At 34.1% G+C, this 102,129-nt stretch carries 85 protein-coding genes, 5 tRNA genes and 1 pseudogene; 76 read left to right on the forward strand and 15 right to left on the reverse strand.

Translation table 11 applies throughout. From position 1 onward, the window contains the following. The first annotated feature begins 523 nt into the window (after positions 1 to 523). From OO775_RS04440 to OO775_RS04455, 4 genes are all read left to right on the forward strand, one after another. The gene (locus tag OO775_RS04440) at positions 524 to 3,595 is read left to right on the forward strand and encodes a SusC/RagA family TonB-linked outer membrane protein (RefSeq protein WP_264845816.1); all 3,072 of its coding nucleotides are present in this window, start codon (positions 524 to 526) and stop codon (positions 3,593 to 3,595) included. Between the two features lie 12 nt (positions 3,596 to 3,607). Further along, positions 3,608 to 5,011 carry a RagB/SusD family nutrient uptake outer membrane protein gene (locus tag OO775_RS04445; RefSeq protein WP_264845817.1) on the forward strand — a complete coding sequence of 468 codons (1,404 nt, stop codon included), beginning with the start codon at positions 3,608 to 3,610 and terminating at the stop codon, positions 5,009 to 5,011. Between the two features lie 270 nt (positions 5,012 to 5,281). After that, complete coding sequence (locus tag OO775_RS04450) at positions 5,282 to 5,746, forward strand: DinB family protein (protein ID WP_264845818.1); 465 nt, start codon at positions 5,282 to 5,284, stop codon at positions 5,744 to 5,746. A 68-nt stretch (positions 5,747 to 5,814) separates the two neighbouring features. After that, positions 5,815 to 6,414, forward strand: a complete 600-nt coding sequence (locus OO775_RS04455) for an NAD(P)H-dependent oxidoreductase (protein WP_264845820.1) — start codon at positions 5,815 to 5,817, stop codon at positions 6,412 to 6,414. A 16-nt stretch (positions 6,415 to 6,430) separates the two neighbouring features. Here OO775_RS04455 and trmB read toward each other — a convergent pair whose 3' ends face one another. The 4 genes from trmB to OO775_RS04475 form a co-directional block, all read right to left on the reverse strand. Further along, the gene (gene trmB / locus OO775_RS04460) at positions 6,431 to 7,105 is read right to left on the reverse strand and encodes a tRNA (guanosine(46)-N7)-methyltransferase TrmB (protein ID WP_264845822.1); all 675 of its coding nucleotides are present in this window, start codon (positions 7,103 to 7,105) and stop codon (positions 6,431 to 6,433) included. Between the two features lie 26 nt (positions 7,106 to 7,131). Then, positions 7,132 to 8,805, reverse strand: coding sequence for a DUF6909 family protein (locus OO775_RS04465; RefSeq protein WP_264845823.1), 1,674 nt, complete (start codon positions 8,803 to 8,805; stop codon positions 7,132 to 7,134). A gap of 160 nt (positions 8,806 to 8,965) precedes the next feature. Then, entirely contained in the window at positions 8,966 to 10,390 is a 1,425-nt protein-coding gene (locus OO775_RS04470) for a M16 family metallopeptidase (RefSeq protein WP_264845824.1), read from the reverse strand. A gap of 8 nt (positions 10,391 to 10,398) precedes the next feature. Then, positions 10,399 to 11,673: a M16 family metallopeptidase gene (locus tag OO775_RS04475; RefSeq protein ID WP_264846041.1), complete on the reverse strand. Its 1,275-nt coding sequence runs from the start codon at positions 11,671 to 11,673 to the stop codon at positions 10,399 to 10,401. A gap of 366 nt (positions 11,674 to 12,039) precedes the next feature. Here OO775_RS04475 and OO775_RS04480 point away from each other — a divergent pair, with 366 nt between their 5' ends. Both OO775_RS04480 and OO775_RS04485 read left to right on the forward strand, forming a co-directional pair. Next, the gene (locus tag OO775_RS04480; RefSeq protein ID WP_264845826.1) at positions 12,040 to 14,358 is read left to right on the forward strand and encodes an outer membrane beta-barrel family protein; all 2,319 of its coding nucleotides are present in this window, start codon (positions 12,040 to 12,042) and stop codon (positions 14,356 to 14,358) included. Between the two features lie 156 nt (positions 14,359 to 14,514). Then, positions 14,515 to 16,134 carry a hypothetical protein gene (locus OO775_RS04485; RefSeq protein WP_264845827.1) on the forward strand — a complete coding sequence of 540 codons (1,620 nt, stop codon included), beginning with the start codon at positions 14,515 to 14,517 and terminating at the stop codon, positions 16,132 to 16,134. Between the two features lie 2 nt (positions 16,135 to 16,136). On the opposite strand, the gene OO775_RS04490 is transcribed toward OO775_RS04485, so the two are convergent. From OO775_RS04490 to OO775_RS04500, 3 genes are all read right to left on the reverse strand, one after another. Next, the gene (locus OO775_RS04490; RefSeq protein ID WP_264845828.1) at positions 16,137 to 18,476 is read right to left on the reverse strand and encodes a hypothetical protein; all 2,340 of its coding nucleotides are present in this window, start codon (positions 18,474 to 18,476) and stop codon (positions 16,137 to 16,139) included. Between the two features lie 112 nt (positions 18,477 to 18,588). Continuing rightward, on the reverse strand, positions 18,589 to 20,664 hold the full coding sequence (locus OO775_RS04495) for a TonB-dependent receptor (RefSeq protein ID WP_264845829.1): 2,076 nt from the start codon (positions 20,662 to 20,664) through the stop codon (positions 18,589 to 18,591). Between the two features lie 413 nt (positions 20,665 to 21,077). Then, positions 21,078 to 21,452, reverse strand: coding sequence for a hypothetical protein (locus OO775_RS04500; RefSeq protein ID WP_264845830.1), 375 nt, complete (start codon positions 21,450 to 21,452; stop codon positions 21,078 to 21,080). Positions 21,453 to 21,597: 145 nt separating this feature from the next. Between OO775_RS04500 and hemH the strand changes: the two genes are divergently transcribed. The 8 genes from hemH (at position 21,598) to OO775_RS04540 (ending at position 31,450) form a co-directional block, all read left to right on the forward strand. Then, positions 21,598 to 22,638 (forward strand): ferrochelatase, encoded by a 1,041-nt coding sequence (hemH, locus tag OO775_RS04505; RefSeq protein ID WP_264845832.1) that lies wholly within the window; start codon positions 21,598 to 21,600, stop codon positions 22,636 to 22,638. A gap of 14 nt (positions 22,639 to 22,652) precedes the next feature. Then, entirely contained in the window at positions 22,653 to 23,195 is a 543-nt protein-coding gene (locus OO775_RS04510) for a CopD family protein (protein ID WP_264846042.1), read from the forward strand. Positions 23,196 to 23,764: 569 nt separating this feature from the next. After that, entirely contained in the window at positions 23,765 to 24,217 is a 453-nt protein-coding gene (locus tag OO775_RS04515; protein WP_264845834.1) for a Fur family transcriptional regulator, read from the forward strand. Between the two features lie 11 nt (positions 24,218 to 24,228). Further along, positions 24,229 to 25,500: an adenylosuccinate synthase gene (locus OO775_RS04520; protein WP_264845835.1), complete on the forward strand. Its 1,272-nt coding sequence runs from the start codon at positions 24,229 to 24,231 to the stop codon at positions 25,498 to 25,500. 223 nt (positions 25,501 to 25,723) lie between these two features. Next, positions 25,724 to 27,250: an SGNH/GDSL hydrolase family protein gene (locus OO775_RS04525; protein WP_264845837.1), complete on the forward strand. Its 1,527-nt coding sequence runs from the start codon at positions 25,724 to 25,726 to the stop codon at positions 27,248 to 27,250. Between the two features lie 12 nt (positions 27,251 to 27,262). Then, complete coding sequence (locus OO775_RS04530) at positions 27,263 to 28,921, forward strand: MBOAT family O-acyltransferase (protein WP_264845838.1); 1,659 nt, start codon at positions 27,263 to 27,265, stop codon at positions 28,919 to 28,921. A 132-nt stretch (positions 28,922 to 29,053) separates the two neighbouring features. Further along, the gene (locus tag OO775_RS04535; RefSeq protein WP_264845839.1) at positions 29,054 to 29,932 is read left to right on the forward strand and encodes a M23 family metallopeptidase; all 879 of its coding nucleotides are present in this window, start codon (positions 29,054 to 29,056) and stop codon (positions 29,930 to 29,932) included. A gap of 24 nt (positions 29,933 to 29,956) precedes the next feature. Beyond that, the gene (locus tag OO775_RS04540) at positions 29,957 to 31,450 is read left to right on the forward strand and encodes a GH3 auxin-responsive promoter family protein (protein ID WP_264845841.1); all 1,494 of its coding nucleotides are present in this window, start codon (positions 29,957 to 29,959) and stop codon (positions 31,448 to 31,450) included. Positions 31,451 to 31,502: 52 nt separating this feature from the next. Here the strand turns inward: OO775_RS04540 and OO775_RS04545 are convergent, their stop codons facing one another. After that, positions 31,503 to 32,993 (reverse strand): RagB/SusD family nutrient uptake outer membrane protein, encoded by a 1,491-nt coding sequence (locus OO775_RS04545; protein WP_264845842.1) that lies wholly within the window; start codon positions 32,991 to 32,993, stop codon positions 31,503 to 31,505. Between the two features lie 20 nt (positions 32,994 to 33,013). Then, positions 33,014 to 36,298, reverse strand: coding sequence for a SusC/RagA family TonB-linked outer membrane protein (locus tag OO775_RS04550; RefSeq protein ID WP_264845843.1), 3,285 nt, complete (start codon positions 36,296 to 36,298; stop codon positions 33,014 to 33,016). Positions 36,299 to 36,546: 248 nt separating this feature from the next. On the opposite strand from OO775_RS04550, the gene OO775_RS04555 reads away from it, so the two are divergent. From OO775_RS04555 to accD, 5 genes are all read left to right on the forward strand, one after another. Continuing rightward, complete coding sequence (locus OO775_RS04555) at positions 36,547 to 37,410, forward strand: NAD-dependent epimerase/dehydratase family protein (protein WP_264845844.1); 864 nt, start codon at positions 36,547 to 36,549, stop codon at positions 37,408 to 37,410. Positions 37,411 to 37,472: 62 nt separating this feature from the next. Further along, on the forward strand, positions 37,473 to 38,021 hold the full coding sequence (locus OO775_RS14065; protein ID WP_309297239.1) for a PorV/PorQ family protein: 549 nt from the start codon (positions 37,473 to 37,475) through the stop codon (positions 38,019 to 38,021). 59 nt (positions 38,022 to 38,080) lie between these two features. After that, on the forward strand, positions 38,081 to 38,431 hold the full coding sequence (locus OO775_RS14070) for a PorV/PorQ family protein (RefSeq protein ID WP_309297240.1): 351 nt from the start codon (positions 38,081 to 38,083) through the stop codon (positions 38,429 to 38,431). Beyond that, positions 38,397 to 38,588, forward strand: coding sequence for a hypothetical protein (locus tag OO775_RS14075; protein ID WP_309297241.1), 192 nt, complete (start codon positions 38,397 to 38,399; stop codon positions 38,586 to 38,588). The genes OO775_RS14070 and OO775_RS14075 overlap by 35 nt, the downstream gene beginning before the upstream one ends. 251 nt (positions 38,589 to 38,839) lie before the next feature. After that, positions 38,840 to 39,694 carry an acetyl-CoA carboxylase, carboxyltransferase subunit beta gene (accD, locus tag OO775_RS04565; RefSeq protein WP_264845845.1) on the forward strand — a complete coding sequence of 285 codons (855 nt, stop codon included), beginning with the start codon at positions 38,840 to 38,842 and terminating at the stop codon, positions 39,692 to 39,694. Positions 39,695 to 39,764: 70 nt separating this feature from the next. On the opposite strand, the gene OO775_RS04570 is transcribed toward accD, so the two are convergent. Next, positions 39,765 to 40,298 carry an RNA methyltransferase gene (locus OO775_RS04570; protein ID WP_264845846.1) on the reverse strand — a complete coding sequence of 178 codons (534 nt, stop codon included), beginning with the start codon at positions 40,296 to 40,298 and terminating at the stop codon, positions 39,765 to 39,767. A gap of 117 nt (positions 40,299 to 40,415) precedes the next feature. Here OO775_RS04570 and OO775_RS04575 point away from each other — a divergent pair, with 117 nt between their 5' ends. Continuing rightward, positions 40,416 to 40,988 carry a Crp/Fnr family transcriptional regulator gene (locus OO775_RS04575; RefSeq protein ID WP_264845847.1) on the forward strand — a complete coding sequence of 191 codons (573 nt, stop codon included), beginning with the start codon at positions 40,416 to 40,418 and terminating at the stop codon, positions 40,986 to 40,988. 66 nt (positions 40,989 to 41,054) lie between these two features. On the opposite strand, the gene OO775_RS04580 is transcribed toward OO775_RS04575, so the two are convergent. Next, a complete protein-coding gene (locus tag OO775_RS04580) occupies positions 41,055 to 41,960 on the reverse strand; it encodes a helix-turn-helix domain-containing protein (protein ID WP_264845849.1) in 906 nt (301 codons plus the stop codon). A 151-nt stretch (positions 41,961 to 42,111) separates the two neighbouring features. Between OO775_RS04580 and OO775_RS04585 the strand changes: the two genes are divergently transcribed. The 46 genes and pseudogenes from OO775_RS04585 to OO775_RS04810 all read left to right on the forward strand — a co-directional run bounded on the left by OO775_RS04585 (position 42,112) and on the right by OO775_RS04810 (position 88,961). Beyond that, on the forward strand, positions 42,112 to 42,843 hold the full coding sequence (locus OO775_RS04585) for a DUF3784 domain-containing protein (protein WP_264845850.1): 732 nt from the start codon (positions 42,112 to 42,114) through the stop codon (positions 42,841 to 42,843). A gap of 208 nt (positions 42,844 to 43,051) precedes the next feature. Continuing rightward, positions 43,052 to 46,255, forward strand: a complete 3,204-nt coding sequence (locus OO775_RS04590; RefSeq protein ID WP_264845851.1) for a SusC/RagA family TonB-linked outer membrane protein — start codon at positions 43,052 to 43,054, stop codon at positions 46,253 to 46,255. A 10-nt stretch (positions 46,256 to 46,265) separates the two neighbouring features. After that, complete coding sequence (locus tag OO775_RS04595; protein ID WP_264845852.1) at positions 46,266 to 48,212, forward strand: RagB/SusD family nutrient uptake outer membrane protein; 1,947 nt, start codon at positions 46,266 to 46,268, stop codon at positions 48,210 to 48,212. Positions 48,213 to 48,428: 216 nt separating this feature from the next. Continuing rightward, positions 48,429 to 51,521: a SusC/RagA family TonB-linked outer membrane protein gene (locus OO775_RS04600; RefSeq protein ID WP_264845853.1), complete on the forward strand. Its 3,093-nt coding sequence runs from the start codon at positions 48,429 to 48,431 to the stop codon at positions 51,519 to 51,521. Between the two features lie 19 nt (positions 51,522 to 51,540). Further along, positions 51,541 to 53,340 carry a RagB/SusD family nutrient uptake outer membrane protein gene (locus OO775_RS04605; RefSeq protein ID WP_264845854.1) on the forward strand — a complete coding sequence of 600 codons (1,800 nt, stop codon included), beginning with the start codon at positions 51,541 to 51,543 and terminating at the stop codon, positions 53,338 to 53,340. 224 nt (positions 53,341 to 53,564) lie between these two features. Beyond that, positions 53,565 to 54,260: a type IX secretion system protein PorG gene (gene porG / locus OO775_RS04610; RefSeq protein ID WP_264845855.1), complete on the forward strand. Its 696-nt coding sequence runs from the start codon at positions 53,565 to 53,567 to the stop codon at positions 54,258 to 54,260. A gap of 10 nt (positions 54,261 to 54,270) precedes the next feature. After that, positions 54,271 to 55,017 (forward strand): undecaprenyl pyrophosphate synthase, encoded by a 747-nt coding sequence (gene uppS / locus OO775_RS04615; RefSeq protein WP_264846043.1) that lies wholly within the window; start codon positions 54,271 to 54,273, stop codon positions 55,015 to 55,017. 4 nt (positions 55,018 to 55,021) lie between these two features. After that, the gene (gene bamA / locus OO775_RS04620; protein WP_373874549.1) at positions 55,022 to 57,622 is read left to right on the forward strand and encodes an outer membrane protein assembly factor BamA; all 2,601 of its coding nucleotides are present in this window, start codon (positions 55,022 to 55,024) and stop codon (positions 57,620 to 57,622) included. A gap of 144 nt (positions 57,623 to 57,766) precedes the next feature. Continuing rightward, positions 57,767 to 58,564, forward strand: coding sequence for an OmpH/Skp family outer membrane protein (locus tag OO775_RS04625; RefSeq protein ID WP_264845856.1), 798 nt, complete (start codon positions 57,767 to 57,769; stop codon positions 58,562 to 58,564). Positions 58,565 to 58,587: 23 nt separating this feature from the next. Further along, positions 58,588 to 59,118, forward strand: a complete 531-nt coding sequence (locus OO775_RS04630) for an OmpH/Skp family outer membrane protein (RefSeq protein ID WP_264845857.1) — start codon at positions 58,588 to 58,590, stop codon at positions 59,116 to 59,118. 87 nt (positions 59,119 to 59,205) lie between these two features. Further along, positions 59,206 to 59,985 carry a glutamate racemase gene (gene murI / locus OO775_RS04635; RefSeq protein WP_264845858.1) on the forward strand — a complete coding sequence of 260 codons (780 nt, stop codon included), beginning with the start codon at positions 59,206 to 59,208 and terminating at the stop codon, positions 59,983 to 59,985. A gap of 105 nt (positions 59,986 to 60,090) precedes the next feature. After that, a complete protein-coding gene (locus OO775_RS04640) occupies positions 60,091 to 61,929 on the forward strand; it encodes a glycoside hydrolase family 13 protein (RefSeq protein WP_264845859.1) in 1,839 nt (612 codons plus the stop codon). A 145-nt stretch (positions 61,930 to 62,074) separates the two neighbouring features. Continuing rightward, complete coding sequence (locus OO775_RS04645; RefSeq protein ID WP_264845860.1) at positions 62,075 to 62,272, forward strand: hypothetical protein; 198 nt, start codon at positions 62,075 to 62,077, stop codon at positions 62,270 to 62,272. A gap of 102 nt (positions 62,273 to 62,374) precedes the next feature. After that, positions 62,375 to 64,243 carry an alpha-amylase family protein gene (locus OO775_RS04650; protein WP_264845861.1) on the forward strand — a complete coding sequence of 623 codons (1,869 nt, stop codon included), beginning with the start codon at positions 62,375 to 62,377 and terminating at the stop codon, positions 64,241 to 64,243. 227 nt (positions 64,244 to 64,470) lie between these two features. Beyond that, positions 64,471 to 64,851 carry a glycine cleavage system protein GcvH gene (gene gcvH, locus OO775_RS04655; RefSeq protein WP_264845862.1) on the forward strand — a complete coding sequence of 127 codons (381 nt, stop codon included), beginning with the start codon at positions 64,471 to 64,473 and terminating at the stop codon, positions 64,849 to 64,851. Next, positions 64,844 to 65,215 carry a VanZ family protein gene (locus OO775_RS14115; RefSeq protein ID WP_373874546.1) on the forward strand — a complete coding sequence of 124 codons (372 nt, stop codon included), beginning with the start codon at positions 64,844 to 64,846 and terminating at the stop codon, positions 65,213 to 65,215. The genes gcvH and OO775_RS14115 overlap by 8 nt, the downstream gene beginning before the upstream one ends. 46 nt (positions 65,216 to 65,261) lie before the next feature. Further along, entirely contained in the window at positions 65,262 to 65,984 is a 723-nt protein-coding gene (locus tag OO775_RS04660) for an energy transducer TonB (protein WP_264845863.1), read from the forward strand. Positions 65,985 to 66,760: 776 nt separating this feature from the next. Next, positions 66,761 to 67,446, forward strand: a pseudogene (locus tag OO775_RS04670) (porin family protein). Positions 67,447 to 67,741: 295 nt separating this feature from the next. Continuing rightward, on the forward strand, positions 67,742 to 68,002 hold the full coding sequence (locus OO775_RS04675; protein ID WP_264845867.1) for a hypothetical protein: 261 nt from the start codon (positions 67,742 to 67,744) through the stop codon (positions 68,000 to 68,002). Next, a complete protein-coding gene (gene pnuC / locus OO775_RS04680) occupies positions 67,986 to 68,672 on the forward strand; it encodes a nicotinamide riboside transporter PnuC (RefSeq protein ID WP_264845869.1) in 687 nt (228 codons plus the stop codon). The genes OO775_RS04675 and pnuC overlap by 17 nt, the downstream gene beginning before the upstream one ends. After that, entirely contained in the window at positions 68,627 to 69,181 is a 555-nt protein-coding gene (locus OO775_RS04685; RefSeq protein WP_264845870.1) for an AAA family ATPase, read from the forward strand. Before pnuC ends, OO775_RS04685 begins: the two co-directional genes overlap by 46 nt. Positions 69,182 to 69,326: 145 nt before the next feature. Continuing rightward, the gene (locus tag OO775_RS04690; RefSeq protein ID WP_264845872.1) at positions 69,327 to 70,091 is read left to right on the forward strand and encodes a lysophospholipid acyltransferase family protein; all 765 of its coding nucleotides are present in this window, start codon (positions 69,327 to 69,329) and stop codon (positions 70,089 to 70,091) included. Positions 70,092 to 70,197: 106 nt separating this feature from the next. Beyond that, positions 70,198 to 70,271: transfer RNA gene (locus tag OO775_RS04695), tRNA-Thr, on the forward strand. Between the two features lie 28 nt (positions 70,272 to 70,299). Continuing rightward, positions 70,300 to 70,381: transfer RNA gene (locus tag OO775_RS04700), tRNA-Tyr, on the forward strand. 9 nt (positions 70,382 to 70,390) lie between these two features. Next, a tRNA-Gly gene (locus tag OO775_RS04705) sits at positions 70,391 to 70,463 on the forward strand. A gap of 18 nt (positions 70,464 to 70,481) precedes the next feature. Further along, a tRNA-Thr gene (locus tag OO775_RS04710) sits at positions 70,482 to 70,553 on the forward strand. 60 nt (positions 70,554 to 70,613) lie between these two features. Beyond that, entirely contained in the window at positions 70,614 to 71,801 is a 1,188-nt protein-coding gene (gene tuf / locus OO775_RS04715; RefSeq protein ID WP_264845874.1) for an elongation factor Tu, read from the forward strand. A 59-nt stretch (positions 71,802 to 71,860) separates the two neighbouring features. Next, a tRNA-Trp gene (locus OO775_RS04720) sits at positions 71,861 to 71,934 on the forward strand. A 64-nt stretch (positions 71,935 to 71,998) separates the two neighbouring features. Further along, entirely contained in the window at positions 71,999 to 72,172 is a 174-nt protein-coding gene (gene secE / locus OO775_RS04725) for a preprotein translocase subunit SecE (protein WP_264845876.1), read from the forward strand. A gap of 11 nt (positions 72,173 to 72,183) precedes the next feature. Further along, on the forward strand, positions 72,184 to 72,729 hold the full coding sequence (nusG, locus tag OO775_RS04730; protein WP_264845877.1) for a transcription termination/antitermination protein NusG: 546 nt from the start codon (positions 72,184 to 72,186) through the stop codon (positions 72,727 to 72,729). A 33-nt stretch (positions 72,730 to 72,762) separates the two neighbouring features. Then, the gene (rplK, locus tag OO775_RS04735) at positions 72,763 to 73,200 is read left to right on the forward strand and encodes a 50S ribosomal protein L11 (protein WP_264845878.1); all 438 of its coding nucleotides are present in this window, start codon (positions 72,763 to 72,765) and stop codon (positions 73,198 to 73,200) included. Positions 73,201 to 73,214: 14 nt separating this feature from the next. After that, positions 73,215 to 73,904 carry a 50S ribosomal protein L1 gene (gene rplA / locus OO775_RS04740; protein WP_264845879.1) on the forward strand — a complete coding sequence of 230 codons (690 nt, stop codon included), beginning with the start codon at positions 73,215 to 73,217 and terminating at the stop codon, positions 73,902 to 73,904. A 22-nt stretch (positions 73,905 to 73,926) separates the two neighbouring features. After that, on the forward strand, positions 73,927 to 74,442 hold the full coding sequence (gene rplJ / locus OO775_RS04745) for a 50S ribosomal protein L10 (protein WP_264845881.1): 516 nt from the start codon (positions 73,927 to 73,929) through the stop codon (positions 74,440 to 74,442). A gap of 50 nt (positions 74,443 to 74,492) precedes the next feature. Continuing rightward, entirely contained in the window at positions 74,493 to 74,873 is a 381-nt protein-coding gene (rplL, locus tag OO775_RS04750) for a 50S ribosomal protein L7/L12 (protein ID WP_264845882.1), read from the forward strand. A 724-nt stretch (positions 74,874 to 75,597) separates the two neighbouring features. Further along, on the forward strand, positions 75,598 to 79,404 hold the full coding sequence (gene rpoB, locus OO775_RS04755; protein ID WP_264845883.1) for a DNA-directed RNA polymerase subunit beta: 3,807 nt from the start codon (positions 75,598 to 75,600) through the stop codon (positions 79,402 to 79,404). Between the two features lie 131 nt (positions 79,405 to 79,535). Continuing rightward, on the forward strand, positions 79,536 to 79,871 hold the full coding sequence (locus OO775_RS04760; RefSeq protein ID WP_264845884.1) for a hypothetical protein: 336 nt from the start codon (positions 79,536 to 79,538) through the stop codon (positions 79,869 to 79,871). Between the two features lie 143 nt (positions 79,872 to 80,014). Continuing rightward, entirely contained in the window at positions 80,015 to 80,866 is an 852-nt protein-coding gene (locus tag OO775_RS04765; protein ID WP_264845885.1) for a hypothetical protein, read from the forward strand. Beyond that, a complete protein-coding gene (locus OO775_RS04770; protein WP_264845886.1) occupies positions 80,863 to 81,381 on the forward strand; it encodes a hypothetical protein in 519 nt (172 codons plus the stop codon). Before OO775_RS04765 ends, OO775_RS04770 begins: the two co-directional genes overlap by 4 nt. A gap of 377 nt (positions 81,382 to 81,758) precedes the next feature. Further along, positions 81,759 to 82,493, forward strand: a complete 735-nt coding sequence (locus tag OO775_RS04775) for a DUF6261 family protein (protein ID WP_264845887.1) — start codon at positions 81,759 to 81,761, stop codon at positions 82,491 to 82,493. A 21-nt stretch (positions 82,494 to 82,514) separates the two neighbouring features. After that, a complete protein-coding gene (locus OO775_RS04780) occupies positions 82,515 to 82,712 on the forward strand; it encodes a DUF7832 domain-containing protein (RefSeq protein WP_264845889.1) in 198 nt (65 codons plus the stop codon). Beyond that, positions 82,690 to 82,995 carry a DUF7832 domain-containing protein gene (locus tag OO775_RS04785; RefSeq protein ID WP_264845890.1) on the forward strand — a complete coding sequence of 102 codons (306 nt, stop codon included), beginning with the start codon at positions 82,690 to 82,692 and terminating at the stop codon, positions 82,993 to 82,995. Before OO775_RS04780 ends, OO775_RS04785 begins: the two co-directional genes overlap by 23 nt. A 30-nt stretch (positions 82,996 to 83,025) precedes the next feature. After that, positions 83,026 to 83,388: an MmcQ/YjbR family DNA-binding protein gene (locus OO775_RS04790; protein WP_264845891.1), complete on the forward strand. Its 363-nt coding sequence runs from the start codon at positions 83,026 to 83,028 to the stop codon at positions 83,386 to 83,388. Between the two features lie 67 nt (positions 83,389 to 83,455). Next, positions 83,456 to 83,854, forward strand: a complete 399-nt coding sequence (locus OO775_RS04795) for a hypothetical protein (RefSeq protein ID WP_264845892.1) — start codon at positions 83,456 to 83,458, stop codon at positions 83,852 to 83,854. Between the two features lie 194 nt (positions 83,855 to 84,048). Then, entirely contained in the window at positions 84,049 to 84,333 is a 285-nt protein-coding gene (locus OO775_RS04800) for a hypothetical protein (RefSeq protein ID WP_264845894.1), read from the forward strand. Between the two features lie 55 nt (positions 84,334 to 84,388). Next, a complete protein-coding gene (gene rpoC / locus OO775_RS04805) occupies positions 84,389 to 88,657 on the forward strand; it encodes a DNA-directed RNA polymerase subunit beta' (RefSeq protein WP_264845895.1) in 4,269 nt (1,422 codons plus the stop codon). A gap of 1 nt (position 88,658) precedes the next feature. After that, positions 88,659 to 88,961, forward strand: coding sequence for a DUF3467 domain-containing protein (locus OO775_RS04810; protein WP_264845897.1), 303 nt, complete (start codon positions 88,659 to 88,661; stop codon positions 88,959 to 88,961). A gap of 96 nt (positions 88,962 to 89,057) precedes the next feature. Here the strand turns inward: OO775_RS04810 and OO775_RS04815 are convergent, their stop codons facing one another. Further along, positions 89,058 to 89,861 (reverse strand): Omp28-related outer membrane protein, encoded by an 804-nt coding sequence (locus OO775_RS04815; protein ID WP_264845898.1) that lies wholly within the window; start codon positions 89,859 to 89,861, stop codon positions 89,058 to 89,060. Between the two features lie 191 nt (positions 89,862 to 90,052). Between OO775_RS04815 and OO775_RS04820 the strand changes: the two genes are divergently transcribed. The 9 genes from OO775_RS04820 (at position 90,053) to OO775_RS04860 (ending at position 97,300) form a co-directional block, all read left to right on the forward strand. Beyond that, positions 90,053 to 90,538: a TlpA family protein disulfide reductase gene (locus OO775_RS04820; RefSeq protein WP_264845899.1), complete on the forward strand. Its 486-nt coding sequence runs from the start codon at positions 90,053 to 90,055 to the stop codon at positions 90,536 to 90,538. A gap of 10 nt (positions 90,539 to 90,548) precedes the next feature. Then, on the forward strand, positions 90,549 to 92,237 hold the full coding sequence (locus tag OO775_RS04825; protein WP_264845900.1) for a DUF6029 family protein: 1,689 nt from the start codon (positions 90,549 to 90,551) through the stop codon (positions 92,235 to 92,237). 261 nt (positions 92,238 to 92,498) lie between these two features. Next, complete coding sequence (locus OO775_RS04830) at positions 92,499 to 92,645, forward strand: DUF3467 domain-containing protein (protein WP_373874547.1); 147 nt, start codon at positions 92,499 to 92,501, stop codon at positions 92,643 to 92,645. 209 nt (positions 92,646 to 92,854) lie between these two features. Continuing rightward, entirely contained in the window at positions 92,855 to 93,250 is a 396-nt protein-coding gene (locus OO775_RS04835) for a hypothetical protein (RefSeq protein ID WP_264845901.1), read from the forward strand. Between the two features lie 53 nt (positions 93,251 to 93,303). Then, a complete protein-coding gene (locus OO775_RS04840) occupies positions 93,304 to 93,600 on the forward strand; it encodes a M12 family metallopeptidase (RefSeq protein ID WP_264845902.1) in 297 nt (98 codons plus the stop codon). 2 nt (positions 93,601 to 93,602) lie between these two features. Then, a complete protein-coding gene (locus OO775_RS04845) occupies positions 93,603 to 94,268 on the forward strand; it encodes a hypothetical protein (RefSeq protein ID WP_264845903.1) in 666 nt (221 codons plus the stop codon). Between the two features lie 5 nt (positions 94,269 to 94,273). Continuing rightward, complete coding sequence (locus OO775_RS04850) at positions 94,274 to 94,645, forward strand: hypothetical protein (protein ID WP_264845904.1); 372 nt, start codon at positions 94,274 to 94,276, stop codon at positions 94,643 to 94,645. A 164-nt stretch (positions 94,646 to 94,809) separates the two neighbouring features. Beyond that, positions 94,810 to 96,360, forward strand: a complete 1,551-nt coding sequence (locus OO775_RS04855) for a DUF4301 family protein (protein ID WP_264845905.1) — start codon at positions 94,810 to 94,812, stop codon at positions 96,358 to 96,360. 139 nt (positions 96,361 to 96,499) lie between these two features. Beyond that, positions 96,500 to 97,300 carry a TrmH family RNA methyltransferase gene (locus OO775_RS04860; RefSeq protein ID WP_264845907.1) on the forward strand — a complete coding sequence of 267 codons (801 nt, stop codon included), beginning with the start codon at positions 96,500 to 96,502 and terminating at the stop codon, positions 97,298 to 97,300. Here OO775_RS04860 and OO775_RS04865 read toward each other — a convergent pair. From OO775_RS04865 to OO775_RS04875, 3 genes are read right to left on the reverse strand one after another with little or no spacing between them, the layout of a single operon-like run. Beyond that, entirely contained in the window at positions 97,297 to 98,982 is a 1,686-nt protein-coding gene (locus OO775_RS04865) for an ABC transporter ATP-binding protein (RefSeq protein ID WP_264845908.1), read from the reverse strand. The genes OO775_RS04860 and OO775_RS04865 overlap by 4 nt on opposite strands. Beyond that, positions 98,960 to 99,679 (reverse strand): 3'-5' exonuclease, encoded by a 720-nt coding sequence (locus tag OO775_RS04870; protein WP_264845910.1) that lies wholly within the window; start codon positions 99,677 to 99,679, stop codon positions 98,960 to 98,962. The genes OO775_RS04865 and OO775_RS04870 overlap by 23 nt, the downstream gene beginning before the upstream one ends. 43 nt (positions 99,680 to 99,722) lie before the next feature. Then, the gene (locus tag OO775_RS04875) at positions 99,723 to 100,541 is read right to left on the reverse strand and encodes a purine-nucleoside phosphorylase (RefSeq protein WP_264846045.1); all 819 of its coding nucleotides are present in this window, start codon (positions 100,539 to 100,541) and stop codon (positions 99,723 to 99,725) included. Positions 100,542 to 100,735: 194 nt separating this feature from the next. On the opposite strand from OO775_RS04875, the gene OO775_RS04880 reads away from it, so the two are divergent. Then, positions 100,736 to 101,923: a proline dehydrogenase family protein gene (locus OO775_RS04880; protein ID WP_264845911.1), complete on the forward strand. Its 1,188-nt coding sequence runs from the start codon at positions 100,736 to 100,738 to the stop codon at positions 101,921 to 101,923. Positions 101,924 to 102,129: the final 206 nt, after the last annotated feature.

The following is a 102,129-nucleotide window of genomic DNA, read 5'->3' on the forward strand; positions in this document are numbered from 1 at the left end:
TGAAATTTTTTTATCAAAAATTTTGTTTATTCTTGCCATTTTGGTTGTTTTCTTTTTCACAGATTTCAGCCTTTGTTATATTTGTAACAAAAAAACATAGAAAAGCACGAAATATAATTCTATTTTTTATATTTTTTTGTTGTGTATTAAAGATTTAGTTTGTTTTTTATAGAAAAATATTCTTTCGATAGGATATAGAAAAATTTTTTTAAAAAACTATATTACATTGAAAAAAATATAGCGATATGAGTTTTTTAATGTGAAAAATGTAAAAAAATATTTCAAAAATAGTTTTTCATTGAATTTTTGATAATTTACAAATATCTATTTGTTTGGAAAAAATATCTACAAAATAAACTTTAAAAGGTATTTGTTTTCTAAAATGTAAAAAAAGCAGATTTTTTTTTTAAAAATTTTGAAAAATTCAAAATAAAGTAATAGATTTGCAAAATGAAATTCTTGATAAAAATCATCAATTAGATGTGCTTGTTAGTGATAACTTAATTTTAATTAATATATTTGTATGGATTTTAGAAGTAACGTAGGAAAATTTCTTTCGGCTTTATTACTTTTTGTAATAGTAGTAGGAGCTTCTTTTGCACAGGAAAAAGAAGTGAAAGGGGGCGTGAAAGATGCTTTGGGAGAACCATTACCCGGAGTAAGTGTGGTGGTTAAAGGTACTACACGAGGAATAGAAACTGACTTTGATGGTAATTTCAAGTTGAGTGCAAAAGTTGGAGAAATACTGAGCTTTTCTTACATTGGTATGAAAACAAAAGAAGTTAGAGTAGGTTCTTCATTAGTTATTAACGTAGTGCTTGAAGAAGATGCGCAAGAATTAGATGCTGTTGTTGTTGTTGGTTTTGGTCAAAAACGTACAATTAAAGAACTTACAGGTTCGGTAGGTAAGGTAGGCGAAGAGATTGCTAATAATTCGTCTGGCTCGATAGATAAAGCTCTTTCAGGTAAAGTAGCAGGTGTACAAGGAGGTATGGCATCTGGTCAACCTGGTGGAGCCGCCCTTTTACGTATACGAGGTATTTCATCTATCAACGGACGTAATAATCCTATATATATTGTAGATGGAGTACGTATAGCACAAGGAGATTTGACGAATAGTACTCCAACGGCTAATATATTAGCTAATATGAATGAGTCTGATATAGAGAGTGTTACTATATTGAAAGATGCTGTGTCTACTGCGGTATATGGTGCTGATGCTGGTGCTGGGGTTGTTATTATCACTACAAAATCAGGTAAGAAAGGAGATGCCAAGTTTTCATTTGATGCTCAAACTGGATTAACTTCTCGTGCTGTTGGAGGAGAGGAGCCTTTATCTACATCTGAATGGTTAGAACTTTTATATGCACGTCAGTTAAATACAAATGGAAATCCTTACGCTAATCGTGAAAGTTTAATAGCAGCCTTGGAAGCAGGTAGTGTATCAGGTCAATTACAATCTTTCTACAATAGAAGACATATTAGTACAGATTGGAGAAAAGAAACAGAAAGAAATGCTGCTCTTTTGCAAAAATTTAATGGTTCAGTATCAGGAGGTACTGAAAAATTGACTTATTATTCGTCTTTGGGGTATTATAACCAAGATGGGATTGTAAAAAATTCTTCTTTTAATCGTATTACTAATGCTAATCGTATCAATTATAAAGCTACTGATAAACTTACATTAGCTACTGATTTACAGATTGGTTTTGGTAAAATGTTAGCTGCTTCTGATGGTGGGACATATTCTAATCCTATCTTAGGGCAATATTTACTTCGTCCCATAGAACCTGTAAGAAATAGTGATGGTTCTTTCTATTACGGTAATGGAAGATTAAGTAATGGGCTTTATAATTCAGCTGCTATACAGCATTTAAATTATAATACTTCTGCATCTACACGTGTGTTAGGTAATTTCCAAGCTGAATATAAAATTTTAAAAGGACTTACTTACAAATTTGTTTTTGCTCCTGAGTATATCAATATAGAGGAAGATGAGTACAGATCGCCCATTCACGGAGGTGGTCAAGCTCTTGGAGGAACTAAATCGAGTTATTCTTCAAGATACTTTAATTTTAATATCCAAAATACATTGAGTTATGATTTTACTTTGGAACAAAAAAATCATTTTTCAATACTTTTAGCCCAAGAGGCTTATAGATCGGATAGAAGAGTTATTGGAGGTTATGCAAATGTAGTAGGGAATACTTTTTTAGAAACACTGGATAATTTTGTTGTACCTCGTCAGACAACAGGGGTTAGAAGTGTAAGTTCTCGTGCTGGTTATGCTCTTAACTTGCATTATGATTATGATAAGTTAATACTTTTAGACCTCTCGGGGCGACAAGATGCTTTATCTAACTTTTGGCCAGAAAATAAAACAGGTTACTTTTGGTCGGCAGGAGTAGGTGTTGATTTTGCTCGCTTAGAAACTTTGAAAAATTCTAATCATATTTCACAATTAAAGTTGTCAGCCTCTTATGGTAGAGTAGGAAACCTTACTGAAAATGCAATTCCTTATACTACTTATGTTTATACCAATAACTATAATGATAAAGCGGCAGCTTTTCCTTCGGGGGTAGATAATAAAGATTTGCGTTGGGAAGTAATTCATCCGCTTAATATTGGTTTAGATTTAGGTTTTTGGAAAGACCGATTAACTCTTAGTGTTGCTTATTATGAAAAGTTAACCAAGGATATGGTTTTTGATATTCCGCTTCCTCTTTCACAAGGGTCTTATAATGTAAAAAATGGTAATGTATATGCTTCTAAATATGTAAATGTAGGAGAGATGAAAAATTCTGGTATTGAAGTAACATTAGGAGCTAAGATTATCCAAAATGAAAAAGATGGCTTTAATTGGAGTTTTAATGCGAATTTTAGTACATTAAAAAATAAAATAACCAAACTCTATGGAGGACAAGATATTGTAGTATCCTCTACTCGTATATTACGTGAAGGAGAAGCAGCCAATTCTTTCTATTTAGTAGATTGGGCAGGTGTTAATCCTGATACAGGAAATACAATTTGGTATACCAAAGATGGTCAAATAACAGATGTCTATAATGGAAGTAATAGAAAAATTTTGGGTAGTCCTTATCCTAATCTATTTGGAGGCTTTGATACCAAATTATCTTATAAAGGTATTTCTTTAGATGCACAATTTAGCTATAGTTTTGGAGGTAAAATTTATGATACTTATGGTATATATGGACTTAGTGATGGACGTCTTACTCATATATATCCTGGATATAAATCACAATTAGATTTTTGGACTCCAGATAACAGAAATGCTCGTAATCCTAAACCAATGCCAGGAGGTAATAATAGTTCAAATGAACATTCATCTCGTTATTTGTACAAGGCAGATTATTTGCGTTTGCGTACTATAAAACTTGCTTATAATCTTAAATCATCACTTATTGAAAATTCAAAACTTAAAGGAGTCCAAATATATGTATTGGGAGATAATGTATGGACACATACGTTTGATGAAAACTTCAAATATGATCCCGATATGCAAGTGAATGGTTATGCAAGTTTTGCATTACCCCCTCTTAAATCATACAGTTTAGGCGTAAATGTTAATTTTTAATACCATAATAAAATGAAAATAGTTAAATATACATTTGGAATTTTGGTTGTAGCAAGTAGCTTGTTGCTTACAAGTTCTTGTAGTAAAGACTTCGTAGAAACTCAATTTTTTCAATCTGAAAAAGCAGGAGATATAAAAACAGTAGAGCAATTAACTTCTCTCACTTATGGTATTTATGTAAAGATGAGAGGAGCAGATTATCTTGGAGCCAATTATAGAGCTTATGCCGAGTTGCATACTGATGAAATATATTCTACATTAGAGTCAGGAAGGTTTCAAGATGAGGCGCCTTATGCATTAAATAAAAGTAAGGCAGGTCCTGAAAACACTTGGCAAAGAATTTATCAAGTTGTTTCAAGTGCCAATATCGTAATCAATGCACCCAATGCACTTACTTGGGGGAAGAGTTCTAATCCAAATACAATAGAAAAAGAAGTAAATCGTTTGAAAGGACAGGCTTATGCTACGCGTGCTTTAGCTTTCTTTGATTTATTACGCCTTTATGGACAAAAATATACCTCTGGACAATTGGGTGTTGTACTTCCTTTGGAGTACAAGCCCGATGCATTACAAGCCCGAGCAACTATTGCTGAGACAGAGCGACAAATTGAAAAAGATTTTGACGAGGCTATAAAACTTTTAGGAGAAACAGGTGATGTTTCTGATAAAACTCAAATATCATCTTGGGCGGTAAAAGCTTTAATGTCAAGATATTATTTATACAAAAGTGATATGTCTAAGGTGGCTACTTTGGTAGAAGAAATTGTAGATTCAGAAAAATATTCAGTAATTCCTTCAGGAGATTTAGAAATATCTTTTACCAAAGAGAATACTCCAAATAGTATTTTTGAATTAGCATTAGGACTTAATGGAGCCTTAGGTGTAACCAGTTATGATAATTTAGCTAATCCAGCAGGATATGCTAATTTAGCAGTAGTACCAAGTGTAAAAGCAATTTATGAAACAAGAGATGTTAGAGCAACTTTTATTGTTTATGATGATAATAAAAAAGCAAATTTTTTGAGTAAAAAGTTTTCAAACCTAAAAGGTTCTTCTAATATTAAGTTAGTTCGCTACGAAGAAGTTTTACTTAATGGAGCAGAAGCTTTGGTTAGTACTGATAATTCAAAAGCCTTAGAATATTATAATTTGATTCGCAAAAATAGAGGGCTTGCCGCAACTATGGCTGTAACCTTAGAAGATATTAAAAAGGAAAGACTTAGAGAACTTATTGGAGAAGGTTTCCGTTATTGGGATTTACTTCGTTGGGGAGCAACTATTCCGTATTATACTGATGAAGGTACAGCTGACCCATCAAAGAATAAAAATATAGGTGATCCATTATTGGCTTTCCCTATACCGCAAGCTGAAACAGATGTACCTAATAGTCCTATTGTTCAAAATCCAGGTTATTAGTTAGATATCATAATTCTTTGAATTATGATTGGTAGTGTTTAATTTTTCATTGTGTTATAAAAGGTGTGATGATACTTTTTAGTGTCAGACTAAGCGAAGTCAATACCTTTTTTAAATGCTATTTTTCGATTTTGTTTGAAATGACAACTTTCATTTTTAATGAAAAACTTTAAACATTAAGTAACAATATAAATTAAAACAAATAAAAATCGCTCAACTGAGCGATTTTTTATTTGAAAAAAATCGTATCTTTGAAAAAAATTTAGAAATATGGATTCAAATACTATTTTTGATTTGCACAAAATTACACGTGGGCACCTTATAACGTATCTTGATATGCTTTCGCCAGAACAATTAGCTTATATACCAGAGGGTTTTCGCAACAATATTTTTTGGAATATAGCCCATTGTGTAGTGACTCAGCAGTTGCTTTGTTATAAGTTTAGCGAGCTTCCGCTACTTATCTCTGATACTTGGGTTCAAAAATATTGTAAAGGAACAATACCTACTGGCTCACTTCCTTCTCAAGAAGAAATACAAGAACTTCGAGAATTACTTATTTCTACTCAAAAGCAATTACAGCAAGACTATCAGCAAGGCAAGTTTGTTCGATACACTGCTTATACAACCAGTTATGGTTTTTCGCTAAACTCTATTGATGAAGCACTACTTTTTAACAATACTCATGAGGCAATGCACTTAGGTATTATCAAATCACTTAGTTATTTTAAATAGAAAAAGCAGATTGATTTTTAGAATAAAAATGTATATTTTAGAATTTTAATGTATTAAATAGAAATAAAATGAATGTTTTAGAATTGCTCAATACACGTTATACAACTAAAAAATATGATGTGAATAAACGTATTTCTCCAGAAAAAATAGAAGAATTAAAAGAAATATTGCGTCTGTCGCCTTCATCAATCAATAGTCAACCCTGGCAATTTACGTTTGTTTCAGACCCAGAACTCAAAAGACAACTGGCATTCCATTCCCATTTTAATAAAGAAAAAATAGAAAACGCTTCACATTTAGTAGTTTTTAGCTGTGTAGATGATATGGAATTTTTCTCGCAAGAGATAAAAACGTATTTGCCAGAATTTGCCATTGATTATTATAACCAAAAAAGAAAACAATTTTCAGTTGAATATATTAAGAATTGGTTGAGTAATCAGGTATATTTGGCTTTGGGTGTATTTTTGACTGCTTGTGCTGCTTTGAAAATAGATTCAACAGCTATGGAAGGTATTGACCAAAAAGCTTATACTGAAATTTTGGGAGATAAGAGGTATAAAGTACTTTTTGCTGTAGCCATTGGGTATCGAGCAGAAGATGATATCAATCAGTTACATCTGAAACCAAAACAACGTCGTGATAAAAAAGATGTTATCGTAGAAAAGTAATTCTTTTGATTAGTTGTTAATTTGGCTTGAATTTGATGTACGTAATGGGTTTGCCTTGTGCTAAATATTGCTGTTCATAAAAGGTTTGGATAGAAGTAACCTCTGTAGGAGCTCCTTCATTTTTATAAATATGATGATTGGCATAGAGTACTTGGTAACCCAGTCCGTGCAAAAGCCCTAGTGTATAGCCATGCATAAATTCACTATCAGTTTTCAGGTGGATAACTCCGTTAGGGCTTAGTATTTTGGCATATCGGAGCAGAAAATCAGCATTGGTAAGGCGATGCTTGGTTCGTTTGTATTTTATTTGTGGATCAGGAAAAGTTATCCATATTTCGGAAACTTCTGCTGTAGCAAAAAAATATTCGATAAGTTCAATTTGCGTTCGTAAGAAAGCTACATTTTTGATATTTTCGTGTAGAGCTGTTTTTGCTCCTCGCCAAAATCGTGCACCTTTTATATCAATTCCTATAAAATTTTTGCCGGGATTTTCTTTGGCAAGATTGACAGAATACTCGCCTTTACCACAACCCAATTCTAATACGATAGGATTGTCATTACCAAAAAAATCTTTTGCCCAATGCCCTTTGAGTGAGAAATTACCCGAGAGAGCTTCTTCTCGTTTAGGCTGAATAACATTGGCAAAAGTTTCATTTTCTTTGAATCGTTGTAATTTATTTTTACTTCCCATAGAATTGAAATAACAGAAAAATTTAGTTAAGAATTGTTTGTATCGTTAAAAATTTGTTTCAAGATTTTTTCAGTAATCAAATAGGTTGGTTTAACCCCGGTGGTTCCTAATCCACCAGAGGCTAAGGTACTTCCTGTTTCGAGCGGATTATCGGAGGCATAATAAGCGTAGCGTACTTTTACATCTTGACGGATACTTTTGCGTATTTTCGATGCTGATTGTATTGCTTTTTGATAATGAACTCCTTCCATTTCTAGCCCGATTACGTTCCAAGTCGATTTTCTGAAAAAGTTTAGAATATCTTTGTTTTGCAGAGAAGTTCCCAAAACAGTTACCATTGTTCCTTCAAATACGCGTAAGCCATTTCCTTCAAAATCTGCTTTGGAAAATTCGTTTTCAAATGGATAATTGTCAGCTGTTCCTTCAAAAATATGTGCCGAAGGTATCATCAAATCGCCTTTTTCGCCTTCCAGAATTCCCGCTTTTCCCATTATGGAAATTGAGACTACATTCAGAAAATCGATGCTATTGGCTGTTTTGTAAGGTTTTAGAAGTTCGTCAATCGTTTCAAAAGCCTGTTCGCCAAAGGCATAATCCATTACAAAAAGTACAGGTTTTTGTTCAAGTTGTAGTTTTTTACTCAAAAAAGTATCTGAAAAATCAATTTTCGCCGTATCAAATATTTGTACATCAATATTTGTTCCCGAAGTATCTTTGATGGAAATCATACCATTTTTGTGAGCAAAATCAATAACTTTTTGCCTTAACGCATCGTTTTGTTTTTCGCTAAGAGCTTCATAAATAGCCAAATCCGAAGTGTTTTTCATTTCTTTGGAAAGTGCTTTTTTTGCAAAAAGACAATTCATAACACTATGCATATTGGCACTGATTATATGTAGTGGTCTTTCTAGTAACCCATTGTCTTTCAGTGCTTTTTTTATTGTATTAGCCCATATTTCACCATAGATATGATGCCCCAAACGCTCTCGCAATATTGGACTAAAAGTAATTACACGTTTTTTATCTGAGATGATTTCGTCCAGAGCTAATTTGCCAAGCCAATATATAATATGAATAAAACGATCAGGTTTTTCTTTAGTTGAAAACTGCGAATGAATAGCTACAATTTCTTCAAATGTTCGTCCTAAAATGTTCCCAATATGAATCAGAGCAATTTCTCGTTCGGGTTGTGTTAGTTTTTTCTTCTGAATGAAAGATTCAATCTTTTGCCAATCGCGACTTGTACCTCCTGTTTCTTCAATAAGAACCCGCTGGGCAATTTTGTGTGATTCTATAAAAAGAAAAGTCAAGTGTGTCAGAATATCATAAATGTCAGAACGCCCCCGCGTAATTTCAATATTCATTTGTTCATCATCAATTCGGTAGCAATTTCGCCTTCTTTTAGAAGGAATAATTACCTGAAATTGTGATTTTCGGTAGCCTTCGTCAGAAATTAGATTGATAAAACGGCATTCTTCTATTCCGATAGGTAGCCTATCCAAAACGTACAAAAGACCATTAAGTTCCGTTTTTTTCTCGGCAATAGTACCATAAATTTCAGGACGAAGTAGCAAAAGAGCCTCTCGAAGACTTTCACCCGAAATTCCCATCGGTTTGTAAAAACCTCGATTAAACAAATGTCGCATTGTAACGTACATTCGCTCAATAGCATTAGTTGATTCTTGCGCACGATTTTTCATAGTAAATGAATTTTGTAGTAAAATTTTGCAAAGATATAAAAAAATAAAATTTCACAAAATGAATTTTTCGAATTTACGAAAGAGAAACCATTAAGTAAGTATCTAAAAATAATACCTCCACAAGCACTTGTGGAGGTAAATAAAATATTTATGAAAAAATTTATTTCGTTTTGTTTGCAAACTTATCAAAATAAAATACAGGGAATGCTTTTCCGTTGAATTTCATTTTTTCTAATTGTGGAGCTACATCAGCTTTTTTACCAACTACAACAAAGCGTAAGTTGTTTATTTTTATATATTTATTTGCAACACGTTTTACATCAGCAGCAGTAACAGCTTCTATATTTTTGATGTAATTTGTATAGAAATCTTTTGGTAGTTTCTGTACTTCAATATTCAAAGCAAAACGAGCTATTGTCGCTGGATTTTCAGTAGACATGATGAAAGAACCTAAGTATTGAGCCTTGGCTTCTGCAAGTTTTTCGGCAGAGACATCTTCCGTTTGAATTCGTTTTATTTCTTTAATAATTTCTTCAATAGCTGCACCTGTTACTTCGTTGCGTACTTTTGTAGAAACAGAAAATGTCGCATCTGTCCACTTATCGGTATGTATTGAAGATCTTGCTCCGTAAGTAAAGGCATTTTTTTCACGAAGATTTAAGTTGATATAGCTTCCAAAACCTCCACCCAAAATATAATTCATTATCAGTGTTGGGAAATAATCCTTGTCTGCCATTTTCAGGTTTTGCAAATTGAACACATTAAGCTCTGATTGAACAGCATTGGGCATATCAATAAAGTTTATTTGTGTATATTGAACATCTTTAGGTTTGTATAAACTTGTTTTCAATGCAGTAGCAGGAAGCCAATTTAAAAAATATTTTTCGACTAATTGTTTTGCTTCTTCGGCTTTGATATCACCAATTATAATCATATATGCATTGGCAGGGGAGAAATTCTCTTTGTAGAAATTTATCACATCATTTAGCGTTACATTTTTTAAAGACGCTTCGGTTTCATATTTTCCATATGGGTGATTGGTGGTATAAACCAAAGCGCTATTAACACGATCTGCTACGGCTTGTGTGCTGTTTTCGCCAGCTTTGAGACCTTCAATGGCTTTGGCTCGTTCTTTTTCCAATTCTTCTTGTGAAAAAACAGGATTAAGCGCTGCATCAGCAAAAAGTTCCATAATACGAGGAAAATAACGTGACAAAGAACTGGCACGAGCAGACCTTGTTGAAACAGAAACACTTCCTCCCAAAAATTCTACTTCTTCGTTGAATGTATCTTTGTCCATATTTTTAGTTCCTTTACCAAGTAAAGAAGATGTAAGCAAAGCTACTCCTGGTTTATTACGTTCATCGCTCGGTGAAGCATCCATAGATAGAGAAACCGATATCTGTGGCAATTTATGATTTTCAACTACCATTAGAGTAAGTCCATTAGGTAGTTTATAAGTAGTTGGAGCACCAAGATTTATAGTTGGTGTATTGCCTGAATGAGGCATTTGAGAACGGTCTATTTGTGCTGTCATAGCTTGTGATGTGAGCAAAAAAGCTCCTATTATACATAATTTTTTCATTCTACTTGTTATTTTTCGTTCATTTGAGGTAAATAATCTAAATCCAAGCGCTGATTAGGATTTAAGTATTTTTGAGCCACACGGCGAATATCCTCGCGAGTAACTTTTCGGTACAAATCAAGTACTTCATTTACTCGGTTTGTGTTTTTGTGAAACATGTAAGCATTTGCAAGTGAAAGAGCAATTCCTTCCATATTAGAGTTAGAACTTACAAATCTTTTTTCAAATTGATTAAGCAGTTTTTGATATTCTCTTTCTGATAACAATTCGTTTTGCAAACGTGTAATTTCTTGGTCCATATCTTTACCTAACTGTTCCAAAGATACATTGCCCAGAGGCAAAGCAGCCATCATATAAATACCATAATCTTCTTGTGAATCGTTAAAAGCAAAGACTTGCAAGGCTTCTTTTTTGTCTTCCACCATTTTTTTGTACATACGCGAACTATTTCCACCGGTTAAGATATTAGAAATAAAATCAAAAACAACTGCATCGCTATCGGTCATTTTGGGAGTACGATACGCATATACTTTGGCAGGAATTTGAATGTTTTTGTCATATTCAACTGCTTTGATAACTTGCGCAATAGGTTCTTCTTGCGGATAATTACGAACAGGTTTTCCTACCGAATTTGGGATAGAAGCAAAGTAATCGTTAATCCATTGTTTGGCTTGTGCTTTATCAAAATCACCTGTTACAACCAAAACAGCATTGTTTGGATTGTAATAACGCTGATTATATTTGGTAAAATCATCTAACGTTGCTGAATCAAGGTCTTTCATACTTCCGATGATAGACTGTTGATAAGGATGTTTTTTGAACAAATATGGGTTAATGGCTGTACGATAACCCAATTTAGCATAAGGTGCATTGACAATACGTTGTCTTTTTTCTTCTTTAACTACTTCTTTTTGAGTATCGACACCTATTTGGTTTATTACAGGGTGAAGCATTCGCTCGGCTTCCATCCATAGACCGAGCTGTAAGTTATTCGAGGGAAATACTTCGTAGTAATAGGTTTTGTCGGCAGTAGTAAAGGCATTGTTATTCCCTCCATGTGAAGAAACAATATCGAACCATTTGCCACGTTCTATATTCTTTGTCCCTTCAAATAGTAAGTGTTCAAAAAAATGTGCAAAACCCGTTTTGCCCACCACATCATCTTTACCACCTACGTGGTACATAACTCCCGTAGTAACTACTGGAGCTGAATTGTCCTGATGCAAAATAACGTGTAATCCATTGGACAAGTCGTACTCTTCAAAACTGATTTTCTGTGCCATAGCTATCCCTCCTGATAGTGCTAATGTTGTTAATGTTAATACATATTTTTTCATATCTGATGAAAATTAAATAATTGTGCAAAAATAATTTTTTTAGACGATAAAAAAAAATCTTTATAAAAAAATCTTTCTTAAAACTCTTTGTTTGATAAGATATAAAATGTGAAGTGTGAAATTTATATTTATAACTTTTTGATAATCAGATTTTTGAATTGTTATTCGAATTTTTTTTAAAAATACACTACTTTGTATTGCATAGTATAAAAATATTTTTATAACTTTGCATTGTAAAAAAGTACTGATTTTATTACTTATCTAAAAACAAAAAAATAATTCAAGAGAAATAACACCTAAAATCGTAATAACATGAAAAAAATAATTTTATTTTCTGTATTTTTATTCTTTTGTCTGATGAGTTTTGGACAAAATGTATTCAAAGGAACTTTGATAGATGCCTCAACAAAGCATGCTGTACCATTTGCAAACGTAATTTTGATGTCGTTACCTGATTCTACTTTGATAAAAGGGGCTATAAGTAATGAAAAAGGAGCTTTTGAGCTTGTCAATTCATCTAATGGACAAAAATTAGTCATTAAATTTACACATTTGGAATATAAAGAAAAAATAATTCAAGTAAATCAACCTGAATTGGGAGCTATTTCATTAGAACCTTCCGTAAATGAACTCGGTGAAGTGGTTGTTTCGGTTGCAAAACCCATTATGCAACAAAAGGGAACGGTTATCAGCACCAACATTGCCGAATCGACTTTGAAAAGTTTGCCACAACTTTCGATGGTGCTTAACTTTTTACCGGGAGTTTCTCAATCGTTTGAATCGGGAGTTCAGGTGTATGGAAAATCCAATCCGATATACTACATCAACAACCGAAAAGTGCGTGATTTCACAGATTTATTACAACTTTCGCCCCAAGATATTGAGCGTATTGACATCGAAACGGAACCCGGTGCCGAGCACGATAACAGCGTAGGTGCTATCATTCGTATTATTCTCAAAAAGAAACAAGGCGATGGACTCAGCGGTATTTTGGCATTGAGTACTCATTTAAGAAAAGGTGCTATGGTTCAGCCTGTTGCAAGTTTAAATTACCGAACAGGAAACACCGATTTGTCATTGTTTATTGTGCCTAATCATCATTATGGCATCGTTTCTGAACAAGGAAATGAACTTTCGGTAGCGACTTTGATGGATAGTTGGCAAGTGAAAACATCTGAATATCAAAAAGATAACGGAAAACACTTATACACAAAAATAGGTGTTGCACACGAGTTCAACGAAAAGCATTCGGCAGGAGCGTCTGTTTGGGTGAATATCAATCCGTATTCGGGACATTCTTTTACTGACCAACAAATGCAAACATTCAAAAATGGAATTTTAACAGAAAATGGGTTCAATGCCTACGACCGATTTAATCAAAATAAACATCTTTCTGCCAAAGCTTATTACGAAGGACAGCTTTCGGAAAAAATAAAATTCCAAACCGATATTGATTATTCAGGAACTCGTTCTGACCATAATTCGGATATTTTAGAGAAAAATTTGCTCGCTTCTTCCGAAAGAAATGTAAAAACGCATTCTGATGCCAAATCCGATTGGTTGGGAATGAAAACTACAATTACTCAACAACTTAGCAAAGGAAGTTTGAGCTATGGAGTGGAAGGTAGTACGCTTTCACGCCACGAAGATTATCAAGATAATTTCAGTAGCTCGCCTGAAATTAAGAACAAAGAATTGCAATCGGCGGTGTTTGTAAGTTATTCATTCCCTTGGGGAAAAACGAATTTCAAAGCAGGATTGCGTTACGAATACACTGATTTTGAATATTTTGAGAATAACCAAAAAAACGATGTAAAAAGCCGTTCTTACCGAAATTTGTTACCCAATGTTTCACTTTCTTTTCCTTGGGATAAAACCAAATGGTCAGTAAGCTATGTACGGAAAATTCGCCGACCAGCATTTTACGAGCTGAGCGATTATTCGTCATATACTTCATCTTTCTTGTATAATCGTGGAAATCCGAATGTAGTTCCTCGTTTGAGTGAAGATGTTAATCTTTTGACAAGTTACAAAAACTATTCATTTTCAGTGAATTACTCTTACATCAAAAATGGAATTTATCAAGAATATTTGCTTTCGGCTTCACAACCGAATGTTGTAGAAAAAACGCTTCGTAATTTTGATAGTTTTCAGACGTTAAAATTCACATTTTCAACACATTACAAAGTTGGAATTTGGAATCCGAAATTTACGTTTGTCTATGGAAAACAATTTGCAGAAAATATTTTTGCAAAAAATGACCCTATTTTTTCAATAAGTTCTGAAAATCAGTTTGTTTTATCGGAACGATGGACGGGAATATTAGAAATGAATTATCGTTCAAAAGGAAGTATAGCTGATGTTTATTACGAAAATAACAGATATGACGTTAATTTATTCGGAATCTATACCATTCCGAAATACTCAACACGAATATATGCAGGAATAAGCGATATTTTTAATACTTATAAGAATAATACGGCAGTTATAAATCCATATATAACCAATCGTAACTATGTGATAAACAACAATTCACGCCAATTTGTTTTAGGATTTATGTATCAATTCAACCCAACTCAAAACAAATACAAAGGTCAAAACAGAAACGAAGAAGAAAGTAGTAGAATGTAAATCTTAAAAAAATCACCCCCTTTTTGATAGTAAAATAAGTATTATCAAAAAGGGGGATTATTTTTGATGAAAATTTTAAAAACTATATACAAAAAATGCTTGCATAACTAAATAAAATATGCTACTTTTGCTGTAAATCAAAAAGTTAGAAAAACTATGCAAAAAATAATTTTCTCAATTGTGTTATTATTTGCTTCAGTAGCCATTTCAGCACAGCAGACCATCAAAGCAAAAAATATTTCGTTATTGGCGTACAATGACAATTATGATATTGATTTTTACAAAAAAGTAGGTAAGGATAAATACCAAGATGTATATTTACAAAACGATGATGACAAGTCCAAAGATTACGGGGAAATAGAAACAGTTCATCTGTTTTTTGAAGCCGATGGCGAAACCAAAACTTTGGAGGAATTGAAACAAAAATATAAAACTATCGTTTTTGTAAAAGATATTCGTCCGACAAAATTTGCTGATTTTGAAGGAAAAACCTTTGAATGGAAGCTTTTTTCTGATGAAGAAAAAGAAAAAAATACGATAACAAAAAATAAAAATGAAGAGAAATACGAAGATAGAACGATTGTTCAGTTTTTAAGTAAGCATTTATGTAAAAAAGAAGATTTAGAGTTCAGGGATACGAGTTATTATGGCTTTGGTGCATACGAAACCAGAGAGGTAGACACATTAAAAAGATGGAGACCTGTTGATAATGAATATTTTACACCTTTGGTAATGGATTTTGGTAATGGACGAAAAATATATCTTTTCAATGATGAAGAGAATATTGAAATGTTTTTGCTACCGCTGAAAAATTCAAATCTTTTTGTAGATAATGAAGAAGGAATGCTTACTAAAATTGAACAAATAACCAATAGATACGAAAAATTTTGGGGATACCGAGCCGAAAAATTTTTAGCCGTTCGTCCCAAAGGCAAAAAACAGGAATTAGTCAATGTTTATGACAAAAAAGTATTGAAAAAATCGTATGATACACTATTGATTTCCAATCGTTTTGTGATAGGGAAAAACAAAAAAAGCGTCGATATATACGATGCCTCTCTAAATAAACTGAATTTTGGAAAAGTCAAAAATGCGTATCCTTACCGCTCAGGACTTGAAATTCTGAACCAAAACGGAGCTTCATATTACAATGCAGATGGAAAACCTGTATCTAAAATTTCAATAACTTATTCGGTTTGTGGCACAGTAAGTAGAAAAAAATATATCATTCAAAAAGATTCGCTATCAAGCATTCCCTATCGTATGTTTTATAAATATAGTAGTCCTTATGGGTATTCTGAAAAAAGAAATTTTATCTTCGCTGACCGCACAACTGATGAAGAATTATCATTTTTGGATGGGAAAATCAATTTTCATTGGGACGGAAATTCAGATTTTGTAGGACAAATGTATGTAAAACCAACCCTGATTCGTGTGAAAAAAGGAGATAAATACGGTGTTTTTAAATATAATTATAAAGAAAAAAATGAACCTTACCAAATTACAAAACAAAAAAGATATTTTGAAGAAGAAGAAGCAAGATTATATAAGGACAAAACACTTTACGGAACACCTTTTTTGCCAATCGAATACACACATATTGTACTGAAAGACGGATTTTTATTTATTGAAAAAGACGGAAAAATAGGAATTTATCCGTATCATAAAACGCCGATTTATGACAAAATTACTCCAATAACAAAAAATTTTTACGAAGTTGTCAAAAATGGTAAAAAACTTTGGTTAGATGTAAGTATAATGAAAGAGTTTAATTAACCTTAAAAACTATATACAAAAATAGTTTGTTTATCTTTCAGAAAAGTAAATAAATGACGACCATTATCAATGGTAATTTCAGGAGCAGAAATACCAAAAATTGGAAAATTGGGTAAAATTTCTCCTTGCGAATTAAGCAGATAAACCTTGCTATTTTGCGTATCAGTAATAGCTATATAAATAGTTCTCCCTATGCGAAAGATAGACGGATTAGTGTAAATTCCGTAAGGAAGTTCGTGTGTTTTATTGTTGATAATGAGCTTATTATCAGAAATAATTGCTTCGGTTTGGTGACGATAAGATAACGTATGATGCTCTGATAGCTGTCTATCATTGATGCGAAGTCCGCCACTTTGGTCAATAAATACCTGTTTGCCATGTTTGGTTGTGAAGCAGAACCAATCTTCTTTGAGAAAAATAGGATTTTCTGAAAAATCAAATTTGTCTTTGATAATAATTCGGTCTTTTCCGTTTCGATGCAAAATATTGAGTTTCCCGTCTTTTTCAGGAAAAACAATGTAATCTTTTCCACCCAAGCGGAAGTGCTTCGGAGTTTGAGTGATTGTATTGGGAGTGCTTGTTTTTTCAAAGCCACTAACTATTTTACCATTTTTGTCCAAAATACGGATTTTATTTTCGCAAGCAATAACAAATCTGTAATCCATATTTTGTTCATAATCAAATACTTCTAATGGAAGTATGGTTTCTTTGTATGTTACAGGAAAAGGAGAAACATTCTGCCCATTTCTATCAATAACCCATAAGGAATTATGCGTACTAAATGCCATTTGTAGATTTCCATTTTTGAATAAATCAACTTGGAAAATCGTACTTTTTATGGGAGAATCAAGTTTCTTTTTCCAGAGAGTTTTCCCTTCATTATTTATTAAATACAATTGGTTATCAATGTCTTGTATTACAATTTCTCGATTTTTGGTGCGATGATTCAAAACCCACTTGGGTAGTGTTTGGGCATCAGCATCAAGAGTTACTTGATATTTTTCATTTATGTTGTCAGAATTTATTTTGTTTTCAGATTGAATACTTGTAAAGGTGCAAACAAAAAAATCGCTTTGAGGGCTTATTTGTAAGCAAGCAAAGTGATATTTGTCTGCTATTCTGCCATATTTTTGAGAAAAAGTTGTATTTTTTTGCAAATTTTCAATTTCTGTATAATTAGCTTTGCTTGATGATTGTTCTTGTAACGCCCTGTAATAAGGGTTATTAGCCAGAGTTACATTGGCTTGTAATTGATTGATAATGGTGTGTAAAATTGTCTCTTTTTGAGCAAAAATAAGTGTTGATTGATACAAAAATACATATTGTAAAGAAATTTGACTATCAAAATTGGCTAAAAATAGATTCAAATCTGGATTTTCTTCCAAAGTCAAAATACGTTGTTCGTGATAGTTTTCTTCTTTGGAAACCAATAATTGGCGCAATGTTTCTTCTGCATCAGACGAAGTAATGGCAACTAACGTATCTTTGGCAAGGGTAAAAAAACTAACTTCATTGATGTATTTAGGAAAATCGGTTGCTATTTCATATTTCAATTTAAGATTTGTAGCATCTGCAAATGTATAAGAACGAACATTATTTACTTCTGAAGGGATAAAGTTAATTGATTGTAAATCAGAAGATAAAGTCTTTGATAGACTTGCTATATTTACGCTGTCTTTTTGGCTTAGTCCCGTTCCACTTATTCGAATTTTGTTTTTTTCTACTAAAATATCCCAAGCGACCCAGTTTTGAAAATATTGTAGTGTTTTAGAAGGAAATATTTCAGAAAAAAAGCGTTCGTTTTGTGATTTGTTCAAAAATAAATTAGCAGGAAGTTGTGTGTCAATTGTTTTTTGAAGTTTGTATATTTGTTCCATTTCCTGACTTTTTTCCTGTTTTGAGAAATCAGAAATAGAGGATAAGGAGCTGATAATAAGTTTGTTATGTTTTTGTGTGTAAAACCATTTCTGATTTTTGAGAACAAGAGAATCTATTTTCCCTGATGAAGCATTTTTCCAAATACTTGTGCTGTCAATTAGTGTGTCTTGACCACTAATACAATACGTTGCTTTGTCGGTATATGCCAGCCAGATATTCGTGTCAGAAGGTAAGCTACGAAGCAAATTCTGTACATTGGTATCGGGCAGATCGGCATATAATGTTTTCCAAAAACTACTATTGCCAATCGCATTCAGAAATTGATTTTTCCGATTGATTTGCAGTATAGTATGGCTTTGCTCGGGGAACAATAGCTCATTTTGGGTTGTTTTTTTTGTAGAAATATCACAACCTATATTGCTTATACTTATAATTCCTATCAGAAAAAATCTAAGAAAGTGCATATAATATCAATTTTTGTTTGTAAAAAAGCCCATAAAAGCACACATTGAGTATTAAAGTATGATTTTATGGGCAAAAATACAATTTTTTTTTGACAGAAAGTATATTCTGATGTTAAAACATTAGTGTTAAGCCTGCCAGATAATTGGCCTCTGCCTGTGGAAAATAAAAAGATTGTCCATCTTCGTACGTACCAGAAGCAACATATTTTTTGTTGAAAATATTATTAGCCAAAACAGAAAACACAATTGATTTACAAATTTTTTTAGGTTGAATTTCATAGGATAAATTCAGATTATTTATAAAATATGATTTCAGTTTAGAGGCCTCTTCGCCTGTGTTGCTCATGTATTGTTCCCCGACCAATTTGGATAGTAATGAAACTTGCATATTTTTAATAGGAGAGTAGGTTAATGTATTCCCTACAACCCATTCGGGAGAGAAGGCAATGGGAGTGTCGCCCCAGTTTTTCGGATTTTTGTTTATATCAGCTTGATGATAATTTTTATTTCTGTTTTTACTATAAGCAATATTGGGTTTACAAATCCATTGATCAGAGAGAAAAAAAGTAGCATCCCACTCAATTCCAAAACGATAACTATCACCACTATTATTACGAATAGGATAGCCTTTATCGTTGAGTTTTCCGGTGGGAACTAATTGGTCTTTGTACATCATATAATACACATTCAGATTAAACATCACTGATGAACTCTGATGTCGCCAGCCTAATTCAAAATCATTGAGTTTTTCAGCTTTCGGACTTCGATTAAGTTTCTCTTTGTAACTATTTTTATAATCACTTCGATTGGGTTCTTTGGTTGCTTTGGCAAATGAGAAATATAACTGATTTTTCCTTGTTAGTAAGTAATTTATTCCTATTTTCGGATTGACAAAATTAAAATCTTCATCGGCATTATACTTTTCAGCCTGATAACTTACATATCGATATTGAATATCACCAAAAATATTCCATTTTGGAGCTATTTTCCAAGTGATTTTTGCAAAAGAAGAACCTTCTTTTTTGTAACCTGTATCTTCATCTAGAATCGTTCCATAAGGCTTTATGTCTTTTTCTGACCAAATGAATTTGTCATAGTGTAAACCTTCATATTTGTTGAAAGTTCCTCCAAAAATTATGTCAAGATTTTCCGATTTATAATTTGCAGAAAAAGTACTTCCGTAGAAATCGTTATCCAAACCATATTGTACAATTAAATAATCTCCCCAATTATCGTATTGTTCCCAGTATCCACGTCCTTTGGTATAGTGAAAAGCAAGGTTGGTAGTCCATTTTGGTGTCCATTTTTCTACCCAATGGATTTGTGCGTGGTCTTGCTGATAGTTGTCGGTTTCGTTATCGTAAAATTGTGTCTGTCCGTTGGCATCTATATATTTCCCAGCAGGATTGTAACGTCTATTGGACTGCAAAGTAGTTTCATCAATTCCCTTGTAAGTAAGGTATGTTTTTTCTTTTCCACCGAAAACTAAGGCTTTGATAAGCGTAGTTTCATACGAGTACGTTCCTTGCAGAAAATATGATTTCAAATCGGAAGAGGCTCGCTCGCGATATCCGTCAGAATTGATTTTGGAGAAACGCCCCAGCACTTCAAATCGGTTGTTTAACTTACCTGTTGAGAGTTTTACAGCATGCTTGTGTGTGTTGTAGCTTCCGTAAAAATTGCCCAATTCGGCATACGGAATTTCTGAAACAACATCAGTTAAAACGTTTAAGCTTGCGCCAAAAGCTCCCGCACCATTGGTTGATGTTCCTACTCCGCGCTGTAACTGAATACTCTCTGCCGAAGAAGCAAAATCGGAAAGATTATACCAGAATGTTCCTTGCGACTCAGAATCGTTGTATGCTATTCCGTTGATAGTTACATTGGTACGATACAAATCACTTCCTCGGACAGAAAAATACGAAGCACCCAATCCTGAACCATCTTCTGAAAATGAAACCACATTAGGAAGTTGCCCAATAAGCAACGGGATTTGTTGTCCGAAATTCTGTCGTTGAATTTCTTTTTTGGAAAGATTAGAAAACGTTACTGGCAAGGATTCTTTGGCTCGAACGGCCGACACCAAAACCTCGTCCAGTGAAATTACTTCGATAGAATCTTTAACTGATTCTTGTGCCTGCATGCTAATTCCTGCACACAAAACACCCATAAAAAATACATTTTTCATTACATATTGTAATTTTTAGTAAATAAAAGGGGTATTTATTTATGGATTGTTAGTAAAAAAGCTATTTTTGTTACCCAAAAACAAAAATAACTGATAAATAGGCGATTGCTTTATCCTTTGGCAGCATTACCTGCCCAAGTTCTATGGGTATAATCTCAGCCAAGAATGGCACCCCTTTGAGACGAGGGCAAAGATACGATTTTTTAGAAAAATAAAGTAATATAATAAAAAAATATTTAGAATTATATAAAAAATCATAACTCTTTGAATGAATGAATAATTTTTACAAACTCTGGTTTGTATTTGTCTTTTTGGTCTGCGAGTGTCCAAGTATATATCTGATAAAAAGCGTTTTTGCCTTTGGCTACTGCAATGATATAATAAATGTCAAGTCCGTCAATAATGGCTTTTTTTTAACCAAAATAAGCAGGCAAGCCATTGAGTGTTATTTTGTCAAAATTGCTGATTTTGTTGGTTGTATTATGATTTTCTGACCACATTTCTAAACAAAGTTCAAAATAATCTTCTAAGGAAGTTTCTTCGAAAATATTTTCTTCTTCGCCTTCATTCATCTCTTCTTTGCTGTCCTCGATGACCATTGCATAAAGTTCCGATAGCGGATTTCCGTACACTAATGCAGCCTCTGGGTTTAGTTTGCTGAGCTTGAAAAATGATTTTGGCAATTGAATCTCAAATCGGTCTTCTATAATAACAACTTTGGTTCGATTGCCCAATCCGCAAGAAGTTAGTAACAATAAGATAATGGGTATGTATGATAGTTTTTTCATAGAAAAGAAATTTTATTAAAGGCAAAAGTACAAAAAAAAATTATTTAGAAAAAGAATGAATTATATATGTATAGAAAAAATTTATACATAGAGTTGTTTTCTTGAACAAAAACCTCGTATTTTTGTCAAAAATATTAAAGAATAAATGTCAAAAGGAGTATTATTGGTCAATTTGGGTTCGCCCGATTCTACACAAGTAAGTGATGTACGCAAGTATTTAGATGAGTTTCTAATGGACGAACGAGTAATAGATAGCCCATACTGGTTGCGAGCCCTGATTGTGAAAGGAATTATCTTAAACACACGCCCAAAGAAATCGGCTGAGGCTTATAAACGTATTTGGTGGGATGAAGGTTCACCACTGATTGTTTTGACCCAACGACTACAACGCAAAATACAAAGTCGCGTTTCTATTCCTGTTGAAATAGCTATGCGATATGGCAATCCGTCTATTGAAGCAGGAATTGAAGCCCTTCACAAAAAGGGAGTTACTCAAATTCTTCTCTTTCCGATGTATCCGCAATATGCAATGGCAACTACAGAAACTATTTTAGTTTTGGCTGAAAAAATCCGCCAGAAAAAATATCCTCATATACAAATAACGGAAATTCCTGCTTTTTACCATCGCAATGATTATATAGCAACATTAGCTCAATCAATCAAAGACGAATATTCGCAAGATTATCTATTGTTTTCCTATCACGGAGTTCCCGAGCGGCATATCAGAAAGACAGATAAAACCGGAGCGCATAAGCATACGCAGTTTGTCAATGATGTATATTGTTGCAAACCCCATAGCCCTGAATCTCAGTATTGTTACAGAACACATTGCTATGAAACTACACGAGCTGTTGCCGAGTTATTACAGCTTCCTGAAGGTACGTATGGCACTTCCTTTCAGTCGAGATTGGGTAGCGACCCGTGGTTACAGCCTTACACCGATGTTACTATTGAAAAATTAGCCCACGACGGGATAAAAAACTTAGCGGTAGTTACTCCCGCATTCGTATCGGATTGTTTAGAAACCTTAGAAGAAATAGGAATGGAAGGGAAGGAGGAATTTCTACAAGCAGGAGGTTTGTCGTTCAAACTTATTCCGTGTCTTAATGACCGAGATGATTGGAGCGATGTCATTGCCCAATGGATTACCCGATGGGAAAATCTCACAGATAATTACAAAAAATAACTTTTAAATACTAAATAATGGATTATTTTATTGCTAAATCAATACACATTATCTTTGTAATTAGCTATTTTGCTGGACTTTTTTATATTGTACGGCTTTTTATCTACCATAGCGAAACTTTGCAAAGAGATGAAGAACCTAAACGTTCTATTCTTCATAAGCAATACATTTTTATGCAAGAACGATTATGGAACATTATCACAGTCCCAGCTTTGATAATAATGAGCATATCGGGAATATATATGCTCTATGCTATGAATTGGGTTTGGCTCAAAGAAGGCTGGATGCATATCAAATTGCTATTTGTTGTATTCTTGTATGGCTATCATTTCTGGGCTTGGAAACTTATGAGAAAATTGCAGAAAGGAATTGCTCCGTATTCTTCAGTTCATTTACGTATGATGAACGAAGTTGCCACGCTTATTCTATTTGCTGTAATATTCTCAGTGATTCTAAAAACGCTTTTTGTACAATATTGGTATTGGTCGCTCGTTTGGTTTTTACTAATGGGAATACTTATAATGTTGGTGGTCAAATTGGTTAATAAAAATAAATAAACTAAAACCCCCTTAACAGATACTCGTTAAGGGGTTTCTTTTTGATTGAAAATGATATTTCTAATCTATTTTTTAGGTTGAAATATAAATAAATAGGTAGAATTAAATTATTTTTTTATATTTTATTGAGTTAAAAATATTATTTTTAAATATTTATATAATTTAATTTATATATAATAAGATATTTTATTTCAAAATTAGGTTTTAAATTAAATTAAAATAGATAGCGCAACATGCGATTATACTTTTTACTATGTATAATATCATAGCGCAAATTGCGCAAAGCTATTTAATTATTTTAAATATATAAGCGCAAATTATTTTTTGTATTTTAACTATCTTGAAAATAAAATTTCATATTGAAAAATACTAATTATTATTTTATTAGAAGAAAAATAGTTATCAGACCTACTTTTTATCAACGATTATATGAAAAACTATTTTAATAAAATGAATTAAAGTAAAGAAATCAGAGTAAAATCAATGAAATTTTTAATATTTAAAAAAAGCAAATGTGATTTTTTTGAATAATATATTTTTTCGTATATTTGCCTCAAATAAAATTGTATATGACAACAAAAGAAACCAATCAGGAAATTGTTAAAAAGGTATTTACCAAGTATTTGGAGGAACATGCACATCGTAAAACTCCCGAAAGATACGCTATTTTAGAAGAAATTTACGCAAGTAATGAGCATTTTGACATTGAATCTCTCTATGTTAAAATGAAAAATAAAAATTACCGAGTAAGTCGTGCAACACTTTACAATACGATTGAAATTTTACTCAATTGTGGTTTGGTCAGAAGACATCAGTTTGGACAAAATCAAGCACATTACGAAAAAGCATATTTTGACAAACAACATGACCATGTAATTCTTATCGATACGGGAGAAATAATGGAATTTTGCGACCCTCGTATTCAAGCTATTAAGCAAACTATTGAAGAACTTTTTGATATTAAAATCAATAATCATTCTCTTTATTTCTACGGAATGAAAAATAAAAAAGAAAATAAATAAACAAAAACGAAATGGCAGTAGATTTACTTCTTGGTCTTCAATGGGGAGATGAAGGAAAAGGAAAAATAGTTGATGTTCTGACACAGCAATACGATATTATAGCACGTTTTCAAGGAGGTCCCAATGCAGGACATACTCTCGAATTTAATGGAATAAAACATGTACTACATACGATTCCTTCGGGAATATTCCACCCAAAAGCAATCAATATCATAGGAAATGGCGTAGTTATTGATCCAATTATCTTAAAAAAAGAAATGGAAGCTTTGGCTCCCTTTCAAATCAATTTAAAAGAACGATTGCTTGTTTCACGCAAGGCTCATCTTATCTTACCTACACATCGCTTGCTTGATGCCGCTTCAGAAACAGCCAAAGGAAAAGCTAAAATCGGTTCAACACTCAAAGGAATAGGTCCTACATATATGGACAAAACAGGGCGAAATGGCATACGAGTAGGAGATATCGAGATGCCAGATTTCGAACAGAAATATCGAGCACTATCGGATAAGCACCAAGCAATGATTGGTTTTTATGGAGTAGAAATTCAATATAACTTATCGGAACTCGAAAGAGAATTTTTCCAAGCTATCGAATCTCTGAAACAGCTTACATTTATTGATAGTGAAGAATATTTGTATCAGGCACAAAAATCAGGAAAAAAAATACTTGCAGAAGGAGCGCAGGGTTCTCTCTTAGATATTGATTTTGGCACTTATCCGTTTGTAACTTCGTCAAATACAACAGCAGCAGGTGCTTGTACCGGATTAGGCATTGCTCCCAATCAAATAAAAGAAGTTTTCGGAATATTCAAAGCCTATACAACCCGTGTAGGTAGTGGCCCTTTTCCAACAGAACTATTTGATGAAGATGGCGAAACGATGGGGCGTGTTGGACGTGAATTTGGAGCTACTACTGGGCGCAAACGCCGTTGTGGTTGGTTAGATTTGGTTGCTTTGAAATATGCTGTTCGTGTCAATGGAGTTACTCAACTGATGATGATAAAAGCCGACGTACTTAGTGGTTTTGACCGATTGAAAATATGTATAGCATATCGGTACAAAGGTAAAGAAATAAATTATTTTCCATATAGTATTGAAGCAGAAAATGTAACACCTATTTATACGGAAATGAAAGGTTGGGCACAAGACCTAACACAAATTTCAGATGCTGAGAATCTACCTGAGGAACTCAAACAATATATTGCTTTTCTTGAAAAAGAATTGGAAGTTCCTATTCGTATTGTCTCGGTTGGTCCTGACAGAAAACAAACTATTTTGCGATAATCTTTTTAATTTTTTAGGTATAAAAGGAGATATTTGTTTCAGAAATTTATTTTTAATTGATTGAAAATGTATTTTTGGAATAAGTGTTATTATAAATAGTTACGGAGAAAAATAACATCATCTGAAATTTAGGATAATGAGTACTATTTTTTGATAATTTTTTATTTTTGTTGTTCATTTCTTCAAAAAATACTACTTTTGCCCTTTCTATGATAGGGTTAATATGAAACCAAAAAATATTTTATTTTTTGTTGTAGCAGTACTTTGCTCGCTTTTGGGTCTGACATTTGTTAGTAGAGATTATATTGTTTCTCCATCGGTTGTAAGTGATTCGGAAGTTGGTGAGAGTTTAACGGCTGCTCCTTTGGAAGAGATTAAACAAGGTTTTCCTTTTGGAAATACACATGTAAAGTATCCGACATTTGAAAAATTAACTCAAATAAAAAAAGTCATTCCTAACGAGAAAGCAGCGGAAATTTTACGACATAAAGCCCTTTCTTCCCAGCAAATGCAGGAAGATTTTGTTGAAATAGACTCTATCCCATCAGAGAGCACTAAGGGAAGCCTTCCGCTGATAAGTAATATAGAAGGGAAAATTTATTATCCAGGAAATCCCGAAGAATTTGTTAGCAAATTACATCAAAAACTCAGCCAGCATAGTTGTCGGATTATTCATTTTGGAGCTTCAAAAATAGAAGGAGATAGGATAACTTCGTACATACGAAATCGCTTACAAGTTATTTATGGAGGAACAGGGCCGGGATATTTTCCTATCAAAATGCCATATCCACAGAAAAGCATTGATTTGCAAATCAGTGAAAACTGGGATAGATATGCACTTTTCAATGGAGAACATCGACGTACCAAACATCTTCTTCCTACAAATCAATATGGTTTGTATGCCAATGTTTGTCGTTTTACACCTATTGCAGATACCGACACAATCAATATAAAGAAAGCTTTTTTTGAGATAAAGCCTTCTTATAATTTTTTCAAACGATTACGTCAGTATTCTGTTATGGGAATTCACTACGGAAATTGTAAAACACCAACGGCTATTTCAGTATATGAAAATGGAAAACTTATCAAACAAGATTCTCTCAAATCAGATGGGAAATATCATAATTATAAAGTAAAATTTGCACGTACTCCCAATCAAATACGAGTAGAGTTTTCATCTCGAATTAGTCCCGATTTCTATGGAATAACGCTTGATGGGAATAGTGGTGTATTTATGGATAATGTCCCTACTCGTGGTGATTCTGGACTTCATTTTACAAAACTTCAAAATACGTTCGATGCGATGAGCAGAGAACTTCAACCCGATATTTTTTTCTTTGAATTTGGAGGAAATCTTATTCCTTCGCTTAAAACCGAAGATCAAGTTCGTAGCAGTGTTAAGCGAATAATTAACAATATAGAATGGGTACGAAGACGTAACCCAAACGCATTGTGTGTTTTAATAGGTCCTAGCGATATGCTTCGCCCAGATACACAAGTATCATATAGTATTATTCCGACTCTTGTTGCTGAAATGAAAAAACAAGCATTACATAAGGGAATTGCTTTTTGGTCAATGTATGAGGCGATGGGTGGAGAAAATTCAATGAAAGTTTGGTTTGATAAAGGATTTGGTTCAACTGATTTTATTCATTTCACTCAATCGGGAACAGACAAGATATCAGAATTATTATATAACGAACTCGAAGCCAATTTGCTCGCTGTTCAAAAAACTGATTCAATACAATAGTTCAATTTAGGTATGGAATGGTTATATCGCATTTTTGAATTTTCAGAGAATACACCTTTAATCTTCACTCGAATTGATTTTTGGATTTTCTTTGTCGTGGTATATGCCGTTTTTGCACTTATTTATAAACGAATACATCTGCGAAATATATTTTTATTTCTTGTAAGTTTGTATTTTTATTACAAAACAAGCGGATTGTTTGTATTATTACTCATTTTTAGTACTTTGACTGATTTCTTTTTGGGTAAGTATATTTATCAAAGTACCAATATTCTTAATCGCAAAATATTAGTTACAACTAGTGTAGTAGTTAATTTGCTGGTATTGAGTTATTTTAAGTACGCATATTTTTTTACAGAATCGTATAATTATCTCTTTCATACACATCACGAAGTATTCAATTATCTTGCTTATTGGGGAAATGGATTTTCTTCCAAAGGATATTTCAGAGTAGATAGCATTATCCTTCCTGTGGGAATATCATTTTATACGTTCCAAACCATTAGTTATTCGGTAGATATTTATCGAAAGAAAATAGTTCCGCTCAAATCTCTTCTTGATTTTGGTTTTTATGTAGCTTTTTTTCCTCAACTTGTTGCTGGGCCTATTGTTCGTGCAGAAAATTTTGTTCCACAAATACTAAAATCCACACAGATATCTGCTGATGAATTTAGCAAAGGAACATTTTTGATACTAAAAGGACTTATAAAAAAAATGCTTTTTGCTGATTTTATAGCGATGCAATTCCTTGATCGCGTTTTTGAAATGCCCAATATGTATTCGGGATTTACCAATATAATGGCACTTGTCGGATATTCATTACAGGTTTATGGTGATTTTTCTGGCTATACCGATATTGCCATTGGGTTAGCGTTACTTATGGGGTTTCATCTTCCAATCAATTTTAACTCTCCTTATAAAGCAACCAGTTGTGGTAATTTCTGGAAGCGTTGGCATATATCGCTTTCTACATGGTTACGGGATTATTTATATATTCCTTTGGGAGGAAATCGTGGAGGTTCTTGGGCTTCTATTCTCATAACATTGTTATTTATAATTATAGCTATTATAAGTGTCAATGACCCTTTATTTGCTATTATTGTAGGATTTTTGCTGATACTTGTTGCTTTTGGAGCATTTTATAATCGTATTTTTCGCAATCATCTCTCTACCAATATCAACCTGATGCTTACAATGCTTATAGGTGGATTATGGCATGGTGCTTCATGGAAATTTGTTCTTTGGGGAGGAATTAATGGACTTGGAATTGTTGTGAATAAACTTTGGAAAAAAGTAAGTCCATACGAAAAATCTACGCATTGGTTGGCGCACCTATGGAAAGTAAGTTCGACTTTTCTTTTTATCGTATATGTACGTTTGTATTTTCGAGGAGAAGATATGGAACGTATAGAATTATGGTATACGCAAGTGTTTAATAATATGAGACTTAGTGAATCATTAGATGTTATCTATCATTTTCGTTCTGCCTTTTTTGTGATGATAATAGGATATATCACGCATTGGATTCCTCGATCAGCCAAAGAAGCCCTCGAAGATTATTATGCCGATAGTCATTTCTTGGTTAAAGTTTTTGTAGCTGTTGTTGTAGTTATTATATGTTATCAGGCATATTCTTCTGATTTTCAGCCATTTATTTATTTTCAATTTTAGTAATATTTTTAGTACAAAAATATATATCCTCTGAAATTTATTTATTTTTGACAATATAAAGTAACGATTAAGGTTCTTTTTCAAATAATTTACTACCTTTGTGGCATCATTCACAATGATTAAAATATACAAATGGCAAAGGAAAAAGGAAAAAAACGTAAAGAATTTCAGCGAAAAATGCTTTATAAATATCGAGTGGTGATTATGAACGAAGATACACTCGAAGAAAAAGCATCAATGCGCTTGAATCGCTTGAATATATTCGTTTTCGGATCACTTTTTGCGATACTAATGATTGTTGCCACCACACTTATCATTATTTATACACCGCTTCGGCAATATATATTAGGCTTTTCGGAAGCTGATATGAGGCAACATATTGTAAATCTTGCTTTTAAATCCGATTCGCTTGAGAATAGTCTAAAAAAAAATGAATTGTATTTTACTTCTATTCAAAAAGTATTACGTGGAGATATTCAACCCGATAACATCAATCGAGATTCTGTTCCGTTAGATAATACACGCCAAAATCTTGAAGCTCTAAATCTTGCTCCCAAAGAAGAAGAACTTCGTTTAAGACAAGAAGTTGCCGAAGAAGAGAAATATAGTACTTTTGACCCAGCTTCGGCTGGAAAAACAGAACTCTTGTTCTTTTCGCCTGTATCAGGAACAACCTCTGCGGAATTTGCACCTGACAAAAAACACTATGGAGTTGATATTTCTGCTCCTGAAGGCACTGCAGTAAAATCAATTGCTGACGGAACAGTTATCTTTGCAGAATGGTCTGCTCAAACAGGATTTGTAATTATCGTAAAACACATCAACGAATTTATTTCTGTTTATAAACACAATGCTTCTTTGACTAAGCGACAAGGCGATTTTGTACGCTCAGGTGAGGTTATTGCAACAGTCGGTAATACGGGCGAATACAGCACAGGTACGCATCTGCATTTTGAATTGTGGAACAACGGATACCCTGTTAATCCGTTCAATTATATCAATTTCAAATAATTTTTTTAGAGAATTTTTTTGACAATGAAATCTTTTTTAGCTAAAATACTTGCTTTTTTTGTAAAAAAAAATATTGATAATTGGGCGAATAATCCCGTTAAAACACAACAAAAAGTCTTTGAATCACTCATAGCCAAAGCTCAAAATACGCAATTTGGCAAAGACCATCATTTTTCGCAAATAAAAACCTATGCCGATTATGCAAAACGCGTTCCCATACGCGATTATGAAGGATTAAAACCTTATATTCAGCGTGTTATAGATGGACAAGAAGATGTATTATGGCAAGGAAAACCGCTTTATTTTGCCAAAACTTCGGGGACAACAAGTGGTGTCAAATATATTCCAATTACTCGCCAATCAATGCCTTATCACGTAGAGGCTGCTCGCAATGCTATACTTTGTTATATTAACGAAACCCAAAAGGCAAGTCTAGTTAATGGAAAAATGATTTTCTTGCAAGGAAGCCCTATTTTACAAGAAAAAAATGGCATAAAAGTAGGACGATTATCAGGAATTTCGGCACATTATGTTCCCAAATATTTGCAAAAAAATAGACTTCCCTCATGGGAAACAAATTGCATTGACGATTGGGAACTCAAAGTAGATAAAATTGTTGAAGAAACTATTGCACAAAACATGAGCATAATTAGCGGTATTCCTTCGTGGGTACAGATGTATTTTGAAAAATTGGTCAATGCCTCTCACAAAACAATTGGAGAATTATTTCCTAATTTTCAATTATTCATCTACGGAGGTGTTAATTACGAGCCGTATCGTTCTCGTTTTGAGTCTCTTATTGGTCGAAAAGTAGATAGTATTGAGCTTTTTCCCGCCAGCGAAGGTTTTTTTGCTTTTCAAGATAGTCAAAAAGAAGAAGGAATGCTACTGCTACTGAATTCGGGAATTTTCTACGAATTTGTGAAAGCAGATGAGATTTTTTTAGAAAATCCGCGGCGTTATACGATTGCAGAGGTAGAGGTGGGCGTAAATTATGCACTTATAGTTTCGACCAATGCAGGATTGTGGGCGTATAATATTGGTGATACCATACAATTTGTTTCAACCCAGCCGTATCGAATTATTGTTTCGGGGCGTATAAAACATTTTATCTCGGCTTTTGGAGAACATGTCATTGCCAAAGAAGTGGAGCAAGCTCTGCGTGAAGCCATCCAAGATACGGATATTCAGGTTAATGAATTTTCCGTAGCTCCACAAGTTAGCCCCGCAGATAGAGAATTGCCTTACCATGAGTGGTTTATCGAATTTGAACAAACACCTGATGACCTTTTGGCTTTTGCGACAAAAATAGACCAATCCCTTCAAGAGCAAAATGTTTATTATTATGACCTTAGACAAGGCAATATCTTGCAACAACTGAAAATAACTCCTATCAAAAAAGATGGTTTTGCACAATATATGAAATCTGTTGGAAAACTCGGTGGACAAAATAAACTCCCTCGATTATCAAACGACCGAATTTTGGTAGAAAAATTGCTTTCCGTTGTAACAAAATAACTAAAAAAATGTGTGAATCAACTTCACACATTTTTTTGTTGCTATTAGATACTTAATATCCTTTGGTTTGCTCAAGTGTATTATCATCAGCAATCATTGCAGCGGTAATTGGCAGGTAAATAGGTTTTTTGGCACCCCCTGAATCCAACATTGAAGTCACTTCATCATATACAAAATTATCGCCTGCACGAAGTAAATCCCACCAACGTTTACCTTCACCTATAAATTCTTTGTAACGTTCATCAAGAATAGCTTTTGCATTAACTGCTTGTGATGCATTTGTATATCCGTGTGTCCCTACAACATAATTGCTACCATAGGCTCTCTGACGAATTTGGTTTATTTCAGTAGAAGGATCTTCTCCTAAATTATTTTTTACCTCAGCAAGTAACAATAATACATCGGCATAACGATAAATAGGAATATTATTTTCGTTAATAATAACACCTGATTCATTCCGACCTACAAATTTGGAAAGAACACTACCCATATATTTAGTATTATCTGCCGTAAAAGGAATATATCCTGCATTATCTTGATATATTCTTATGAAAGAAGCTCGGCGTAAATCTTTCACATCATCAATCAAGAGTAAAGTTTTGTTAGATGGAGAATTATAATTTCCTCCTTCTACATAAAGAAAGGTAGAAATTTTTCTTCCTTGATCATCGTATTTGTCTTTAATATCTGCATTACGAGCAGTAGTTACCCCATAGTAATGAGTTGCTTCATCTTTTTTATAATCTAACACAAGAATAAACTCTTGATTATTTTCATTATCAACTCCCCATAACTTGTCATAAGGCACTAAACTATAGCCAGATATTTGGTTTAATGCATTTTTAGCTTCATTATAGTCTTGATTTCCTCCACCCAATACTTTTCCTGACCACAAATACACATCTCCCTTAAGAGTGAGCGTTGCCATTTTAGACCAATACACTCTATTTTTATAGAAATTTTCATTTCCATTAAATAACTCTAAGGATTTTTGAATATCCGACTTGATTTGTGCCATTACTTTTTCTTTGGGAGCTCGTGGAGTTTTAAGACTTGCCAAATTATCAATATTTTGCAGAGGTTGTAATACGATAGGCACATCGCCCCAGCTTTTTACTAATACATAGTAAATATATGCTCGTAATCCATACATTTGTGCCAACATATTATCTCTTTCGCTCGTATTAGAAAAAGGTGCCTTTGGAGCATTTTTTATAAAATCATTGATATAATGCAACATTGTGTACCAATTTCCCCAATCATTAAAAGGTACTTTGGTAGTGTTGATATCATTGGTAAAAAGGTTTTGATTATGAGCATTTTCTATTCCTTTTCCTCCCCACATATCGGAACGGAGTTCACCCATTTGCCACATTTTATCACCATAACTTCTAAATTTGGAATAGATACCGTCAAACACTGATTTTGCAGCTTCTTCTTTTTCCCAAAAACTGTCATATGTAAGATCACTTTCTGGGGGAGTTTCTAAATTACACGCATTAAATGTAAAAAGTGTAATTACTATAAAAATATATCTTTTCATTTTCTTCTTTTTTTAATTGATTAAAAGGTTGCATTTACTCCGAAAGTAAAGGTTCTTGCCAGCGGAAAACGACCTACATCCCAGCCTCCTTTTTCAGGCAAGTATCCTGTATATTTTGTAAAATAAGCCAAATTTGCTCCTGTAAGGAAAAAGCGAATATCTTTAAAATGATTTCCTACTATATTTCCTAGCAAGTTGTAACTTAGAGTTATTTCGCGAATAGCCAAATAATCTCCTTTTTCCCAATAGCGAGAACTTGAAGTGGCTTGCCCCCCACTGGCTTTATGATTCCCTCTTGGGTCTGTAAAATCAAAACGAGGTATGGTTGCTGTAGGATTTTCGGGTGTCCAGGTATCTTTTATTTCTGATGTCCAGTTCTGATTTCCTTGTACCTGTGAAATACCACGACTACGAACCGCATTGTGTACCAAGTGCCCCACCGCATAGTCTGTTTTTACATATATATTGAAATTTTTATATGAAAAATCAGTAGAAAAACCTCCCATATAACTTGGTGTAGTACGACCTAATACAACCCTATCTTTTGAGTCAATTATATTATCTCCATTGATATCTTTCCAACGTGTATCTCCCAATATAGGTGTTCCCCTTTGAGCAGCAGGAATAGTTCCTGCATGGAATTGCACTTTTCTTCCTTTGTGCTGATCAAGTTGTTCTTGAGTCTGATATACGCCTTCATCTAAATATCCAATTACTAAATCATCGCCTACACGTTGCCCTTCTTGACGACCACCAATAAATATAGTTTTGCCCGTTGCTGGGTCAAAAACCTCTTCTCCCCCAATACGATTATTATCATTACCGTTATAAGGAAGCTCTCGCACATAGTTACGAATACGGGTAAAGTTGGCTCCAAAGTTCCATTTCATATTTTCTGTATCAATAATTCTCACATTTGCTTCCAACTCTATACCTTGATTGCGGAGTGTTCCACTATTGATTTTGACAGAAGAAAATCCTGTTGAAATAGGGATACGCTGATCGGCTAACTTATCATATACATCTCGAATAAAGTAATCAGCTAATAAATTCACTCGATTATTAAACAACCCTAAATCTAATCCAAAATTAAGTGTTGTTGCTCTTTCCCATTTTAGATAATACACAGGAATAGAAATGTTTACATATCCTCTTCGACCATTGTATGGGGCTTGTACGCCATATTGCCCTAAAAGCCAATAATATGTCTTTTTATCATCAATAGTTAATGTTAAAGCATCAATATTACCATTCACTCCATAGCTGACACGTGGTTTTAAACGGGAAACAACTTGGCTTACTTTACTATCAGTAAAGAAACTTTCATTATGTACATTCCAACCTATTGATGCACCAGGGAAAAAGCCATATTTGTTATCACGAAGTTTAGAGGTACCATCATAACGGAGGGTAAGCCCAACCAAGTAGCGATTATCATAATCATAATTAAACTGCCCAAATGCAGAAACAATTGTATAATCTTTTTTGTAACTTGAAGGAATATCTTTGGCGGTAGCCCCTACATTGAGCGTACGAATAAGGTCAGTAGGAGAATTTTCAGTAGCTGCATTAGAATTGAATGTCTTTTCTTTAAAAAATTCACTTCCCAAAAGCGCATCAAAATTATGTTTTTCGGCTAACTTATTTTTATAATTCAAAGTAATTGTTCCTTGATTGCGAATAGTTCTATCATAATTAGTTTTTGCCAAACGATTTGTAACTAAAGCACCGCTATTTAGGTAGGCTTTTGTGAAAGTTTCTACATTGTTATGAATGGCAAAGTGGCTACCACGAGCCATCAAATTCAAATTTTTAGCTAACTCTAAATCAAACTGAACCGAAGCAGAAATCCGTTGTTCCAAATCATCACGAAGAAATTTATCCTGATAATATAATGGATTACCAAAACCACTATTAGTGCCAGGATTATACTCTGAAGAAGAACTCCCGTCTGTATTTGTATTATAAATACGAGAAGTAGGAGCCTGCCCCGCAAAACGTTGGAATATAAAATAATCATCTTCTGTGCTATAACTATTCAGAGCCTCACGGAAAGATCCTTGCCTATTAGTTTGTGCGTAAATGATATTGGAAGATATTTTAAATTTGTCTGTTATCTTATATGAAGCATTGAGCGTACCTGAGTAACGTTTAAAATTAGAACCCAACACAAGTCCTGTATCGTCCAAGTATCCTAAACCTAAGTAATAGGAGCCTCTTTCATTTCCTCCATCAAATGAAATGCTGTAATCTTTAGCATCACTATATTGAAAGATAAGTTCACTCATATTATTATCTTGAAAAACAAGTGTGCGATTAGGGTCAATGGGGTCTTGCATTTGTTGCCATTGAGGATAATTGAGTAAATACATATTAGCCGGAGTCAATTCCATTGTCGTATAGGTAGAAGAGGTCGCATTATTACCTATTCCCATTGAATGAGCTCCCGTTAAAAACTGATTAAAGTTAGTAACACCATAATCTTGCACATTTTGAATAGCTTTACGATTCCAATAAATATAATCTCTTGCATTTAGGTAACCTGGAAGTTTTCTTTTTTGATTGAGTGTATATTTGGTTCGAAAAGTAATATTTGAGCGTCCTAATTTCCCTTTTTTAGTTGTTACCAAAACAACACCATTTGCAGCTCTGGCACCATAAATAGCAGTGGAAGCTGCATCTTTAAGGACCTCTATAGACTCAATATCATCTGAGTTTAAAGCATAAAAAGAACTTGGCACACCATCTACCAAAATTAAAGGAGAGCCACCTCCATCAAAATCTGTCCCTCCTCGAAGTTGAATATCAGGAGTCGTACCTGGTTTTCCTGTAGCAGGTGTTACACGAAGCCCAGCGACACTTCCTTGTAAAGCTGTCGCTACGTTAGCACGCGGGGCACTTTCCAATGTTTTTGTATCCAACTTTGAAACTGATGTTGCCAGAGTTTTACGCGACTGTGTTCCATATCCCGTAACCACCACCTCATCAAGCGTATTGGCTTCTTCTTTTAGTTTTATATTGAAAATCAGAGAGTTACCCCCCCCCATTACTTTTCTTTCTTGGGTAGAGAATCCTACAAAACTAAACACTAATACTTCTCCTTCTCTTACTTGAATAGAGAAGTTACCATCGAAATCGGTTTGTGTGCCTCGCGTTGTACCTTTTACAACGACTGAAGCTCCTAATAGAGGCATTCCATCTGTTTCAGAAACGACGCTACCTGTTACTGTTTTTTCCTGAGCTATTCCTATTGTAGGCAATATTAGCAGAAAGAAAAATAAACATAAAAAGTTTTTTTGTTTCATTTTTCAAAAAATTTATTGTGTTATGTTCGACAAAAGTACAAAATATTTTATGAATGAACAAATGTTTTTCTTCTTTTTTTAAAATATTTTAAAACGAAAAAAATCAATAGAAACAACTATTTTGAGGAGCAATACAAAAGATTTTTCGATAAAAATTCTATATATCTTCGATAAAGAAATCCATTCTTTTAAAAAATGAATAAATTTATTTTTATAAATTTGCCAACAGAAAAAATGATACTACATCTATGAAAAGAATTTTAGTTACAGGAGGAGCTGGTTTTATTGGGTCAAATCTTTGTGAATATTTTGTACAAAATACAGATTATGAAGTTTTTTCGTTAGATAATTATTTCACAGGCTCGAAAGAAAATCACGTTCCTGGGGTAACTTATATGGAAGGAAATACAACTGAAATAGCGCAACTTATTGATTTTGTTCCCGATATTGTATATCACTTGGGAGAATATTCACGTGTAGAACAAAGCTTTGAAGATATGGACAAGGTCTGGAAATTCAACAAAGATGGGATTTTTGCTGTTTTAGAATTCTGTCGATATCGAGGTAGCAAAATAGTTTATGCAGGGAGTAGCACTAAGTTTGGAGACGGCGGTATTGGGCGAAATCAAAGCCCGTATGCGTGGAGCAAAGCAAGTAATACAGAGCTTGTTGTCAATTATGGAAATTGGTACAATATTCCGTATGCAGTAGTATATTTTTACAACGTATATGGAAAACGAGAAATATCGCAGGGCAAATACGCAACATTGATTGCACTTTTTGCAGAAAAAATCCGCAGAGGAGAACCGCTCCCAGTAGTAAGCCCCGGTATGCAAAAGCGTAATTTTACTCATGTTGATGATATTATTTCAGGACTTGTTTTGGTTGGAGAAAAAGGCTTGGGCGACGAATTTGGTATCGGAAGTCATCAAGCATATACGATTTTGGAAATAGCACAACTCTTTGGGGGAGAAATTGTTATGCTTCCCGAGCGAAGAGGAAATCGTATGTCTGCCGAAGTAATTACTGATAAAACAGAAGCCTTAGGGTGGAAAAACGAAAAAAATATTAAAGATTATATCAGAGAAATTTGTAAACAACTAGGAAAGTAGTTTGTGTTAAATATTAAGATGCATGAAAACATACGGATTTTATTTTTTATTTTTCGGAATAATTGGAAATATTTTCGATCAACAAACTCCTAATTTCAACAGCTTTTCCTTTCTTGCGACTTAGCGGTGATGCGGTAGCTTCGGGTGCAGGAGATATTGGAGTAGCTTCGTCGGTTGATACCTTTTCACAATATTGGAATTCGTCCAAATATGTGTTTGCTGAACAAAAATCGGGAGTTGGAATGGGTTATACACCTTATTTGAATCATTTGGTAAAAGATATTTTTCTGGGAAATATTGTGTATTATCGAAAAACCGAACGAAGCGTTTGGGCAGGGAGCTTACGATATTTCAGTATAGGAAGTGTTACTTTGACCAAAGATTTTGGAGCGGAAGCCTATGTATTAGGCGATTTTCGCCCAGCAGAATTTTCACTAGATGTCTCTTACAATCTGAAATTGAGCGAACATTTTGCAATGGGAGTAGCTGCTCGTTATTTGCGCTCAAACTTGCGTCTTCCCACTGAAGAAAAATCAACAGGAAGTGGATTTGCCGTTGATATTTCAGGATATTATTCTTCAAAACAATATCTTTTTTTTAAAATTATTTAGCCTCTTATACATTAGGATTTCAAATAGCTAACATTGGGCAGAAAATAAAATATGACGACTTGGGCAAAGAATTTTTTATCCCAACCAATTTGAAATTGGGAGTGGGGTATCATATCAGTTTTGATAGTTATAATACGGTTTCTTTCCTTTTTGAGGCTAACAAATTGCTCGTTCCTTCGCCACCACAATATGGATTTGATGATTTGAATAACAACGGACAACAAGACCTCAATGAACCAACAATTATTATAGCAGGTAAAGATCCAGATGTAGGTTTTATCAAAGGTATTTTTCAATCATTCTCTGATGCTCCTAATGGATTTAAAGAAGAACTACAAGAAATTTCGTGGGCATTGGGAGTAACGTATTCATTTAATGAACAATTTATTTTTACGAACCGGATATTTTAACGAAAATAAACGAAAAGGATATCGTCAATACGCTACTATTGGAACAGGTTTTCGGGTTAATACCTGGCAGATAGACCTTTCATATTTATTTTCATTCTCTGAAACTCCCAATCCGTTAAGTTCTTCACTTCGATTGTCACTACAATATAATTTTTGAAAATAAAATTCACTGATTTTTAATGAATTACAAGACAGATGTTTTTGTTGTTGAGTAAAGAAAATAGTACTCAGACAAAGAAAATAAATATTATTTTGCAAATTTAACATCAAAAATTAGTTTCTTTTTTGAAATAGTATATATCTTTGCAGTAATTTTGCTCTGATATAGAATGTCAATTTTGAAACTTTTCTATTTCAATAACTTTTATACAAAATAAAAAAAATTATTTAATAAAAAAAATAGTAAGAATGGCTTGGTTTAAACGTAAAGCAAAAGGAATACAAACTTCTACTGAAGAGAAAAAAGATATTCCAATGGGATTGTGGTACAAATCTCCCACAGGGAAAATCGTTGAAACAGAGGAACTTGCACAGAATAGTTACGTAAGCCCCGAAGACGATTATCACGTTCGTATTGGTAGTAGAGAGTATTTTGAAATTCTTTTTGATGGCAAATACAGCGAACTCGACAAAACAATGAGTTCCAAAGACCCTTTGAAGTTTGAAGATACTAAAAAATATACAGACCGCCTTAAAGAAGCTCATAAAAAAACTGATTTGTACGATGCGGTTCGTACAGCAGTCGGCGAATCGAAAGGACGAGAAATTGTTATCGCTTGTATGGATTTTGCTTTTATCGGTGGATCAATGGGAAGTGTTGTAGGAGAAAAAATAGCTCGCGCAATTGACTATGCTATCAAACACCGTTTGCCTTTTATGATGATTTCAAAATCGGGAGGAGCGCGTATGATGGAAGCTGCACTTTCGCTAATGCAAATGGCAAAAACTTCTGCCAAATTAGCCCAATTAGATGATGCTGGGATTCCTTACATTTCTCTATGTACTGATCCAACCACCGGAGGCGTTACAGCTTCCTTCGCTATGCTTGGCGATATAAATATCTCTGAACCAGGAGCTCTTATTGGTTTTGCAGGACCTCGCGTAGTAAAAGATACTACCGGACAAGACCTTCCCGAAGGATTTCAAACAGCAGAGTTTGTTCTTGAACACGGATTTTTAGACTTTATTGTACATCGTAAAGAACTTAAAGATAAAATAAATCTCTATATTGATTTGGTAATGAATCGACCTGTACGAGCCTAAAATTTCTTTTTAATATAATACAAAAGCTACTTGAAGAGTAGCTTTATTTTTTGAATTACAACCATAAAATTTACTGAAACATTGAAAGTTTCGTAGTCAAATCCCATAGTACAATTCCTACACTAACTGAAATATTGAGCGAATGCTTAGTTCCTAATTGTGGTATTTCAACAACGCAGTTACAAGCCGAAACCACGCTCTGTTGAACTCCTTTGACTTCGTTACCGAAAATAAGCACATATTTTTTATTTTCTTCGGGCAAAAACTGATGTAGTAATATAGCATTTTGAGCTTGTTCTACGGCTATAATATCAGCATCAGAGCGTAATTCTTCTATTAACTGATGTATGTCTTTACGATATTCCCAATCAACACTTTGGGTAGCTCCCAATGCTGTTTTGTGAATATCTTTGTGAGGAGGACAAGCTGTAATTCCGCACAAATAGATTTTTTCGACACGAAAAGCATCAGAGCTACGAAAAACAGAACCTATATTATGAAGACTTCTGATATTGTCTAAAACAATAATTATAGGTGTTTTAGGAGCTTTTTTAAAGGTTTCAACATCAATTCGTTGGAGTTGTTCGTTTGTAAGTTTTTGCATTATTTTCTTTTTTGCAAAAGTAGAAAAAAACATAGAATAAAAAATCTTGTGAAGATTGAAAATAAATAATTTATAATTTGTCAAAATTTTGTATCTTTGACCAAAAGATAAAGAAGAATGCAAGTAAGTGAATATTTTACAAAATGGGTAACTCTTTCTCCCCAAGAAAAACAACTTATTGATAAAACTTTTCAAACATTAGAGATAAATAGAGGAGAGAAGCTCCTTAGAGCAGGTAATATTTGCCAATATGAAGTATTTGTAAAAAAAGGATGCTTAAAGAGTTTTTGTTTAGATGAAAAATCCCAAGAAGTGGTATTTGCATTTGCTATTGAACAATGGTGGGCAGGCGATTTTGAGAGTTTTAATCAACGTACACCTAGCGATATAAATATAGAAGCTGTTGAAGATACAGAATTATTATGTATTACTTTATTACAAAAAGAGCAACTTCTTACCCAAATACCTCAGTTGGAGCGAGCCTATCGGATTATAGTGGAGCGACATTTGCAAAATTATCAACAGCGTGTTGTTTCTATTTTTACACTTTCAGCCCAAGAACGCTATGAAGTATTTATGAAAAAATATGCTAAAATAGCCATTCGTGTACCTCAATATTCAATTGCTTCATATTTAGGAATTTCTCCAGAATCACTAAGTCGTATTCGTAAGAAAATAGTCTCAGAATAGTTTTATTCGGAACAAAAAAATTGAAAAATCATAAAATATTTTTTTAATTATCTAAAAAACTTTGAATTATATATTTTTGTTCTTTGACTTGCAGTATTCGCCTGGCGAAATTCCTCGTATTTGTTTGAAAATTCGCGAAAAATGGTATCGGTCAGCAAAACCTAATTGTTGAGAAACCTCTTCAATCGAAATATTATTATGGTCAAAAAGTCCACAAGCATTATTTATTTTGCGTTGCTTGATAAAAAATTGTAAAGGTACATGCATTGTGTTGTGAAAAAGCCTTGCAAATGAATTCGTTGCCATATGTACCATTGTTGCCAAATGTTCATTTGTGTGATTTTGAGAGATATTTCTGTCAATATAACGAATTACCGAAAGCACTCGTTTATCCATTCGAGTCGCCTCCCATAGTGAAGCGTCTAACATAGCAATAAACTCGAAAATAATTGATTGTAAGTACATTGTGAAAGAAAAATCGAATGTATTTCCCTTTTTGAGACATTGGGTAAGATATTCTAATTTTTCCTTCTGAAACAAACTTAAATCAAGTGTATAAATCCCTTCTTTGACATAATCGAATGGAATGCCAAGATTAAAATGGATATACAAATGTAATAGCGAATCTGTAGCTATTTGTAACTCATCTTCATTTTCATCAACACGTTTGCCTTGTACGCTTTCCTCAGAAGAAAAGACTTTATTTGGGGATAGAAAATGTGAAAAATAAGGTGTGTTAGGCGAGATTATGTACAAAACATCAGGAGACATTGTATATTCTTTATGGTCATAACCAATAATACCTCCATGATTTTTATTCCAATAAATACGCCAGTATGGAAAAGCCATATCCGATGTATTCCACTTTTGTAATTGCCAAAAACGACAGCACCATAGTTTTAGCCGTACAGATGAAAAAGTTTGTTTTATAACTGAAGGGTCTCCTTTTTTAGATGAAATATCTTTTTTCATTGAGATGAATGATGTTTAAAACGGATACAAAAATACAAATTTTATTCATTTTTTTATTCATTTTTTTAGAATAATTTTGTCTTATCAAATTCGATAGTTGTTTGCCAAGAAATATCAACTAAAAAATATAAGTAAAATTAGTTAATAAAATATGCAAGTATTAGATATTATTATTTATATAACTGCCTTGTCAATTATCCTGATAGGATTTTTCGTATATAGAAATCCAGACTCCATTGCAGGATATAATACAATGTCTGATGAACAGAAAGGAAATTATGACATTGTTAGATTTAAAAAAGTCCTCAGAAATATTCTTGTAATTGGTGGTTTACTTATAATTTTTGTCAATTTATTGCTTGGATTATTTGAATTAAATGCTTGGAGGGTTTTACCTGTTATTCTGATATTGTTAGTCGTTTGTTTTTATATAGTTTACAAAGGAAGGAATTTTTATACAGATAATGAGTCGAAAAACTCGGTGAGGCTATATTGGATTCTGAGTATTCCATTTTTGTTAATTGTAGGTATCTCGATAGGTATTTATTATGGAATAAAAGAGACAGAAGTAATTGTATCTTCTGAAAAAATAAAAATAAAAGGAGTGTATGGATTTGTAATTCCAACAGAAAACATTCAGAAGGTTGAGCTAATTGAAAGACTGCCTGCAATGGGATACAAAACCAACGGATTCAGCGGTGTTGATGATATTTTAAAAGGAAATTTCCGAGCCAAAAACAAAGAGGATTACAAACTTTTTGTTTATTCTAAGCATCCTCCATTTTTGAAAATAATTTACAATGATAATCAGAAAGTATATATTAACTTTAAAACTACCTCAGAAACAACGCAACTCTACAACGAAATAGTTAAAAACTTGTAATTTGCACTTTTTCATAACCAAACCAAAAACCGACGTATACCAACTAAAATTAAATTAGTAATCAAAAAATCCGTCTGTCTTTTATTTCGGATGAAAGACAATAATGTTCGGGTGGAGGCAAAATAATAAAACTATTTTCAACTCTACCTGAACGAAACGGTGTATTCTTGTGAAACAAAATATAATTTTTAACTTAAATAATTTAAATATGTTTAAACAATTATTAGCAACATTTGTGCTACTGCTTTTAGCATTACCACTATCAGCACAAATAAAAGTAACTGGGAAGGTTACTGACGAAAGCAATAGTCCACTACCAGGGGCTAATATCTTAGTGAAAGGAACTACACACGGAGTGGTTTCTGACTTTGACGGAAATTATGAAATTCAAGTCAGTCAAGGAGATGTGCTTGAATTTTCGTATATTGGATTTCAGACCCAAACCAAAAAAGTAGTGGGGGGGGGGGGTAAGCCTCTTATTATCAATGTTTTATTAGAGGAAGATGCCCAGCAGCTTGATGATGTAGTAGTCGTAGGCTTTGGTACTCAAAAGAAAGCAAACCTCACAGGAGCTGTATCATCTGTAGATGCTAAAGTACTTGAAGGACGCCCTGTAACAAGTGCAATACAAGCGTTACAGGGGGCAGTACCAGGTATGAACTTCTCAGTAGGAAATACTGGAGGAGAACTTAATAGCAACTTAAACATAAATATACGTGGAGGAGGTACCATTGGGAGTGGTTCAAGTGCCAGTCCTCTTGTTTTAATTGATGGAATGGAAGCAGATATCAATACGCTTAATCCTCAAGATATTGAGAGTATTTCGGTATTAAAAGATGCTGCTTCAGCTTCTATTTATGGGTCGAGAGCTCCTTTTGGGGTAATTTTAGTAACTACAAAATCTGGAAAAGAAGGGCGAATACAAATTAACTATAATAATAATTATCGTCTTAGCAATCCAATGAATGTTCCTAATATGTTAGATTCTGAAAATTTCGCATATTATTGGAATGATGCTGCTGCCAATTCAGGAAGTGCTGCTATTTTTAGACCTGAAATTATTGAAAAAATAAAACAACATAAAGCTGGGCAATTATTAGAAGCTACAGACTGGAACGAAACCGAGAACAAGTGGAATGACTATACTAACTCTTGGGCAAATGTTAATTGGTTTAAGCAATTTTATCGTGAATGGGCTCCTTCAAAAGACCATAATTTAAGTATTCGTGGTGGAAATGAAAAAACAAATTATTACTTATCTGTCAATTGGCTGAATCAGGAAGGGCTTGTTCGATATAATACAGATATTTTTGATAGATATTCAGTCAATGCAAAAATCTCTTCACAGATTCTCCCATACTTAAAAATAAATTATAACACGCGCTTTATTCGTATAGATTATGTCCGTTCGTCATATTTGACCGAAGGTAATGGTTTGTTTTTCCATAATATAGCCCGACGTTGGCCTACACTTCCTGTATATGATCCCAATGGAAATTACCAATATGGAAATGAAATAGCACATCTCAATAATGGTCAATCAAAAGACCAAAAAGATATTTTAAGTCAACAAATAGCATTGGTTTTCACTCCCTTAAAAGGCTGGGCTACTAATATTGAATTTAACTACAGAATAAATAATGATTGGATTCATTCACATTGGTTGCCTATATACAAATATAATAAAGAAGGAACCCCCGAATTAGCCCCCCTACAGTTGGGAGGGGCTCTTAACAAAGCAGGAGCTTCTATAGTTAGAGAATATGCATATCGAAATAATTTCTTTAACCCTAACATTTATACTTCCTATGAAAGATACATTAAAGATCATTTTATAAAAGGACTTATTGGTTTTCAGTCTGAACTTGGAAAAACACGTAATGTAAGTGCTGATAGAGATGGACTATATAGTGTAGATGTTTTAGCTATCAATGCTACTGGAGGAGATAATGATAATGTCAGTGGACAATATCAACACTGGGCAACCGCTGGTTTCTTTGGACGATTAAATTATGATTACAAAGGAAAGTACCTTATAGAAGGAAATATCCGTTATGATGGTACTAGCCGTTTTTTAAGAGAACAACGATGGAATACATTTTCTTCTGTGTCAGGAGGTTGGAATGTAGCGAAAGAGAGTTTTTGGCAAAATTTAGGAAAATTTGGAGAGGCTATATCTGAATTCAAATTCAAAGCATCATATGGTGAGTTAGGAAACCAAAATACTCATAATTGGTATCCTTTTTATCCTAAGATGAAATTGGGAACAACAGGGAATTGGCTTATAAATAAGCAAAGAACCAATACTGCCTCTGCTCCTGACCTGATTTCTACGTTTCTTACGTGGGAAAAAGTATCTTCATGGAATGTTGGTTTTGACTTAGCTGCTTTTCAAAACAGATTAGCTCTTACCTTTGAAATTTTTCAACGAAATACTATCAATATGGTGGGGCCTGCTCCGCAATTACCTCTAACCTTAGGAACAGCACCGCCACGGATTAACAATACAGATATGGAATCTCGTGGATTTGATTTTCAAATCAGTTGGAGGGACCAAATTGGAAAAGATTTTTCATATGGAATTACAGCAAATTTGACCGATAGCCGACAACAAGTAACTAAATATCCCAATGATACGAAAAACTTAAATGAGTGGTACTCAGGAAAATATTCAGGAGAAATATGGGGATACATAACTCACGGAATTGCAAAAACGGACCAAGAAATGAATGATTGGCTTGCCAACCACGATCAGAAACAATTGGGAAGTAATTGGACAGCAGGAGACGTTATGTATGAGGACTTAAATGGAGATGGAAAAATCAATGAAGGCTCTAATACAGTGTATGACTCTGGTGATAAAAAAATCATTGGGAATAGCACCCCACGTTATAATTTCGGAGTAAATATTGATATGAAGTACAAAGGCATTGATTTTAGTATTTTTATGCAAGGAATAGGCAAACGTGATTTAGATCTACGTGGTGTTTATTTTAACGGAGCTAATACGAATATGTGGCAGTCCGCAGGCTTTGCTGAGCACTTAGATTATTTCCGACCCGAAGGAACAAATAGTCCGCTTGGCGCTAATGTAAATGCCTATTATCCACGACCATTATTTGGTAGTGGAGGTAAGAACTTCCAAGCGCAAACGCGTTGGTTGCAGGATGGTTCTTATCTACGAATAAAAAACATTCAATTAGGATATACTTTCCCTACTGAGATAATGCAAAAAATAGGTGTAGATAAACTACGTATTTATATTTCAGCTGAAAACGTAGCTACTTTTACCAAATTGAGCAAAATTTTTGACCCAGAAGTGGTTTCTAGCGGACGTTGGGGCAATGGAGAATACGGAAAGATATACCCTTTATCACGTGTGATTTCAACAGGTTTAAGTTTAACTTTTTAATATAAGAACGATGAAAAAAATATATAAAATAGCATTAGTAGTAATTCTACTTGTAACTATAACATCTTGTAACAAGTTCTTGGATCGTGAACCTCTCACTGATATTTCACCAGAACAATTTTTTAATACAGAACAAGATCTGGCTGCCTATACCATAACAAGATATTCGTTTCCTACACATAGAGATTGGAATGCAGGTACTTTTGTCGAAGACAATCATACCGATAATCAGGCTTCAGGTTCAGCAAATGGACGATGGAAAAAAGGAGAATGGAGAGTACCTACTCGAGGTGGAGGATATGATTTTAATAGCATAAGAGAAATTAATTTCTTTTTTGAACAAGTAGAACCCAAAGTAGCTAATGGGAAAATAACAGGTAGTCCGCAGAATATAAATCATTATCTTGGAGAAGCATATTTTCTTAGAGCTTATGAGTATTTTAAAAAGCTACGTTCTTTCGGAGATTATCCCATTATAAAAAAAGTGCTTCCCGATGATAAAACAATACTTATTGAGGCTTCAAAACGCCAACCTCGTAACCAAGTAGCTCGTTTTATTTTGGAAGATTTGGACAAAGCAATAGCGTTACTCAAACCAAGCCCCGTACAAGGAAAAAACCGAATAAGTAAAGAAGTAGCATTATTATTCCGTTCAAGAGTAGCTCTTTTTGAAGGTACTTGGCTTAAATATCATAAAGGAACAGCTTTCGTACCAGGAGGAACAGGCTGGGGTGGCTCTGCAACTAATTATCCTTTGGGAGGCATTGACCAAGAAATTGAATATTTCTTTACAGAAGCGATGAATTCCGCTAAAACAGTAGCTGATGCTATAGCTATCACTCCAAGTAATCACACAGTAACAGGAAAAAATGTTTTTGATAATCCGTATTACAAAATGTTTGGTGATTTGGATATGAGTGCGTATTCCGATGTACTATTGTGGAGACAAGCAAATGCTGAGTTTTTCGGACATCACACGATGCACTATCTTAAAGGAGGAGCAAACTCTGGCTACACACGTGGTTTTATGGAAACTTTTCTAATGAAAAACGGATTGCCTATTTATGCAGCTGGTTCTGGTTATCAAGGAGATGAAACACTAATCAAAGTAAAACAAAATCGTGATGAACGCTTACAACTTTTTGTTCGTGCCAATGGCGATTATATTTCCACTATTGGCAAAGAGATTGTTGCCTCATATCCTGACATTTTATCTAATGTTGCTGAACAAAAAGCTGTTACAGGCTATGATATAAATAAAGGGGTATACCCAGATCAAAAATACCACGAAGGAAGTAATCTTACAGAAACAGGCTGTATTGTTTTTCGTGCCACAGAGGCTTATTTAAATTACATAGAAGCTTCTTTTGAAAAAGAAGGTTCTCTCAATGGAACTGCTATTGGATATTGGAAAAAACTTCGTTCGCGTGCTGGGCTTCCTGAAGACCCTGATGTAACGATTTCAGCTACCGACTTAAGCAAAGAAACAGATTGGGCTGTATATTCTGCTGGAAATCAAATAAATACTACTTTGTATAACATCCGTCGTGAACGTCGTTGCGAATTTATAGCTGAAGGAATGCGGTACGATGACTTAAAGCGTTGGAGAGCACTAGACCAAGTTTCTAATTATCAAATAGAAGGAATGAACTTGTGGGCTGAAATGTATGATGCAAATGATTATAAAGACAATGGTGTAAGTAAAATAAAAACACTTCCTGACACAAGTCCGAATATGTCGGCAAAAGCATTAAGTACCTACATTCGCCCGTATCAAATCACTCAAGCTAATAATTTATATTACGACGGATATACTTGGACTAAAGCTCATTATTTAAGTCCTATCCCTTACGAAAATTTTGTACACACTTCTTTAGACGGAAGTACATTATCTTCAGTGATTTATCAAAATCCAGGGTGGCCGATATCTGCCAATGGAGGTGCTAACGATATTTAAAATCTATTACACACTTAACTATAAAATTGAAATTATAGAAATAGAACCTTATAATAATTGGTTCTATTTCTTTTTTAGAGATCTTTAAAAAAATTTAATGTTAATTATTTTGTTTTAAACATTTTATCTTTTTAACTTTGTGGTGTTCTATTTGAGAGATTACGTTTTTTTCAAACGTAATCCATTAATTACCAGAAACTTTAAATTTTATCATATATGTTCAAACAATTATTAGCTATATTTGTGCTGATGCTTTTGGCATTACCGCTATCGGCACAAATAAGAGTAACTGGAAAGGTTACTGACCAGAGTAATAGTCCGCTACCAGGAGCCGATATTTTGGTAAAAGGAACTACACACGGAGTGGTTTCTGACTTTGACGGAAATTATGAGATACAAGTCAATCAAGGCGATGTGCTTGAATTCTCGTACATCGGATTTCAAACCCAAACCAAAAAGGTAGTTGGGGGGGGTAAATCATTGATAATCAATGTTATACTAAAAGAAGATGCTCAACAACTTGATGACGTAGTAGTTGTTGGGTATGGTACCCAAAAGAAGGTAAATTTAACAGGAGCAGTTGCTTCCATTGATACTAAAAAAATGGCATCTAGACCTTCTACAAACATCACAAAAACACTACAAGGAGCTGTACCAGGGGTAACAATCATTTCTCGCCCAGGAGGTACTTCGTTGAATATTCGTGGACGTGGGAATTTAGGCTCTTCAGAACCTTTGTATATCGTTGATGGAATCGAAGTTAGTTCTAGTTTCTTCAATGCACTTAATCCTAATAGTATTGAGAGTATTTCATTTTTGAAAGACGCTTCTTCTGCAGCAATTTATGGAGCGAAAGCTGCCTTTGGAGTAGTTCTTGTTAGTACCAAAGCAGCGAAATCAGGCGTTTTACAAATTTCGTATGATGGTTCTACAGGAGTTCAAATGCCAACTTATTTACCAAAAATGGTTAACTCAGCACAATATGCTGAAATGTATCGAGAGGCTGAACGAAATTCAGGTGTCCAAGAAAGTAATTTAACATTTACAGATGAAATGATTCGTAAATATGCTGATGGTTCTGATCCTGATAGATTTCCTGACACAAACTGGTTTGATTTAATTCTCAGAAAACAAAGTTTTCTTACCAAACACAATCTTCAGTTTTCTGCGGGTAGCGATAAGTTTAAATATGTTATTGGGACGGGTTTTCTTCGTGAAGAAGATCTTACTCCAGGAGTCGCAACGAATCGTTACAATATTAACACCAAAACATCTTCTGATTTAAAGCCTTGGCTTACAATCACTTCCAATATCAATTTTATTTACAATAAATATGATAGAAAAAAAGGTTCTTCAAGCCTTTTGGAAGCTCTTCGTGTACCTCCAACACAAGTAGCAAAACATTCTAATGGTAATTGGGGTTCGGTACGAAATGGGCGTCAAGCAACAGGAGAAGAAATCAGTGCAAATCCGCTTCGATCTTTAGAAGAAAATGGGCGTGCAAATTCAACTACTAAACGACTTTTAGGATCTATAGGTATAGAATTACGACCATTAGAAAATATGAAAATCACCAATCAATTAGGGTACAACTATTTTGATTACAGAGGTTTTTCTTTTACTAATAGAAAAAAAGGTGTACCGAGTTTTTTAAATCCTGCTTCTGGAATTATCCCGAATACTGAGCTGAAAGTAAACCAGATGGATTTGGATTGGAGATATTCAGACAAGTGGATTTATGATGGCTGGATCAATTACGACAAAACCTTTAACCAAGTTCATTCATTAACAGCTATGGCTGGGGCACATGCTGATATTTATCAATATAAGCGAATCACAGTTGGGCGTAAAAACTTTGCTAGTGACGAAATGAATGATTTCAAAGGAGGTTCCATCAAAGAATCAGATCAGTTAGTAACTAACCGACAAAATGAAGATTTTTACTTAGAAGAGAATATCAATTCTTACTTTGGAAGACTAGGATATACTTACGATCAAAAATATCTTTTTGAAGCGAATTTCCGTGCAGATGCATCTTCACGCTTTGCCAAAGAAGGTAGATGGGGATATTTCCCTTCATTTTCAGTAGGTTGGAGAATGGAGCAAGAAGAATTTATGAGAAATCTTACTTGGATTGATGGACTTAAGTGGCGTGCCTCTTGGGGGAAAAATGGAAATATCAACAACATAGGTCTATACGATACGTATTCAACATATAATTCCAGTGGCACCATTGTTTTAGGAGGAGTGAGTTCTAACATCCTTACTGAAGGACGATTAGGAAATAAAAATTTAACTTGGGAAACAACTATCACCACCAACGTGGGACTTGATTTATCAATCAGTAAAGGACTATTAGGCTTAACTATTGATTACTACGATCGTCTTACAGATGGAATTCTTATTAGAGCTAATGACATAATGACCGAAACAGGTTTATCTTCGGAACAAATCCCTGCTCGCAATGTCGGAAAAGTACGTAACAAGGGAGTAGAATTAGTTGTTTCACACGCTAATAAAATAGGTGATTTTTCATATAATTTGTCCTTCAACGCTACTCATAATAAAAATATAATAGAAGATTTAGGAGATAAAGTTACAGAACTTCCTCCAAGCGACCATTGGATTTTTAGAAAAGGAGGTTCCATAGGTGATTTTTATATGTTACAAGCTGATGGTGTATATTCCACTCAAGATGTTGCCAGTGGAAATATAATTCCCTTTGGAACACAGGTTCCAGAAGCAGGTATGGTAAAATATGTTGACGCAAATGCTGATGGTAAAATTGATTCCCAAGACCGTATAATAGTAGCTAACGATGTTCCTAAATTTACTTACGGATTTAATGTAGATTTGAATTATAAGAATTTTTCATTGTCTGTATTCGGGCAAGGTGTAACTGATGTCAAAGTTTATTTAAGTGAAGAAGCCTCACAAGCATTCTTTGATAATTCCGTACCTCGTCAATGGCAAACTGATTATTGGACAGAAAATAATCAAAATTCCACATACTTAAAACTTTTCACACCTGCAGATCAACGTTATAAATATAATAATCAGAAATCATCTTATTGGTTATTCGATGCTTCTTATTTTAGAATTAAGAACGTTACATTGAGTTACTCTCTATCTGATGATGTATTAAAGCAGATTGGATTGACAAATGCACGTATATTCCTCTCAGCAGACAATATATTTACAATTAGAGGAGACAAACGAATGAAAGATTTTGACCCCGAAGTTGCTAGTGGGCGAGGATATAGCTTAGGTTTGAAAAGTTATACAGCGGGTATTACCTTTACTTTTTAATAGATAAAAAAATAGAAAAATGAAAAATATAATAAAAATAGCTTTTGTAACTTCTGTTTTAATGGGAGTGAGTTGTTCCGATGATTTTTTTGAAAAATCTCCACAGGGTTCGTTAGACCCTTCCAAAATTGATGAGACATTACTTACAAGTTTTAGAAATTCCATCTACTCATATAAAGGAGCTATGTCATTAAATGGATATGGCGCCATCTTTTTAGACGGATATGCAGACAATGGATACTCACGAAATTCGTGGGATAGTAATGGAGCTTCTGTACAAGCTAATACTCTTAATCCAGCTCAAGATTATGGATATAATTGGTTTTACTCTGGCATACGAGCGTGTAATCAGATTATTGAAAAGGTAGATGGTTTTGAAAAAACTCCTGCTGAGTTACGCTCAAAATACAAAAATGAAGCTCGTGTTATGCGTGCGTGGCTTTATGGAGGATTAACTCTCTATTTTGGTGATGTACCTTTTGTTGAGGGACTTGTTGATGATTTTCCCAACGGATTAAAGCGGACTTCTGCAAGTGAAATACGTTCTTGGGTTTTGAAAGAACTGGACGAAGCTATTGCAATATTGCCTACTATCAATGATAAAGGCACATTCAATAAAGTCGTTGCAACAGCTATCAAAGCTCGTATGGCATATTATTTTGGGAATTATTCGGAAGCTGAAGCGGCAGCTCGTTATGTTATTGACAACGGAGGATACCAACTTCACCAAGTAGCATCTCTTACCGATGATATGAGAAAAGATGCCGAATATTTTAAGAAATTTATTGATTTTTCTACTTATGGAATAAATGAAAATGATTTCATTAAGGGGATTTTCAATTATCAAGATATTTGGAAAGCAGATAATAGCCCCGAAACAATTATAGCTCAAGAAGTTATCGCTAATGAACAAGAAGGAGATTGGCTACGAGTAACGGCTCTATTGACTCCAAATTTGGTAGATAAACAAGCGTGGGCAACAATTGTACCTATTCAAGAGTTGGTTGATGCATATTGGTCAGTTGATGGAAAAACACTTCCTGTACTTTCTCCAATGACGAATCGAATAACTCAATATAACACCCTGAAAACTGAAGTAGATGGCTTGAAACCAAATATGCCTAATAAAACATATAGTGAAGCTGTACATAGTATTGTAAATAGTCTTCCTTTAAAAGACTATATGTCACAGTATAAGAATCGAGATAGTCGCTTGTATGCTTCGATTATTTTCCCATTCTCTTCTGTAAGTAAATATATTCCAGATGCATATCAAGAGTATGTACCTGACATCGTAAATTATGGACGAAGTGGCTTTGCTTTTCGAAAAATGAGTGGAGCTGACGATGTTGTTACAATTTGGGGTGGTGCATATTATACTACAGGGATTGATTTTCCGATGATGCGTTTAGCAGAAATCCTTCTTATTTATGCGGAATCACATACTCAGGTAGTTGGTTATGACGGCAGTGTAACTACAGAGCTTAACAAATTACGAAAACGTGTAGGTATGCCTGATGTCCCCACAAGTTTATCAAAAACAGAGGCTCTTGATTTTATCCGTGCAGAACGCAGAATAGAGCTTGCAGGTGAGGGTTTTCGTTTCTTTGACATCCGTCTTTATGAAGATGATACCAGAAATGGTGGGTACAAAGGAAATCAAGCTGCAAGCGTTGTGATGAAAGGACAAATACAAGATATAGTAGGAAATCCTGGAGCAGAAAAAAAATGGAGCCCTCGCTTGATGTATATGCCTATCCCGACAACTGCATTAGATAAAAATAAAAATCCTGAAATGAAACAGAATGAAGGATATTAAAGATTACTAAAACGATAGATAATCTATCTTTTAATACACATACCAAAGGCTCCGAGAAAATCCTCTCGGAGCTTTTGGCTTTTTATACCGAAAAATATAGCGGAAAATTATTTTTCACTATGAAAAAAGCAAATAATATCCTAAAAATATTTTAGGTTTAAATTTTTATATTATCTTTGCCGATTATTTAGAGAACTATTATATCTATTTCTAATAAAAAATTGATGAGACGACTACTTTTTTTGTTCATAATGTTGGTTACCCAAACTTTGTGGGCGCAATATAACGAATTAGGACTATTTGTAGGAGGAGCTAATGCGGTTACAGATATTGGTAAAGCAGTATATGTAAATCCTAACAAATGGGCAATAGGAATATTGTACAAACGAAATTTGCATACACGACTTTCATTTCGAGCGGACTTAAAATACCTTACTCTGTGGGATAATGATGCTCAATCGGATATTGTCGCACGCCAAAATCGTGGTTTTTCGTTTGAGAACGAAGTCATTGAAATAGGAGCAGGTATTGAGTACAATTTTTTAGATTTTGATACACATCAACCCTTTGATGTACTTTTTACGCCTTATTTTCATACAGGAATTTACTATTTTGAACAAAATTATTTACAATTTCAGAATTTAACCACTACCCCACAAACTGCATTGATTAGTAAAAAAGAACCTATTGGAACTTGGGCTATTCCTTTTACCTTGGGAATAAAAACTCGCTTAGGTAATACGCGTTTTCTACTTGGGGCAGAAGTGAGTGCGCGATATACTTTTAGTAATAATTTGGAAGGGAGCAAACCCAACGATAGTTCAAAAAGATTCGGAAATTTTAATAATAACGATTGGTATTTTGTATCAGGATTGTACATAACATATACTTTTGGACAAAAACCTTGCGATTGTTTTTAGGCTAAAACAAATTAATATTTTGAAAACACAGATAGATATAACAAAACTACCTCAACACATAGCTATTATTATGGATGGCAATGGACGTTGGGCGAAACAAAAAGGAAAATTACGTGTTTTTGGTCACGAAAGTGGCGCAGGAACTCTTCGAAATATTATTCAAGCAACAGCAGAACTCGGTATCCCTTACCTTACATTGTATGCTTTTTCAACTGAGAATTGGAATAGACCTAAGGCAGAAGTAAATGCACTTATGTCATTGTTGTTCAGAGGATTGCAAAAAGAAATAAAAATGTTACATCAAAACAATATCCGTTTGAATGCCATTGGCGATATGGATAGTTTACCTACAAATGTTCAGAAAGAACTACAAAAATCAATAGAGCTAACACAACATAACACACGATGTACAATTACATTAGCTCTTGCGTATGGAAGTAGGCAAGAACTTATACAAGCTGTTAAAAAAATAGCTTCTGATGTTAAAAATAACATAATTAGCCTTGATGATATAGACGAATTGCGAATAAATCAAGAACTTTACACTCGCAAAATGCCTAATGTTGATTTGCTCATTCGTACTAGTGGAGAGCATCGTATTAGTAATTTTTTGCTCTGGCAGATAGCATATGCCGAATTGTATTTTACGAAAGTGCTTTGGCCAGACTTTACACCCGAACATTTGTATCAAGCCATTATAAATTTTCAACAAAGAGAACGTAGATTTGGAAAAACCAGTGAACAACTTAGTAAGTAGTATGATGTTAAAAAAAATAATGACCCTTATAAGCGTAATGCTCATAGGAATAATACACGCACAGGAAGAAAATTCTGAGCAAGAATTACAAATGTCCACGCAAGACACTCTATTAGGATGGAGTAAGCAAGATGAAAAATTTTCGTTAGACAATGCCAAAGAATACGAAATAGGAGGTATTGAAGTAACGGGAGCAAAACGTTACAATGCCCAAACTATTTTGTCAGCATCTGGGTTGAAAATAGGAGATGTTATTACAATTCCAGGCGAAAAATTTAGCCGAATTATTCACAAATTGTGGGAGTACAAGCTTTTCAGTGATGTTGATATTTTTATTACAAAAACTGAAGGTAATAAAGTATTCTTAGAGCTTTCTATTCAAGAAACACCCAATCTTACTGATATTGTCGTTACAGGAGTGAAACCCAAAAAAGCAGAAGAAATACTTAAAGATGCTGAACTCAAAAAAGGAACAACAAAAGTTAATGAAAGTTTGGTTGCCAAAACTAAAAATTACCTTACTAACAAATACAGAAAAGAAGGATATTTGAATACCAAAATTCATATTGATACGAAAGTTGACACAACTGATGCCAATGGAGTAAAAATGCTTATAAATATTCATAAAGGTAGTAAAGTTAAAATAAAAGATATTACTTTTGAAGGAAATCAAACGTTTCCGAATGCAAAACTTAGAAAGCAACTCAAAAAAACCAAACGTCGATTTGCAGGGCGTTTTTGGAAACGTTCTAAGTACGTTCAAGCCAACTACGATGAAGACCTTATTTCACTCATTGACTTTTACAAAGAAAATGGTTACCGCGATGCTCGTATTATTCAAGATACATTGTTTAAAGAAAAAAATAATGATATTAGTCTGAAAATCAGTTTAGAAGAAGGAAGAAAATATTACTTTGGAGATATAAAATTTTTGGGAAATGCAGTGTATAGCAATCAAATATTAGATCGTATATTGGGTTTGAAGAAAGGAGATGTTTATAATGGAGTACAACTGAAAAATCGTATTAACGATCCTAAAAAACCAGATGCAAATACGATATCAAATCTCTATCAAAACAATGGATATTTATTTTCTCAAATAATTCCTGTTGAAGTTTCAGCAGTTAATGATACAATCAATTTTGAAATACGTATTCGCGAAGGTAAAATAGCACATTTTAATAATATTTCAGTATTAGGAAACACAATAACTAATGATCGAGTTATTTATAGAGAAATGCGTACAAGGCCGGGGTATATGTATTCTAAGGAAGATATAATTAGAACCATACGAGAATTGGGACAATTAGGTTTTTTTGATGCAGAGAAAATTAGTCCCGATATCAAAAATCCCGATCCTAATGCAGGCACAGTCGATTTAGAATGGAAGTTAGATGATACAGGTGGGTCAAGCCAAATACAATTACAAGGTGGTTATGGAGGAGGTAGTTTCATTGGAACTATCGGACTGAATTTTAATAATTTCTCTATTCAAAATATTTTTGATAAAAAATCATACAGACCTTTACCAATGGGTGATGGGCAAAAATTATCTCTCAATGCACAAGCCAGTCGTTCATATCACGCATATAGTTTCGCTTTCACAGAACCTTGGTTAGGAGGTGAAAAACCTGTACAGTTTTCTGTATCATTCCAGCATACAGTTCAGTATAGTTATAACTATATAACGTATGATGTTGATAGAGATCGTCGTTTTCACATAACAGGTGTTACGGTTGGAATAGCAAAAAGACTTCGTGTCCCAGATGATTATTTTCAATTATCACAATCTGTAGGCTTTAATCATTATAATTTGAAGAATTATAATACAGGTTTATTTACTTTCGGAGATGGATATTCTAATTCGTTAGCATATACAGCCACATTGAGCCGACGTTCAAGTGGACCGAATCCCATTTTCCCCATGGGAGGAAATGATTTTAGTTTATCAGCAAAACTTACATTGCCTTATTCATTGTTCAATGAAGTTGATTATGGAGCTTTGTTGGAACAACGAAATCAGGCTGTTGCCGATGGAAATTCTAATAAAATATCTGCTATTGACCAAGAACGTTACAAGTGGTTAGAGTTTTATAAAATAAAAGCAAATGCTTCTTGGTATACTAATTTGATTGACAAATTAGTACTAAAATCAAGTGCAGAATTTGGTTATTTAGGAGCTTATAATAAACAACGAGGTGTTATCCCTTTTGAACGTTTTTTTGTAGGAGGAGACGGAATGGCATATTATTCTCTTGATGGTCGAGAGTATATTCAAATGCGTGGTTATCCTAATCAAGCCCTCTCAGGGGAAGATGGAGACCCTCTTTACAACAAATTTTCATTAGAACTTCGTTATCCAATTACATTAAAACAAACAGCCTCTATCTTTGCTCTGGCTTTTGCTGAAGGTGCTAATTCATATGGAGGTTTCGAGCGATATAACCCTTTTGAGCTCAAACGTTCAGCGGGATTAGGTGTACGTATTTATATGCCTTTGTTTGGAATGTTAGGATTTGATTTCGGATACGGATTTGATAGTATTGGAGGGCGTACAGGAGCCAACGGTTGGGAAACGCACTTTATTTTTGGACAACAATTCTAAAATTATTGTTCAAATTACAATTTTAGTTAATAGACTTATGTTATTTTTATTTAATAGTAATTGATTGATATTTAGTAAATTAAAATGAAAAAAGAATAAAAATAATATTTGGCACGATTTTTTCTTTATTAAATTCAGATGAAAATGAAAAATTTACATATTGCATTTTTTTTCTTTTGGATAAATTTTTGTATTTTTGCTCAAAAAACTACGCGAGTAGCTTATGTTGATGTAGATTATATATTACAAAATTTGGAAGAATATCAAGTTGCCAATGAACAATTTGCAGAGAAAATAGCTACTTGGCAAGCTGAATTTGATGAAAAATCAGAGGAGATACGTAAGCGTAAAGAAAAATTAGAAGCTGAGAAACCTTTGCTTACAGCCGAAATGGTAAGCGATAGAGAAGAAGAAATCCAGATTCTAGAACATAATCTTAAAGTATTACAACAGAAGCGTTTTGGAGCCGAAAAAGGAGATTATATCCAGCAAAAATGGCAATTAGCTCAACCTATTCAAGACCAGATATTTAATATTGCACAAGAAATAGGAAAAACAAAGAAATATGATTATATTTTCACCAAAGAAGATGTATCGTCAATTTATGCTGACCAAAAATATGATATAACAAAACTCGTGCTTCGCATACTCAAACGTAAAGAAAATGTCGAAGATCGAAATAAAGAAATGAGTGAATTGTTAAAAGAAAATTATAATTACGATCTAAAAGACGAACGAACCAAAAAACGAGAAGAAGCAGAACAAAAACGTGCAAAACTCTATGCTGAAAGACAAGCTCAACGAGAAGCCAAGCAAAAAGAATTGGCAACTCAACGAGAAAAATCTCTTCAAGAAAGACAAGCCAAACGAGCTAAATTAGAATTGGAGAAAAAACAAAAAAATGAGAAAAATTTAAAAGAAAAAGAAAATAATAATAATTAAAAAAAATTAAAGTAAGTAAAACAATGAAGAACATTAAAAATTTGATGGTTGCAGTGGCTCTTATGTTAGGAGCGACAACAGTGAGTATGGCACAATCTAAGGTAGCTCATATTGACTCACAAAAATTACTAAGTGAAATGCCCGAGATGAAATCGGCACAAGCACAATTACAAAAATTGGAACAAACTTATACTAATGATATTCAATCATCTGTAAAAGAATATACAACAAAAGCACAAGCGTTCCAAAATGAAGTAAATGCACTTACCGAAGACCAATTGAAATCAAGACAAGCTGAGCTTGAAAGAAAATCAAAAGAATTGGAAACTATGCAAAATAACATTCGTCAAGCACAACAAACAGCAGCCGAAGATTTGCAGAAAAAACAACAAAGTTTGCTTGCTCCATTGTACGAAAAAGCAAGAAAAGCAGTTGAAAAGGTAGCCAAAGCCCAAGGTTTTGATTATGTGTTGGATTCTACACAGCCTGGGACCGTTATTTTTGCAAACGGAAAAGATCTTTACAATGATGTAAAAAAAGAATTAGGTTTTTAGTCATATTTTTATAAGTTTTAGATTTTAGAAAAGTGTCCAAAACGGACACTTTTTTATAATTTTGTATCTTGTAAAAAGAAAAGAATTATGATAGGTTTTTTTGATTCGGGTATTGGAGGAACAAGTATTTGGAGTGAAGTGGTAAAAATCCTTCCTTACGAAGATACGCTTTTAATTGCCGATAGTAAAAATGCTCCTTATGGCACAAAAAACAAAGATGAGGTTATTTTTCTTTGTGAAAAAAATACAGAGTTTCTCTTAGAAAATGATAGTAAAATAATAGTAGTTGCGTGCAATACAGCGACAACCCAGGCTATTTCTTACCTTCGAGAGAAATATTCTGTACCTTTTATTGGTATAGAACCTGCCATAAAACCTGCATCTTTGCAAACTAAAACAAAAGTTATAGGGATACTTGCTACACAAGGCACACTTAACAGCAAACTTTTTCATCAGACAAGTCAATTATTTGCGGTTCGGAATGGGATTAAAATAATAGAACAAATAGGTTACGGACTTGTCGAACTTATAGAAAATGGGCAACTTAACAGTCCCAAAATGTTTTCCTTGTTGAAAAAATACCTTACTCCAATGATTGCTCAAAATATCGATTATTTGGTTTTGGGTTGCACACATTATCCGTATTTAATTCCAATAATTAAACAAATTCTCCCTGCTCATATTCAGATTGTAGATTCTGGAAGGGCAGTTGCTCGACAAACAAAAAAAGTTCTTGAACAAAATCAGTTATTGACCTCCTCTGTTTATTCGGCAAAACATCTTTGGATAACGACAAAAAATAGAAATATCCTTTCTCAATTTGCTCCCCAAAATGTTCAAATAAAATATCTTGAAAAAATTTCATAAGCAAAAATATAAAATTATGCACATTATATCGTTTTCGAACAAAAATGATTTTTTCTTGTCAGAAGAATTCGTATCTTAGCACAAAATTTTAAAATATCTTATTTGATGAAAAAGATAAAAAAAATAATATTAACTTTATCAATATTTATGAGTACTTTTACTTTTGGACAAATACAACGTATGGAGCCTCCTTTTTGGTGGAGTGGAATGAAAACCAGCAAAATTCAAGTACTTTTTTATGGCAAAAATATTGCTCAATTTGATGTGAAAAGTGATTTACCTATTGTAGATATTGCTAAGACAGAAAATCCCAATTATTTGTTCGTAACTTTTGATACTGAGAATCAGTTAGCTAACAAATATTCTATATCTCTTTGGAAAGGAAAGAAAAAACAACAAACTCTTTCGTATGAACTCAAGCAACGTAGGGAAAACTCTGCAATGCGCAAAGGTTTTGATACTTCCGATATGATTTATTTGCTAATGCCAGACCGATTTGCCAATGGAAATTCTCAAAATGATTCAAACAATCAACTGATAGAAAAAGCAAATCGAACCCTTGCAGGTGGACGACACGGAGGTGATATTCAGGGAATTATCAATAATCTGGATTACATACAATCGCTTGGGGCAACAGCTATTTGGAGTACCCCGATGTGCGAGGATAATGATCCTGAATATTCGTATCATACCTATGCGCAAAGTGATGTATATCAGATAGATGCACGTTATGGCACAAATGAAGATTATCGTCGATTAGCTTCAGAATTACACAAACGAGATATGAAACTTATCAAAGATTATGTTACAAATCACTGGGGAGCTGAACATTGGATAGTTAAAGACCTGCCTGCATACGATTGGTTGCATCAATTTCCAGGTTATGGACAAACAACATATCGAATGAGTACTCAAATGGATAAGTATGCATCAGAATATGATAAGAAATATTGTGAAAAAGGCTGGTTTACAAAGACGATGCCCGACCTTAATCAATCGAATCCGATGGTTTTCAACTATTTGTTGCAAAATGCAATTTGGTGGATTGAGTATGCAGACCTTGACGGCTTACGTGTAGATACATATTCTTACAATGACAAGGAAGGAATTGCTCAATGGACAAAACGTGTAATGGAAGAATATCCAAACTTTAATATAGTAGGTGAGGTATGGTTGCACGACCAAGCCCAAATATCGTATTGGCAGAAGGATAGCCCAATTTCAGCTTTACAAAACTATAATACATATTTGCCTTCGGTGATGGACTTTACGCTTCACGATGCTTTTGGTGAGGCTTTGAAGGTACAACCTTCGTGGGACAAGGGTATGATTCAGTTTTACGAGAATTTTGTTAATGATTTTCTCTATAAAGAGCCTTACAATCTTTTAATCTTCGCTGAAAACCATGATACCGGACGCATTAATGAAATTTATCCAAATATTGAAGATTATAAAATCGTGATGGCAATTTTATCTACAATGCGAGGAATTCCACAACTCTATTACGGAAGTGAAATCGGAATGCGAGGAGATAAAGGCAAAGGCGATGCGGATATTCGCCAGGATTTCCCAGGGGGCTGGGAAAATGATGCGAATAATGCCTTCAATCCTGAGACTCGTACTCCCGAACAGTGTGCTTATTTTGATGTTACTGCCAAATTATTCAACTGGCGTAAAGGTAAATCGGTAATTCATAAAGGTAAATTATTGCAGTTTTTGCCTGATAATGAAATTTATGTATATTTTCGCTACGATGATGCCAATACAGTTATGGTAATTATCAATAATAAACACGAAAAACAAACTATTGACTTAAAGCGTTTTGATGAAGGTATTAAATCTTTTACTAAAGGAAAAGATGTTGTATCTGAAAAAGAATTTTCACTAACAAATACATTGGAAATTGAAGGTAAAACTGCCTTAGTTTTAGATCTTAGTAAATAAACGTGAATTATAAATATAAAAAAGCGAGTTTAAAACTCGCTTTTTTTTAATAAAAATAAATCAATTAAACATTTTATATTTAATTTTTTTATTTTTAATTCTAATCATCAAGTTCTTTTATCTAATATTTAAATTTTTAGATTTAGTGATTGAGCTTTTAGCTTCGATGATTGAGCTTTTAGCTTCGATGATTGAGCTTTTAGCTTCGATGATTGAGCTTTTATCTTCGATAATTGAGCTTTTATCTTCGATAATTGAGCTTTTAGCTTCGATGATTAAGCTTTTAGTTTCGATAATTGAGCTTTTAGCTTTTATTTTTATGATTTTAATATATAAAAAATAATTTTGAATAACAATTTATTAGATTTAATAATTGAAATATGAATTATTAGCTTATAAAGCTAAGATTTAAATAATAATATTTTTAATAAAAATAAGTAAATAGATGAAAAAAATAACAATAATATTTTTAATAGGTACGTTTATGACGCATATACAATGTCAATTTTCTGGGAAAAATAAAGAAGCGAAATCTGAAAACTCAGAAGTAAGAGGTAAAAAAGTGGTTTATCAAGTTTTTACACGTCTTTTTGGAAATAAAAATCAGACGAATAAAGTTTGGGGTACGAAAGAAGAGAATGGTGTAGGAAAGTTTGAAGATATTAGTAACAAGGCGTTACAAGAAATTAAGGAGCTTGGGGCTACACATATTTGGTACACAGGTATTCCACACCATGCCTTAGTAGGTGATTACAAAAAGTATGGTATTTCTGACGATGACCCAGAGGTAGTTAAAGGACGCGCAGGGTCTCCATATGCAGTTAAAGATTATTATAATGTAAATCCTGATTTAGCAAATAATCCTGCGAATAGAATGTCAGAATTTGAAGCTCTTATTGAGCGAACGCATAGAAATGGACTCAAAGTTATTATTGATATTGTGCCAAATCATGTTGCAAGGCGCTACGAGAGTGTTTCTATGCCCGATGGAGTACGTGGTTTTGGGCAAGATGATAATACAAGTGTAGTTTTTGATGTTGATAATAATTTTTATTATGTTCCCAATCAACCTTTTGTACTTCCTTTATATGCTGATGGATATAAACCTTTGGGAGGTGAGCCACATTGGTTAATTGATGGAAAGTTTGATGAAAATCCAGCAAAATGGACTGGAAATGGTGCAAGAAGTCCTCAGCCTGATTTCAATGATTGGTACGAAACGGTCAAATTAAACTTTGGTATTTCTCCCGAAGGGAAAAAAGAGTTTCCTTTGCTTCCCGATGGGTATGAATATGAACCCTATGAGGTACATTATGAATTCTGGAAAGATAAAAAAGTACCCAATACGTGGGTTAAATTTCGAGATATTGCACTTTTTTGGCTTGAAAAAGGAGTTGATGGCTTCCGATATGATATGGCAGAAATGGTTCCTGTCGAATTTTGGAGTTATCTCAATTCTTCAATTAAAATGAAGAATCCTCAATCCTTTTTATTAGCAGAAATATATAATCCTAATGCGTATAGAGACTACATTCGTAAAGGAAAAATGGACTATTTGTATGATAAAGTACAACTTTATGATACATTAAGAAACATTGTTCAGTATAAACACTCCACAGATGGAATTGCTCCTATACAGCACAAACTTAAAGATATCTCGCGTCATATGTTGCACTTCCTTGAAAATCATGATGAACAACGAATAGCAGCTCCTGAGTTTGCAGGTAATCCTTTTAAAGCACTTCCCGCTATGGTTATCTCTCATACGATTTCTTCTGCCCCAACAATGATTTATTTTGGGCAGGAAGTAGGAGAAGAAGGCTCCGAAAAAGGAGGTTTTGGTAGCCCTTCGCGTACTTCTATCTTCGATTATGTGGGTGTTCCTGAGCATCAAAAATGGATGAATGAAGGAAAGTTTGATGGAGAAAAACTATCTGAGGCTCAAAAGAAACTTCGCGCATATTATAAGAAATTACTAAACCTTAATATTTCAGGAAGTTACAATGATATTCACACATACAACCGCTCACATACCGAATTCTATAACGATAAGGTATATTCGTTTGTCAGAGGGGATAAAGATGGGAAAAAATGGATAATAGTAAGCAATTTTGATTCAGAGCAAACCTTTGGTTTTGAATTACAAATCCCACAAGAGATAATTTCTTTTTGGAAACTTCCTAATGGAAGGTATTCACTCGTTGATGCGCTTTCAGGGCATAAAATTGCGATGCAAAATCATAACGGAATTGCTAAAATGCGCATAGATATCAAACCATTAGAATCATTCATCTTTGAAATACATAACAAATAAGCAAATAAGCATAAAAATGGAAACATTTTTCAGTTATTTTTTATAGAAAATATTGAAATTTGTAGAAAAAATAAAAATTTATCAACTTGTAAGTTTTTGATTTTTAATAATTTATAGTAGATAAAAAATTAAAATAAAATATTTTTAAACAAAATTATACGTAATTGTTTTTCATTTAAAATTTTTTTTGTAAATTTGTTTCTTGTAAAAACATTAAAGAAATACCAATGAATATTCCAACAGAATTAAAGTATACCAAAGACCATGAGTGGGTTCGTTTGGAAGGAGAAGTAGCCGTAATAGGTATTACAGATTTTGCTCAACGCGAATTGGGTGATATTGTTTATGTAGAAGTAGAAACCGAGGGCGAAACCCTTGATAAAGAAGAAGTTTTTGGCACGGTTGAAGCTGTAAAAACAGTTTCAGATCTTTTCTTGCCTGTAAGTGGAGAAATAATTAGTTTTAATAAAGAATTGGAAGATGATCCTGCACTTGTCAATACAGACCCTTATAACAAAGGTTGGATGATAAAAGTAAAGATTAGCAATTCTGCAGAAGTTGATACCTTATTAAGCGCAGATGCTTACAAAGAACTAATTGGTGTTTAGAAAGCATAGATATCTTTTTTTACTGATTATTTGGATAATTTCAGTTATTTTTTTGAGTTTAGTATCTTTTCCGAAAACGAAAATTCGCCCTTTGTTTAGTCATTCAGATAAAATTGTACATTTTGTTTTTTATTTTGTTATGACTTTACTTTTGATGCGTTTTTTCAAAATAGAGACAAGTTGGTTTAAAACTTTTAGATTACGAGCTATTGTATCTTTTGTGATAGTATTTGTATTAGGAGTTTTAATCGAGTTTTTACAAGAAAAAATAACTTTATATCGTAGTGGAGATATAAAAGATATCTATTTTAATACATTTGGCATAATTGTTGCTATATATTTACTGAGAATGACAAGATTTTGAAACTTGAATTCAAACACAATTTATAAATTATTAAAAAATAATACGTATGGAACTTAAAAAAAATCCCCAAGCAGATTTAAGTCGTCGTACAGGATTGTTCTTTGCTATTGGACTTGCTGTAGCAACTTCCATTAGTTTATTTGCTATCAATTTTAAATCATATGAAAGTGATAGAGATAAAGTAGAATTTTCGGCTGTAGACGATAATTTAGACGAAGAAGTCGAAGAAATTGTAATGGAAAATACACCACCACCACAACCGCCACCAGAAGTTTCTGTACCAGAACAAATAGAAGTGGTTGATAACAAAGTTGAAATTAAAACGGATTTTGCAAGTACTGAAACAACCAAAAATGAAGTAATTGCCGAAGCACCGAAAATTGAAACACCTGTTGAAGATGATATTCCAGACGAAATACCTTTTGCTGTTATTGAAGATAAACCAACTTTCGAAGTTTGTAAAAATCTTCCTAAAGGAAAACAACAGGAAGATTGTTTCAAAAAAACATTGGATAGCCATGTACAAAAGCATTTCAGATATCCAGAAATAGCCCAAGAAATGCAAATTCAAGGGCGTGTAACGGTACTTTTTCGTATCAATAAAGATGGTTCAGTTACTGTAACTGGGGTTCGTGGACCAGATAAAGCATTAGAAGCAGAAGCAAGACGAATTATTGAAAAATTACCTAATTTTATACCAGGAAAACAACGAGGTAAACCTGTAGCTGTAACATATGCTTATCCAATTATGTTCAAATTGAATAATTAAGCATTATATTTTTATCATATTATAAAAAAGCGAAACTTTTAAGTTTCGCTTTTTTATTTTTTTAGATTTTATTAACATTGGATAAGAACTGATAATGTCGTCATTCTCATATCATTCTTTGTCAAAAGTATATAGATACAATTTGTTGAAGAAAATGGCCATGTTATTTTCTTTTAGACATTTTATCAATCTCAAAGTATTTATTTTGATAATAGAATTTTGCTTGTTTAAAGATTTATATCTAATAATAGAATAGTTTTATTTCGTTTTTACAAATACAAAATTTATATTACTTGGTAATATTTTGAAAGAATTTTGTCTTATTTCTCGAAAATTGCCAACATAAGAGCTTGAAACCAGAGTTTAAACTACTACATATCCGATATTTTATATCAATACTATTTATGGAGTGATAATGACCAGAATTTTTGAATAAAATCTAAAAAAAAACAAAAAAATTTTGTAGATATATAAAAATAGTTATACATTTGCAACGAAAATAAAAAAACTAATTCAACAAAAAGAATTGAATTTGCTGAAAAAACATACCGAAAAAAATGCACAATACGCTGAAAATGTGTATCTTTGCTGTGCGAATGGCACACTGTTCAGTTCGTAGCGTTAAACCGCCCTTTTTTAGGTATTTTATATAACAAAAAATCCGCATGATGGAAAGTCATTCCATCATGCGGATTTTCTGTTTTTAGCAGAAATCACTCGAAGAAAAAGAAAGATGTTTTAAATATTAAATAGTAATTTTTTAAAATTGATTAAAGATGAGACAAAGAATCATTACATTAGGTGTTGTGTTTGCAGGTATTTTCACGACACAAGCACAAGAAGTTAAATTTGGAGTAAGAACAGGGTTAAACCTTTCTGATTTAGCTCTATGGATGTTCCCGCTATGGTTGAAGCAAGGGGAATAAGAGAAACAACTTTTAACACCAAAATGCGTGCGGGCTTTCATATAGGCGCTTTTGCAGAAATGGGGTTAAGTGATACTTGGTTTGTTGAAGCAAGTGTTGCATACTCTTTCCAAGGAGCTAATTTGAAATCAGGTGAAACAATTACAACTAGGATAGCAACAGGTGCGGTAATAGAACAAGAAAAAGTTGATTTTCTAAGCGGTTCATATACAAAAGTAGGAATGCTCAATATTCCTGTTTGGGTTAAGTATGATATTGCTGGTTTTCGTCCCAAAGCAGGTTTTAACTTAGGCTTTATGACAGATATTGAAACTAAAGCAAAAATTGAAGGAGAAGAAGATTCAATAACTAAGGGAAAAGATAAAAATTTTGACTTTGGGTTAGGAATAGGAGCAGAGTATAACCTCCCTATGGGGCTTTTCTTTGATGCTACCTTCAACTTGGGCTTAACAAAACTATCACAAAAAGATGAAGAAGGATCTGAACTAACCTATAAAAACCGTGTTTTCCAAATAGGAGTTGGTTATAAGTTTTAATAAAAAATTACTTTCTGAAAATAACAATAATCCAGTTTAACATCTTTTCTGGGTTATTGTTGTTTTTTATTTGAGTTTTTCAAATTTGTTTTTAAGGCTTAAAAAAGAATAAAAATCACAAGAATATCACGATATTCTTGTGATTTTTGTTTTAAACAATAATATTTTACAAACCCGATATTCTGTATAGCTACCCAAACCAGAAACACTGCAAAATTTATAACTAAAAAACATATTTTATAAAAAGAATAAAATAGCAAAAATTTTTGTAGTTTTGTATTCAAATTTTGGAAAGATGAAAATATCCGTAGAATTGACATTTAGTCCGTTGCAAGATGATTTTGAGCGACCCATTATTCATTTCATCAAACAACTTCGAGCATCGGGGTTGGTAGTGCTTGAAAATCCGCTTAGTACGCAAGTGTATGGCGATTATGATAAGGTAATGCAGATTTTACAAGTTGAAGTAAAACAAGCAATGGAGATGGTAGAAAAAGGACTTATGTATATGAAAATTGTAAAATCAGACAGACATCAGTATGAACCATTTTTTTGATTGGTTTTTTGAGCAATATCGAGATGTACCACCTCTTTATGTTTCGTTAGAAATTATAGGAATAATCTTTGGATTATTAAGTGTTTTTTTTAGTAAAAAACGCAATATTTTGGTATATCCTACGGGAATTATCAGCACGATGATTTTCGTATATTTGCTATGGATTAATCAACTTTTCGGAGATATGCTCATCAACGCTTATTATACAATAATGAGCGTATATGGTTGGGTGCTTTGGACAAAAAGTAGTACTGATACTATTCATGTTAATATATCAAAAACAACACGACGCGATTGGCTAATTAGCTCAGCATTAGCGATTTTTAGTTGGTTGTTTGTTACAGGAGTTTATTGGTTTAAACCTTATATAAACAACGGATTTGTTTGGAATGATACCTTACAGGTTGGTTTTCAGTATTTTAGTTGGTTAGATTGGGCAGATATTTTCACAACATCTATTTTTCTTGTAGGAATGTGGCTAATGGCTGAGCGCAAAATAGAAAATTGGATTTGCTGGATTATAGGCGATATTATTTCTGTACCTTTGTATTATTATAAAGGACTGATTTTCAGTTCATTTCAGTATTTTGTATTTACCATAATAGCCGTATTGGCATATATCGAATGGAAGAAAACTTATCACAAACAACAACAAGCATCAGTCGAATAGCTTTTGTAGGTCCTGAATGCACAGGGAAAACGACTATTTGCACCAAGCTCGCACACTATTTTCAAACGCAATGGGTGCCCGAATATATGCGAATTTATTTGCAAAAAAAATGGGACGAAACTCAGCAAGTTTGCCAATGGGAAGATTTACTACCCATAGCCTCTGGGCAGATGTTTTTAGAAAATCAGAAAGTACAACAGGCAAACGAATTTCTTTTCTGTGATACCAACTTGCTTGAAATTACGATGTATTCTTATATTTACTACGGAAAATGTCCAACAGAGATAGAAACTTCGGCACTTGCTCATAGGTATGATATTATTTTTTTAGCACATATTGATGTCCCTTGGCAGGCAGATGATTTACGTGATAAACCTAACGAACGCGCCGAAGTATTGACATTTTTTAAGAAATATCTTTCTCAAAAAGAAATACCTTATATTTTTTTAAAAGGTTCAGAAACCGAGCGTTTTGACAAAGTAATTTCAATTTTGAAACAAAAAATATAGTTTTGAATTGGAAAATAATGAAATTATGGATTAGAGATAATACAAAAAAATGATTTATACCATAAATATATATACAATTCTAATTCAGAAAATGGTATTATAGATAAAATTAGTATCTTTGCCCTTTGAAAAATTAAAAAGAAGTATGAAATTATGGAAACAAGACCCATTTGGGCATGCCATTTGGATAAAGAAAATGATAATTCGCATATTAGGAATTATTACGCACAGGCGATACAGGGGTTTTAATAATTTACATATAGAAGGGTCACAAATTATAAAAGATTTACCCGAGTCCAATGTACTATTTGTTTCAAATCATCAGACATATTTTGCTGACGTCGTAGCTATGTATCATGTTTTTAACGCTACACTCAAAGGTCGTGTAGATTCTATACAAAATATAGGGTATGTTTGGTCTCCCAAAACAAATATCTATTATATAGCGGCCTCCGAAACGATGCGTGCAGGCCTTTTGCCCAAAATATTAGCCTATGTTGGAGCAGTAACAGTCGATAGAACTTGGCGCGAAAAAGGAAAAGAAATACAAAGAGAAGTAAAACAAGACGACGTAACTAATATTGGCATCGCGCTAAACGATGGTTGGGTTATTACCTTTCCACAAGGAACAACCACTCCTTGGAAACCTATTCGCAAAGGAACAGCACATCTTATCAAACAATATAAACCTGTTGTTGTTCCGATTGTCATAGACGGATTTCGTAGGTCGTTTGACAAAAAAGGCGTGGTTGTCAAAAAGAAAGGCGTACAGCAAAAAATGCAAATAAAACCTCCTTTGCATATCGATTATGAGAATGATAGTATAGAAAAAATAGTTGAAAAAGTACAAATAGCCATAGAACAACATCCTTCTTTTATACGAATTCCCAAGGAAAATGAAGGGGTTTAAAAGTTTTTTTTAAAAAAAGTAAAATATTTTTTGCAGGAATAAAAAACATTTGTAAATTTGCACTCCGTTAAGTAGAGTTAAATTATCTCAACAATAACGATAAAATGCCGGTATAGCTCAGTTGGCCAGAGCACGTGATTTGTAATCTCGGGGTCGTGGGTTCGAATCCCTCTACCGGCTCAAAGTTCTCATAATTTAAACATTTTTAGGGAAGATACTCAAGTGGCCAACGAGGGCAGACTGTAAATCTGCTGACTATGTCTTCGCAGGTTCGAATCCTGCTCTTCCCACGAGTTAATGCGGGAGTAGCTCAGTTGGTAGAGCGTCAGCCTTCCAAGCTGAATGTCGCGAGTTCGAACCTCGTCTCCCGCTCTTTTTGTATTGAAGTATGCCGGTGTAGCTCAGGGGTAGAGCGCTTCCTTGGTAAGGAAGAGGTCACGAGTTCAAATCTCGTCATTGGCTCATATTATAATGAAGAAAGTATTGAACACTAATATAAACTAAGATTAAAAATTATTAAACATGGCAAAGGAAAATTTTGACCGTTCCAAACCGCACTTAAATATTGGTACAATTGGACACGTAGACCACGGTAAGACAACTTTAACAGCTGCTATTACAAAAGTTTTGGCTGACGCAGGTCTTTCAGAGGCAAGAAGTTTCGATTCAATCGATAATGCTCCTGAAGAAAAAGAAAGAGGTATTACAATTAATACTTCTCACGTAGAATATCAAACTAAAAATAGACACTATGCGCACGTTGACTGTCCTGGTCACGCCGACTATGTAAAAAACATGGTTACAGGGGCTGCTCAGATGGATGGGGCTATTCTTGTGGTAGCTGCAACAGACGGGCCTATGCCTCAAACGCGTGAGCATATCCTTCTTGGTCGTCAAGTAGGTATTCCTCGTATCGTTGTTTTCTTGAACAAAGTGGATATGGTTGATGATCCAGAATTGTTGGAACTTGTTGAAATGGAGGTTAGAGAATTGCTTTCTTTCTATGAGTACGACGGAGATAATGGTCCTGTTATTCAGGGGTCTGCATTAGGGGCTTTGAATGGAGAGGCTAAATGGGTTGAGACTGTTATGAATTTAATGGAGGCAGTTGATAACTGGATTGAACTTCCTCAACGTGATATTGATAAGGATTTCTTGATGCCAGTTGAAGACGTGTTTACTATCACAGGTCGTGGTACAGTAGCAACAGGACGTATCGAAACTGGTGTTGCAAAAACAGGTGATGCAGTTGAAATCATCGGTATGGGAGCTGACAAATTGACTTCTACTATTACAGGAGTTGAGATGTTCCGCAAAATTCTTGACAGAGGTGAGGCTGGTGATAACGTAGGTTTGTTGCTTCGTGGTATTGATAAAAAAGATATCCGTCGTGGTATGGTAATCTGTAAACCAGGTTCTGTGAAACCACATGCTAAATTCAAAGCAGAGGTATATATCTTGAAAAAAGAAGAAGGAGGTCGTCATACACCATTCCATAACAACTATCGCCCTCAGTTCTATGTACGTACTACTGACGTTACAGGGACTATCAATCTTCCAGAAGGTGTAGATATGGTTATGCCAGGTGATAACTTGACAATTACTGTTGATTTGTTGCAACCAATTGCACTTAATGTAGGTCTTCGTTTTGCTATCCGTGAAGGAGGTCGTACAGTAGGGGCTGGTCAGGTAACAGAAATTCTTGACTAAATAAAGACTTGATAAAGTTTTAATAGAATAAGAGTTTTGAGTAATCAAAACTCTTTTATACGGGTGTAGTTCAAGGGTAGAATAGCGGTCTCCAAAACCGTTGATGGGAGTTCGAATCTCTCCACCCGTGCCAAAATTTGAAAGTGAGTTCTAAATTTTTTTTAGAATTTACTTTTACTTGTATAAAAAAGAAAAAAATGATAAGCTATATTAAAGAATCGTTTCAAGAAATAACACAAAATGTAACTTGGACATCTCGTGCTGAGGCACAACGTCTGATGATTATTGTAGCTGTTTTCTCGGTATTGTTCTCTCTGTTTATTGCAGGGGTTGATTTGGTGTTTGAAAAAATTATAGCTCAAGTATTATAAAAGCTTTTGTGATGATACTCGAAAAAAAATGGTATGTAATAAGAGCTGTAAGTGGGCAAGAAAATAAGGTAAAACATTATATTGAAACCGAAGTTGCTCGTTTAGGTTATTCAGATTATGTGGAGGAAGTTTTGGTACCAACCGAGAAAGTTCCTCAGGTTCGTAATGGAAAAAAAATAAATAAAGAAAAGGTGTTTTTTCCAGGATATGTGATGGTAAAAGCAAATTTAGCGGGAGAAATAGCGCATATTATTAAAGGAATATCAGGAGTTATTAGCTTTTTAGGAGAAACTAAAGGAGGAGATCCTATTCCTCTTCGTAAATCGGAAGTTAATAGATTACTTGGTACTGTCGATGAATTGTCTGAGAAAATAGAAACTGTTATAATACCATTTGAAGTAGGAGAAACTGTAAGAGTGATAGATGGTCCTTTTAATGGATTTAATGGAGTAATAGAAAAAGTCAATGAAGAGAAGCGTAAACTTGAAGTAATGGTTAAGATTTTCGGAAGAAAAACACCACTTGATTTGAGTTATATGCAAGTTGAAAAAGTATAATTTTGAATATTATATAAATAATAAAGTTAAACAATGGCAAAAGAATTACACAAAGTAGTTAAACTACAAGTTAAGGGAGGTGCTGCGAATCCATCGCCACCGGTTGGACCCGCTTTAGGTGCTGCTGGAGTTAACATTATGGAATTCTGTAAGCAATTTAATGCTCGTACACAGGATAAACCAGGTAAAATATTACCAGTTGTTATTTCAGTTTATAAAGACAAATCTTTTGATTTTGTCGTAAAAACACCACCTGCGGCAGTTCAGCTATTGGAAGCAGCTAAGGTTAAAGGAGGTTCAGGACAGCCCAATCGTAAAAAAGTGGCAAGTATTACTTGGGCGCAAGTGAGAGCTATTGCTGAGGACAAAATGCAAGATTTAAACGCATTTACTATTGAATCGGCAATGAGTATGGTAGCGGGTACAGCTCGTTCTATGGGGATAACAGTTAGTGGAGAAAAACCTTTTTAATCTGAAGAATTGAGATGGCAAAATTGACAAAAAAATATAAAGAAGCCTTATCAAAAGTAGATTCTAATAAGTTATATAACTTGTCAGAGGCTTCTAAATTAGTAAAAGAAATTACCTTTACCAAGTTTGATGCTTCAGTAGATATTGCAGTGCGTTTAGGAGTTGATCCTCGTAAAGCAAATCAAATGGTAAGAGGAGTCGTTACACTTCCTCACGGAACAGGGAAAGATGTAAGGGTGTTAGCATTGGTATCTCCTGATAAAGAAGCTGAAGCAAAGGCAGCAGGAGCAGACTATGTAGGGTTAGATGAATATCTACAAAAAATCAAAGATGGTTGGACAGATATTGATGTAATTATTACAATGCCAAGTGTTATGGGGAAATTAGGTCCATTAGGACGTGTATTAGGTCCTCGAGGACTTATGCCAAATCCTAAAACAGGAACGGTTACTATGGAAATAGGTAAAGCTGTTCAAGAAGTAAAATCAGGGAAAATAGATTTCCGTGTAGATAAAACAGGTATTGTACATACCTCTATCGGAAAGGTATCTTTTTCATCTGAAAAATTGGTTGATAATGCCAATGAATTAATACAAACATTGATTAAATTGAAACCTACTGCGGCTAAGGGAACATATATTAAATCGATTTATTTGTCAAGTACAATGAGTCCAAGTGTTTCAGTAGATCCCAAAGCAGTGTAATGGGTAGTTAAAAAGAATAATTATGACTAGAGAAGACAAATCATTAGTAATAGAAAATTTAACTGCACAGTTAGCTGAAAATAATATTATTTATCTTGCGGATTTAACTGGATTAGATGCAGTAGCAACAACAGAGTTGCGTAAAGCTTGTTTTAAGGCGAATATTAAATTGGCAGTAGTGAAAAATACACTTCTGGCAAAGGCAATGGAAGCTTCTGATAAAAACTTTGGTGAATTGCCAAGTGTATTAAAAGGAAATACTTCTTTAATGTATGCCGAAGTAGGAAATGTACCTGCTAAATTGATAAAAGCTTTTAGAAAGAAATCAGAAAAACCTATTTTGAAAGGAGCTTATATAGAAGAGGCTGTATTTATTGGTGATAATCAGTTAGATATGCTTTCTTCACTTAAATCAAAAGAGGAGCTTATTGGAGAAATTATTGGATTGTTACAATCACCTGCTAAAAATGTGGTTTCGGCTCTTAAATCGGGAGGAGGAAAACTGGCAGGAATTATCAAGACTTTATCAGAAAAATAAAAATTTAGAACGCACATTAATTAATTTATAAACATTTAAAAACGATAGAAATGGCAGATTTAAAAAATTTCGCAGAACAATTAGTAAATTTATCAGTAAAAGAAGTAAATGAGCTTGCTCAAATCCTTAAAGATGAATACGGAATAGAGCCAGCAGCGGCAGCAGTAGCAGTAGCAGCAGGACCTGCAGCAGCAGGAGCTGGTGAAGCAGCAGCAGAAAAAACAGAATTTGATGTTGTATTGAAAAGTGCAGGAGCAAATAAATTAGCTGTTGTTAAACTGGTAAAAGAATTGACAGGACAAGGTCTTAAAGAAGCAAAAGAATTGGTAGATGGAGCTCCTTCTACATTGAAAGAAGGTGTTTCTAAAGATGAAGCAGAAAGCCTTAAAAAATCATTAGAAGAGGCAGGAGCTGAAGTTGAACTTAAATAAGAACGACAAGCTCTGACAATAAGGTTTAGGTCTTTCCCATGTGGGGTTAGACCTAAACCATTTTGCGTATAATATTGAAAATATTTTAATATTTTTGATAATGAAGAAATATTGAAAAAGAAAATATCTGATTATCAGGTGTTTATTTTTGAGCTTTTCCATCATTTAAGATATTATGTATAAGAAAAATATTCAAAATTAGATAAGTTTCCATAAATACAATTGAGAGAAATGAGTAACTATTGTGGTTAATTAAGATGATCTTTTTAGAAACTTATTTCTAACAGAAAGACGTTAAATAAATTTTTAAAATGTAAATAACATTTTGGTTATTTATATAAATTAACAAAGTAATTACAGAGAAAATACACAACAAAACTTTCGGTTGTAGAGTAAGTTCTTCTTCATAAGAAATGATTGGAGAAAGAATTTGAAAATCAATCGTTTTAAAAAATATCACAAAAAAACGTCTTAATGCTATTTAAAAAAATTTGGTAGAAAGTTTGGCAACAAAGGTGAAAGTTTCAATAACAACTATATGAGTATAGTGTGAATGTATGACCAAGAAATTATAAAAAGAAATCAGTCCAAGGTAATAATTATTTTGGGAAAGAAAATGAACTAAAAATTATTTTTAGCAAAAGTAAAACAGAATAAGATACAAACGAAAATAAAAGTGAAACGCATCGGAGCGAATCACAATCACTAATAAAAATAGAAGTAAATGTTTACGAATCAAACTGCAAGAATCAATTTTGCTTCAACTAAGCATGTCCCTGATTATCCAGATTTTTTGGATATTCAGATTAAATCTTTCCAAGATTTTTTCCAGTTAGATACCAAATCTGACGAACGAAGCAATGAAGGTCTATATAGTACCTTTATGGAAAACTTTCCAATTACGGATACTCGGAATCAATTCGTATTGGAGTTTTTGGACTATTTTATTGACCCTCCTCGTTATACGATTGAGGAATGTATTGAGCGCGGACTAACATACAGCGTACCACTGAAAGCTCGGTTGAAATTGTATTGTACAGATATGGAACACGAAGACTTTGAAACTATTGTTCAAGATGTATATCTTGGTACAATTCCATATATGACTTCAAGTGGAACATTCGTTATCAATGGTGCGGAGCGAGTTATTGTATCGCAGTTACATCGTTCGCCAGGTGTGTTTTTTGGTCAATCATTTCACGCTAATGGAACAAAACTGTATTCTGCTAGAATAATTCCGTTTAAAGGTTCGTGGATTGAATTTGCAACAGATATTAACAATGTGATGTATGCGTACATCGACCGAAAAAAGAAACTTCCTGTTACTACGCTTTTCCGTGCTATTGGTTTTGAACGTGATAAAGATATTTTAGAAATTTTTGATTTGGCAGAAGAAATAAAAGTTTCTAAAACAGGACTTAAAAAATACTTAGGTCGTCGCTTAGCTGCCCGTGTGTTGAATACTTGGCACGAAGATTTTGTTGATGAAGATACAGGTGAAGTGGTGTCTATTGAGCGAAACGAAATTATTTTGGATCGTGATACAGTTTTAGAAAAAGAACATATTGATGAAATTGTTGATGCCAATGTGAAAACTATTCTTTTACATAAAGAAGAAGGACAAACCATCGATTACACAATTATTCATAATACATTACAAAAAGATCCTACCAATTCTGAGAAAGAGGCGGTGGAACACATTTACCGACAATTGCGTAACGCCGAACCACCTGATGAGGAGACTGCGCGTGGCATTATTGATAAATTATTTTTCTCTGACCAGCGCTATAATTTAGGAGATGTAGGGCGTTATCGAATGAACAAAAAATTAGGTCTTGATATTCCGATGGAAAAACAAGTTTTGACCAAAGAGGATATCATCACGATTGTAAAATATTTGATAGAACTTATTAACTCCAAGGCTGAGGTTGATGATATTGACCACTTGTCGAATCGTCGTATTAGAACCGTAGGCGAGCAGCTTTCGGCTCAGTTTGGAGTAGGTCTTTCACGTATGGCTCGTACTATTCGTGAGCGAATGAATGTTCGTGATAATGAGGTGTTTACTCCTATTGACCTTATCAATGCCAAAACACTTTCGTCAGTAATCAATTCTTTCTTCGGAACCAATCAGCTATCTCAGTTTATGGACCAAACGAACCCATTGGCAGAGATTACTCACAAACGAAGACTCTCAGCACTTGGTCCAGGAGGTCTTTCACGTGAGCGTGCAGGCTTTGAGGTGCGAGATGTTCATTATACACACTATGGACGTTTGTGTCCGATTGAAACTCCCGAAGGTCCGAATATCGGACTTATCTCTTCGCTTTCGGTGTATGCCAAAGTAAATCGAATGGGCTTTATAGAAACACCTTACCGAAAAGTACAAAACGGAAAAGTACAGTTAGACAAAATTGTGTATATGACTGCCGAAGATGAAGAAGGATTGAAAATACCACAGGCAAATATTGAACTTGATGACAAAGGAAATATATTGACCGAGCGATTGGTTGTTAAAGAAGATGGCGACTTCCCTGTAATTGACCGAAACGAAGTCGATTACATTGATGTAGCTCCGAACCAAATTGCTTCGATTTCCGCTTCACTGATTCCATTCTTGGAACATGATGATGCGAACCGCGCTTTGATGGGTTCAAACATGATGCGCCAAGCTGTACCTTTGCTTCGACCAGAAGCACCTATCGTAGGGACAGGCTTAGAGCAACGTATAGCGACCGATGCTCGTGTGCTTATGAATGCCGAAAGAGAAGGAACGGTTCAGTATGTTGATGCCGATAAAATCATTATTGAGTACGATAGAACTGATGAAGAAAAATTGGTTAGTTTTGAAGAAGATTTAACTACATACGATTTGATTAAATTCCGCAAAACCAACCAAGGAACTTGTATTAATCTAAAACCCATTGTTCGCAAAGGCGACCGCGTACAAAAAGGACAAGTACTCTGCGAAGGATATGCTACCGAACAGGGAGAATTGGCTCTTGGGCGCAATATGAAAGTAGCATTTATGCCGTGGAAAGGATATAATTTTGAAGATGCGATAGTAATTTCAGAACGTGTAGTACGTGAAGATATTTTCACTTCGATACATATTGATGAATATTCGCTTGATGTTCGTGATACGAAACTTGGTGTAGAAGAACTTACCAACGATATTCCTAATGTATCGGAAGAAGCTACCAAAGATTTGGACGAAAACGGAATGATTCGTATTGGAGCAGAAATAAAACCAGGCGATATTCTCATCGGTAAAGTAACTCCCAAAGGAGAGTCTGACCCAACACCCGAAGAAAAACTACTTCGTGCTATCTTTGGAGATAAAGCCGGCGATGTGAAAGATGCTTCTTTGAAAGCCTCTCCTTCGCTATATGGAGTGGTAATTGATAAAAAATTATTTTCAAGAGCGGTAAAAGACAAGCGTAAAAAAGGTAAAGAAAAAGACGAAATGGCTGTACTGGAAGCCTCTTTTACAGCTAAATTTGAAGCACTTAAAGACCGATTGATAGAAAAATTATTCACTTTGGTCAATGGAAAAACCTCGCAAGGAGTCTTTAATGATTTGGGTGAAGAAGTTCTTCCTAAGGGCAAAAAATATACACAAAAAATGCTCTATGGTATCGAAGATTACACACATTTGGTAAGTGGAGGTTGGACAACTGATGACCATACGAATGAATTGATTGATGATTTGGTACATAACTACAAAATCAGACTCAATGACTTACAAGGAGCATTGCGCCGCGACAAATTTACCCTTTCGGTGGGAGACGAATTGCCTGCTGGGGTTATGAAATTAGCAAAAATTTATATTGCCAAAAAACGAAAACTCAAAGTAGGAGACAAAATGGCAGGTCGTCACGGAAACAAAGGTATCGTAGCACGTATTGTTCGTGATGAAGATATGCCTTTCTTGGAAGACGGAACCCCTGTGGATATTGTACTAAATCCGCTTGGAGTGCCTTCGCGTATGAACATAGGGCAGATATATGAAACCGTACTGGGTTGGGCAGGACAGAAACTAAACTTGAAGTTTGCTACTCCTATTTTCGATGGTGCTTCCGTAGAAGAAATTACTGAATATACCGACAAGGCAGGCGTACCACGTTTTGGTCACACTTACCTTTACGATGGAGGAACTGGTGAGCGATTTGACCAACCGGCAACTGTGGGAGTAATTTATATGATTAAACTCGGGCATATGATTGATGATAAGATGCACGCTCGTTCCATTGGTCCATACTCACTCATCACGCAACAGCCACTCGGTGGTAAAGCACAGTTCGGAGGACAGCGTTTCGGAGAGATGGAGGTTTGGGCTTTGGAAGCGTATGGAGCATCAAGTACTTTGCGCGAAATCTTGACCGTGAAGTCAGACGATGTAATAGGTCGTGCCAAAACATACGAGGCTATCGTTCATGGCGATACGATGCCTGAGCCAGGTATTCCAGAGTCGTTCAATGTATTGTTGCATGAACTTAAAGGATTGGGCTTAGATGTTCGCTTGGAATAAATATTTTTTTGACAATATAAAACTTTACCAAAAATCGGCAACAAAAAAAATCAGTTCGATTTTTGGTAAAGGTTGCATAATCACATTATAGAAAAGATACTATTTTGAAGAAGAAAAAATCTTTATAATGAATGGCAAAAAGAATGTATGTTGTGGCAATTGTGGCAATTATTTTATTAGGAATTATTCATTCATTGCTGACTTTTAAGAATGATTTTTCAGGAAAAATCGAACCTTATTGGTTTTTTAGTGCAGGAATGGCACTTCTTTTTGCAGGGATAATAAACTATATGAATTATCGGGTACAAACAACTTTTACGTTTTACAATACATTGATTACGAATCTATTTGTAGTGATTTTTTCTGCAAGTCTTGCTATAGAAATGAGAAAACCAACGGCTATATTAGTCCTTGTTTTTTCTGTTTTGTTGCTTATAGGAATGATGTTCAGTAAGAAAACAATGTAATTGAAAATTTCTGATGAAATTCCTAAATTTTGCCAAAGGTAATTGTGTTGTATAAAATATGAAATATGAAATATTTTAGATTAAAAACTATTTTTAGAATTGTACAATAATCTACCTAATTAAAGGTAAGTATAAAATATTCTATGGGTGTTAATATAGAGAAAAAAGAAGGAGATGATTTTTACACTGTGACTGTTCCGAAAGGAACGAGAAAATTAATAGCGACTGTTACAGTAAAAAGTACAGGACAGAAAATGTCTGCGGAGTTATTGTTGGTTGATAAAGATGAATGTATTTCCAATGATATTTATATAAGTGAAGTAACAGGAGGAATTTATCATAAATTTGGTAATGGAGAAGGAAATGTACGTGCTATTGATAGTGTAGATTGGGAAATAGCTAATGATAAAGAAGATTTGTGCGAAAAAATAAAATATTTAGAACAGAAAAGCTATATTGTAACTGTAGATAACTTGAAAATACAAGAAGATTTACAAGAAATACATAGTAGAACGACAGACGCAGAAGAACAACTTTTCATAGTATTAGATAGAAATTCTCAAAAAATAACGAGTATTATTGGTTCCCGAGGAAAAAAAGGGAAAATACCTTTCTCTACAAGTCCTGTTCATTCTAATCGAGGTATTACGATTGAACATAATGGAATTTTATATGCTTTTTTTGGTCAAGTACACACCCATGACCTTATATCGAAAGAAGAAAGGGAAAAAGGAAGAGAAAATGCTTTTGGAACATCAAAAGACGATGAAATTGTAGCAAAAACGACAAAATGTCCTATTTATGCATTAGATAGTTGGAATTTTTTCTCAAAAAGTGCCAGAGTTACTATAAACAGAGTCATTCCTCAGGGGATTCATACAAAAAAAATAGGTAAAACTTATGGTAAAAAAGATAAAAAAACAGGAGAAATAGATTTGGGAGGGACAGTAGATATAGGTTTGGAATGTCTAAATTATAGAATAGAAAGACTATGATGCGCGTAATGTTATTTTTTTTTATAGGTTTGTTGTCTGTTAAAGCACAAACAGAAGAAATAAATAAGCAAGAATATGTTTATTATTTTCCCGAAAAAATACGAGAAGGATTGGCGAAGGAGATTTATAAATGGAAAAATACAGAAGTCTTTTTAGTAATAAGGGAAATAAGTATAGATGAAAGTATAAGTTTTAGTCTTGTACCATTTTATAAATCGGAGATTGACACCATTTGTTATGGTTTTTTGAAAATAAAAGATAGTGGAAGGATAACTTATATAGATGGAAAAAAATATTATGTAGTTTATGGGTTAGATCAAAAGTATGGTACGTTGTATGCTCCTTTTATGTCTTTAACAGAAAGGAAGAAAAAAGTTTGTGAAAAACAAATGCTAAGAAAAGGGCAAGAGGAAAAAATGGCTCAAGAATTGTATCCAACAAACTTTATTCAAATATACGAGCACGCAAAATATATAAGTTTTGATGCAGAAGGAAATATAATAGAAAATAAATAAAAACACCATATAAACAACATTTTTGTATTTGCATTTTGGAGACGGAATAGTAAAAGTAGCAGAAAGAGGTTTAGCTTGTCAGAGCTTGTGAAAGTAAGAACGGAAGGAGGTTTAGCTTGTCAGAGCTTGTGAAAGTAAGAACGGAAAGAGGTTTAGCTTGTCAGAGCTTGTGAAAGTAAAAACGGAAAGAAGTTTAGCTTGTCAGAGTTTGTGAAAGTAAAAACGGAAAGAGGTTTAGCTTGTCAGAGCTTGTGAAAGTAAGAACAAAAAGTAATTTCAGATGAATTTTTAGAATATTGCCATTTTATTGCTTACATTCCCTTAGAAAAAGATAAGGAGAGATGAAAAAATAGTAAAATTTTTTAAAAAAATACATTATGGAGACATTAAAATTAGTAAAATTAGACTTAATCAGGCTACACAATGCCGAGTTTGGGCAGTTTTTGACACGAATTTTTGAAGATTTTGCCAAAAACAATTTCAATATGGAAGAAGATGCCGACCTAAAACGCCTCTTTGACCAACTCAAAGCACAAAGTGTTAGCTTTGACAAGGCATTGGAGCAGGTTAGAGCCAGCGAAGAGTCTAAAAAAATAGCACAGCTTGATAAGGTACGTGATGCTGATTTTCAGACATTCAAAGATAGTGTCAAATTGCATCGTAATACCAAAACAGAAGCCAAAAAAGACGCTTACAATGCCCTGAAAATCATTTTGGACAATTACAAAGAGGTACAAAACGAATCATACGAAGAAGAAACCAAGAAAATCAACACCTTGCTTTCGACCTTAAAAGCAAGTAACAATGCGGCGCACATCGCAATGCTTGGTATTGGTGAGTATGTAACCGAACTGGAAAAAGCCAACACGGCATTCAACGACTTGTATGCGCATCGTTCGTATCAAATCTCGCAAAAACAAACTTTTGATGTGAAGAAACTCCGCTCAGAAGCCACGCAAACCTATCGTATAATGACCGAATATGTGCTGGGAACGGCAAAAGTCAAGCAAACCGATTTTTACAAAAAAGCATTGGATTTGTTCAACAATAGTCGTAAATCCTTTGCTGATATATTGGCTCGGAGAAGTTCCCCAAAAAGTACCAAAGAGTAGTTGAACTCAAAATAAAGCACAATGTCGGTAGTGTATAGCCAAATGGCATTGGGGGCAGAGAATGCTCCCACTGATATTCCGCAGGAGAATGGCGCAACGCATATTGCCTTCTTTTTGCGTTGGATTATAGAAAAAGGATTGTATTCTAAGGAGTTCTTGGAGGATTTTCCTGAAGAAATCAAATCCATAGAAAAGAATGACAAACAGGTGGGATTGTAGAGCGTTCTTTTTCGATGGAATGGACGGCGTGCTAACCGATGAGGAACTTAATACCAAAGGGAAAGCCTTTGCCAAGGCGTATTATACGAGTGATAAAACTAAGTTTGCCAAGTCCAACGGATATTATTTGGACGATTACGATAATTGGGTAGAGGCGAAATACGGAGCGGACTATTTTGGAAACGCCTATTTCTACATAGAGAATACTGAGGAGAATTATAAAGAAGTGAAAGACTTTATCGAGAAGCAATACGGAGAATTTTTAGCCTCCAAAGCAAAGTAGTTTTCGGTAAAAAAGGGCATCGGCAGTCAGATGAACATAGAGGAATTGAGAGCGTATTGTTTGTCGTTTAAGGGAGTAGAAGAAGGATTTCCGTTTGGGGAAGAAATATTAGTGTTTTCTGTCAAAGGGAAGATGTTTTGCTTGGTAAATATTGAGAAATGCGAGTATATCAACCTAAAATGCGACCCTGAACAGGCAATCGAACTACGTGAGCAGTACACCGAAGTTACGGCAGGCTGGCATATGAATAAAAAACATTGGAACAGCGTGCGCATAGATGGAAACTTACCAACAAAATTACTTAAAGAATGGATAACAGATTCTTATAAATTGGTAATTGCAGGACTTTCTAAAAAAATTAGAGAAGAATTGGTATCAGAGACAAATAAATAAGTTTAATGAAAGGTGTTGAGCATCTCAAAAGTGAAGAAGAAAAAACAAAAGTAAAATAATAGAGATAATGAAACGAATTTTAACATTAGCAGGAATACTAATATTAGCATTAGTATCGTGCGGAAAAAGTGATGACGGAGGTACAACTGAACAAAAATCTTTAACAGGAGGTACTTATACAATAAAAGCCACAGTAACTGATGGAATACTAACAGAGGCAAAAATTCAAATGGATATGTACTCAGATGATAGTAAAGAAATAAAAATTCCAGAAGCAGAAATTAAAGGAAAAACCCAATGGAGTAGGGAATATTCTTTTAAGAGAACAACTTATGTGAGTGTTTGGGCAGAAACCAATTCAGACAATTCGACTCTAATTTTGGAACTTTTAAAAGACGGAAAAGTTCTTAAAAAAGAAACCAAAGTAGGAAAAGAAAGATTAGTAGGAGGAGTGAGTATTCTGTAAATGTAGAAATTATTTAGTAACTTCCTTTAGCCTCTCAAAAGCGAAAAACTTGGAAAAAAACAAAAGTAGAATAAAGAGAAATAATTATAAAAAGTATGATATATTTTCTCAGGCTGAAAACTCTTAACATACTTTTTTATAACACAATCTATATAATATTTTTGGTATAATAGATTAGATAATTAGATAAAAAAATGGTTTTTTCTTATTATTTTTGCCCATTGTATATGTTTCGCAATCACTTAGATATGCGAGGAAAAATTTTCCAAGGAAAAATAGAATCTATTTATGGAGACAGAACAGGTTATACAACATTTTTATATTTGCATTTTGGAGACGGAATAGCAAAAGTAGCGGAAGAGGTTCGTCCCATACAAGGGAAAAATTATATTTCCTACAAAGTAAAGTTTCCAGAACTTAAAGTTCCAGTAAAAAAATATTTGAAAGTTCTTTTTAGAATAGCAAATAAAGAAAAATAAATTTCTAAACAAATTAGAAAAAATTAAATAAATTAAGATACCATATAAACAAATTATGGCAAGAGTAAAAGACAAAAATGCAGCAACGAGATTTGATAAAATCTCTATTGGTTTGGCTTCACCAGAAGTTATTCTGGCAGCGTCCAGAGGCGAAGTATTGAAGCCCGAAACGATTAACTATCGTACGCACAAACCTGAGCGCGACGGGCTTTTCTGTGAGCGTATTTTCGGTCCTGTAAAAGACTACGAATGTGCATGCGGAAAGTATAAACGTATCCGTTATAAGGGTATCGTGTGCGATCGTTGTGGGGTTGAGGTTACCGAAAAGAAAGTACGCCGTGATCGAGTAGGGCATATCAATTTGGTTGTGCCAGTGGCTCATATCTGGTATTTTCGTTCGCTTCCGAACAAAATCGGTTATCTTTTAGGGCTTCCTTCCAAGAAGTTGGATATGATTATCTATTATGAAAGATATGTAGTTATTCAACCAGGTATCGCCAAAGGTATTGATGGAGAAGATTTACAACCCTTAGATTTCCTAACAGAAGAAGAATATTTAGATATTGTAGAATCACTTCCAGTTGAAAATCAGTATTTAGAAGATTCTGACCCGAATAAATTTGTTGCCAAAATGGGTGCTGAGTGTTTGTACGAATTGTTACAACGCTTAGACTTAGATGCTCTTTCGTATGATTTGAGACACAAAGCCAATACAGAAACATCAAAACAACGAAAAACCGAAGCTCTTAAGCGCTTGCAAGTAGTTGAAGCTTTCCGCGAATCACAAAAAACTCGAGAAAATAAACCCGAGTGGATGATTATGAAAGTCATTCCTGTAATTCCGCCCGAATTGCGTCCGCTTGTACCACTTGACGGAGGGCGTTTTGCTACTTCTGATTTGAATGATTTGTACCGAAGAGTTATCATTCGCAACAACCGTCTTAAAAGATTGATGGAAATTAAAGCTCCCGATGTAATCTTGCGTAACGAAAAACGTATGTTGCAAGAAGCAGTCGATTCACTTTTCGATAATACGCGTAAGGCTTCAGCTGTAAAAACCGAATCGAATCGTCCGCTTAAATCGCTTTCCGATTCACTCAAAGGAAAACAAGGACGTTTCCGTCAGAATTTACTCGGTAAGCGTGTCGATTACTCGGCGCGTTCGGTAATTGTTGTAGGTCCTGAAATGAAACTTTATGAGTGCGGACTTCCTAAAAATATGGCAGCTGAGCTTTACAAACCGTTCGTTATTCGTAAGCTTATTGAGCGTGGTATCGTAAAAACTGTCAAGTCTGCCAAGAGAATTATTGATAAAAAAGAACCTGTAGTATGGGATATTTTGGAAAATGTTATCAAAGGACACCCTGTACTACTGAACCGTGCCCCCACATTGCACCGATTGGGTATTCAGGCTTTCCAACCTAAATTGATAGAAGGAAAGGCAATTCGCTTACATCCGCTTGTATGTACGGCATTCAATGCGGACTTTGACGGAGACCAAATGGCAGTACATTTGCCATTAGGACCTGAAGCCATTTTGGAAGCTCAAATGTTGATGTTGGCTTCGCACAATATTCTAAATCCTGCCAATGGTTCGCCAATTACTGTACCTTCGCAAGATATGGTTTTGGGGCTTTACTATATGACCAAATCGCGTAAATCAACTCCTGAATATCCTGTAAAAGGTGAAGGGCAAGTATTTTATTCGGCAGAAGAGGTCAATATCGCTTATAACGAGAAAAAACTTCACTTGAATGCCATTATTAAAGTACGAGTGCAAGATTTAGACGAGAACGGAAATATTGTTACTAAACTTTTGGAAACAACCACCGGACGTGTATTATTCAATGAAGTTGTGCCTAAAGAAGCTGGATTTATCAATACAGTACTTACCAAAAAATCACTTCGTGACATTATAGGTGATGTATTAAAAGTTACCAATGTGCCTCGTACAGCTGACTTTTTGGACGATATCAAGTCAATGGGATACAAATTTGCTTTCCAAGGAGGTCTATCATTCAGTTTGGGTGATATCATTATTCCGAAAGAAAAAGAAACGATGATTGCTGATGCCAACGAACAAGTAGAAGGTATCGTAGGAAACTATAATATGGGACTTATTACCAATAACGAGCGTTATAATCAGGTAATTGATGTATGGACTTCAACCAATTCGAAATTGACCGAATTGGCAATGAAACGCATCAGCGAAGACCAACAAGGATTCAATTCGGTTTATATGATGTTAGATTCGGGAGCGCGTGGTTCTAAGGAGCAAATACGCCAGCTTACTGGTATGCGAGGACTTATGGCAAAACCGAAAAAATCAACTGCAGGAGGTGGAGAAATTATCGAAAACCCAATCCTTTCAAACTTCAAGGAAGGACTTTCGATATTGGAGTACTTTATCTCGACACACGGGGCGCGTAAAGGTCTTGCAGATACCGCTTTGAAAACTGCCGATGCTGGATATCTTACTCGTCGTTTGGTTGATGTTTCGCAAGATGTTATCATCAATACAAACGATTGTGGCACACTTCGTGGCATTGAAGTTCAAGCCTTGAAGAAAAACGAAGAGGTTATCGAAACACTTGGAGAGCGTGTATTGGGACGCGTTGCTTTGAACGATGTGATCAATCCTATAACAGAGGAAGTTATTGTTGAAGCAGGACAAGAAATTACCGAACTAATGGTTGAAAAAATCAATCAAGCACCTCTTGAAACTATAGAGGTTCGTTCGGCACTTACTTGTGAGGCAAAACATGGAATTTGTGCCAAATGTTATGGAAGAAATCTCTCTACTGGTAAAATGGTTCAAATGGGAGAAGCTGTTGGGGTTATTGCTGCACAATCTATCGGAGAGCCAGGTACACAGCTTACACTTCGTACATTCCACATGGGAGGTACCGCAGGGAATATTTCTGAAGAAAATAAATTGATAGCTCGTTTTAATGGTATTCTTGAAATTGACGATTTGAAAGTTGTAAAAGGCGAAGACAATGACGGAAATGCAGTAGAGGTTGTTATTTCGCGTACTTCAGAGGTAAAAATTATTGAACCACATTCGAAAATCGTATTGAGTACTTCCAATATTCCGTATGGGGCATTTATTTTTGCCAAAAATGGACAAGAAATTTCCAAAGGAGATGTTATTTGTCAATGGGACCCTTACAATGCTGTAATTATTTCAGAATTTACAGGAGTTGTGGCCTACGAAAATATCGAACAAGGACAAACTTATCAAGTAGAAATAGACGAACAAACTGGTTTCCAAGAAAAAGTTATTGTCGAATCACGTAACAAAAAACTCATCCCGACATTGCTCATTCAAGATAGGGAAGGTAATACGCTTCGTTCGTACAACTTGCCAGTAGGTGCGCATCTTATGGTGGATAATAAAGAAAAAATTAAAGAAGGAAAAGTATTGGTAAAAATCCCTCGTAAGTCTGCCAAATCGGGCGATATTACAGGAGGTTTGCCACGGGTAACAGAACTTTTCGAAGCTCGTAATCCTTCAAACCCTGCTGTAGTTTCTGAGATTGACGGAGTGGTTTCGTTTGGAAAAGTAAAGCGAGGAAATAGAGAAATTGTTGTAGAGTCTAAATTAGGAGAAGTACGTCATTATTTGGTCAAATTGTCAAATCAGGTATTGGTACAAGAGAATGACTATGTGCGAGCAGGAATGCCTCTTTCAGATGGTTCGGTAACTCCTGATGATATTTTGAAAATTAAAGGACCTTCGGCAGTACAACAATATTTAGTAAATGAAGTTCAGGAAGTATATCGTTTGCAAGGAGTGAAAATCAATGACAAACACTTTGAAGTAGTAGTACGTCAGATGATGCGTAAAGTTGAAATACAAGACCCAGGTGATACATTATTCTTGGAAGGTCAATTAGTTCATAAAGATGACTTTATCGAAGAGAATGATAAATTATTTGGTAAAAAAATAGTAGAAGATGCAGGATATTCGGAACATCTTAAAGCAGGGCAGATAGTTACCCTTCGCCAACTTCGTGATGAAAATTCACTTTTGAAGCGAAATGATAAAAATCTGGTAGAGGCTCGTGATGTAATTCCTGCAACAGCAATACCTGTATTACAGGGTATTACTCGTGCTTCATTGCAAACCAAATCGTTTATCTCAGCAGCATCATTCCAAGAGACAACCAAAGTACTCAATGAAGCAGCTGTACAAGGTAAAGTTGATTTCCTTGAAGGATTGAAAGAAAACGTAATTGTTGGGCATCGAATACCAGCAGGTACAGGTATGAAACGCTACGAAAGCATTATTGTTGGAACTAAAAAAGAATTTGAAAAATAAAATGGACAAAGAACATAGTACAGAACTCAGCATAGAACTCGATGAAAAAACAGCCAGTGGTGTGTATTCGAACTTGGCAATTATCAATCATTCGAATACAGAATTTGTAATTGATTATGTGAGTGTTATGCCTGGTGTACCCAAAGCAAAAGTACAAAGTCGAATTATTCTCACTCCGCATAATGCCAAGCGATTGCTCAAAGCCTTAGCCGATAATATTCAAAAGTTCGAAAAGTCGCACGGCGCTATCGAAGAGGAAGTACCTAATTCCATTCCGCTTTTTGGACAACAAGGCAAAGCATAGTTTCGTGCTCTAATAATATAAATATAACAGAATGATAAACGCTATTACTTTTATGTAATAGCGTTTGTTTTATTTTAAGATGTATAAATAATATTCTTATTTTACATACTGATAATCTTGCGTTGTATTTGCCTTCGCCTCTTGTACATTGATTACTTTGTTTGAAGCATCGGTTACAAATACTACAACTCTTACATTATTGAGTTTACCTGTGCTTAGGAGTTTATAACTTACGGGTTGTTTGTTTTTAATTACTTCTGCGTTTGCTTCCAGAGTACCTAACGAATTTCCTTTTATATTACCTGAACAATCACGTAGGACGTCATTGTGTTCAAAATTAGAACCAACTCCAAATTGATAATCAATAACATTATCTTCTACAATAAAGATATGATATTTCAAATTTTCTAATCGTACTTGCGATTGAAAACTTACCGAAACATTTCCTTCAGTTTCTGTTAGTTCTGAACTTATTTTAATACCCAAAGGTGAAGAAGGTGTTTTCTCTAAATGAGTATAAATATTTTGCCCTGCATTACTTTTATATAATTGCTGATGTCGGTTCATTGCAAAATATGGGAAGCCAGTCATATTATCTTTTTCAAGATATCTATAATATTTAACAATTGAATTACTTTTATCAATGTGCATTGGATCGAAGTATCTAAGGTTGTTATTATGAACAGCTACGACAACGACTCGTTTTCCTAACTCATTGGCAGTTTTAACTTGGTTAATAATTTTGATAACAGGAGGGCAGTTGGAACACCACGAGCCTGTTACATCTTCCACATAGGCTTTATAAACGAATTGTTTTTTACCATCTGTTTGATTATCCTCTTTCGGAATTGTGTTTTGATTGTTATTTGCTTGAGGCTCAGTAGTAGTTGTTTTTTTCATCTTTACTACAAGAGATTATACACAAAAATAGTGTGCTTGTTAAAAGTAACTTTTTCATTGAAATATGATTTATGATTGAGAGGCAAAATTACAAAAAATTTTTGACAAAATAACATTTATTATTATTTTTTTATATACCTTTGCAAAAATAATATTATTAAAATCAATAAAAATTATATCTATATATAAAGATGAAACATTTAATTATAACATTTTTACTAACACTTATCGGTCTTTGTGGCTTTTCGCAAAACTATTTATCTAACATTGAATTAAAAAATTTAGAAAACAAATCAGTAAATATAGCTACTTACAATACTGTCAATCACCCTATTATCATCAGTTTTTGGGCTACTTGGTGCGCTCCTTGCATCAAAGAACTCAAAACTTTTCATAAGCATTATAAACAATGGCAGAGCAAATATAACGTAGAATTACTTGCCATAGCTACTGATGATGCCAAAACAAAGAATCGTGTTAAATCACTCGTAAAAGGAGCTCAGTGGCAATATACAATATTCTTTGATGATAACCAAGAACTCAAACGAAGCCTCAATATTGCTAATATACCTTATACTTTAATTCTTTATAAAGGAAAGGCTGTTTTTGTCCATTCGGGCTATACTCCTGGTGTCGAAACTGAAATAGAGAAAAAATTACAATTATTAACCTATTAAAAAACAACTTATGCTGAGAATAATTACAATCACTACGCTTATTTTATTCGCTACTAATGTTTTTTCACAATTTAGAGTAGGTTTTGAATCTAATGCGCAATACTACATTGATGATCACAAAATTAAGCTTGTAGAGGAAGAAGCTATGCATCGATTTCGCTCCAATAGCTATTTAAAAATAGAACAACGTTTGAAAGATTTTGAATTTGGATTACAAGCCGAATCTTACGCCCCCAAAGCTCTATTGCATTATAATCCTAATTTAGAGCGTACTCACTTAGGAATTATCTATACTCGTTATAATAATCCTAATAAAGGCGTTGATTTTACAGTAGGTCATTTTTACGAGCAATTCGGTAGTGGATTATCTTTGCGCTTTTGGGAAGATAGAGCATTAGGTATAAATAATGCTCTTTTTGGTGGGCGATTTAAATGGAATTTTCGTAATGTTTTTGATGTAAAGTTGCTCGGAGGAAAACAACGCATTGGAATGGGGTTTGATTTTTCCAAAGGGAGTGTTTTTGGTACAGATATTGAGGTAGATATTGCGCAACTTCTTCAAAAAGAAGATTATACCTTTAAAGTAGGTAGTTCTGTCGTTGTTCGTTCGGAAGATATAACTTATTTAGTTCCTGATAGTGATAAAAATACAGCTATCTTTGCTTTACGAAGTGATTTTAATGACGAACACATCTCGCTAAGTGCCGAATATTTATATAAAACTAAAGATGTTCTCTTTGAACAGAGAGAATTTTACCCCAAGGTAAATCGTGCAGGTAATGCTTTTTTATTCAATGTAGGTTATAATAATAACGATAATCTGGCTTTGAATATAACCCTTCGTCGTTTAGAAAATTTTCGTTTTGTTTCTCAACGTAATATTGTAGAAAACATTTACAATTATGGAATGATAAATTACCTTCCTGCTTTGACAAAACAGTATGAACATAGTCTTCAACACATCTATACTTATCAGGCGCAAGCAGCTTTGTCTTACTATGGGCTTACTAAAATGCAAGGTGAAATGGGGGGACAATTCGATCTTTTCTATGAAGCCGCTCCTGATACTTTTTTAGGCGGAAGTACAGGAGCAAGTTTTGCTCTCAATGGTTCTTATTGGGCAGGACTTAAAAATAATATTACTACTACAATTACTTATGATAGGTTTGGACTTGAAATAGAAAATATTGAGATGAATAGTCCTATTTTGGAATTTGGACAAAAATACTATCATGATCTTGCTTTAGAATATCGCAAATCTTTTTCTGACGATATATCAGTTGTTTTTTCATATCTTAATCAATATTATAATAGTGCTATTGTGCAAGAACCATATCGAGTTAAAGCACATACTCTTGCTCTTGAAGGGATTTATTTTTTTACTCCTACCCAATCCCTTCGTGTAGAATGGCAACACCAATGGGCGAGTGAAGACCTCAAAAATTGGATAGGCTCCACCATAGAATATACACCTAATTCTCATTGGGCATTTTTTATTAATGATATTTATAACTATGGTAATCACAATTCTACAAAACGGGTTCACTTTTATAATACAGGACTCACTTTCATTCATCAATCAACGCGTATTACAGCCAGCTATGGTCGTCAGCGAGGGGGTATTTTATGTGTTGGAGGGATATGTCGTGTAGTACCTGAGGCGGCAGGTATAACGTTGGGAATTACTACAAACTTCTGAAAACTCAATAATTTCAAATTCTTTTGTTGATTTTTATTTTTCCAAAATTTTTTTGTACCTCCATTTAGTGTAATAAATAATTTTTATTGTAGCAATTTATCAAAAATATAAAGTATCACTATTTGAATTTTAACTGTATTTTTTATTTTTGACTTTTTGTAAATACGCACTTTTATTAGTAATTACGCAGATACATAAAATTTTTAATTCGATGACTTAAAAAATAGTACAATAAATAAAAGTATATAGCTTAAAGATTGATTGACAGTACTATTTCGTTTTATTCTTACTCCGCATAATGCCAAGCGATTGCTCAAAGCCTTAACCGATAATGTGCAAAAATTTGAAAAATCGCACGGAATTATTGAAAACGAAGTGCCTAATTCTACTTTTTGGATAAGAAGGTAAAGCCTAACAAAAATTGGTATTAAATAGATAACCACTTCTACAAAGTTATATTTGCAGAAGTGGTTTTTTTATTCAAAAAAAATATAAAAAAATTTGTTTATTAGGAATATATTTAGTACTTTTGGAGCAAAACTTAAAATATTATAATTATAAAAGTAGTCTATTTTACACACAGAGAATGGAAACATTTTTTTATAAAAATGTTTCTTATGATGGTTCTTATTACTTCGTGTAATAGAGATTTTGAGAAGGAAAAAGAAGCACCTCAGATACATCAGAATACAGAAGATAATTACAAAGCGACAACTATCAATTTATGGGGAAGTCCAGCAGATGTTATAGATACAGGAGATAGTTATATTTTTCAGGGGGATGTTATTATAAAAAAAGAAGACCTTCATATTTTTGAGAAGGATTCGATGGGACTTCCTTTATCAGCTTCTGCGGCTCGGGTAGAAAGGAAATGGCCAGATAATAAGGTTTATTATGCACTGAATAATATTAGTGCAGCTAATAAACGAATTTTTATAGAAGCTATTTCTGAAATACAAGAAAAGACTTATTTGACTTTTTATGAACGTTATAATGAGTCTAAAACTATATAGACGTTAAGTATCATAATACAAATGAATGGATAACATATTCTGATTGGATAGGAATGAAAGGAGGTAGGCAAGAAATTAATCTTTCTACAAGAGCTTGGAGTAAAGGAGTTATCATACACGAAATTTGCCACGCTTTGGGATTGTATCACGAACAATGTAGAGCTGATAGGGATAATTATATAAATGTAAATCTCAGTGAATTAAAACTTCCTAATGATATATGCCAATTTAGAACTTATAAGGAATTGAGACAAAAAGGACTTGATATAGGAGAGTTTGATTTTAATTCTATTATGCTTTATGGTTCGTATTATCCAATTAAAAAAATAATGAGGAAGTATTTGTATTAGTAATGACTAAAAAAGATGGTTCTATATTTAGTGGACAGCGTAGTTATTTATCTAATGGAGATGCGAAAGGACTTATAGCAATTCAACCTCCAATACATTTTACATTTGAGAGAGATTACCCTACACCGATTTTCTCACCTTATAAATATGAAACAACTAAATATTTGAGATGTCCCGAAAATACAAAAATAAAATTTGGTATAGCAAAAAGATTTGAAATAAATTATGACCTTTTTAAAGCACCTAAAATACCAGATGATAAACCTGTACCTCCTTCTTTTTGGGATGGCCCATTTGCTTTTGGATTGGGAAGTTTTTCATTAGATGAATTTGATATAAAGGTAACGATTTCTATTCAGAAGAAAGATAGCTATTATCCTTTTTATAAAAAAGAAATACCTTTTACCAAAGAAATTTTTAAATGGGAAGAAGAGATTGTAAATATTGATATTCCCAAGGGACTTTATTCAGTAAAAGTTTCTTTAACGGGAAAAGTGAAAGGAACAAGTGACCTCAGAAGAGAAAAAATTTTAGAAAGAATTCTTTATTCTCCTAAAATTTTCTTCAAAATAGAAGAAGTTCAAATAGGGGGTAAGAATATTTTTGTGCCTAAGGATGTTGGGAATGATGCAACTTTAAGAAGAGATACATTCATCGAAATAATATAATAATTATGAAAAAGATAGTTTTATTTGTTTTGATAGCTTTTGTATTTTATTCTTGTAGTAAAAAAAGTGAAGAACCTGATGAAATAACGATAGAAACAATTCATATTTATACAATAGAACCTTACAAAGAAGATTGTCAAGTATTTTTGACTGGGGCAATTTTCCCAACAGAATGTTTTGTTGTAATTACCGATGAAGGTGAGAAAAAGAAACTGAGTACAATGACATTTAAAGAATTTGAAAAAGGGTATCGTTATCAGGTGGAGGTATTGAAAAGTGAAACAAAAATCAATAGAGAACTTTATATTGATGAATATGAAAATATACGAACGAGTTATATTGTTACAAAAATTCTAAAAAAGACAAAAGTCGAATAAAAATATATAGGGAGCTATTCAATAGTTCCCTTTTTGTTTATAAATATTTTCTATGATATTACGAAAATAATTTGTAAATTTGTAGCAACAAAACGTAGAGACACAATGCCTTGCATCTGTACATTATCCAATGTAATAAAACCAAGAAAGCAAAAATATAAAATATGAGTACATTAACTAATACCGATTTAAAAATCCTTGAAAAAAAAGGAATTACCCAGACTATGCTCGAAGTGCAGCTTCAATTTTTCAAAGAAGGAATCACACCTATACATCTGCTTCGTCCTGCAACAATAAATGATGGAATTTCGGCATTTGATAAAGATGAGGCAATCAAATTTGCATCAATATATCAAAAGAAAAAACAAGCCGCTGAAATACTGAAATTTGTACCAGCATCGGGAGCAGCAACTCGTATGTTTAAGAGTTTGTTCGAGTTTCAACAGAAATACAATCCTGAAAAACAATCAGTTGAAGCATATATTTCTGAGAAAAAAGCAAAAGATTTGAAAGAATTTTTTGATAATATAGAAAAATTTGCTTTTTATCCTATTTTGACAGCCTATATCAAAAAACATTCCAAAGAGTTTGACCAATTAAGCGAAGATGCTAAAAAACATAAAATTGTTACGCTTCTTTTGGAAGAAGAACCTTTTGCTTACGGAGATAAACCCAAAGGGTTACTGCCTTTTCATAAGCATAGCGAAAAAGTTGTTACGCCTTTTGAAGAACATTTCCGCGAGGCAGTTTTATATGCTTCACAAGGAGAGGTTGCGCATTTGCATTTTACGATTGCAGAACAACATACAGACGCCTTTTTGAAAGAATTGGCTGAAATACGCCCCGTATTGGAAAAACGCTATCAGATTCATTTTGATGTTACATTTTCTTGTCAGAAACCAAGTACTGATACTGTTGCAGTAACCGAGAAAAATGAATTTTTCCGTGATGAAAATGAAAAACTACTTTTCCGCCCAGCTGGACACGGAGCATTGCTCAAAAATCTTGGAGAGATGACTGCCGATATAATTTTTATCAAAAATATTGATAATGTTGTTGTTAAAGATTACACAGACGAAACGGTTTTTTACAAAGAAGTTTTAGCAGGAAAACTCGAAGATGTACGTTCTAAAACACATAAAATTCTTCGCCAAATAGTTAAAGATAAAGTTAAAAAGAAAGAAATTAGTAAAATATTAGATTTTCTTACGGAAATCAATATACAAGTACCTGATTATGTTTATAAATTCACTAAAAAACATGCTCTTGAATATGTTTTTGAGCAATTAAATCGCCCAATTCGTGTGTGCGGAATGGTCAAAAATGAAGGAGAACCTGGCGGAGGTCCGTTTTGGATTAAAGATGAAAATGGTAAAATAAGTTTGCAGATTGTAGAGTCAGCACAAGTTGATTTGCAGAATATAAAACAGGCTGAAATTCTAAAAACTTCTACACATTTTAATCCAGTTGATTTGGTTTGTTGTATCAAAAACTACAAAGGTGAAGTTTTCGACTTGGAAAAATATATGGACACCAAACAAGGATTCATTTCCGAAAAAACCTATCAAGGGCGTAAGTTAAAAGCTTTAGAACTTCCAGGACTTTGGAATGGAGCAATGGCTCATTGGATTACACTCTTTGTTGAAGTACCTCTAATTACTTTTAATCCTGTCAAAACTATAAACGATTTACTTAAAAAAACCCATTTGGGATAAAGAAGACTTCGTAAAAGCTAAAAACTAAAAATGGTAAAATCAGCGTTTTACCATTTTTAGTTACAAAAGGTTGAATGCTCCCAAAATTCAAAAAATGTTATATTGTTATGTATTCTTGTTGGAAAAAGTATAAAAAATAATGAAACATATTACAAGTTTGCAAAATCCGCTTGTTAAAGAAATAGTTACTTTGAGCGAAAAATCACGTTATCGTAAGAAAACACAGCGCTTTTTGGTAGAAGGGGAACGAGAAATACAATTGGCTCTTGACGGAAATTATACTTTTGAAACTATTTTTTTTCAACCTGAAATTATTTCTTCAGATAGCGTAAAACAGCTTTTTCAGAATATTCCATCTTTGAAATTGATTGAGGTATCTCTTGATGTATATCAAAAGATAAGTTATCGAACTTCAACCGAAGGCATACTTGCCATAGTTCATAGCAAACCACACTCATTGGATACCTTAGTGTTTGCTAATAAAAATCCGTTAATACTCGTAATGGAAGCGCCTGAAAAGCCAGGAAATATCGGAGCGCTACTTCGTACTGCTGATGCCGCAGGATTAGATGCAGTACTGATAGCCAACCCCAAAACAGATTTGTATAATCCTAACACGATTCGCTCGAGTGTGGGGTGTATATTCACTACTCAAATTGCTATGGGAACAACACACGAAATAATCTCTTTTCTCAAAGAAAAAAACTTCCAAATATATTGTGCAGCGCTTTCTGCCTCAGTTCCTTATACAGAAGTTTCGTATCGGCGAAGTACAGCTATTGTTGTAGGAACAGAAGATGTTGGGTTATCGGAGCAATGGCTGATACACGCTTCACAGAATATTATTATTCCGATGAGGGGGCGTATTGATTCGATGAATGTATCGGTGGCAGCAGCTATTATTGTATTTGAAGCGGTGCGTTCTCGCAAAGAAATTTAATAATCGCTTGCTTTGATAAGTCTTTGTGTATAGCTTTTCTGTGGCGAAAGATATAGTGTATCGGCTTCGGCAATTTCTTCTATTTCACCTTTGTTCATTACGGCAATGCGGTCGCTCATATATTTTACAACTGATAAGTCATGCGATATGAATAGGTATGTAAAACCGAAATCATCTTTTAGGTCATTGAGCAAATTCAGCACTTGAGCTTGTACGGAAATATCTAATGCCGATACTGATTCATCACAAATAATTAGCTTGGGGTGTAGAGCAATTGCTCGGGCAATTCCGATACGTTGGCGTTGTCCTCCTGAAAATTGATGCGGATATTTGTCATAATCAGAAGCTGAAAGACCTACTTTTTCCAAAAGTTCGACAACTTTTTGTTTTCTAAAGGAATTGTTTTTGTATAATTTATGTACTTTCATAGGTTCTTGTATAGCATCACCTATTTTCTTGCTCGGATTCAAAGAAGAATAAGGGTCTTGAAAGATGAGTTGTATATCTTTGCGAAAGGAGTGTAGTTGCTTCGTATTTAACTTTGTAACATCATTTCCTTTGTAGAAAATTTGTCCCGAAGTAGCTTTTTCGAGTTGAATGAGTGTTCGCCCTAGAGTTGTTTTTCCGCAACCACTTTCGCCAACTAAGCCCAATGTTTCTCCTTCGTAGATAAAAAGTGTTACAGAATTGACCGCAACAACTGATTTTTCTTTCTGAAAGATTCCTGCCTTTGAAACATATGTTTTAGTCAGGTTCTCAATACGTAAAAGGGGAGGAGAAGCATATATTTTCTGATGTCTTTCAGTACGATTTTCAGGAGTTTCTACTTGATTTTGTATGGAATTATTTAAAAAATCTTGAATAGTAGGCAAGCGTTTTAGCCGAATATCAGTCGATGGCTTAGAAGCCAAAAGTGCTTGGGTATATAAGGCTTTGGGAGAATAAAAAACCTTTTGTGCTGAGCCTTCTTCAACAATATCTCCTTTGAACATAACCACAACTCTATCTGATATTTGCGAAACTAAAGAAATATCGTGCGAAATAAAGAGTATGCTCATATGGGTTTCTTGTTGAATAGATTTGAGTAGCTCTATAATTTCTTTCTGAACGGTTGCATCAAGGGCAGTTGTGGGTTCATCGGCGATAAGGAGTTTAGGACGGCAGGCGATTGCCATAGCTATCATAATGCGTTGCTTTTGTCCTCCTGAGAGTTGATGCGGATAACTATCAAAAATACGTTGTACATCGGGAAGTTTCACTCGATTGAAAAGATTTAGAACCTCTTTTTTGATGTGTTTTTTTGACAAAGAGGTATGTTCAACCAAGATTTCCGCAACTTGCTTGCCACAGGTCATAGACGGATTTAAAGAACTCATTGGCTCTTGAAAAACCATTGAAAAGGTACTTCCTCGCAAGTGTTGTAATTCTCGCTGAGTCATTGTCAGAATGTTTTTCCCTTGAAAGAATATCGCTCCGGTGAGTGAGACATTCTTTTTAGGCAAAAGTCCCATTATAGCAAGCGAAGTAACTGACTTGCCACTTGCTGACTCTCCCACAATTCCTACAATTTCATTCTCAAAAACATCGAAAGAGATGTGGTGAAGTACTTTTTTTTCGGCAAATTGCACCGAGAGATTGCTGACTGAGAGTAATTTGGACTTAGTTTGCATCGTAAATTTCATCAGGAGTTAAAAGAGACTCGTTGCGTAGCCTAAGGAAAATTTGCGCCACAGTTATGGTATCTTTTTCGCAATAGGTACGTATGCGGTCTATATTGTTTTCAAGATAAAAAACATGGCGTACATCACTCCCTTTGATGTCTTCTTTTGGAGACGGCACCCCTAAGATATACGCCAATAATTGGAGTGATGTATAGTGTTTGTAATCGCCAAATTTCCATAGTTCGAGGGTGTCTAAGTGTGGAACTTCCCAAGGTTTTCTACCGAAAAGATTTAAAAGTTCAGGCAGAGGTAACCTATTGATAATCATGCGTCTTGCGATGAATGGAAAATCGAACTCTTTACCATTGTGAGCACAGAGTAACTTGTTGGATTGACTAAAATACATCTGCAAAAGATTAGAAAAATCTTGCAAAATACGAAGTTCATCACCCACAAAAGACCGAACGCGAAATTGTCTTTCGCCAGCTTTGAACCAAAAATAGCCTACCGAAATGCAAACAATCTTTCCGAACTCTGCCAGAATGCCTGCTCGCTCGTAGAAGTCTTCGGCCGATAGTAATTCTTGCCGTTGATAGCGTGTTTTTTCTTCCCAGAGAATTTGTTCTTCTTGTGGAAGTTCGTTATAATTGGCATACAGAGGTACGGTCTCAATATCTAAGAATAGTATTTGCGTCAGATTCAATCGTGCAATTTGCATAAGAAAAATAAAATAACAACAAGATGTAAAACAGATATGTTTCTTATGAGAATTTTTCGATAAATCTTTTGACTAGTAAAATTACCTTGGGCATTGCCTTATTGACTGCTTCAAGGACTTCGTCATGCGAAACGTTGGGGGCAATATCGGCTCCGCCCAAGTCAGAAATGACCGATACAGCAAATACACGCATTCCCTGATGGCGTGCTACAATAACTTCTGGGACGGTACTCATACCTACGGCATCGCCTCCCAGGGCTTTAACCATTCCGTATTCGGCCGGAGTTTCAAATGTGGGACCTTGTAAGCCTACATACACTCCTTTTTGAACAGATATTCCTTCGTTTTGAGCTATTTGTTGGGCAAGGGAGAGCATTTGCTTATCGTATGTTTGACTCATATCGGGAAAGCGCGCTCCAAACTTGTCCAAATTCTTGCCCCGAAGCGGATGTTCAGGAAACATATTGATATGATCGGTGATAAGCATTATATCGCCGATGGAGAAAGTCGGATTTACGCCCCCAGAAGCGTTTGACACGATAACATTTTGTATTCCCAGAAGGCGAAAAACCCGCATAGGGAAAGTTACCTCTTGCATAGAGTATCCTTCGTAATAGTGAAAGCGTCCAGTTTGCATAAGTACGTATTTGCCTGCTATTTTCCCATAAATGAGTTTGTTGCCGTGTCCTTGTACGGTTGTTTGTGGGAAGTTGGGAATGTTGGCGTACGGAATTTCACTTATAACTTCGATTTCTTTTTTCAAATCGCCTAAACCTGACCCCAAAACAATGGCAAATGCAGGTGTTTGTTCTGTGATAAAAGGGCGAATGTATTGTGCGGTTTGTTCAAATAGATGGTACATCATTCTTTTTTATTTTGATAATTAGGCTACAAAGGTAATAAAAATAAAGACATGAAAAGTTTTTATTGTCAATTATATAAATGTGAATCGGAATAAATATTTTCGCTAAAAAACTTTTTTATCCAGAAAAAAATAGTACTTTTGTGCAATCGTTTTCTTTTAGAAAAACATTTACTTTTGAAAAGAACACATTTATGACCACTACAAAACCTTCATTTTTAGACAATACCCAAGTGGCTTTTGCCTTACAAAGCGACAAAGAGCTTCGCAAAAGTTATCATCTGTTCAAACTTATAGACAATCCGTTTCTTACACAGGTTGGTATTGGGTTGCTCAATGTGGCTCTCAAACTACATATTCCCGTAGAATGGGCAGTCAAACCTCTTATTTTCAATCATTTCTGTGGGGGAGTTACCCAAGAAGATTGTTTGCCTGTAATTCAAAAAATGGGCAATAGCGGAGTACTTTCGGTACTTGATTACGCCGTAGAAGGCGATAGTGACCAGGCGGGCTATCAAGCTACGTACCAATATACAATCAATACGCTTGATTTCATCAAAGAACATCGTCAGATTGCTTTTGCAGTTTTTAAACCTACCGGATTTGGAGCGATGAATATCTATCAGAAAGTATCTGAAAACAAATCACTTACCAAAGATGAGCAAAAACAATGGGAAAACATCAAACTTCGCTATAGAAACGTGTGTCAGAAAGCGCATCAGTACGACATACCGATACTGATTGATGCCGAAGAAAGTTGGATACAACCTGCTGTTGACGAACTTGTAGAGCAACTAATGCGTGAGTTTAACAAACAAAAACCCATTGTATATAATACCTTACAAATGTATCGACACGACCGAATGCCTTACCTCAAATCGTTGTTAGACAAGGCAGAGCAAGATGATTTTTTCATCGGAGTGAAAATTGTTCGTGGGGCATATATGGAAAAAGAAAACAAACGAGCCAAAGAAATGGGATATCCTTCACCGATTTGTCCCAACAAACAAGCTACCGACGAAAATTACGATGCGGCACTTCAATTTGTAGGGCAACACATTGACCGAATTGCCGTTTTTGCAGGCACTCACAATCAGCAGAGCGTACTTCTTCTGACCCAAATTATGCAACAGAAGCAAATCCCTCACAATACACCAACGATTTTCTTCGGGCAACTCTACGGAATGAGTGATCATTTGAGTTTTAATCTGGCAAATGAGCAATACAATGTTGCTAAGTATTTGCCTTTTGGACCTGTGAAGAAAACCATTCCGTATCTGGTTCGTAGAGCTCAAGAAAATACATCTATTAAAGGACAAAGTGGGCGAGAACTAATGCTCATTGGTCAAGAAATGAAACGAAGAGGCATTTCTTTATTCTAAAAAATAGGTTTTTATTTATAGTTAGCGAGGTATTTTAGTTACCTCGCTTTTTTTGTATTATTTCTGATTGATAATTTAAAAATATAGCCTTATTTTTAGGTACTATATATAAAATGATAAGCACAATTGAATTAAAATACCTAAGATACAGGTGTGAATTTGATAAATTGAGTACAAAATACCTAAGATACAGGTGTGAATTTGAT

The sequence above is a fragment of the Capnocytophaga catalasegens genome (assembly GCF_026005215.1).
GTDB classification, from domain to species: domain Bacteria; phylum Bacteroidota; class Bacteroidia; order Flavobacteriales; family Flavobacteriaceae; genus Capnocytophaga; species Capnocytophaga catalasegens.

Excerpts from the sequence above, each read along its gene's own strand:
- OO775_RS04440 (WP_264845816.1), top strand. The coding sequence starts at position 524 with ATGGATTTTAGAAGTAACGTAGGAAAATTTCTTTCGGCTTTATTACTT.
- OO775_RS04445 (WP_264845817.1), top strand. The coding sequence starts at position 3,608 with ATGAAAATAGTTAAATATACATTTGGAATTTTGGTTGTAGCAAGTAGC.
- OO775_RS04450 (WP_264845818.1), top strand. The coding sequence starts at position 5,282 with ATGGATTCAAATACTATTTTTGATTTGCACAAAATTACACGTGGGCAC.
- OO775_RS04455 (WP_264845820.1), top strand. The coding sequence starts at position 5,815 with ATGAATGTTTTAGAATTGCTCAATACACGTTATACAACTAAAAAATAT.
- trmB (WP_264845822.1), bottom strand. The coding sequence starts at position 7,105 with ATGGGAAGTAAAAATAAATTACAACGATTCAAAGAAAATGAAACTTTT.
- OO775_RS04465 (WP_264845823.1), bottom strand. The coding sequence starts at position 8,805 with ATGAAAAATCGTGCGCAAGAATCAACTAATGCTATTGAGCGAATGTAC.
- OO775_RS04470 (WP_264845824.1), bottom strand. The coding sequence starts at position 10,390 with ATGAAAAAATTATGTATAATAGGAGCTTTTTTGCTCACATCACAAGCT.
- OO775_RS04475 (WP_264846041.1), bottom strand. The coding sequence starts at position 11,673 with ATGGCACAGAAAATCAGTTTTGAAGAGTACGACTTGTCCAATGGATTA.
- OO775_RS04480 (WP_264845826.1), top strand. The coding sequence starts at position 12,040 with ATGAAAAAAATAATTTTATTTTCTGTATTTTTATTCTTTTGTCTGATG.
- OO775_RS04485 (WP_264845827.1), top strand. The coding sequence starts at position 14,515 with ATGCAAAAAATAATTTTCTCAATTGTGTTATTATTTGCTTCAGTAGCC.
- OO775_RS04490 (WP_264845828.1), bottom strand. The coding sequence starts at position 18,476 with ATGCACTTTCTTAGATTTTTTCTGATAGGAATTATAAGTATAAGCAAT.
- OO775_RS04495 (WP_264845829.1), bottom strand. The coding sequence starts at position 20,664 with ATGAAAAATGTATTTTTTATGGGTGTTTTGTGTGCAGGAATTAGCATG.
- OO775_RS04500 (WP_264845830.1), bottom strand. The coding sequence starts at position 21,452 with ATGAAAAAACTATCATACATACCCATTATCTTATTGTTACTAACTTCT.
- hemH (WP_264845832.1), top strand. The coding sequence starts at position 21,598 with ATGTCAAAAGGAGTATTATTGGTCAATTTGGGTTCGCCCGATTCTACA.
- OO775_RS04515 (WP_264845834.1), top strand. The coding sequence starts at position 23,765 with ATGACAACAAAAGAAACCAATCAGGAAATTGTTAAAAAGGTATTTACC.
- OO775_RS04520 (WP_264845835.1), top strand. The coding sequence starts at position 24,229 with ATGGCAGTAGATTTACTTCTTGGTCTTCAATGGGGAGATGAAGGAAAA.
- OO775_RS04525 (WP_264845837.1), top strand. The coding sequence starts at position 25,724 with ATGAAACCAAAAAATATTTTATTTTTTGTTGTAGCAGTACTTTGCTCG.
- OO775_RS04530 (WP_264845838.1), top strand. The coding sequence starts at position 27,263 with ATGGAATGGTTATATCGCATTTTTGAATTTTCAGAGAATACACCTTTA.
- OO775_RS04535 (WP_264845839.1), top strand. The coding sequence starts at position 29,054 with ATGGCAAAGGAAAAAGGAAAAAAACGTAAAGAATTTCAGCGAAAAATG.
- OO775_RS04540 (WP_264845841.1), top strand. The coding sequence starts at position 29,957 with ATGAAATCTTTTTTAGCTAAAATACTTGCTTTTTTTGTAAAAAAAAAT.
- OO775_RS04545 (WP_264845842.1), bottom strand. The coding sequence starts at position 32,993 with ATGAAAAGATATATTTTTATAGTAATTACACTTTTTACATTTAATGCG.
- OO775_RS04550 (WP_264845843.1), bottom strand. The coding sequence starts at position 36,298 with ATGAAACAAAAAAACTTTTTATGTTTATTTTTCTTTCTGCTAATATTG.
- OO775_RS04555 (WP_264845844.1), top strand. The coding sequence starts at position 36,547 with ATGAAAAGAATTTTAGTTACAGGAGGAGCTGGTTTTATTGGGTCAAAT.
- OO775_RS14075 (WP_309297241.1), top strand. The coding sequence starts at position 38,397 with ATGAACAATTTATTTTTACGAACCGGATATTTTAACGAAAATAAACGA.
- accD (WP_264845845.1), top strand. The coding sequence starts at position 38,840 with ATGGCTTGGTTTAAACGTAAAGCAAAAGGAATACAAACTTCTACTGAA.
- OO775_RS04570 (WP_264845846.1), bottom strand. The coding sequence starts at position 40,298 with ATGCAAAAACTTACAAACGAACAACTCCAACGAATTGATGTTGAAACC.
- OO775_RS04575 (WP_264845847.1), top strand. The coding sequence starts at position 40,416 with ATGCAAGTAAGTGAATATTTTACAAAATGGGTAACTCTTTCTCCCCAA.
- OO775_RS04580 (WP_264845849.1), bottom strand. The coding sequence starts at position 41,960 with ATGAAAAAAGATATTTCATCTAAAAAAGGAGACCCTTCAGTTATAAAA.
- OO775_RS04585 (WP_264845850.1), top strand. The coding sequence starts at position 42,112 with ATGCAAGTATTAGATATTATTATTTATATAACTGCCTTGTCAATTATC.
- OO775_RS04590 (WP_264845851.1), top strand. The coding sequence starts at position 43,052 with ATGTTTAAACAATTATTAGCAACATTTGTGCTACTGCTTTTAGCATTA.
- OO775_RS04595 (WP_264845852.1), top strand. The coding sequence starts at position 46,266 with ATGAAAAAAATATATAAAATAGCATTAGTAGTAATTCTACTTGTAACT.
- OO775_RS04600 (WP_264845853.1), top strand. The coding sequence starts at position 48,429 with ATGTTCAAACAATTATTAGCTATATTTGTGCTGATGCTTTTGGCATTA.
- OO775_RS04605 (WP_264845854.1), top strand. The coding sequence starts at position 51,541 with ATGAAAAATATAATAAAAATAGCTTTTGTAACTTCTGTTTTAATGGGA.
- porG (WP_264845855.1), top strand. The coding sequence starts at position 53,565 with ATGAGACGACTACTTTTTTTGTTCATAATGTTGGTTACCCAAACTTTG.
- bamA (WP_373874549.1), top strand. The coding sequence starts at position 55,022 with ATGTTAAAAAAAATAATGACCCTTATAAGCGTAATGCTCATAGGAATA.
- OO775_RS04625 (WP_264845856.1), top strand. The coding sequence starts at position 57,767 with ATGAAAAATTTACATATTGCATTTTTTTTCTTTTGGATAAATTTTTGT.
- OO775_RS04630 (WP_264845857.1), top strand. The coding sequence starts at position 58,588 with ATGAAGAACATTAAAAATTTGATGGTTGCAGTGGCTCTTATGTTAGGA.
- murI (WP_264845858.1), top strand. The coding sequence starts at position 59,206 with ATGATAGGTTTTTTTGATTCGGGTATTGGAGGAACAAGTATTTGGAGT.
- OO775_RS04640 (WP_264845859.1), top strand. The coding sequence starts at position 60,091 with ATGAAAAAGATAAAAAAAATAATATTAACTTTATCAATATTTATGAGT.
- OO775_RS04650 (WP_264845861.1), top strand. The coding sequence starts at position 62,375 with ATGAAAAAAATAACAATAATATTTTTAATAGGTACGTTTATGACGCAT.
- gcvH (WP_264845862.1), top strand. The coding sequence starts at position 64,471 with ATGAATATTCCAACAGAATTAAAGTATACCAAAGACCATGAGTGGGTT.
- OO775_RS04660 (WP_264845863.1), top strand. The coding sequence starts at position 65,262 with ATGGAACTTAAAAAAAATCCCCAAGCAGATTTAAGTCGTCGTACAGGA.
- OO775_RS04675 (WP_264845867.1), top strand. The coding sequence starts at position 67,742 with ATGAAAATATCCGTAGAATTGACATTTAGTCCGTTGCAAGATGATTTT.
- pnuC (WP_264845869.1), top strand. The coding sequence starts at position 67,986 with ATGAACCATTTTTTTGATTGGTTTTTTGAGCAATATCGAGATGTACCA.
- OO775_RS04685 (WP_264845870.1), top strand. The coding sequence starts at position 68,627 with ATGGAAGAAAACTTATCACAAACAACAACAAGCATCAGTCGAATAGCT.
- OO775_RS04690 (WP_264845872.1), top strand. The coding sequence starts at position 69,327 with ATGAAATTATGGAAACAAGACCCATTTGGGCATGCCATTTGGATAAAG.
- tuf (WP_264845874.1), top strand. The coding sequence starts at position 70,614 with ATGGCAAAGGAAAATTTTGACCGTTCCAAACCGCACTTAAATATTGGT.
- secE (WP_264845876.1), top strand. The coding sequence starts at position 71,999 with ATGATAAGCTATATTAAAGAATCGTTTCAAGAAATAACACAAAATGTA.
- nusG (WP_264845877.1), top strand. The coding sequence starts at position 72,184 with ATGATACTCGAAAAAAAATGGTATGTAATAAGAGCTGTAAGTGGGCAA.
- rplK (WP_264845878.1), top strand. The coding sequence starts at position 72,763 with ATGGCAAAAGAATTACACAAAGTAGTTAAACTACAAGTTAAGGGAGGT.
- rplA (WP_264845879.1), top strand. The coding sequence starts at position 73,215 with ATGGCAAAATTGACAAAAAAATATAAAGAAGCCTTATCAAAAGTAGAT.
- rplJ (WP_264845881.1), top strand. The coding sequence starts at position 73,927 with ATGACTAGAGAAGACAAATCATTAGTAATAGAAAATTTAACTGCACAG.
- rplL (WP_264845882.1), top strand. The coding sequence starts at position 74,493 with ATGGCAGATTTAAAAAATTTCGCAGAACAATTAGTAAATTTATCAGTA.
- rpoB (WP_264845883.1), top strand. The coding sequence starts at position 75,598 with ATGTTTACGAATCAAACTGCAAGAATCAATTTTGCTTCAACTAAGCAT.
- OO775_RS04760 (WP_264845884.1), top strand. The coding sequence starts at position 79,536 with ATGGCAAAAAGAATGTATGTTGTGGCAATTGTGGCAATTATTTTATTA.
- OO775_RS04765 (WP_264845885.1), top strand. The coding sequence starts at position 80,015 with ATGGGTGTTAATATAGAGAAAAAAGAAGGAGATGATTTTTACACTGTG.
- OO775_RS04770 (WP_264845886.1), top strand. The coding sequence starts at position 80,863 with ATGATGCGCGTAATGTTATTTTTTTTTATAGGTTTGTTGTCTGTTAAA.
- OO775_RS04775 (WP_264845887.1), top strand. The coding sequence starts at position 81,759 with ATGGAGACATTAAAATTAGTAAAATTAGACTTAATCAGGCTACACAAT.
- OO775_RS04780 (WP_264845889.1), top strand. The coding sequence starts at position 82,515 with ATGTCGGTAGTGTATAGCCAAATGGCATTGGGGGCAGAGAATGCTCCC.
- OO775_RS04785 (WP_264845890.1), top strand. The coding sequence starts at position 82,690 with ATGACAAACAGGTGGGATTGTAGAGCGTTCTTTTTCGATGGAATGGAC.
- OO775_RS04790 (WP_264845891.1), top strand. The coding sequence starts at position 83,026 with ATGAACATAGAGGAATTGAGAGCGTATTGTTTGTCGTTTAAGGGAGTA.
- OO775_RS04795 (WP_264845892.1), top strand. The coding sequence starts at position 83,456 with ATGAAACGAATTTTAACATTAGCAGGAATACTAATATTAGCATTAGTA.
- OO775_RS04800 (WP_264845894.1), top strand. The coding sequence starts at position 84,049 with ATGGTTTTTTCTTATTATTTTTGCCCATTGTATATGTTTCGCAATCAC.
- rpoC (WP_264845895.1), top strand. The coding sequence starts at position 84,389 with ATGGCAAGAGTAAAAGACAAAAATGCAGCAACGAGATTTGATAAAATC.
- OO775_RS04810 (WP_264845897.1), top strand. The coding sequence starts at position 88,659 with ATGGACAAAGAACATAGTACAGAACTCAGCATAGAACTCGATGAAAAA.
- OO775_RS04815 (WP_264845898.1), bottom strand. The coding sequence starts at position 89,861 with ATGAAAAAAACAACTACTACTGAGCCTCAAGCAAATAACAATCAAAAC.
- OO775_RS04820 (WP_264845899.1), top strand. The coding sequence starts at position 90,053 with ATGAAACATTTAATTATAACATTTTTACTAACACTTATCGGTCTTTGT.
- OO775_RS04825 (WP_264845900.1), top strand. The coding sequence starts at position 90,549 with ATGCTGAGAATAATTACAATCACTACGCTTATTTTATTCGCTACTAAT.
- OO775_RS04835 (WP_264845901.1), top strand. The coding sequence starts at position 92,855 with ATGATGGTTCTTATTACTTCGTGTAATAGAGATTTTGAGAAGGAAAAA.
- OO775_RS04840 (WP_264845902.1), top strand. The coding sequence starts at position 93,304 with ATGAAAGGAGGTAGGCAAGAAATTAATCTTTCTACAAGAGCTTGGAGT.
- OO775_RS04845 (WP_264845903.1), top strand. The coding sequence starts at position 93,603 with ATGACTAAAAAAGATGGTTCTATATTTAGTGGACAGCGTAGTTATTTA.
- OO775_RS04850 (WP_264845904.1), top strand. The coding sequence starts at position 94,274 with ATGAAAAAGATAGTTTTATTTGTTTTGATAGCTTTTGTATTTTATTCT.
- OO775_RS04855 (WP_264845905.1), top strand. The coding sequence starts at position 94,810 with ATGAGTACATTAACTAATACCGATTTAAAAATCCTTGAAAAAAAAGGA.
- OO775_RS04860 (WP_264845907.1), top strand. The coding sequence starts at position 96,500 with ATGAAACATATTACAAGTTTGCAAAATCCGCTTGTTAAAGAAATAGTT.
- OO775_RS04865 (WP_264845908.1), bottom strand. The coding sequence starts at position 98,982 with ATGAAATTTACGATGCAAACTAAGTCCAAATTACTCTCAGTCAGCAAT.
- OO775_RS04870 (WP_264845910.1), bottom strand. The coding sequence starts at position 99,679 with ATGCAAATTGCACGATTGAATCTGACGCAAATACTATTCTTAGATATT.
- OO775_RS04875 (WP_264846045.1), bottom strand. The coding sequence starts at position 100,541 with ATGTACCATCTATTTGAACAAACCGCACAATACATTCGCCCTTTTATC.
- OO775_RS04880 (WP_264845911.1), top strand. The coding sequence starts at position 100,736 with ATGACCACTACAAAACCTTCATTTTTAGACAATACCCAAGTGGCTTTT.